This window comes from Pseudomonas sp. 05N432 (assembly GCF_056396945.1).
On record NZ_JBFTMM010000003.1, the window covers coordinates 110,704 to 226,046 of the forward strand.

At 59.5% G+C, this 115,343-nt stretch carries 96 protein-coding genes and 5 pseudogenes (1 of these 101 running past the window's edge); 43 read left to right on the forward strand and 58 right to left on the reverse strand.

The annotated features are described in order from the left end of the window. Nucleotides 1-41 precede the first annotated feature (41 nt). From AC1DHT_RS04900 to AC1DHT_RS04910, 3 genes are all read right to left on the reverse strand, one after another. The gene (locus AC1DHT_RS04900; protein WP_427538652.1) at nt 42-581 is read right to left on the reverse strand and encodes a hypothetical protein; all 540 of its coding nucleotides are present in this window, start codon (nt 579-581) and stop codon (nt 42-44) included. A gap of 187 nt (nt 582-768) precedes the next feature. Then, nucleotides 769-1,206, reverse strand: coding sequence for an anti-virulence regulator CigR family protein (locus AC1DHT_RS04905; protein WP_427538613.1), 438 nt, complete (start codon nt 1,204-1,206; stop codon nt 769-771). Between the two features lie 137 nt (nt 1,207-1,343). Beyond that, entirely contained in the window at nt 1,344-2,624 is a 1,281-nt protein-coding gene (locus tag AC1DHT_RS04910; RefSeq protein WP_427538610.1) for a haloacid dehalogenase-like hydrolase, read from the reverse strand. 267 nt (nt 2,625-2,891) lie between these two features. On the opposite strand from AC1DHT_RS04910, the gene AC1DHT_RS04915 reads away from it, so the two are divergent. Beyond that, complete coding sequence (locus tag AC1DHT_RS04915; protein WP_427538607.1) at nt 2,892-3,662, forward strand: DeoR/GlpR family DNA-binding transcription regulator; 771 nt, start codon at nt 2,892-2,894, stop codon at nt 3,660-3,662. Between the two features lie 2 nt (nt 3,663-3,664). Here AC1DHT_RS04915 and AC1DHT_RS04920 read toward each other — a convergent pair whose 3' ends face one another. Further along, the gene (locus tag AC1DHT_RS04920; protein WP_427538604.1) at nt 3,665-4,549 is read right to left on the reverse strand and encodes an alpha/beta fold hydrolase; all 885 of its coding nucleotides are present in this window, start codon (nt 4,547-4,549) and stop codon (nt 3,665-3,667) included. Between the two features lie 263 nt (nt 4,550-4,812). On the opposite strand from AC1DHT_RS04920, the pseudogene AC1DHT_RS04925 reads away from it, so the two are divergent. Both AC1DHT_RS04925 and AC1DHT_RS04930 read left to right on the forward strand, forming a co-directional pair. After that, nucleotides 4,813-4,962: pseudogene (locus tag AC1DHT_RS04925) on the forward strand (glycosyltransferase); the annotation flags it as partial. A 3-nt stretch (nt 4,963-4,965) separates the two neighbouring features. After that, the gene (locus AC1DHT_RS04930) at nt 4,966-5,676 is read left to right on the forward strand and encodes a methyltransferase domain-containing protein (RefSeq protein ID WP_427538601.1); all 711 of its coding nucleotides are present in this window, start codon (nt 4,966-4,968) and stop codon (nt 5,674-5,676) included. 62 nt (nt 5,677-5,738) lie between these two features. Here AC1DHT_RS04930 and AC1DHT_RS04935 read toward each other — a convergent pair whose 3' ends face one another. The 6 genes from AC1DHT_RS04935 to AC1DHT_RS04960 all read right to left on the reverse strand — a co-directional run bounded on the left by AC1DHT_RS04935 (nt 5,739) and on the right by AC1DHT_RS04960 (nt 12,538). Continuing rightward, a complete protein-coding gene (locus AC1DHT_RS04935) occupies nt 5,739-6,614 on the reverse strand; it encodes a DNA/RNA non-specific endonuclease (protein WP_427538598.1) in 876 nt (291 codons plus the stop codon). 238 nt (nt 6,615-6,852) lie between these two features. Continuing rightward, complete coding sequence (locus AC1DHT_RS04940; RefSeq protein WP_427538595.1) at nt 6,853-7,914, reverse strand: acyl-CoA dehydrogenase family protein; 1,062 nt, start codon at nt 7,912-7,914, stop codon at nt 6,853-6,855. Between the two features lie 165 nt (nt 7,915-8,079). Next, nucleotides 8,080-9,072: a class I SAM-dependent methyltransferase gene (locus AC1DHT_RS04945; RefSeq protein WP_427538592.1), complete on the reverse strand. Its 993-nt coding sequence runs from the start codon at nt 9,070-9,072 to the stop codon at nt 8,080-8,082. A gap of 32 nt (nt 9,073-9,104) precedes the next feature. Continuing rightward, nucleotides 9,105-10,631, reverse strand: a complete 1,527-nt coding sequence (locus tag AC1DHT_RS04950; RefSeq protein WP_427538589.1) for a class I adenylate-forming enzyme family protein — start codon at nt 10,629-10,631, stop codon at nt 9,105-9,107. Between the two features lie 17 nt (nt 10,632-10,648). After that, on the reverse strand, nt 10,649-11,935 hold the full coding sequence (locus tag AC1DHT_RS04955) for an MFS transporter (protein WP_427538587.1): 1,287 nt from the start codon (nt 11,933-11,935) through the stop codon (nt 10,649-10,651). Between the two features lie 216 nt (nt 11,936-12,151). After that, nucleotides 12,152-12,538, reverse strand: a complete 387-nt coding sequence (locus AC1DHT_RS04960; protein ID WP_429538171.1) for an ectoine synthase — start codon at nt 12,536-12,538, stop codon at nt 12,152-12,154. A gap of 877 nt (nt 12,539-13,415) precedes the next feature. On the opposite strand from AC1DHT_RS04960, the gene AC1DHT_RS04965 reads away from it, so the two are divergent. Next, on the forward strand, nt 13,416-15,155 hold the full coding sequence (locus AC1DHT_RS04965) for a dipeptidase (RefSeq protein WP_427538581.1): 1,740 nt from the start codon (nt 13,416-13,418) through the stop codon (nt 15,153-15,155). Between the two features lie 62 nt (nt 15,156-15,217). Here AC1DHT_RS04965 and AC1DHT_RS04970 read toward each other — a convergent pair whose 3' ends face one another. The 12 genes from AC1DHT_RS04970 to AC1DHT_RS05025 all read right to left on the reverse strand — a co-directional run bounded on the left by AC1DHT_RS04970 (nt 15,218) and on the right by AC1DHT_RS05025 (nt 27,053). Beyond that, nucleotides 15,218-16,945 carry a PAS domain-containing hybrid sensor histidine kinase/response regulator gene (locus AC1DHT_RS04970; protein ID WP_442114504.1) on the reverse strand — a complete coding sequence of 576 codons (1,728 nt, stop codon included), beginning with the start codon at nt 16,943-16,945 and terminating at the stop codon, nt 15,218-15,220. Then, nucleotides 16,929-18,092: an alcohol dehydrogenase-like regulatory protein ErcA gene (ercA, locus tag AC1DHT_RS04975; RefSeq protein ID WP_427538575.1), complete on the reverse strand. Its 1,164-nt coding sequence runs from the start codon at nt 18,090-18,092 to the stop codon at nt 16,929-16,931. The genes AC1DHT_RS04970 and ercA overlap by 17 nt, the downstream gene beginning before the upstream one ends. Nucleotides 18,093-18,182: 90 nt before the next feature. Beyond that, nucleotides 18,183-19,325: a pyrroloquinoline quinone biosynthesis protein PqqE gene (gene pqqE, locus AC1DHT_RS04980; protein WP_427538572.1), complete on the reverse strand. Its 1,143-nt coding sequence runs from the start codon at nt 19,323-19,325 to the stop codon at nt 18,183-18,185. Then, complete coding sequence (gene pqqD, locus AC1DHT_RS04985; RefSeq protein ID WP_054596934.1) at nt 19,303-19,575, reverse strand: pyrroloquinoline quinone biosynthesis peptide chaperone PqqD; 273 nt, start codon at nt 19,573-19,575, stop codon at nt 19,303-19,305. The genes pqqE and pqqD overlap by 23 nt, the downstream gene beginning before the upstream one ends. Next, nucleotides 19,572-20,324 (reverse strand): pyrroloquinoline-quinone synthase PqqC, encoded by a 753-nt coding sequence (gene pqqC, locus AC1DHT_RS04990; RefSeq protein WP_427538568.1) that lies wholly within the window; start codon nt 20,322-20,324, stop codon nt 19,572-19,574. The genes pqqD and pqqC overlap by 4 nt, the downstream gene beginning before the upstream one ends. A gap of 154 nt (nt 20,325-20,478) precedes the next feature. After that, nucleotides 20,479-21,393 carry a pyrroloquinoline quinone biosynthesis protein PqqB gene (pqqB, locus tag AC1DHT_RS04995; RefSeq protein WP_427538565.1) on the reverse strand — a complete coding sequence of 305 codons (915 nt, stop codon included), beginning with the start codon at nt 21,391-21,393 and terminating at the stop codon, nt 20,479-20,481. A gap of 54 nt (nt 21,394-21,447) precedes the next feature. Next, nucleotides 21,448-21,519 (reverse strand): pyrroloquinoline quinone precursor peptide PqqA, encoded by a 72-nt coding sequence (pqqA, locus tag AC1DHT_RS05000; protein WP_003253598.1) that lies wholly within the window; start codon nt 21,517-21,519, stop codon nt 21,448-21,450. Nucleotides 21,520-21,775: 256 nt separating this feature from the next. Next, on the reverse strand, nt 21,776-23,296 hold the full coding sequence (gene exaC, locus AC1DHT_RS05005; RefSeq protein ID WP_427538562.1) for an acetaldehyde dehydrogenase ExaC: 1,521 nt from the start codon (nt 23,294-23,296) through the stop codon (nt 21,776-21,778). Nucleotides 23,297-23,451: 155 nt separating this feature from the next. Continuing rightward, complete coding sequence (locus tag AC1DHT_RS05010; protein ID WP_427538559.1) at nt 23,452-25,227, reverse strand: PQQ-dependent methanol/ethanol family dehydrogenase; 1,776 nt, start codon at nt 25,225-25,227, stop codon at nt 23,452-23,454. Nucleotides 25,228-25,429: 202 nt separating this feature from the next. Further along, complete coding sequence (locus AC1DHT_RS05015; RefSeq protein ID WP_427538556.1) at nt 25,430-26,305, reverse strand: substrate-binding periplasmic protein; 876 nt, start codon at nt 26,303-26,305, stop codon at nt 25,430-25,432. Between the two features lie 3 nt (nt 26,306-26,308). Continuing rightward, a complete protein-coding gene (pedF, locus tag AC1DHT_RS05020) occupies nt 26,309-26,770 on the reverse strand; it encodes a cytochrome c-550 PedF (RefSeq protein ID WP_054596928.1) in 462 nt (153 codons plus the stop codon). Between the two features lie 160 nt (nt 26,771-26,930). Further along, nucleotides 26,931-27,053 carry a hypothetical protein gene (locus tag AC1DHT_RS05025; RefSeq protein WP_427538553.1) on the reverse strand — a complete coding sequence of 41 codons (123 nt, stop codon included), beginning with the start codon at nt 27,051-27,053 and terminating at the stop codon, nt 26,931-26,933. 154 nt (nt 27,054-27,207) lie between these two features. On the opposite strand from AC1DHT_RS05025, the gene AC1DHT_RS05030 reads away from it, so the two are divergent. From AC1DHT_RS05030 to AC1DHT_RS05050, 5 genes are all read left to right on the forward strand, one after another. Next, complete coding sequence (locus AC1DHT_RS05030; protein WP_427538550.1) at nt 27,208-28,392, forward strand: ABC transporter substrate-binding protein; 1,185 nt, start codon at nt 27,208-27,210, stop codon at nt 28,390-28,392. A 33-nt stretch (nt 28,393-28,425) separates the two neighbouring features. Next, entirely contained in the window at nt 28,426-29,385 is a 960-nt protein-coding gene (locus AC1DHT_RS05035) for a YVTN family beta-propeller repeat protein (RefSeq protein WP_427538547.1), read from the forward strand. Beyond that, nucleotides 29,382-30,137, forward strand: coding sequence for an ABC transporter ATP-binding protein (locus AC1DHT_RS05040; RefSeq protein ID WP_427538544.1), 756 nt, complete (start codon nt 29,382-29,384; stop codon nt 30,135-30,137). The genes AC1DHT_RS05035 and AC1DHT_RS05040 overlap by 4 nt, the downstream gene beginning before the upstream one ends. Beyond that, nucleotides 30,134-30,925, forward strand: coding sequence for an ABC transporter permease (locus AC1DHT_RS05045; RefSeq protein WP_427538542.1), 792 nt, complete (start codon nt 30,134-30,136; stop codon nt 30,923-30,925). Before AC1DHT_RS05040 ends, AC1DHT_RS05045 begins: the two co-directional genes overlap by 4 nt. 196 nt (nt 30,926-31,121) lie before the next feature. Further along, nucleotides 31,122-31,787, forward strand: coding sequence for a response regulator (locus AC1DHT_RS05050; RefSeq protein ID WP_427527128.1), 666 nt, complete (start codon nt 31,122-31,124; stop codon nt 31,785-31,787). A gap of 60 nt (nt 31,788-31,847) precedes the next feature. Here the strand turns inward: AC1DHT_RS05050 and nahK are convergent, their stop codons facing one another. From nahK to AC1DHT_RS05065, 3 genes are all read right to left on the reverse strand, one after another. Next, nucleotides 31,848-34,481 carry a hybrid sensor histidine kinase/response regulator NahK/ErcS' gene (nahK, locus tag AC1DHT_RS05055; RefSeq protein ID WP_427538539.1) on the reverse strand — a complete coding sequence of 878 codons (2,634 nt, stop codon included), beginning with the start codon at nt 34,479-34,481 and terminating at the stop codon, nt 31,848-31,850. Then, a complete protein-coding gene (gene nosP / locus AC1DHT_RS05060) occupies nt 34,411-35,574 on the reverse strand; it encodes a nitric oxide-sensing protein NosP (protein WP_427527126.1) in 1,164 nt (387 codons plus the stop codon). The genes nahK and nosP overlap by 71 nt, the downstream gene beginning before the upstream one ends. Nucleotides 35,575-35,826: 252 nt before the next feature. Beyond that, nucleotides 35,827-37,011: a porin gene (locus tag AC1DHT_RS05065; protein WP_427538536.1), complete on the reverse strand. Its 1,185-nt coding sequence runs from the start codon at nt 37,009-37,011 to the stop codon at nt 35,827-35,829. 1,094 nt (nt 37,012-38,105) lie between these two features. Here AC1DHT_RS05065 and AC1DHT_RS05070 point away from each other — a divergent pair. Then, nucleotides 38,106-39,662: a methyl-accepting chemotaxis protein gene (locus tag AC1DHT_RS05070; protein WP_427538649.1), complete on the forward strand. Its 1,557-nt coding sequence runs from the start codon at nt 38,106-38,108 to the stop codon at nt 39,660-39,662. 74 nt (nt 39,663-39,736) lie between these two features. Here the strand turns inward: AC1DHT_RS05070 and AC1DHT_RS05075 are convergent, their stop codons facing one another. The 4 genes from AC1DHT_RS05075 to AC1DHT_RS05090 form a co-directional block, all read right to left on the reverse strand. Continuing rightward, the gene (locus tag AC1DHT_RS05075; RefSeq protein WP_427538533.1) at nt 39,737-41,323 is read right to left on the reverse strand and encodes an MFS transporter; all 1,587 of its coding nucleotides are present in this window, start codon (nt 41,321-41,323) and stop codon (nt 39,737-39,739) included. A 19-nt stretch (nt 41,324-41,342) separates the two neighbouring features. After that, on the reverse strand, nt 41,343-41,771 hold the full coding sequence (locus AC1DHT_RS05080) for a DoxX family protein (RefSeq protein WP_427538530.1): 429 nt from the start codon (nt 41,769-41,771) through the stop codon (nt 41,343-41,345). Nucleotides 41,772-41,839: 68 nt separating this feature from the next. Next, nucleotides 41,840-42,493: a hydrolase gene (locus tag AC1DHT_RS05085; RefSeq protein WP_427538527.1), complete on the reverse strand. Its 654-nt coding sequence runs from the start codon at nt 42,491-42,493 to the stop codon at nt 41,840-41,842. 120 nt (nt 42,494-42,613) lie between these two features. Continuing rightward, nucleotides 42,614-43,507 (reverse strand): LysR family transcriptional regulator, encoded by an 894-nt coding sequence (locus AC1DHT_RS05090; protein WP_427538524.1) that lies wholly within the window; start codon nt 43,505-43,507, stop codon nt 42,614-42,616. 160 nt (nt 43,508-43,667) lie between these two features. Here AC1DHT_RS05090 and AC1DHT_RS05095 point away from each other — a divergent pair, with 160 nt between their 5' ends. Further along, nucleotides 43,668-44,684 (forward strand): alpha/beta hydrolase, encoded by a 1,017-nt coding sequence (locus tag AC1DHT_RS05095; RefSeq protein ID WP_427538521.1) that lies wholly within the window; start codon nt 43,668-43,670, stop codon nt 44,682-44,684. Nucleotides 44,685-44,861: 177 nt separating this feature from the next. After that, nucleotides 44,862-46,289, forward strand: a complete 1,428-nt coding sequence (locus tag AC1DHT_RS05100; protein ID WP_427538518.1) for a mechanosensitive ion channel domain-containing protein — start codon at nt 44,862-44,864, stop codon at nt 46,287-46,289. A 43-nt stretch (nt 46,290-46,332) separates the two neighbouring features. Here AC1DHT_RS05100 and ycaC read toward each other — a convergent pair whose 3' ends face one another. From ycaC to AC1DHT_RS05120, 4 genes are all read right to left on the reverse strand, one after another. Next, entirely contained in the window at nt 46,333-46,959 is a 627-nt protein-coding gene (ycaC, locus tag AC1DHT_RS05105; protein WP_019690857.1) for an isochorismate family cysteine hydrolase YcaC, read from the reverse strand. Between the two features lie 69 nt (nt 46,960-47,028). Then, nucleotides 47,029-48,867: an amidohydrolase gene (locus AC1DHT_RS05110; protein WP_054596909.1), complete on the reverse strand. Its 1,839-nt coding sequence runs from the start codon at nt 48,865-48,867 to the stop codon at nt 47,029-47,031. Next, on the reverse strand, nt 48,864-49,499 hold the full coding sequence (locus AC1DHT_RS05115; protein WP_427538514.1) for a putative antibiotic biosynthesis monooxygenase: 636 nt from the start codon (nt 49,497-49,499) through the stop codon (nt 48,864-48,866). The genes AC1DHT_RS05110 and AC1DHT_RS05115 overlap by 4 nt, the downstream gene beginning before the upstream one ends. Nucleotides 49,500-49,847: 348 nt before the next feature. After that, on the reverse strand, nt 49,848-50,771 hold the full coding sequence (locus AC1DHT_RS05120; RefSeq protein WP_427538511.1) for a LysR substrate-binding domain-containing protein: 924 nt from the start codon (nt 50,769-50,771) through the stop codon (nt 49,848-49,850). Nucleotides 50,772-50,998: 227 nt separating this feature from the next. Here AC1DHT_RS05120 and AC1DHT_RS05125 point away from each other — a divergent pair, with 227 nt between their 5' ends. Beyond that, entirely contained in the window at nt 50,999-51,460 is a 462-nt protein-coding gene (locus AC1DHT_RS05125) for a helix-turn-helix domain-containing protein (protein WP_427538508.1), read from the forward strand. A 33-nt stretch (nt 51,461-51,493) separates the two neighbouring features. Here the strand turns inward: AC1DHT_RS05125 and AC1DHT_RS05130 are convergent, their stop codons facing one another. Then, complete coding sequence (locus AC1DHT_RS05130) at nt 51,494-52,318, reverse strand: alpha/beta fold hydrolase (protein WP_427538505.1); 825 nt, start codon at nt 52,316-52,318, stop codon at nt 51,494-51,496. Between the two features lie 41 nt (nt 52,319-52,359). Continuing rightward, nucleotides 52,360-52,935: a flavodoxin family protein gene (locus AC1DHT_RS05135; RefSeq protein WP_427538502.1), complete on the reverse strand. Its 576-nt coding sequence runs from the start codon at nt 52,933-52,935 to the stop codon at nt 52,360-52,362. Nucleotides 52,936-53,268: 333 nt separating this feature from the next. Between AC1DHT_RS05135 and AC1DHT_RS05140 the strand changes: the two genes are divergently transcribed. Beyond that, nucleotides 53,269-56,064, forward strand: a complete 2,796-nt coding sequence (locus AC1DHT_RS05140) for an ATP-binding protein (RefSeq protein ID WP_427538499.1) — start codon at nt 53,269-53,271, stop codon at nt 56,062-56,064. Here the strand turns inward: AC1DHT_RS05140 and AC1DHT_RS05145 are convergent. Continuing rightward, nucleotides 56,011-57,507: an ATP-binding protein gene (locus AC1DHT_RS05145; protein WP_427538496.1), complete on the reverse strand. Its 1,497-nt coding sequence runs from the start codon at nt 57,505-57,507 to the stop codon at nt 56,011-56,013. The genes AC1DHT_RS05140 and AC1DHT_RS05145 overlap by 54 nt on opposite strands. Before the next feature lie 186 nt (nt 57,508-57,693). Next, nucleotides 57,694-58,644: a GlxA family transcriptional regulator gene (locus tag AC1DHT_RS05150; RefSeq protein WP_427538493.1), complete on the reverse strand. Its 951-nt coding sequence runs from the start codon at nt 58,642-58,644 to the stop codon at nt 57,694-57,696. Between the two features lie 215 nt (nt 58,645-58,859). Here AC1DHT_RS05150 and AC1DHT_RS05155 point away from each other — a divergent pair, with 215 nt between their 5' ends. Continuing rightward, complete coding sequence (locus AC1DHT_RS05155) at nt 58,860-59,582, forward strand: pirin family protein (protein ID WP_427538490.1); 723 nt, start codon at nt 58,860-58,862, stop codon at nt 59,580-59,582. A gap of 95 nt (nt 59,583-59,677) precedes the next feature. Here AC1DHT_RS05155 and AC1DHT_RS05160 read toward each other — a convergent pair whose 3' ends face one another. From AC1DHT_RS05160 to AC1DHT_RS05170, 3 genes are all read right to left on the reverse strand, one after another. Then, the gene (locus tag AC1DHT_RS05160) at nt 59,678-60,085 is read right to left on the reverse strand and encodes a DsbA family oxidoreductase (RefSeq protein WP_442114506.1); all 408 of its coding nucleotides are present in this window, start codon (nt 60,083-60,085) and stop codon (nt 59,678-59,680) included. Between the two features lie 64 nt (nt 60,086-60,149). After that, nucleotides 60,150-61,049, reverse strand: a complete 900-nt coding sequence (locus tag AC1DHT_RS05165; protein WP_427538484.1) for a LysR family transcriptional regulator — start codon at nt 61,047-61,049, stop codon at nt 60,150-60,152. Nucleotides 61,050-61,247: 198 nt separating this feature from the next. Continuing rightward, nucleotides 61,248-62,462, reverse strand: a complete 1,215-nt coding sequence (locus AC1DHT_RS05170; protein WP_427538481.1) for an MFS transporter — start codon at nt 62,460-62,462, stop codon at nt 61,248-61,250. A gap of 230 nt (nt 62,463-62,692) precedes the next feature. Here AC1DHT_RS05170 and AC1DHT_RS05175 point away from each other — a divergent pair, with 230 nt between their 5' ends. The 4 genes from AC1DHT_RS05175 to AC1DHT_RS05190 all read left to right on the forward strand — a co-directional run bounded on the left by AC1DHT_RS05175 (nt 62,693) and on the right by AC1DHT_RS05190 (nt 68,062). After that, nucleotides 62,693-63,958: a c-type cytochrome gene (locus AC1DHT_RS05175; protein ID WP_427538478.1), complete on the forward strand. Its 1,266-nt coding sequence runs from the start codon at nt 62,693-62,695 to the stop codon at nt 63,956-63,958. Next, nucleotides 63,955-64,428, forward strand: a complete 474-nt coding sequence (locus tag AC1DHT_RS05180; protein ID WP_442114507.1) for a (2Fe-2S)-binding protein — start codon at nt 63,955-63,957, stop codon at nt 64,426-64,428. Before AC1DHT_RS05175 ends, AC1DHT_RS05180 begins: the two co-directional genes overlap by 4 nt. After that, nucleotides 64,425-66,662, forward strand: a complete 2,238-nt coding sequence (locus tag AC1DHT_RS05185) for a xanthine dehydrogenase family protein molybdopterin-binding subunit (RefSeq protein ID WP_427538472.1) — start codon at nt 64,425-64,427, stop codon at nt 66,660-66,662. Before AC1DHT_RS05180 ends, AC1DHT_RS05185 begins: the two co-directional genes overlap by 4 nt. Nucleotides 66,663-66,949: 287 nt before the next feature. Beyond that, nucleotides 66,950-68,062 carry an alkene reductase gene (locus AC1DHT_RS05190; RefSeq protein ID WP_427538469.1) on the forward strand — a complete coding sequence of 371 codons (1,113 nt, stop codon included), beginning with the start codon at nt 66,950-66,952 and terminating at the stop codon, nt 68,060-68,062. Between the two features lie 108 nt (nt 68,063-68,170). On the opposite strand, the gene AC1DHT_RS05195 is transcribed toward AC1DHT_RS05190, so the two are convergent. The 7 genes from AC1DHT_RS05195 to copC form a co-directional block, all read right to left on the reverse strand. After that, complete coding sequence (locus tag AC1DHT_RS05195; protein WP_427538466.1) at nt 68,171-68,947, reverse strand: alpha/beta fold hydrolase; 777 nt, start codon at nt 68,945-68,947, stop codon at nt 68,171-68,173. Between the two features lie 23 nt (nt 68,948-68,970). After that, entirely contained in the window at nt 68,971-69,480 is a 510-nt protein-coding gene (locus AC1DHT_RS05200; protein ID WP_427538463.1) for a cytochrome P460 family protein, read from the reverse strand. A gap of 22 nt (nt 69,481-69,502) precedes the next feature. Next, nucleotides 69,503-70,570, reverse strand: a complete 1,068-nt coding sequence (locus tag AC1DHT_RS05205) for an alpha/beta fold hydrolase (RefSeq protein ID WP_427538460.1) — start codon at nt 70,568-70,570, stop codon at nt 69,503-69,505. A gap of 63 nt (nt 70,571-70,633) precedes the next feature. Next, the gene (locus AC1DHT_RS05210) at nt 70,634-72,007 is read right to left on the reverse strand and encodes an epoxide hydrolase family protein (protein WP_427538457.1); all 1,374 of its coding nucleotides are present in this window, start codon (nt 72,005-72,007) and stop codon (nt 70,634-70,636) included. A 151-nt stretch (nt 72,008-72,158) separates the two neighbouring features. Beyond that, nucleotides 72,159-72,422, reverse strand: a complete 264-nt coding sequence (locus AC1DHT_RS05215; RefSeq protein WP_427538454.1) for a DUF2790 domain-containing protein — start codon at nt 72,420-72,422, stop codon at nt 72,159-72,161. Between the two features lie 474 nt (nt 72,423-72,896). Further along, a complete protein-coding gene (gene copD / locus AC1DHT_RS05220) occupies nt 72,897-73,835 on the reverse strand; it encodes a copper homeostasis membrane protein CopD (protein WP_427538451.1) in 939 nt (312 codons plus the stop codon). A gap of 3 nt (nt 73,836-73,838) precedes the next feature. Further along, the gene (gene copC / locus AC1DHT_RS05225) at nt 73,839-74,222 is read right to left on the reverse strand and encodes a copper homeostasis periplasmic binding protein CopC (protein WP_427538448.1); all 384 of its coding nucleotides are present in this window, start codon (nt 74,220-74,222) and stop codon (nt 73,839-73,841) included. A 451-nt stretch (nt 74,223-74,673) separates the two neighbouring features. Between copC and AC1DHT_RS05230 the strand changes: the two genes are divergently transcribed. The 4 genes and pseudogenes from AC1DHT_RS05230 to AC1DHT_RS05245 form a co-directional block, all read left to right on the forward strand. Continuing rightward, nucleotides 74,674-74,880, forward strand: coding sequence for a co-regulatory protein PtrA N-terminal domain-containing protein (locus AC1DHT_RS05230; RefSeq protein ID WP_427538445.1), 207 nt, complete (start codon nt 74,674-74,676; stop codon nt 74,878-74,880). A gap of 219 nt (nt 74,881-75,099) precedes the next feature. Further along, the gene (locus AC1DHT_RS05235; RefSeq protein WP_427538442.1) at nt 75,100-76,950 is read left to right on the forward strand and encodes a copper resistance system multicopper oxidase; all 1,851 of its coding nucleotides are present in this window, start codon (nt 75,100-75,102) and stop codon (nt 76,948-76,950) included. Nucleotides 76,951-76,962: 12 nt separating this feature from the next. Beyond that, nucleotides 76,963-77,898 carry a copper resistance protein B gene (locus AC1DHT_RS05240; protein ID WP_427538439.1) on the forward strand — a complete coding sequence of 312 codons (936 nt, stop codon included), beginning with the start codon at nt 76,963-76,965 and terminating at the stop codon, nt 77,896-77,898. 14 nt (nt 77,899-77,912) lie between these two features. Then, nucleotides 77,913-78,053: pseudogene (locus AC1DHT_RS05245) on the forward strand (DUF411 domain-containing protein); the annotation flags it as partial. On the opposite strand, the gene AC1DHT_RS05250 reads toward AC1DHT_RS05245, so the two are convergent. The 4 genes from AC1DHT_RS05250 to AC1DHT_RS05265 are packed head-to-tail and all read right to left on the reverse strand — an operon-like array spanning nt 78,040 to nt 81,566. Continuing rightward, nucleotides 78,040-78,711, reverse strand: coding sequence for a methionine ABC transporter permease (locus AC1DHT_RS05250; RefSeq protein ID WP_427538436.1), 672 nt, complete (start codon nt 78,709-78,711; stop codon nt 78,040-78,042). The pseudogene AC1DHT_RS05245 and the gene AC1DHT_RS05250 overlap by 14 nt on opposite strands. Then, nucleotides 78,708-79,688 carry a methionine ABC transporter ATP-binding protein gene (locus AC1DHT_RS05255; protein ID WP_427538433.1) on the reverse strand — a complete coding sequence of 327 codons (981 nt, stop codon included), beginning with the start codon at nt 79,686-79,688 and terminating at the stop codon, nt 78,708-78,710. Before AC1DHT_RS05255 ends, AC1DHT_RS05250 begins: the two co-directional genes overlap by 4 nt. Continuing rightward, nucleotides 79,685-80,500 (reverse strand): MetQ/NlpA family ABC transporter substrate-binding protein, encoded by an 816-nt coding sequence (locus tag AC1DHT_RS05260; protein ID WP_427538430.1) that lies wholly within the window; start codon nt 80,498-80,500, stop codon nt 79,685-79,687. Before AC1DHT_RS05260 ends, AC1DHT_RS05255 begins: the two co-directional genes overlap by 4 nt. A gap of 28 nt (nt 80,501-80,528) precedes the next feature. Beyond that, nucleotides 80,529-81,566 (reverse strand): isopenicillin N synthase family dioxygenase, encoded by a 1,038-nt coding sequence (locus AC1DHT_RS05265; protein WP_427538427.1) that lies wholly within the window; start codon nt 81,564-81,566, stop codon nt 80,529-80,531. A 226-nt stretch (nt 81,567-81,792) separates the two neighbouring features. Here AC1DHT_RS05265 and AC1DHT_RS05270 point away from each other — a divergent pair. The 3 genes and pseudogenes from AC1DHT_RS05270 to AC1DHT_RS05280 all read left to right on the forward strand — a co-directional run. Further along, nucleotides 81,793-81,942 (forward strand): annotated as a pseudogene (locus AC1DHT_RS05270) (amino acid ABC transporter permease); the annotation flags it as partial. A gap of 40 nt (nt 81,943-81,982) precedes the next feature. Then, nucleotides 81,983-83,365 carry an LLM class flavin-dependent oxidoreductase gene (locus AC1DHT_RS05275; RefSeq protein ID WP_427538424.1) on the forward strand — a complete coding sequence of 461 codons (1,383 nt, stop codon included), beginning with the start codon at nt 81,983-81,985 and terminating at the stop codon, nt 83,363-83,365. Between the two features lie 276 nt (nt 83,366-83,641). Then, nucleotides 83,642-83,812: pseudogene (locus AC1DHT_RS05280) on the forward strand (UTRA domain-containing protein); the annotation flags it as partial. Nucleotides 83,813-83,953: 141 nt separating this feature from the next. On the opposite strand, the gene AC1DHT_RS05285 reads toward AC1DHT_RS05280, so the two are convergent. The 4 genes from AC1DHT_RS05285 to AC1DHT_RS05300 all read right to left on the reverse strand — a co-directional run bounded on the left by AC1DHT_RS05285 (nt 83,954) and on the right by AC1DHT_RS05300 (nt 89,787). Then, complete coding sequence (locus tag AC1DHT_RS05285; RefSeq protein WP_427538661.1) at nt 83,954-84,136, reverse strand: hypothetical protein; 183 nt, start codon at nt 84,134-84,136, stop codon at nt 83,954-83,956. A gap of 24 nt (nt 84,137-84,160) precedes the next feature. Beyond that, on the reverse strand, nt 84,161-85,204 hold the full coding sequence (locus tag AC1DHT_RS05290; protein WP_427538421.1) for a patatin-like phospholipase family protein: 1,044 nt from the start codon (nt 85,202-85,204) through the stop codon (nt 84,161-84,163). A gap of 16 nt (nt 85,205-85,220) precedes the next feature. Beyond that, nucleotides 85,221-88,670 (reverse strand): adenylate/guanylate cyclase domain-containing protein, encoded by a 3,450-nt coding sequence (locus AC1DHT_RS05295; protein WP_427538418.1) that lies wholly within the window; start codon nt 88,668-88,670, stop codon nt 85,221-85,223. Between the two features lie 184 nt (nt 88,671-88,854). Then, entirely contained in the window at nt 88,855-89,787 is a 933-nt protein-coding gene (locus tag AC1DHT_RS05300) for a helix-turn-helix transcriptional regulator (RefSeq protein ID WP_427538415.1), read from the reverse strand. Between the two features lie 585 nt (nt 89,788-90,372). Here AC1DHT_RS05300 and AC1DHT_RS05305 point away from each other — a divergent pair. The 5 genes from AC1DHT_RS05305 (at nt 90,373) to AC1DHT_RS05325 (ending at nt 95,874) form a co-directional block, all read left to right on the forward strand. Further along, nucleotides 90,373-91,722 carry an MFS transporter gene (locus AC1DHT_RS05305; protein WP_427538413.1) on the forward strand — a complete coding sequence of 450 codons (1,350 nt, stop codon included), beginning with the start codon at nt 90,373-90,375 and terminating at the stop codon, nt 91,720-91,722. Between the two features lie 99 nt (nt 91,723-91,821). Then, the gene (locus tag AC1DHT_RS05310) at nt 91,822-92,514 is read left to right on the forward strand and encodes a fumarylacetoacetate hydrolase family protein (RefSeq protein ID WP_427538410.1); all 693 of its coding nucleotides are present in this window, start codon (nt 91,822-91,824) and stop codon (nt 92,512-92,514) included. 42 nt (nt 92,515-92,556) lie between these two features. Further along, nucleotides 92,557-93,315, forward strand: a complete 759-nt coding sequence (locus tag AC1DHT_RS05315) for an SDR family oxidoreductase (RefSeq protein ID WP_427538407.1) — start codon at nt 92,557-92,559, stop codon at nt 93,313-93,315. Nucleotides 93,316-93,348: 33 nt separating this feature from the next. Beyond that, entirely contained in the window at nt 93,349-94,305 is a 957-nt protein-coding gene (locus AC1DHT_RS05320) for a 2-hydroxyacid dehydrogenase (RefSeq protein WP_427538404.1), read from the forward strand. Nucleotides 94,306-94,740: 435 nt separating this feature from the next. Continuing rightward, entirely contained in the window at nt 94,741-95,874 is a 1,134-nt protein-coding gene (locus AC1DHT_RS05325) for a lactonase family protein (protein WP_427538401.1), read from the forward strand. 187 nt (nt 95,875-96,061) lie between these two features. Here AC1DHT_RS05325 and AC1DHT_RS05330 read toward each other — a convergent pair whose 3' ends face one another. From AC1DHT_RS05330 to AC1DHT_RS05340, 3 genes and pseudogenes are all read right to left on the reverse strand, one after another. Further along, nucleotides 96,062-97,417 (reverse strand): methyl-accepting chemotaxis protein, encoded by a 1,356-nt coding sequence (locus tag AC1DHT_RS05330; protein WP_427538398.1) that lies wholly within the window; start codon nt 97,415-97,417, stop codon nt 96,062-96,064. 408 nt (nt 97,418-97,825) lie between these two features. After that, a pseudogene (locus tag AC1DHT_RS05335) lies at nt 97,826-98,287 on the reverse strand (hypothetical protein); the annotation flags it as partial. A 28-nt stretch (nt 98,288-98,315) separates the two neighbouring features. Continuing rightward, nucleotides 98,316-99,170 carry an isopenicillin N synthase family dioxygenase gene (locus tag AC1DHT_RS05340; RefSeq protein ID WP_427538395.1) on the reverse strand — a complete coding sequence of 285 codons (855 nt, stop codon included), beginning with the start codon at nt 99,168-99,170 and terminating at the stop codon, nt 98,316-98,318. 736 nt (nt 99,171-99,906) lie between these two features. Between AC1DHT_RS05340 and AC1DHT_RS05345 the strand changes: the two genes are divergently transcribed. From AC1DHT_RS05345 to AC1DHT_RS05400, 12 genes are all read left to right on the forward strand, one after another. Further along, complete coding sequence (locus AC1DHT_RS05345) at nt 99,907-101,793, forward strand: 3-dehydroquinate synthase (protein WP_477761306.1); 1,887 nt, start codon at nt 99,907-99,909, stop codon at nt 101,791-101,793. Next, a complete protein-coding gene (locus AC1DHT_RS05350) occupies nt 101,790-102,680 on the forward strand; it encodes a UbiA family prenyltransferase (protein WP_427538389.1) in 891 nt (296 codons plus the stop codon). The genes AC1DHT_RS05345 and AC1DHT_RS05350 overlap by 4 nt, the downstream gene beginning before the upstream one ends. Further along, on the forward strand, nt 102,677-103,450 hold the full coding sequence (locus AC1DHT_RS05355; protein ID WP_427538386.1) for an EboA domain-containing protein: 774 nt from the start codon (nt 102,677-102,679) through the stop codon (nt 103,448-103,450). Before AC1DHT_RS05350 ends, AC1DHT_RS05355 begins: the two co-directional genes overlap by 4 nt. 36 nt (nt 103,451-103,486) lie before the next feature. Further along, the gene (locus AC1DHT_RS05360; protein ID WP_427538383.1) at nt 103,487-104,371 is read left to right on the forward strand and encodes a TatD family hydrolase; all 885 of its coding nucleotides are present in this window, start codon (nt 103,487-103,489) and stop codon (nt 104,369-104,371) included. Further along, on the forward strand, nt 104,368-105,600 hold the full coding sequence (gene eboE / locus AC1DHT_RS05365) for a metabolite traffic protein EboE (protein WP_427538380.1): 1,233 nt from the start codon (nt 104,368-104,370) through the stop codon (nt 105,598-105,600). The genes AC1DHT_RS05360 and eboE overlap by 4 nt, the downstream gene beginning before the upstream one ends. After that, on the forward strand, nt 105,590-107,035 hold the full coding sequence (locus AC1DHT_RS05370; RefSeq protein WP_427538377.1) for an alkaline phosphatase family protein: 1,446 nt from the start codon (nt 105,590-105,592) through the stop codon (nt 107,033-107,035). The genes eboE and AC1DHT_RS05370 overlap by 11 nt, the downstream gene beginning before the upstream one ends. Further along, nucleotides 107,014-108,153, forward strand: coding sequence for a hypothetical protein (locus tag AC1DHT_RS05375; protein WP_427538374.1), 1,140 nt, complete (start codon nt 107,014-107,016; stop codon nt 108,151-108,153). The genes AC1DHT_RS05370 and AC1DHT_RS05375 overlap by 22 nt, the downstream gene beginning before the upstream one ends. Nucleotides 108,154-108,165: 12 nt before the next feature. Then, nucleotides 108,166-110,550: a hypothetical protein gene (locus tag AC1DHT_RS05380; protein WP_427538371.1), complete on the forward strand. Its 2,385-nt coding sequence runs from the start codon at nt 108,166-108,168 to the stop codon at nt 110,548-110,550. A 78-nt stretch (nt 110,551-110,628) separates the two neighbouring features. Then, complete coding sequence (locus tag AC1DHT_RS05385; protein ID WP_427538368.1) at nt 110,629-111,549, forward strand: hypothetical protein; 921 nt, start codon at nt 110,629-110,631, stop codon at nt 111,547-111,549. Nucleotides 111,550-111,568: 19 nt separating this feature from the next. Continuing rightward, the gene (locus tag AC1DHT_RS05390) at nt 111,569-112,879 is read left to right on the forward strand and encodes a hypothetical protein (RefSeq protein WP_427538365.1); all 1,311 of its coding nucleotides are present in this window, start codon (nt 111,569-111,571) and stop codon (nt 112,877-112,879) included. A 3-nt stretch (nt 112,880-112,882) separates the two neighbouring features. Next, nucleotides 112,883-114,691 (forward strand): hypothetical protein, encoded by a 1,809-nt coding sequence (locus AC1DHT_RS05395; RefSeq protein ID WP_427538362.1) that lies wholly within the window; start codon nt 112,883-112,885, stop codon nt 114,689-114,691. A 34-nt stretch (nt 114,692-114,725) separates the two neighbouring features. Further along, a protein-coding gene (locus tag AC1DHT_RS05400; RefSeq protein ID WP_427538359.1) for a hypothetical protein crosses the window boundary here: on the forward strand, nt 114,726-115,343 show its 5' portion. The gene runs 438 nt beyond the window's last position; only the first 618 of its 1,056 coding nucleotides appear in the window; the start codon lies at nt 114,726-114,728; the stop codon falls past the right edge of the window.

A 115,343-nucleotide genomic window follows, 5' to 3' on the forward strand; every position in this document is an offset into this window, starting at 1 on the left:
CGGGCAACCAATGGCTTCCCGGCTTTTTGAATGCGTTGTGCTTATCGGATTTTGTCAGTGGTCGAAGTCACTGCCTTACTCAAACCTTTTGCATTGTGATCACCGGGCGTTGTCGCCGAGATAGCCGTCGCTTTCGTCACCCCTCGCGTTGCTTTCGAGTGCGCAACACCCGAAGTCACTGCCCCATGACCACGATGGCTATCGCGATCACGTCCAAGGTGGTCATCACGGTCACGTCCAACGTGGTCATCGCGATCACGTCCAAGGTGTTTACCGCTCAATCCACGGTCTCGAACAGCCCGGCCGTCGTGATCGGTTTCCTGGCCTTCAGCGCGACCATTGCTCTTGGCGCCCGCAGAGTGACCTTCACCCGCATGAGCACCACCGCCGCCGCTGCCGCCATTTCCGCCGCCGCCACCATTTCCACCACCATTACCGCCGCCATTACCGCCGCCGTGACCACCACCTTCTTTGGCATAGGCCGTACCCATTACAGACAACCCGGCGGGGAGTATAGGCGCGGCAGCAAGCATCAATACGCACGACATAACTGCGGCTAGCTTCTTGTTTTTCAAAGGCATGATAGATTCCATAGTGGTTCGTTTTTTACAAATTGTCTGACAAAAGCGCTTGCTTGTAGTTCAGAACAAACGACGAACGGATCCATGCCCCTGCATTGATGGAATCGGCTGCGCTGGCAGCCGATTCCTTCTTGTTAGCCAGCCGCACAAACGGGACGATGCGAACATTGACTCAACGGCGCCCCACCTACTGATCGAGAGCGCCGTTTAGAACCTCATAAATGATCCCGGTAGTAATAGCGACAAGAATCAGATCAGTCCCGGCCTGCTGCCATTCATAACCCTCGTAGTGAGGCAATCGACCGACCAGCCGACCATCCAGTTTCTTGGCAATTCCGGGAGGCAGGGGTTTTCCACGAGCGAGTTTTTTCTGGATGCCGGGTGGCAATGTCGGATCTGGTCTCCAGTAGTCGCGGTAACCACCGATGACGCCAAGCACACTGCCACGGTCGATTCTCGGGCCTTGGTCCCAGTTTCCGTCTTCGTACGGCTTTTTGCCCTTGCCATGACCTCCCTGGTTTCCATGGCCCTGACCACCATTACCCGGGTCGGCAAAAACTGTCGCAGAACCTGCCACAAGGGCGAGGCAGGTAACAGCTGCTATCAACGAGCGCGATCTGAACATGTCCGTTCTCTCAGAAAGGGATTATCCCCTGCACTGTAGACGGTATTGGAGGGTTTAGTTCCTGTCTCTGGCCAAGCTGATCAGAGTCGTGCACTGCAGCTCGCGGATGGCCGTCGACCACCCGCGAGCCAGCACCATCAGGCCAGCAGCTTACGTTCGTCTTTACCGTACTTGAGCGATTTTTCGTCCGGTATCATCAGACCGGTGTGCTCGTCGCGTCCTTGCAGGATGAAACGGGCGTCCGGCTTACCCAACTGGGTGGCAGCCTGCTGGCTGTCGGCACCAATCTCGCCTTTCTTCATACGATTGACGATCACGCCCACCGCCGTGTCGTTGAAGTCGCGCAGCATCCACGCATCACCGTCGCTGTCACCGGCCACCAGCACCGGGCCATAGCCCTTCTGTTTCACCAGCACGTTCTTGATGCCAACAGTCTTGCCCGGCCCGTAATTGAAGTGCCAGTCCGGTTGATAGCGACTGGTGTACTTGCCGTTTTCCATCGCCATGCGCAGGCCGATCACGTTCTCGGGCGGTACGCCGTAGCCGTAGTTGGGATGGCCGGCGAACACCCGCACCACGTCGTCGATCGAGGCGGTGCTGACGTAGACGTCGATACCATTGGCGCGCAACGTGTGCATCAGGCTACGGATTTCCTCATGGATGCGAATGCCATGGAAGTGCGTGTCCGCCACCACCCCTGCCTTGCCCGGCAACGTGCGTGAACTCTCGTACTTGACCTTGCGCAGCGCATCGCCCATGGCGTAGTTGTTGGAGGCCTCGGCCATCGCCTGCAATTCGGCCGTGGTCATGTTCTTGTAGAAGTACAGAATCCACTTGTAGCCGATTTCCACCGGGTAGCTGTCGCAGATCGCGTCATACATGAAGTAGAGCTTGGCGAGAAAATCCTTGTACTGCTCGCTGGCCTGGATCTCTTCCAGGCTTTTGTCGCCGGCAAGCCCTTTGTAGTTGGCGTGCAACCAGCGGTAATCAGCTTCCACATCGCTGGAGATGTCTTCCATGGTGACCGGCTTGCCGTCCACTGTGGTGTAGTCCTTCATGAACGCGCCGTTCGGCACGTCCTGGCGCAGCACGGCGGCGAACTCGTCGGGCGTCAGCTTGTATTGCAAATGATTGATCTGGTAGACCAGCAGCGCTTCTTCACAGTCATTCATGATGCAGGTGTTGTCCCAGTCGAACACCGCGTACGGGCGCTGGTCAGGACGGTAGGACGCGCTTTTGACGCCGTGCTGGTCAATCACCGCCTGCAGGCGCTGGCTGTTCAGTGGCGACCAGCGCGCCGGATCCAGCGCGCTCGGTGTGGCCGCGGGCGTGGCGGCTTGCGTTATACGGGAGGACAACAACAGCGGGGTTACGACGGAAACAGTAGCGAGGGTGTTCAGAAACTGGCGACGCTGCATGGTATAGCTCCTACTTCTAGACGATAGGTTACGACCGAGGCGATGGCGAAAGCGTGTTTCGAATATAGGGACGAGGGGAGAAAAACCGTCCCGCGATGAGGCTAACTTCAAATACACAAAAATACAATATTGCCACAATATTACATTTTGATGATTCGCAGACCGCGTCTGCCCCATGCTGATGGGGGCCGGAGCGAACTTGACAGTGACCGACGCCCCTCCACAATGCGTGCTCGGACAGCAACTCAAACAGCAGGGACACCCGGCATGTGGCAAGAAGAGCGTTACCAGCGAATCCGCGCACTGCTATCGACCTTGCAGCGCGTCACCACCGACCGCATCGTCACGGAGCTGAATGTTTCACGCGAGACCGTGCGGCGCGATCTGGTCGCTCTGGAAGACCTCGGGGAGTTGAAGCGGATACACGGCGGCGCCATTCGCGTCGAAGACGAAGCACCCATCGCCGAGCGGGCGCACAGCAACGTCAAATTCAAGCGTGACCTCGCGCGTGCAGCGGTCGGCCTGCTGTCGCGCGGGCAGACCGTGTTTATCGACGCGGGCACCACCACTGTCATCCTTGCCGAAGAGCTGGCCAAGCTGGGCGGGCTGACCGTGATCACCAACTCGTTCAACGTGGCGCTGCAATTGCGTAACCCCGCCGCCTCGGGCGGCCAGCACAACGAGGTGATTGTGCTCGGCGGTTCGCTCGACGACCGTGCTCCCGCTACGGTTGGCGGCACCACGGTGGCTGAGATTGGCCGTTATCGGGCCGACCTCGCGCTGTTGTCGCCCGTCGGCATCGACGCCCAGCGCGGTGCCAGCAACTACGACCACCGTGAGGCCGAAGTGGCCCGCGCCATGGCCGAGTATGCCGAACGCGTGGTCATCCTCGCCGACTACAGCAAGATCGGCGTGGAGAGCCGCGTAGCCTTTTGTCCGCCAGAGCGCATCGATGTGCTCATCACCAACCACAAGGCGAGCGCCGAAGCAGCGTTCGCTGCACTGAACGCCAAGCTGAAACACATTATCCTGGCGTAGCATCACATCAGTGATGCTTCTCTACTGTAAGCGTGATGACGGACTTGGCTCGGTGTGTCGCAAGCCGGCTGCAGAAAACCGAGCAAGGCCTGCCGTGTGTCATGCCAGGCCGCCGGGTGTTCCATATCGAGGAAGTGCCCGGCGTTCTTGATGGTATGGAACCGGGACTGACGGGCATGAGCGGCAAAAAGCCTGGCGTCCTCCACCGAGGTGTATTCATCCCATTCGCCGTTGACGAACAACATCGGGACTTCGATCGCGTCGGCACAGACGGAGTAGCAGTGGATGTCCTGGGTCAGGATCTCGTTGACGTGGAAATGCATCTGCCGGTATTCGTGTTCGGCCAGGCTGCTGACATGCCGGTGATTGAAACGCTTGAACAACGATGGCAGGTGCTTGCCGATGGTGCTGTTGATCAAGTGCCCGACATTGGGCCGATCACAGGCCTGGAGAAAATTCAGGCCGCTCTCCAGGTAATCGCGCATCGGCGTATTGATCCGCGCTGCAAATGAATTGATCACCGCCTTCTCGATTCGACGCGGTCGCTGGGCCAGCGCCAGCAAGGTCGCCGCGCCGCCCCAGGAAAAGGACAGCACATGGTGCACGGAAAAGTGCTCGATCAATTCCAGCAGGATCTGCGCCTCGTCTTCCTTTCGGATCGGTTGGCCATGGAGGTTGTGCTCTCTCGACTGACCGGCGTAAGGCTGGTCGTACAGCACCACATTGAATCGCGGCTGCAGGTAACGCACCGTTTGAGCAAAGGATGCGGTAGTTGCCAGCGAGCCGTTGACCAGAATGATGGTTTTGTCAGCGGCGGCGTTGAGATAGTGCTCGGTATAAACCTTGTACTTCTTGCAAATCTCGACGATGGCAGTTTTCGGCATCATGTCATTTTCTTCCCTGAACAAATTTAACCAAGCGCACAGCGTGAGCGACTTCCCGGACGGTCTTTGTGACTGATAAGTCACTGACTGACCGGAGGTTCAGAGTTAAGCAGGGATTTTCCCGTCTGCAAGAGCCCGAACGAGTTATTTCGTCGACCTGCAGCAAGACAATCCCGGACTCTCAAGCCTGACGCAGACGCCTCGCTCGAGCTCACTGCCATCGCATCCCGCCCTACACCCATGGGAAGATGTTTGCCGCCTTGAGCTACGCTTCGCTGATGGTCGCCGTCACCTTTGCCGGTGGTCCGCAACTGATCGGCATCGGAGTGTTGGGTGAATATCCGCGCAGAACCTGCATCGATACAAAGCGCCGAGCGGTTTTTCTGGTGCGCCGGGTCTACACCATCAAGGACTGAACCATGGATCTCAAGGAAATCGACATTCTCGGATCAAGCATCGGCCAGCATTGGTATTACTGTTCAAAAGCCGCGGCGATGACTCGACTGCTGGGCGATACCCCCGTCAAAAGGATTCTCGACATTGGCGCCGGTTCCGGCTTTTTCACCCATCACCTGTTGACCCGGACAACCGCGACCGAGGCCTGGTGCGTGGATATCAGCTATGAGACGGACTCGGACACCACAACCGCCGGTAAACCGCTGCACTACCGTCGTTCAATTGATTCAGTGGACACCGATCTGGTGCTGTTGATGGACGTGCTGGAGCATGTCGATGATGACGTCGGATTGCTCAAGGCCTATGTCGATAAAGTCCCGTCCGGCAGCCGTTTCCTGATGACGGTGCCGGCGTTCCGGTTTCTCTGGAGCGGGCACGATGAGTTTCTCGAGCACAAGCGTCGCTACACCTTGCCGCAACTGGAAACAGTGGCCAGGGACGCCGGCTTGACGGTGATACAAGGGGTCTATTACTTCGGCCTGGTGTTCCCGATTGCGGCAACCCTGCGGTTGTTGCCAACAGGCGCACAACCGTCGGCGCCACGCTCGCAACTCAAGCGCCATCATCCGCTGGTCAATACCCTGCTGAAGACGCTGTGCACCCTCGAACTTCCGTTCATGAAGGTAAACCGTCTGGCCGGTCTGAGCGTGTTTTGTCTGGCTCGCAAGCCGTGACCTCAGCTGAACAGTCAGCGTTGGTCAACGGCATGGCATTCAGCAAAGTGGTCCCTTGAAGATCAAGAGCGACCCACCGAACCCGAGACCGGCAGATTTCCCAGCAGGTTGAGTCCGGTGATCTTCACAAAAGTCTCATAGTCCACCGGCTTCTCAATGCGGGTTTCCGCGTTAGGTAGCACATAAGCCCAGGCACGTTTGGACGAAGCGTCGTACACCAGTTTGAACAGGCGGTTTGGCACCCAGACCTTGTTGTCGCCAATGGTGGCATGACCTGCATCAAAGAGCGGGCCGGTGAAGACAAAGACATTGCCATCGGCGCGCTTCGCGAACTTTCTGACATCAGACTCGACCTTGCTCCAGATCTTCCGGTTATTGGTCGGGTCTTGCGGCACCATGTTCGACAGTGCAAAGGTCTGGGCCATTGCATGCGGATTCGGGGCATCGGCGGCCGGGGACTGATGACCACGATCCACGGCCGGATGCTGGCCACGGTAATCGCTCAACTCTGCCCGCCCGTCCTTGGGAATGCGTGGGTCCGGATAGAACTGATTGGTTCGCTCCTCTCCTTTGGCATCCGCCAACTGGGCTGAATTCAGACGCTCAACCACAACCAATGGCGTCTTGCTGGTTTGCGAATACAGCACCGCAAAGTTGTCGGAACACAGGGCCAAGGGTTTCATCGTTGCAGGCACGCTGGTCATGCTGATCGGCCTGGCTGCCGGAAACAGGTCTGCGCACCCATCAAACGATGCCTGTTGCTGCTTGCTTGAATACAGGTCGATCGCCGCGCTCTGGCTGATTGAGCCTGAACGGTGCCCTTGTTCCTCGTGCTGGCTGGGCGGTTTAAGGAAGTCCAGCAGGTTGCGAGCTTCTGCCGCACCGCTCGAGAACAAAACAAGGGCCGACAGCCCCACTGCCATTTTGCGTAGGTTCATGCTTGGAATCTTTAAGTTGGATTGAGGGAGGATACTGGCGGCAAAGCCCTGAAATCGTCGGCACGAAAAAAGAGGCCAATGCCCCTTTTTCCAATACGGACAACATAATAACCAGACTCGCAGCTAGCGTCTGACCTGTTGAAATCAAAGGAGTTTCTTTTACTCCAAAAACAGGAGTGGGCATGATCGGCAAAGACGTGATCGACTATGAAATCTCCCTCGACGGTGTCCCCCCTGGCTAAGTGCGATAACCATTCATAGCTGGATCAGCTTGGCGCTGATCCAGCACAAAATCCCCATAAGCGAGCATGGCGGTGTCCCAATTCACATCCATATGGGACGCCATCACCTGAATGTCGCGCCAGTGTCGTTGCACCGGACTCGCATCAAAAATCGCCGCAGTTCCCATTTGCCACACCAGCCGTTGAACAGCCTGCACGCACAACCGAATCAGATAGGCACGATCTCGCTTGAGGGTGACCAGCTCTTGCAGCGACAGTGACCTGCCTGCAACACCTGCACTATGGAGTAAAAAGGTAATGGCTTGGTAAAGGTGCCTGGCGCAGCTCAATTGCGCAGCACTTTCCGCGAGTCGTTCCAGCAAGATTGGCCGAGCCTTTAATGCCCCGCCCTCCTTCGTTGATTCATGCTTGCGCAGTGCTGCAATGCAGTCGTCGTACGCACCCTCCGCGCAACCAAGCACAGGGCCGATGTGCAGACTGCCCAGATACGGAATGAACTCCACATCAAACAGGTAGCCATCCGGATTGTGCCGGGCGCCTACCGGGGCGGGGCCGAAACACTCCGATTGCGAGACCACCCAATCGTCTGGCACAAATACATCGTCCAGTCGTAGATCCTTCGATCCGGTACCGCACATGCCAGCGACGTGCCAGGCATCTTCGATCTGAACCTGCTCAGCCCTGAGAGTGATTAACAACGGATGACCAGGCGATACATCCGCAGGATTATCCCGGCGCGCGGATACGATAACCCAGCTGGCATGATCGATCCCCGAGCTGAAACGCCAGGTTCCGCTAACGCGAAAGCCACCGTCAACTTTCAGGATCGAGAGATCCCTGGACACAGAGGCAGTGGCAATGATTTGCCCCGGCCCATCGGCAAAGACCTTCTCCTGGCATGAGTAAGGAAGCCGCCCGACAATCGCCGCATGGCTGCCCACAAGGCCAATCATCCAACCGGTCGACGGACAAACCCGCGCGGCAATTCGAGAGGTTTCAACCAGGGTTGGCCAATCGCGTTGCAGTCCGCCATAACGTCTTGGCACGAACAACTGCATAAGCTCTCCGGCAAGCAAGTCGTCTACAGTCTGCCGCGAAATACAGCGGGCCCGCTCAGTTTCAGCGGCAAGAGTCCGCCATCGCCCGAGGAGTGCCCTGGCTCGATCGCAGGTTTCATGATGTCCCAATGGCAACTCTGTCATCCAATCCATCAAAACCGCCTCCTAACGATCAGCCGCAGGCTGTGAGAGCTTCCTGACAACCGGATGTTCGAAGCAGAAACCATGGGGGATAAAGGGCTGGCCAAGCAGTTCGATAAACCGGGTGATGCTGTTCTCGTCGTTGGAGGCAACAAACTCATAGAAGTTGGTGCCGTTCCAGATGAGATAGACATGCGCAAAATAACGGGTCGCTGCTTCGACGAAATCGGAAAAATGAATCTGGCCATTCTCCATCTGCGACAACATGGCATTCCTTTTCCAGGCTATTTCCTCCTCGCAAAAGTAATGAGCCTTGTGCTGTTCGTCCTTTACCCGTTCCCGCCGGTAGTACTCGTCGACCTCGGGCTGATTGAATTTCTCCAGGAAGAATGCGAGGCCATCCTCACGCAGGAAACTCGAAACACCTTTCAGATGCTCGTCCCTGTTTCTGCCATAGAACTGGAAAGCCGCCATCTCATAGAGATAGTCAACCCCACGAAACGGCACCTGCGAATCCAACGCTTGCGCTACGATCTCGCGGTTCACCTGAAGAAACGACCCAGAGTGGAACGTGCAAAGTTCCTTGTCGGCATGAGCGTCGAAATGGATCTGGTTCGCCTTGTTCGGTGAGTTGGTCAGCGTCCGTATTGCGCCCTTGGCGTATTTAGCCAACGACCTGCCGCTACTCCCATCAAACGCATCAATCTCCCACAAAGTGAAAACTCGATCGTCCTGTTTGCGCCGCTCGAGGGTATAGCGGGCAAGCGCCACGCCGACATGGGAAAGCTCTTCCAGAATACCCGGCACGCTGGCCAGAAAATGCGAAAAAAGCGGACCGGTCTGCGCCACCAGCAGATCATGGTAGGCCAGCACCTCCTGGTCCTGAATCTGCTCGCGTATTCTCGTTGTCACAGGCTGCCTGGGCACCTGGACCTTGCCTCTGGCCAAGTCGTCAAAATAGTCGGCCAGCTTGTTCATCGCAGAATCGACAAAGGCAGGATTCGAATCGGTGATCATTTCCGTAATTCCGTTTACGCATTGAATGTTTATTAAATGGCCACAGCGCCGGCTGCCAAGAGATGCGCCGTCGTTTTACCGTTGAGGTTGCGTGGCAACGCCTCATGAAAACTGACAACGCCGGGCACCATGTACCAATCCAACTGCGTGGCGCAGTACTGGACAAGCGCGTCAACCGACAACTCACAGCCTTTTTTCAGGACCACACAGGCCTTGGGAACATGCCCGGCAACTTCATCCGGCAGAGGGATCACGACGACCTCGCTGACGGCCTCGTGCGAGAGGATGACCTGCTCGATTTCCCTGGGGTTGACCTGAAACGTGCGCCGGGTGAAAACGTTGTCCTTGCGGCCGACGAAATACAGGTACTGCTCGCTGTCCATCCTGAACAGGTCGCCGGTGAAATAGACCCGCGCCTCGCCGAACAGATCGTTTCTGAGCACACGCCGGGTCAGCTCCGGTTTGTTCCAGTAGCCGAGCATTACCAGATCGCCAGCGACGACCAGTTCACCCACCCGATCTGGCTGGGTGATACGTTGCAGGTCTTCGTCAACGAGGAAAACCTTGACCCCGGGAATCGGCTTGCCAACTGACCCGGGACGTTGATCGAGCTGCTCCGGCGGCAGATACGCGACCCGCTTGCACTCGGTCAGGCCATACATGGAATAAACAGCAACACCTGGAAGGGACGCTCGTAATTGACGTATATGCTTGGGCGGCAGCGCTTGCCCGCTGCTGGCGATGTACTTCAGGGATTTGAATACTTCGACTTGAAACGCGTCCGGTTCGGCCTGCAACAGAAAGTGAACGGCGGGCGGCAGGATATGCATCGCGGTGATGCCATGTTGCCGAATCAGCTCAAGCATCTGCTCGGGCCGTTCGGGCAGCGCATTCTCGGTCACCGAGCGACCGCCTCCGAGCAACGGCATCATGATGTTGTAGAAGCCATAATCGAAATGCAGGGGTGAGAAATTCAGTACGACCGCATCCTCGAAGTTGCCCAGATAGCTAGACACCGCGTCGTAGGCCGCCAGCATGTTGCGGTTGCTGACCGCGACGCCCTTGGCGTCCTTCGTCGAGCCGCTCGTGTGGAAAATCACGCAAACCTCGGCACCGTTCAGCGCCCCGTCGCACACAGGAAACACCTCGTTCAAGCCATCGAATCCAGTGGTGCGCCACTGGCCCGGGCTGAATCGCTCGCCCATGTGCAGGACGAACTGTAGATCGACCTTCCCGGTCAGTTCGTCGAGGCTTGCACCAGCCGGTACGATCAGGGTCTTTGCCTTGATATCGTTGAGCTGATGGATGAGTTTTTCGGCGGCAATACCGTAATGCATCAGGACCAGCACGAACCCGGCCTTCATCACGCCGAGCGCGCAGGCAATCGTTTCGAGGGAAGTAGGCGCATGCAGTGCGACCCGGTCCCCCGCCGTCATCCCCGTTGCCAGCAACTGTTGAGCCACCGCGCCAGCCAGCTCATCCAGCTCAGCGTAAGTGAGCTGCTGCCCTGCGACAGCCAGTGCGATCTTCTCTGGCGTATGCTCGGCGTGGTCTTTCACATAGTGATGAAAAGGTCTCATTGGGCTACCTCGTTGCCATCCACCAGAGGCTCTTCGCCCGTGTTCGCGTTGGCCGCTTCATTGTCCTTGGGAACGAGCAATACAATCGCACCGACGATGACTTCAAAAATCCCGCTACCGACGATGACCATGCCGGTTTCGAACCGCGCATAAAGTGCCGCACCGCAGGCCCCGGCAATGAGGATGGAGGCACCCAGCGCGGCAAAGCGCAACCTTGCCAGCCCGGCGATCTCGCTTTGCTTGAATGTGGTTTGAATCAGCAAGATGAATGAAATGTCGATCAGCGGCCCGCCGAGCGCGGCCAGGCCGGCGCCGAACATCATCCCGGCCAGGACGTACTCCGCTGGTAGATACATCACCGCCGCACCGATGGTCGCAATGCCCAGGCCGTTGACCACGGAGCCGAAGGTAAAGCCCCCATACAGGCGGCGGATATGCAGGTTACCGACGACAAAAATAGAGATCAGGTTGCCACAGCCATAGGCGCCCATGATCAGGCCGTAGGCGGCAAAGCCCTGTACACCGAAACCCTGGATGTCGTACTTGACCACAGCCAGCGCCATGCCGATGGAAATGCCCAGACTCCAGGCGACGTTGCCCAACCCGGCACACACATACACCGCCTGCATCTGCCGGCGACGGACAAGGCTGCGCCAACCGGCAGTGAAGGCGGCACGCCGACTCGTCACCTTGACCGGTTGACGAGGCAATGCCTTGCTCAGTTTCATCACCGCCCAGGCCGAGATCAGGAACGTCAGGCTATTGAGGGTAAACAGATGTTCAAGCGGAATCAGCAGCGTAATGGCCGCGGCCAGCATCGGTCCGATCACCCGAGCGACCCGGATGATCGCGTCGAACAGCGCGTTGACGGCCTGCAACTGGTCCGGCGCCGCGACAATGCGTGGCAAGCTGGCGCGCAAGGCCGGTTCGAACAAAGAGTTGACGATCATCATGAGCATGACTGGCACCGCCAGCATCCACAGGCTCATGATACCCAGCACCCAGGCCAACATCGGAATCAGCGCGAGCCCGGCCCGTGCGAGGTCGGCACCGATCATCGTGCGCCGATGGTCCCAGCGTTCGGCCCAGATCCCTCCCAGCAACGCACCCGCCAGCGCGGCGCCGCCGCGCAACGCACTAAGCCAACTCGCATCGGTGCCGGCGATCTGCACCGCCATCCAGGCGACGGCGATCGCGAACAATTCGTCGCCGATCGAAGATAGCGCCAGCCCTCCCCACAGCAACGCCACAGGCCGCTGACGCAACGGTCTAAACAACTTCATATCATCAATTCCGCAAATGAAGACCTGCCACACAACGGACCTGTACGCCCACCCTTATCGGCGCGTAAAACGTCGAAGTCGGGTCTGCTCCAGCGTTGATAACTTTGTCATTGATTCGAATAAACTTTACCTGCGCGCAACAACCAAAACGCGTCATCCGGGGAAGTACCAGGTGAGGTTTCAAAGTGGCGAAGTACCGAACTGGAAGTTCGCTGCTCAATAAGAGGAGGCGCTCTGATTATTTATCGAGTGACGTTCGGTCCCCACAAGCGGAGGATTGAAAACACTGACCAGGATGAGGTCCGTAAACTTGCCACCCCGCAGATAGTGACGATCATGTTTGTCCAATACATACATATCGCCCGGGCGAATCGGATGAACCATGCCATCCATATCCTCAATCTCCCCTTCACCGGCAATGCAATAGCAGGCCTCAAGATGATTGCGATAATGAAGAAAGGACTCCGTACCAGCTCGCACCACTGTGTGGCAGATAGTAAAGCCGATGCCATCCATCTCCGTTAGCAAACGGTGGCTGGTGCCAGCCCCCCACTCGACAAAAAAATCGGTTTTTTCAACATCAGAGATACTACGGACAAACATATTCAGCTCCTTATGAATATATAGACGACTGCATCAAGGTTCCAAGGCGGCCTGATCGGCCATGCCGGAAGCGCCACGCCAACAACGTAAAGGCACGCTCACACATGACCAGTGTCCAGCCGACCACGTGAAGTGCATTCATATCTATAGATAGCGCTGTCTTTTGCGAAACCGAACAAACCTAATACCTGACTCGGGATACAAAACAATCAAATAACAAGATAAGCAGAATATAGCCTGCAGAAAAGCAGGGTATAGAGTCGCGGGACGTAGGATGTACACACTGCGTGTGTCACTATGGCGAGTTAGTCATTCCCTGACCCTATTATTCTCCTGTAGTCAACGTTAACTACGCCCAAATAGTACGCGTGCAACTTTTAGGGTGTCAATGAGTTTTTCTTATGTAGCTCACACTAAGACGAGTGAACTATTCGAGCGTCGCCCGTGACATTTCAGTTACAAAACCCCCACAAAGGATATAACAGCCACTATGTTCTCTATCAAAAAGCGATAAGAAGTTAATATACGCAGTCAGCTCTTTATATTTCAGACACTACTTCAGACCGCCAGATTCCGAAAACCCGCACAGATACCCGAAACCTGACGACGGACCGCAACGCAGCCTCGTTAGTGCGCACCCTCATCGCGTGAGTCAGCCGCTCCACCGAAGAAACCTCGGGATGAGAGCTCGACGACTCCGAAAGCCCTGGAAACCTTCCCCGGGCTTTTTCGTTTCTGCGTCGCTTTTGCATTTCTGTGCGACAGATCTCACTTCAGGGACTCCCGTACCACTTCCTCATGGTGTTAGTTTGGAAATGTTTCTGTCTCATCGATCAGAAATTTCTGACAAACCACCTGCAAAGGAATGCTCCCAGCAATGGACTTCTCACTCAAGCAACTGGCCGCGACAACCTTGATACTGGCCAGCCTTTTGGCGTTCACCACGTCAGCTCATGCCAACATCACACCGCTCCAGAGCGCGACCATCCTCAAGACCTTCAGCGATACATCAGTTACGGATTTCAGGCAGTTCCTGGGTAGCCTGGCCAAGAGCGACCTCGCCCAAACCGCCTACTTCGGCCCGGCAATCAATGCTTTCCAGGACAACAAGCCCCTTGCTCCTGAACAACAGAACGAGATCCATCGCCTGCTTGGCATCTACGCGCGGGTGAAGTACGGCAACGCTGCCACCGAGACTCTGCGCGAACTGGTAGCAATCCCGACCTTCCGCGTGGAGGGCGTTGCCCAGCACGAGAATCCCGAATTCATCAAGATCGCCGACAAGCTCAAGGGCCTTGCCCAGGCTTTCAACCTGAACTTTCGCAACATCGACAACCGCGTCTATGAAATCTCCCTCGAAGGCGATGGCGATGAAGTCGTGGGCATTCACGCGCATGCCGACGTAGTCCCCGTGACTCCGGAAAACTGGGTCCTGAAAGATGGCACCCGGCTCGATCCGTTCAAGGTCACCCAGGTCGGCGACCGCATGTACGGCCGGGGCACCGAGGATGACAAGAACGGTATCGTGGTGGCGCTCTACGCCATGAAGATCATCAAGGAAGAGAAATTGCCACTGGCGAGGAATTTCAAACTGCTGGTAGACACCACCGAGGAAACCACCGGCGACGCCATCCCCTATTACTTCGAACACAACCCGACACCCGACTACAACCTGGCGCTGGATGGCGGCTATCCAGTAGTGATTGCCGAGAAAGGCTACGGTACCGTCATGGCGAGCTTTGCCCGACGTGCCGCAGAGGGCAAAGGCGCCGAAATTACTTCAATGACGGGCGGCTTGGCCACCAACCAGATTCCGTCGACCTCGGTTGCCACCGTTGTGGGTGACAAGCCCGCCGAATTGGCCGCCAGCCTGCAGCAGGCCGGCACTGATTATGCCAAGCGCAACGGCGGCAACTTCGAGGTGACCGCCAAGGTCGTCGGCAAGGACGTCACGCTGACGGTCACCGGCGTTTCCGCCCACTCCTCCGAGCCCGAGTCAGGCGTCAATCCGGTGGCAAGGATGCTGGGCTTGATCAACAGCCTCGATGGTAAGGTCGCGCTCAAGCACAACCACATTACCGACGCCGCCCGCTACGCCGCCGACAACTGGGGCCTGGACTACCTCGGTGGCAAACTGGGGGTTGGCTTTTCCGATGCCTTCATGGGACCGCTGACCACTTCCCTGACCTATGTCGGGATGGATGACAAAGCCTTCAAGCTCGCGGTCAACTTGCGCATGCCGGTCGGTAAATCCCCGCAGACGCTCAAAACCGAAATCGCCGATAAGCTTGGCGCCTGGAGCAAGCAGACCCACATTGCCGTGGCCTTCAACTACTCGATCGCCGAGCCGATGCACCGCAACCCTGAGGGTGAATGGGTCAAGGCCCTGCTGGCCGTGGCCAGTGAAAACCTTGGCATGGAACACAAGTTCGGCACCTCCCCCGGCGCCACCTCGGTCCATGAACTGCCCAATGGCGTGCAATTTGGCCTGGCCAGGCCCGAGGTCAAGTACACCGGCCACACCGACAACGAATTCAAGACTGTCGACCAGTTCCTGCTGGACCTGCAGATCGTGACCGAGATGATGGGGCGCGTCGGGCAGTTGCAGAAGCTCTGATCCACCTTTCGGACCCGCTATCCTGGCGGGTCCACTTTTTTGACTGTCTTGACATTCGGGCGCTACCCAAGCAACTGACTCAACGCCGCTCGCAGCTTTCCGGGTTTGACCGGTTTGTTCAGCAGCGGCGCGCCAAGTCGTTGCAAGGAGCGGCGGCACTGATCACTGCGGTCTGCGGTGATGATCACGGCGGGAATGGCGGCGGCGAAATGCTCGCGCAGGTGCCGAATCACGTCGCAGCCGATGACCCCATGGTCCAGGTGGAAATCCGCCAGAATCAATTCCGGTGCCCGCCCCTGCAAGGCCAGCAGCGCAGCGCTCTCGTCGGTTGCCGTCACCACCTCGCAGCCCCACTGGCCGAGCAATGCGCTCATGCTCTCGAGGATGCTCACTTCGTTGTCCAGCACCAGCAGACGACGGCCCGGCAAAGGGTTGCCGGTACTCGGCTGCGGCGCCGCCTGATGGATGGGCAGCGGCACTTGTTCGCCAATCGGTACCTGAATGCTGAACATCGAACCGCGCCCCGGCAACGAGTGGACCTCGACCTTGTGCTCGAGAATTCTCGCGATCCGCTCGACGATAGCCAGTCCCAGCCCCACGCCCTTGCGGTCGGCGGCACGTCCGACGTCCAGCTGGTTGAACTCCAGGAAAATCGAGTCCAGGCGGTCGGCCGGAATACCGCGACCAGTGTCCCAGACTTCCAGGCGCAGGCTCTTGCCACGTCGCCGGGCGCCCAGCAGGATGCTGCCCTGCTCGGTATAGCGGCAGGCATTGCTGAGCAAGTTACGCATGATCCGCGACATCAGCCGCAGGTCGGTGTGGATGGCAAAATTGCCCATGTGTACCCGCAGGTTCAACCCGGCCGCTCCGGCCACCGACTGGAACTCCGAGACCAACGGGCCCAGCAGTTCATCGAGGCGATACAGGGCGATGTCCGGCTTGACCGCGGCCTGGTCGAGACGGGAAATATCCAGCAGATCGGTGAGCAGGTCTTCGGCACCTTCCAGCGCCTGGTGGGTGCGTTCGACCAGCACCTGTTCAACACTGGGCAACGGGCGCTCGCGTAAAGTGGAGATCAGCAGGCGCGCCGCGTTCAACGGTTGCAGCAGGTCGTGGCTGGCGGCGGCCAGGTATTTGTCCTTGCTGTTGTTGGCCGCCTGCGCCGCATCCCGGGCATCGCGCAAGGCCTGTTCGATCTGCTCGCGCTGGGCGATCTGCTGTTGCAGGTTGCGGTTGGCTTCGAGCAGTTCATCGGTGCGCGCAGTAACCCGTTGTTCCAGCTCATCGTTGAGCGTCTGCAAGCGTTGCTGGGCCAGTTTGCGCTCGGTGATATCGGCGACAAAACCTTCCACCAGGCCCTCCTGATCCGGCTTGAGCAGCAAGTTCATCAACACATCGATGTGGCTGCCGTCCTTGCGTCGCAGCTGGGTTTCATAACCCAGCAGGCTGCGTTGAGCTTGCAGGGTCTCAGCGATGTCCTGCACTTCCTGCGCATCGCCGACGAACAACTGGCTTGCCAGATCGGCTCGGGAAAACAGCACTTCCTGTGGTGTCTCATAACCCAGCATGTGCGCCAGCGCCGGGTTGGCGGCGAGCATGCCCTGTTGCAGGCTGGCCTGGAAAATTCCGTGGACTGCGTTTTCGAACAACCATTTGTAGCGGTTGCGTTCGGCTTCCAGCTCGTCGAGACGGGCCGCCAGCTCCGGGTAATGACTCTTGCGCGCCGAATGATTGCCCAGCCCCAGCAATCCGGTCAGCGCCCGTTGTTGCTCGTCAGAGGGCTTCGCCATAGACGACCTCGACATCACGCTGGCTCGACTCGCGGGGGTTGGTGAGAATGCATGGGTCATCCATCGCATGCTGGGACAGGAACGGAATGTCAGACGTGCCAACGCCGTGCAGCCCTAGGGTTTCGTGGAAGCCAATGGCGTGTTTCAGAGCGATAAGGTGCTCCACCAGGCGCCCACAGATCTGCCGATGATTGAGGCCGCGGCAGTCGATGCCGAAGGTCTCGGCAATCACTTTGAAACGCTCCGGTGCCGAGCTGTAATTAAACGCCACGACATGCTCCACCAGCACCGCGTTGCACAAGCCATGAGGCAGGTCGAGGAAACCGCCCAGGCTGTGGGACATGGCGTGCACCGCACCGAGAATCGCGTTGGAGAACGCCAGGCCGGCCTGCATGCTGCCCAGCATGATCTTTTCGCGCAGGGCGATATCTGTCGGGTTGGCGATCATCTGTACCAGATTGCCGTTGATCAGCCGCATGGCCTCCAGCGCATGCGGGTCGGTCAACGGGCCGTGACCGGTGGAGACGAATGCCTCGATAGCGTGCACCAGGGCATCGATGCCGGTACAGGCCGACAGAAACGGGTCCATGCTCAGGGTGGTTTCCGGGTCGATCAGCGACACGTCCGGCACCACGGCCTTGCTGACGATGGAGAACTTCATCCGCTCCTGCTGGTTGGAGATGATCACGAACTGCGAAACATCCGCCGAGGTGCCGGCGGTGGTGGGGATCAGGATCAGCGGCGGGCTCGGTACGCGGATCGTGTCCACGCCCTCGAACTCGAGAATGCTGCGACCGTGGGCAACGACGATGCCGATGCCCTTGCCACAGTCCATGGGGCTGCCGCCGCCTACGGCGACGATCACATCGCAGTGGTTTTCACGGTAGATGTCGGCCCCCAGCATGACCTCTTCGACCCGCGGGTTGGGCGACACGGCGCTGTACAGACAATAGTCGATGCCGAGGGCCTGCAGGCTGGCCTCGACATCGGCGACCCAACCGGCAGCGATTACGCCGGGGTCGCTGACCACCAATACCTTGCGCGCGCCGAAGGTCTTGGCATAGTTGCCGACGTTATGCCGGCAGCCGGCACCAAAGATGATTTCAGGCGAAACGAATTTACGCAGCTGGCTGAGACTCTGGCTCATTGGAAAGCCTGTTTTTATTGTTTTGGAAGGTAATAGCCAGCCTAAAGCATCCCGCTGCGAATGCAATCAGACCAAAGGGTAGCCCGCGCCTCAGCCGCGAAAGATCAACTGCGACGCCTTCTCGTTGCGCAAAGTCAGCTGCTCGATCCCCTGCCCCGGCGCTTCGGCTTGCCGGCGGGCCTCGAGGATCTTGCCATGGTGCGGTGATTTGCTGCACACCGGGTCCGCATTCGCGGCATCGCCGGTGAGCATGAACGCCTGGCAACGGCAGCCACCCAGGTCCTGGTGTTTTTCATCGCAGGAACGACAGGGCTCGGTCATCCACTCATCGCCGCGAAAGCGATTGAAACCGAAGGAGTCGTTCCAGATGTGCTCGATGCTGTGGTCACGCACATTGGGAAACTGCACCGGCAACTGACGGGCGCTATGGCACGGCAACGCGGTGCCGTCCGGGGTGATATCGAGAAACAGGTTGGCCCAGCCGTTCATGCAGGTCTTGGGGCGTTCTTCGTAGTAGTCCGGGGTGACGAAGATCAGCTTGCAGGGGTGACCCTGCTGCTCCAGACGCTGGCGATATTCGTTGGTGATGCGTTCGGCACGCTGCAACTGCTCACGGGTCGGCAACAGGCCGACGCGGTTGAGTTCGGCCCAACCGTAGAACTGGCAGGTGGCCAACTCGACGAAATCCGCCTCCAGCTCCAGGCACAACTCGATGATCTGTCCGATCTGGTCGATGTTGTGCCGATGGGTGACGAAGTTCAGCACCATCGGATAGCCCTGGGCCTTCACCGCCCGGGCCATCGCCAGCTTCTGGGCGAATGCCTTGCGCGAGCCGGCGAGCATGTTGTTGACCGCCTCGTCGGCGGCCTGGAAGCTGATCTGGATATGGTCCAGTCCGGCCTCCTTGAACTGCCGGACCTTGCGCGTGGTCAGGCCGATCCCCGAGGTGATGAGGTTGGTGTAGTAGCCCATGTCCCGGGCGGCCTTGATCAGCTCGGCCAGGTCCTGGCGTACCAATGGCTCGCCACCGGAAAACCCCAGTTGCGCAGCGCCCATGTCCCGTGCCTCGCGGAACACGCGGATCCACTCGGTGGTGCTCAATTCCTCGCCGTGCCGGGCAAAGTCCAGGGGGTTGGAACAATACGGGCACTGCAACGGGCAGCGATAAGTCAGTTCCGCCAGCAGCCACAGCGGCGGGCCCGGACGCGGGTCATTCGATCCAGTATTGAGCATGGGCCACCTCCAGGAACGCCAGCACATCTTCATCGATCCCCGGCACCTCGGGGAAACGCGCCGACAACAGCTCGATGATCGACGCCACATTGCGCTGACCGTCCACCAGGCTGAGGATCTCGCCGGCACTGCGATTGAGTTTGATCATGCCTTCCGGGTAGAGCAGCACATGGCAATCCTGACGGGCTTCCCACTGCAGGCGAAAGCCACGACGCAGTGCCGGTTGCAGGTGACGTTCGATGCCGCTCACAGGACGATCCCCCGATGCCAGACTGCCTCGCGGGTGACGCTGTGGTACGGCGGGCGCTCCAGTTCATAGGCCATGCTCATGGCATCGAGCATGCTCCACAGTACGTCGAGCTTGAATTGCAGAATCTCCAGCATCCGCTGCTGCCCCTCGCGCGTGACGTAATGCGCCAGGGTAATGCGCAAGCCATGTTCAACATCACGCCGCGCCTGACTCAGGCGTGTACGGAAATACTCGTAGCCGGCAGGGTCGATCCACGGGTAGTGCTGCGGCCAGGCGTCGAGTCGGGATTGATGGATCTGCGGTGCAAAGAGTTCAGTGAGCGAACTGCTGGCGGCCTCCTGCCAACAGGCGCGGCGGGCGAAGTTGACGTAGGCATCCACCGCAAAGCGCACCCCCGGCAGGACCATTTCCTGGGACAGCATCCGCTGACGCGCAATGCCCACCGCCTCCCCCAGCCGCAGCCAGGCCTCGATTCCGCCCTCGCTGCCGGGCACACCATCGTGATCGACAAGGCGTTGCAGCCACTCCCGACGCACCTCGCGATCCGGGCAGTTGGCCAGAATCGCCGCATCCTTGAGCGGGATGTTGAGCTGATAATAAAAACGATTGGCGACCCAGCCCTGGATCTGTTCACGCGTGGCGCGCCCGGCGTACATCGCCTGATGGAACGGATGGTGAATGTGGTAATAGGCGCCCTTGGCGCGCAGTGCCTGTTCGAACTCGGCGGGGGCCAGTGGTGTGTCAGTCATTTCGGATCTCCGGGGAATAACCGTTGGATTCTGTGGTGTTTGTTCTGGCCTCATCGCGAGCAGGCTCGCTCCCACAGTAGAGCTGCTGTGCGCAGAAAATCGGGGCCGACTCGAACCCCTGTGGGAGCGAGCCTGCTCGCGATGAGAGCATCCGCTACAGCAAAATACTCATGCCGTCATAGGCCACCTCAACATCGCGCCGTGCCAGTTCGGCGCGTTCGGCCGAGTCTTCGTCGAGGATCGGGTTGGTGTTATTGATGTGGATGAGAATCTTGCGTTGACGGGGAAATCCCTCCAGCACGTCGAGCATGCCGCCGGGGCCGCTTTGCGCCAGGTGGCCCATCTCGCTGCCCAGACTCTGGCCGACTTCGCACAGGCGCATTTCATCGTCGCGCCACAGCGTGCCGTCGAGCAGCAGGCAGTCGGCGCGCTGCATCCACCCCAGCACCTCGGTATCGACCTCGCCCAGGCCGGGGGCATAGAACAGGCTCGCGCCGCTGCGCAGGTCCTCGATGAACAGGCCGATGGTGTCGCCCGGTTGCGGGTTGCCGCGATTGGGCGAATACGGTGGCGCGTTGCTGCGCAACGGGATCGCCCGCCATTGCAGATGCTCGCAAGCCGCGATCTGGAATGGCTGACTGTCCAGCCCGACGGGCTGCCACTGCAAACCGCCGTTCCAGTGGCTGAGCATGTTGAACAAAGGGAAGCCGCTGCTCAGGTCCTGATGGACCCGCTCGGTGCACCAGACCTGATGCGGGCAGCCTTCGCGCAGGCTGAGCAAACCGGTGCAATGGTCGATCTGGCTGTCCAGCAGCACGACCCCGGCAATCGCCGTATCACGCAAACGACGCGCCGGCTGCAGAGGGGCGAAGCTCTCGAGTTGGGTGCGGATGTCCGGTGAGGCATTGCACAAGACCCAGTCCACACCATTGTCACTCAAGGCAATCGATGACTGGGTACGACGCTGCGCCTTCAGGCGGCCATTACGCACGCCGCTGCACTGGCGACAGTTGCAGTTCCATTGCGGAAATCCACCGCCAGCGGCGGAACCAAGAATGCGGATATGCATGGACAGTGCTCCCGACAAGAGGCCCGGCCACCGTGCAGATGGCCGGACGGAACATCAACGATTGGCGAAATACATCGTCACTTCGAAGCCAATACGCAGGTCGGTAAACGCGGGTTTAGTCCACATGGGTCAATCCTCTTCTTGTGCCGGAGCATTCCGGTAGAGGCATTAATACACGCGAGGACAGACGCCCGAATGCTACTTTCGAAGGAGGTGGTGGGGTGCCTTGGTAGGGGGTGCCGCGCAGATACTGGAACCCTACAAAACCAATGTGGGAGCGAGCCTGCTCGCGATAGCGGACTGACAGTCAACATCACTATCGACTGTACTGGCCTCATCGCGAGCAGGCTCGCTCCCACAGGGTTTGTGGCGTTTTTGCGGGTTAGAAGAAGCCCAGCGGGTTGATGTCGTAGCTCACCAGCAGGTTTTTGGTCTGTTGGTAGTGGTCGAGCATCATTTTGTGGGTCTCACGGCCAACGCCAGACTTCTTGTAGCCACCAAACGCGGCGTGGGCCGGGTACAGGTGGTAGCAGTTGGTCCAGACACGACCGGCCTTGATCGCCCGGCCCATGCGGTAGGCGCGGTTGATGTCGCGGGTCCACAGGCCGGCACCGAGGCCGAACTCGCTGTCGTTGGCAATCGCCAGGGCTTCGGCTTCGTCCTTGAAGGTGGTGACACCCACCACCGGACCAAAGATTTCTTCCTGGAACACACGCATTTTGTTGTGGCCCTTGAGCAGGGTCGGCTGGATGTAATAGCCGCTCGACAGGTCGCCTTCAAGACGTTCAGCCGCACCGCCGGTCAGCAGCTCGGCGCCCTCCTCCTGAGCGATTTTCAGGTACGAGAGGATCTTGTCGTATTGCTGCTCGGACGCCTGGGCGCCGACCATGGTCTCGGTGTCCAGCGGGTTGCCGCGCTTGATCTTGACGATCTTCTTCATGACCTCGGCCATGAACGGTTCGTAGATCGACTCCTGCACCAGCGCACGGGACGGACAGGTGCAGACTTCGCCCTGGTTGAAGAACGCCAGCACCAGGCCTTCAGCGGCTTTTTCGATGAACGCGGGCTCTGCCTGCATGATGTCGGCGAAGAAAATGTTCGGCGACTTGCCGCCCAGTTCCACGGTCGACGGGATGATGTTCTCGGCGGCGCATTTCATGATGTGCGAACCCACCGGGGTGGAACCGGTGAAGGCAATCTTGGCGATACGCTTGCTGGTGGCCAGGGCCTCGCCGGCTTCGCGACCAAAGCCCTGGACGATGTTCAGCACGCCCGGCGGCAGCAAGTCAGCGATCAACTCGGCGAAGACCATGATCGACAGCGGCGTCTGCTCGGCCGGTTTGAGGACGATGCAGTTACCGGCGGCCAGCGCCGGAGCGAGTTTCCAGGCGGCCATCAGCAGCGGGAAATTCCACGGAATGATTTGCCCGACCACACCCAGCGGTTCGTGAAAATGGTAAGCGGTGGTCAGTTCGTTGATCTCGGCGGCGCCACCTTCCTGGGCACGGATGCAGCCGGCAAAGTAGCGGAAATGGTCTGCCGCCAGCGGTACATCGGCGTTGAGGGTTTCGCGCACAGCCTTGCCGTTGTCCCAGGTTTCGGTCACCGCCAGCACTTCGAGGTTCTGTTCGATGCGGTCGGCGATTTTCAGCAGCACCAGCGAGCGATCCTGAGCCGAGGTCTTGCCCCAGGCGTCGGCAGCGGCATGGGCAGCGTCCAGGGCCTTGTCGATGTCTTCGGCGGTGGAGCGCGGGAACTCGGCGATCGGCTGGCCGTTGACCGGTGAAGTCGTGGTGAAGTACTGGCCTTTGACCGGGGCGACAAACTCACCGCCGATGAAATTGCCGTAGCGTGTCTTGAAGGAAACGACGGCACCGGGTGTTCCGGGTTGAGCGTAGATCATGATGAACCTCTGCTGGGTCGAGGCCTGTCGGTCAACAGGCGATAGACCGATAGTAGAGAGCCCCACAGCCCGGACGAATGCGCCGTTGGCAGGGGGACTCTCGTCATTTGGTCGTAGTATTGCCTTGAGGGTATTCAGGCCCCTCCAGGCTCAGATCAATGCTTGGCCACCAGGTCCTTGGGCAGTTTGAAGGTCCAGAGCATGCCGCCCTGGTTGAAGTCCTTGACCCGCTTGGCCACTTCGCCACCCCACAACGGGACAGCACCGCCCCAGCCGGACAGCACCGAGACGTACTGCTCGCCATCCATCTCCCAGGTAATCGGTGAACCGAGCACACCGGAGCCGGTCTGGAACTCCCAGACCTTTTCCCCGGTCTTGGCGTTGAAGGCCTGCAGGAAGCCTTCCGGCGTACCGGTAAACACCAGATTGCCCTTGGTGGTCAGCACCCCGCCCCACAGCGGCGCGTAGTTTTTGTGCCGCCAGACTTCCTTGCCGGTTTTCGGGTCAATGGCGCGCAGCACGCCGATGTAGTCTTCGTTCAACGGCTTGATGGTGAAGCCGGCGCCGAGGAATGCCGCGCCTTTTTTGTAGGCGATGCCTTCGTTCCAGATGTCCATGCCCCATTCGTTGGACGGTACGTAGAACAGTCCGGTGTCCTGGTTGTAGGCCATCGGCATCCAGTTTTTCGCGCCGAGGAATGCCGGTGCGACAAACACCGAACTGCCTTTTTCTTCAGTGCCTGGCGCGCCCGGGCGGCTGGCTTCGTTGTAAATAGGCCGGCCGTCCTTGTCCAGGCCGCTGGCCCAGGTGATCTTGTCGACAAACGGGAAGCCACGGATGAACTTGCCGTTGGTGCGGTCGAGCACGTAGAAGAAGCCGTTGCGGTCAGCGGTGGCCGCGGCCTTGATCTCCTTGCCGCCGTCCTTGTAGTTGAACGAGATCAGCTCGTTGACGCCGTCATAGTCCCAGCCATCGTGCGGAGTGCTCTGGAAGTGCCACTTGATGGTGCCGTCATCCGGGTTCAGCGCCAGACGCGATGAGGAATAGAGGTTGTCGCCAGGGCGCAGGTGGGAGTTCCACGGTGCCGGGTTGCCGGTACCGAACAACAGCAGATTGGTTTCCGGGTCGTAGTAGCCGCCGAGCCAGGGCGCGGCACCGCCGGTTTTCCAGAGGTCACCCGGCCAGGTCTTGCCGGCTTCGCCTCCGGAGATGCCGTTCTCGATGGCCTTGCCGTCCTTGTAGACGTAGCCCATATGCCCTTCGACCGTTGGCCGGGTCCACAGCAGGTCACCGTTTTTCGGGTTGTAGGCTTCGATCTTGCCCACCACCCCGAACTCGCCGCCGGCCACGCCGGTGATCAGCTTGCCGTTGATCACCAGCGGTGCGGCGCTGATGGAGTAGCCTTCCTTGTGGTCGGCCACTTTCTTGCTCCAGACCACTTTGCCGGTGTCCTTGTTCAGGGCCACGAGCTTGGCGTCCAGGGTGCCGAAAATCACCAGGTCGTCGTACAGCGCCACACCACGGTTGATCACGTCGCAGCACGGGCGGATGTCGTCCGGCAGGCGTGCATCGTACTGCCAGAGTTTCTTGCCGGTGTGGGCATCCACCGCAAACACCCGCGAGTAGGATCCGGTCATGTACATCACGCCATCCTTGACCATCGGCTGCGCCTGCTGACCGCGCTGCTTTTCACCGCCGAACGAAAAGGCCCAGACCGGGCGCAATTCCTTCACGTTATTGACATTGAGGATATCCAGCGGACTGTAGCGCTGGCCCTGGACGCCGAGGCCGTTGGTGACGACCTGCCCGGGGTTTTTCGGGTCCTGGAGAATGTCCTGATCGGTGACGGCGGCCAGGGCCGAGCCGGACAGCAACATGGCACTGAGCAGCACACTGAGGGCGAAGGGTTGACGACGTACGGGGTGGGTCATGACGGCTACCTCTGCGGTTATTGTTGTACCCGGAAATTTCTCCGGTCTGACGCAGATTCTTGGGCGCCGCCGCCGGTGCAACAATTGCCCGCAGTGCGGAGATTGCTAGTTCCTTAGTACATATCGAGGATGAGGGAGCGTCAGTGCCGGTACTGCCAGCGCTCGCCCGCAGCGCAACAGCCGACGCAATGACGCCTATCGGTTATTGGTACATGTCGGGTACGTCATAGCGCAGGCCATAGCTGGCATAGATCGCCTTGAGCGTGCCGTCGTGGATCAAGCCTTCCAGCGCTTCCTCTACCGCATAGGCCAACTGACGGTTGCTTTCATGCACCGCCATGCCGATCTCCCAGAGCTGCTTGCCCATGTTCGGGTAGGCGTTTTCTGCCAGCGCCAATTGCGGATCGGCCGCCTCGTGCACCTGCCAGTCGATCTCGCCGCGCATCGCCATCACCGCATCGACCTCGCCGGCCTTCATGGCAGCAAAGGCCTGGGGTACGCCCGGATAGTGGTGAGTACTGGCCCTGAGCATGCCGTTGAACACCGAGGTCAGGTAGAACGACGGCACACTGTCGACTTCAACCCCGATGGGGTGATGCTCGAACACCGCAACGCTGCCTACCGACTCCAGTCGACGACGGTCGTAAGCGACCTGCCATTGCTCGTTCTGGTAAGGCCCGAACATCACTACGTGGCCGTTCTCCAACTCACCGAGCTCGTTGCGCTTTTGTGAGTAGTCGCGGTCATACGGTACGCGCATCATCAGGTCGGCCAACTGCTGGTTGCGCAGTTGGCTGCCGCGCCAGATGTAGTCGCGCAAATCGTCGTCGAGCTTTTCTCCCGGCGGCGCCCAGATCAGCGTGAGACGGACACCGAGCGCCTTGGCCAGGGCCCGGGCCAGTTCAACATCGACCCCTCGTGGCGTGCCCGCCTCTTCGAAGCTGTAGGGCGCGAAATCCTTGTAGACCGCGACCTTCAGCTCCCCTTCGGCGATCATTTGATCAAAGGTGCGGACCTGCGCCTGCACCGCCTGGCAACACAACAACACTGCACTGATGAACACCGCGAGCAGGCGCATGGGTCATTGCTCGACATGCACGCTGTCGAGGTAGGTGCGCACCGCCCACAGCGCTTCCTGGCTCAGGTAGTCGGCCATCTTCGGCATGTAGACCCGACCGTCGCGCACTGCACCATTACGGACACGCTGGACGAACCATTCATCACCCGCTTCGCCGACATCCAGCAGGCGCAGGTCGGGGGCAATACCGCCGGACTTGGCTTCCAGGCCATGACAGGCGGCGCAGTTCTGGTTGTAGGCCGAAGAGCCGATTTCCAGAGCCTTGTCATGTTCAGGGGAGGATCGATAGGGATTCGCCGCTGCCCAGCCATCGGCATCGACCTGCACGCCGGCATCCTTGATCGGGGTCAGGCCCTTGGTTTCCACTGCCTGGGGGACCACGTTGCCATGGGCCCAGGTCGCACCGGCACCGAACAGACCGGTCAGCAGCCCTGCAACCAGCAAGGCGTTGCGTTTTGTTGTCATTGTTTTGCCCTCAAGATTGCACGCACTACCTCTCTACAGAGGCTACGGGCTCATCTTAGGAACAGCRCAGCACGATCCGAATGCTGCTTTGGTGGCCGCATGCTCATCCCTTGGTAGTAGGGCTTGTGGCGAAACGCTTGGCGATTGGCGGCCTGCGCGCCTAATACCCTGGGGTCACGGGGACCACCAGCACGGCGACAGGGCGGGCTCCGTGCAATTTGTCGACGCCGATCAAGCTCAGGATCAGCAGCAACGGCAGGAGCAATGCTTTAAGAATTCGCATGATCGTTGTGCTCTGGATGGGTGGCTGTTACCCATGCTAAAACCGCGCCGCACTTGGCAAGTTACGACCTTGGTACTGGCTCACTGGTACTTTCTGCATATTTCGCTGCCCTCCCGGACTTCCTATGCTGGCGCCATACGAAGTGGAGTGCCCTATGCGCCAGCTTATTGGTTACGCCCTGTTCTATTGGTTGGCGATTGCCTGCTCCGCGTTGCTGGCCACCCAGAGCCAGGCGGACGACGACCCGTTGCAAGTGCGCATCGGCTACCTGGGTTATCGCCCCGATCCCGGACCATTGCTGTCCACTGTCATCCCCGAACCCACCGATGCGGGGTTGCGAGGCGCCGAGTTGGCAATCATCGACAGCAACAGCACCGGGCGCTTTCTCAAACACGACTATCACCTGCAAAGCACCGTCGTCGACAGTCCCGAAGCGTTGCTCGAAGCCGCCAAATTCCAGCACGCTCAAGGCCTGCGATTGTTCGTGGTGAATGTGCCGCTGGACAGTCTGCGCCAGCTCAGCGCCGCCCTGCCCGACAGCCTGCTGTTCAATGCCGGCAGTGCCGATGACAGCCTGCGCAGCACCGACTGCCTGGCCAACGTGCTGCACAGTCTGCCCAGCCGGGCGATGTTGGCCGATGCACTGGTGCAGTTCATGGTGGTGCGCAAATGGCAGCGGGCGTTGCTGATCGTCGGTCAGACGCCGGAAGACCAGGCCTATGCCGCCGCTCTGCGACGGGCCATGAAACGCTTCGGGCTGAAGATCGTCGCCGAGAAACCCTGGACGTTCGACAACGACCAGCGCCGCAGCGCCCAGGCCGACATGCCCCTGTTCACCCAGACCGCCGAATACGACGTGGTGCTGGTGGCGGATGAGCGCGGCGACTTCGGTGAATACGTCCCCTACCAGACCTGGTACCCGCGCCCCGTGGCCGGCACCCAGGGACTGACCCCAACCGGCTGGCACCACACCGTGGAAACCTACGGGGCCGCCCAGTTGCAGAAGCGCTTCGAAGCCTTGGCCGGACGCTATATGAACGACCGCGACTTCGCCGCCTGGGTCGCCGTGCGCAGCATCGCCAGCGCAGTCAGTAAACTGCGCCAGACCGACCCGGTCGCCATTCGCCAACTGGAACTCAGTGACCAGTTGCCACTGGACGGTTTCAAGGGCCGCAAACTCAGCTATCGCCCATGGAACGGTCAGTTGCGCCAGCCGATCCCTATCGTCCAGCCGCGAGCGCTGGTCAGCACCGCGCCCGAGGACGGCTTTTTACACCCCACCAATGAAATGGACAGCCTGGGTTTCGACAAACCTGAAGTGAGTTGCCGCTATCCCTGATCAAACCACCACAACAACAATAAGGAATCCGCCATGCGCCGCACCCTGCTCACTTGCGCCCTCCTGCTCGCCGCCGGGCAAGCCGTGGCGAGCACCGCCTGGGTCTCCAACGAGAAAGACAACAGCCTGAGCCTGATCGACATGCAGACGCTGCAAGTCACCGAGACCCTGCCCGTGGGCCAGCGCCCGCGCGGGCTGTTGCTGTCCCACGACAATAAATTGCTGTACATCTGCGCCAGCGACTCGGACCGGGTCCAGGTGATGGATGTGGCCACCCGCAAGATCATCAAGGAGTTGCCCTCGGGCAAGGACCCGGAGCAATTTGCCCTGCACCCCAACAACCGCTGGCTGTATGTCTCCAACGAGGACGATGCACTGGTGACGGTGATCGACACCGAAACCGCCAAGGTCCTGGGCCAGGTCAATGTTGGCGTCGAACCCGAAGGCATGGCGGTCAGCCCCGACGGCAAGTGGGCGGTCAACACCAGTGAAACCACGAACATGCTGCACTGGATCGACACCAGCACCCAGACCCTGACCGACAGCACCCTGGTGGATCAGCGGCCGCGTTTCGTCGAGTTCAATCGGGACGGCTCGCAACTCTGGGCTTCCGCCGAGATCGGCGGCACGGTGACCATTCTCGACGTGGCGACCCGCAAGATCCTCAAGACCCTGAGATTCCAGATCAAGGGCGTGCACCCGGACAAGGTGCAACCGGTGGGCGTCAAGCTCAGCGCCGACGGCAAGTACGCCTTCGTCGCACTGGGCCCGGCCAACCATGTGGCGGTCATCGATGCAAAAACCTTCGAGATCCTCGACTACCTGTTGGTCGGGCGACGTGTCTGGCAGATGTCGTTTACCCCGGATCAGAGCCAGTTGCTGGCGACCAACGGGGTCAGCGGCGATGTATCGGTGATCGATGTCAACAGCCTCAAGGTCATCAAATCGGTGAAGGTCGGACGCTACCCATGGGGCGTGGTGGTCACGCCATGAACGCCCTTGACGTCTGCGACGTGAGCTTCGCCTACGGCCCGCGCGAAGCACTGAAACAGCTCAGTTTCAGCCTGGCACCGGGGCGTTTCGCGGCATTGCTGGGGCCCAACGGCGCGGGCAAGTCAACGCTGATCGCCCTGCTCACCCGGCTCTATGACCTGCAACGCGGGGATATTCGAGTCGGCGGTTGCTCGTTGCGCAACGCCGCGCGCCCGGCCTTGCGCCAATTGGGGGTGGTGTTCCAGCAAAGCACTCTGGACCTGGACCTGAGCATCGAACAGAACCTGCGCTATCACGCCGCGCTGCAGGGTTTGTCGCGTGGCCAGAGCCAGCGGCGGATCGATGCCGAACTGGCGCGCCAAAGTCTGACCGAGCGACGGCACGAACGGGTTCGTGAACTCAATGGCGGGCATCGCCGGCGGGTGGAAATTGCCCGCGCCCTGCTCCACGAACCGCGCTTGCTGCTACTGGATGAAGCCAGTGCCGGCCTCGACCCGGCCAGCCGCCTGGCGCTCAATCGGCACATTCGCACGCTGTGTCACGAGCAACAGATCAGTGCGCTCTGGACCACCCACCTGCTGGACGAAGTGCACCCCGACGATGACCTGCTGATCCTCCATCAGGGCCGGCTGGTCGCCAGCGGACAGGCGGACGCACTGAGCCGGGAGCACGGCGGCGATCTTGATTCCGCTTTCGCCCGCCTCACCCCTTCACCCGGCCTCGCGGCCACTATCGGAGTCAGCCCCCGATGAACGCATACTGGCGGTGTTTCAGCGGCATCGTGTTGCGCGAATGGCTGCGCTTCGTGTTGCAGCGCACGCGATTTCTCAGTGCCCTGGTGCGCCCGCTATTGTGGCTGCTGGTGTTCGCCGCAGGTTTTCGCGCCGCCCTGGGTATCGCGATTATCGATCCCTACGACACCTACATTCCCTATGAGGTGTACATCATCCCCGGCCTGGCCTGCATGATCCTGCTGTTCAATGGCATGCAGGGTTCGCTGTCGATGGTCTACGACCGGGAGATGGGCAGCATGCGGGTGCTGCTGACCAGCCCTCTGCCGCGAGCCTTTCTGCTGGGCAGCAAACTAGTGGCCACCTCGTTGATTTCCCTGCTGCAGGTTTATGCTTTCCTCGCCATTGCCTGGCTGTACGGCGTGCAACCACCGGCGGCGGGACTGCTGCTGGCGTTGCCGGTGCTGCTGCTGGTGGCCCTGATGCTCAGTGCCCTGGGGCTGCTGCTGTCCAACGCGATTCGTCAGTTGGAGAACTTTGCCGGGGTAATGAATTTCGTGATCTTCCCGCTGTTTTTCCTGTCATCGGCCCTGTACCCGTTGTGGAAGATGCTCGAGGCCAGTCAGTGGTTATACTGGCTCTGTGCCCTGAACCCATTTACCCACGCGGTGGAGCTGGTGCGTTTTGCCCTGTACGAACGCCTCAATCTGCTGGCATTGGCGGTGTGCCTGGGGCTGACCCTGCTGTTCAGCTCGCTTGCGGTGCTGACTTTCAATCCCCAGCACGCAGCGCTACGCAAGGCCGGATAACCCGTCTCCTACTTTAGTACTGGTTTTCTTATCTATGGTCGCATTCACAAAGCGCCGTCCCTGGCATGTAATGGCTCCATGACAAACAGGATGAGAGCCTGTGCCGCGTGCCTTGCGTCGCCGGCAGCGCCTTTCCCTGACGCCATAGCCTGAGAACCCTTGCCCCACCCTAATCACAATAACGAGGTGAAAGGCCATGTATAAAATTCTGATTGCCGACGATCACCCGCTGTTTCGCGAAGCCATTCACAACGTTATCAGCGACGGCTTTCCGGGCAGCGAGGTGATGGAGACTGCCGACCTCGAGAGCGCCCTGACGCTGACCCAGCAGCACGACGACCTGGACCTGATCCTGCTGGATTTGAACATGCCCGGCATGCATGGCCTCAATGGCCTGATCAATCTGCGCAACGAGGCGCCGACCATTCCGGTGGTGATCGTCTCTGCCGAGCAGGACAAACAGGTGGTGCTGCAAGCCATCACCTATGGCGCCGTGGGCTTTATCACCAAGTCTTCGCCACGCTCGCAAATGACCGAGGCAATCGAGCAGATCCTCAACGGCAACGTCTACCTGCCGCCGGACATCATCCGTACGCAAAAAAGCGCCTTCACTCGACGCATGAGCGAAACCCCGAGCTTTCCGCCCGAATTGCTCCAGGCCCTGACCCGCAAGCAACTGCTGGTGCTCGAACGCATGACCAAGGGTGAATCGAACAAGCAGATCGCCTACACCCTGGACATCGCCGAAACCACGGTCAAGGCCCACGTCTCGGCGATCCTGCGCAAGCTCAACGTGCACAACCGGGTGCAGGCGATCCTCAGTGCCGGGGACATCGACTTCGGCGCTTATCTGCGGCGCTAGGTTCTTCTGCCGCGAGAGCCAAAGATCGCAGGCTGCGATCTTTGGCTCTTCGCTCGCACCTCAAGGCTGTCCGAGCAGATGGCTCATCGCAGTCTTGAGTTTCATCGGCCGCACCGGTTTGTGCATCAGGGTGTGGCCCCGTTCGCGGATCTGTTGCTTGAGTTCGTTGCTGTAGTTGGCAGTGATCATCATCGCCGGTATCGGCAGGGCCCGACGCGCGTTGATCCGCGCCACGGCATCGACACCGTTGCAGTCGTTATCCAGGTGATAGTCGGCAATCAGCAGGTCGGCTTCGGCATGGTAATTGTCCACCTGACGCGCCAGGTCTTCTTCCGATAATGCCGTGACCACCAGGCAGCCCCAGCCTTCGAGCAAGGTCCGCATGCCGGCACAAATCGCTGCATCGTTGTCCAGCACCCACACCCGCGCACCGCGCAGGCGTTCGAGCATCGGCTCGCTGATCGCCGGGCTCGGCTGAGCCTTGGGCGCAGTGGCGCTGAGGGGAACTTCGACGGCAAACATCGAGCCCTTGCCCGGCCACGAGCGCACCCGAATCCGGTGGCCGAGGATGCCGGATATCTTCTCGACGATAGCCAAGCCCAGGCCTAACCCGCGATCCTGGTTCGGGCGCTGCACATCACCGCGTTTGAATTCCTGGAAAATCTCTTCCAGACGCTCCTCGGCGATCCCGATGCCGCTGTCCCAGACTTCGATCGACAGGTGTCGGCGATGCCGTCGGCAGCCCAGCACTACCCGGCCGCCGGGGGTGTAGCGAATCGCATTGCTCAACAGGTTGCGCAGGATCCGCGCCAAGAGCTGGATGTCGCTACGCACCAGCGCCGAGCAGGCCACAAAGTGCAACTCAAGCCCTTCGCTGCGCGCCACCTGGGCATATTCGGTGGCCAGGTTGTCGATCAATTCGCTGAGGGCGAACGGCGCGATATCGGCCTTGATCACCCCGGCATCGAGCTTGGAAATATCCACCAATGTGCCCAGCAGATTCTCCACATCCTCCAGGGAATTGCTGACATTGCGCACCAGTGTCGCATTGGCTACCGGCTCGCGGCGCTCGAGCAGCGCACTGGTAAACAGCCGCGCCGCGTTCAACGGTTGCAGCAGGTCATGACTGACGGCAGCGAGGAATTTGGTTTTCGACAGGTTGGCCTGTTCGGCCTCCAGCTTGGCCTCGCGCAAGCGCGATTCGACCCGACTGCGTTCGTCGATCTCGCGCAGCAACTGGTCATTCAGGGTAGTCAATTCGGCCGTGCGCTCGCGCACCCGCAGCTCCAGATTCTGATAGGCCTGGTGCAGCGCTTGCGCCGTTCTGCGACGCTCGGTGATGTCGCGGATCAGCACAAAAATCCCCACCACCTCACCACTGGCCAGACGGTTCGGGACATAGGAGCGCAGCATGTAGCGCTCCTGATTATTGATGTTGGTTTCGGCCACCTCAAAGGTCACGCTCTCGCCCGCCAATGCCCGCGCCACATAGCTCTCCAGCCGCTGATAGTGCTGTTCGCTGTGCACCTCGCGCAGACTCTGGCCGAGCATCACGCCCCGTGGCCAGCAATACCACTCTTCATAGACCTTGTTGGTGAACTCGTAGACCAGATCGGCATTCAGATAGGCGATCAGCGCCGGCACATGGTCGGTGATCAGGCGAATCCAGCGCTCGCTCTCACTGAGGGCCTCGGCATGCTGATAGCGTTCAGTGATGTCGGTGAAGGTGTTGACGAAGCCGCCGGTGGGCAGCGGATGGGTGCGGATTTCCAGTACCCGTCCGTCGTAAAGGCGCTGCTCGCATTCGTGGATGATCCTCCCGTTGGCGTCGCGACTGTCCGGGGTCAGCAGGCGCAACTCACTGTCGCCGATCACCTCGGCAAAGGGCCGGTGAGCGGCCACCGGCGCCAGGCCGCTGAGTTCGAGGAAGCGCCGGTTCCACAACTCCAGGATGCCCTCGGCGCTGACCATGGCCACCCCTTGGGACAGGTTGTCCACCGCACGCTGCAACAGACGGGACTTTTGCGCGACAGCCTGTTCGCGGCGCACGGTTTCGCTGAGCTTGACCTCGGTGATGTCGGTAAACAGCATCACCCGCCCGCCTTCCCGGGTGGACCGCTCGCTGACTTGCAGCCAACAACCGCTCTGCAGCCGATAGAGCAGTTGCTCGTCGGCATGGCCTCGCGGTTCTTCATTGAATAGCCCGGTGGCAGTCATCAGTCGCTTGACCTCGGCCAGCCGCATGCCAGCGATAATCCGCACCTTGCTGTTGGCCCAGAATGCCTTGAATCGGCTATTGAACAGCACAATGCGCTGGTCTTCGTCGAACAGCACGAAGGCATCGGAGATGCTCTCGATCGCGTCGATCAGATACCGGTGAGCGGTTTCGGCCCGCAGCCGGGCTTCGCTGAGCAAGTGATTGCCGGCCTTGAGTTCGGCCATCGCCTGGTTCAATGCATCGGTGCGCTCACGGACCTGCTCGGCCAGCACCACCGAATGCTGAAAGGCCGAGTAAGGGTCATTGCCCCGCGTCACCCCGGATTCGATCCGCTCGATCAGCGCGTCATTGATCCGCTGTAACTTGCGGTTCTCATGCTGCAGTCGGACAACCTGCTGTTGCAGTTCAACGACTGACAGGGGTTCGGTTCCGGGCAATGGCAACTCCGGTGAAGGTTTGGTTGATGTGCATGCCATTGAACTGTTCTCCATAGGTGTTGAAACCCATCACCCGCTGCTCGCGCAAGAACGCGCCGATCTGTTCCAGGCCATCTCCGTCTTCCAGCTCCAGGCGCCGGAGAAAACAATCGCAACCGATGGTCAGCAGCAGCTCGCCGAGACGCGCCTGCAAACCGTCGAACAAATGTTGCAGATTCGGCAGCATCGGCCCGGGGGTCATGGCGGTCAGCACGATGCCGTTCTCTACCGCACAATAAAAACTCAGGCTCAGGTCCGGATGAACCTGCTGGATCGCCCGGACGTAATACTGGTCGTGGATCCGCACCGCCAGCGGGTGGGCGGCGAATACCCGGTGATCGAGCTCGGCCACCGGCACACCGATGTGGCGCGCGTACTCTTCGGCGGCGGGCTCGGCGTTAAGCTCGAAGACCCGACGCTGGGCGCTGTCGGCGCCCGTCACCACCAGCTTCTCTTCGCGGGGCAGGATGTGATGGGTGGTGAACACTTCGAAATCCAGCCAGGTATTGACCAGCACCACCACCGCTGCGCCGCAGTGGAATTCACCCTCGAAATAGACATGAGTGTGGGTCAGGTAATTGTCGTCGCCGGCTGAGCCACCGAAATGCGGAATGTCCCCCAGCGCCGCACTCAGGGCAGCCAGGACCATTTCCTCACGACTGGACAGGCCATCAAGCAGGGTCAGGGCGAAGCTGTTGCCCTTGATCGGCGCCAGGGTGTTGCTGCGACAGTCGCTGACCAGCCGCTCGACCATCCGCTGGGCGTCGATCAGGCTGAAGCGTTCCATTTCGTCGATCCGTTCGGTGGCGATGGAAAAGTGCCGATGATCGAAACCGACCGCTGTCACGCAATTGCGGCCATAACCAAGGGGCGTGATTTCGCCGGCGCTGGTGCACCCCACCAGGCGGATACCGCCGAAACTCTGCTCCAGGGCTACGCCCAGCGCCTGCAAATCGTATTCGGCGGAACAGAAAAACAACACGAACCCCAAGTGCGGGTGTAACAGCTGCCGCGCCAGTTCCTGGGCCACCAGCCGGGCATCGGTCGCCTGGGACATTGCACTGACGACACCCTCATTCTGGGCCTGCTGCATCTTCGCCTCCTGCCGGCGCGCACTATGAGGCCTGAGTGTACGAAGCCTGCCGGGCACCACGAATGCTACTTGGGTAGGGGTTAGCCGCTTCCATGGGATGAAAAGGCCGGTCGAGCAGGCGTTGCCACCGAAGGATCGCAGCCTTCGGCGGTGCCTATGGGATGTGTGTGTGTAGCAATCTGTGCAGGCGCTGCAGCAGGCGACGATCCTGGCGATCGCGCCTGCAAAGACAGCCGGGCGGATGATCGGGGTTTACCAGGTCAGCACGGCCCCGACGGCGAAGGTATCGGTATTCTCGTTCTGGGCAATGGTTTGATGGCCTTTGATTTCGAACTGGTTGTATTCGGCGACCAGCTTGAGGTTGTCATTGACCTCATGGAACAGTGCCACACCGCGGGTTTGGTAATCCGCACCGCTGCCGACTACACCGTTACCATCGTCCTTGGTTTTGCCATAAGACAGCGCCAGGCGATTCTTGCCGAGCGTGTAGGAGCCCTGCAGCAAGTAGCCATCGCTGTCGACATTTCTCAGGGTCGGCTGGCCGGCGTTGTTGGTAAAGAACGGATTGATACCCTTGGCCTGAAAGCCGGAACCGGTAAGCGACAGCCCGCCCATCTTCGCCTGCACGCCGTAACCGACGCCTTTGGAGGTGACCGAGTTGACGGTAGAGTCGGTGTTGTCCGAGGTCTGGTAGCTGCCGTTGACCCAACTGTAAATCTTCGCCCCGGCCACATCGAACTGGTAAGTGATCTCGCTCTCGGTGCGAGGGTTCTGCTGATAGGCCTTGCCGGTCGGACTGCTGTCGTTGGTGCTCACCGGATCCATGATGCCCACCGCGACTCGCAAGCCGTCCATGACCGGCGTGCGGTAGGTGATCTGCGAGGTGGGGAATGGATACGGGTAACCGCTGCCGATATTGCCGAACGACACCCCGCCGCCATCGACCAGGCCCAGGCTATCGCTGGCCTGACCATACCCGGTGAGCAGTTCATCGAGCAGGATGTTGGAGCGCGCAAACAGGCCGAAATCCTTACCGATCAGCACCTCGCCCCATTCCGGATTGGCCACGGTGCCATAGAACTGGCGCACATCGATAGCGGTGTCGGTGCCCTTGGTCTGGCTGTCGTTGATGGTCACCCAGAAGGAGGCCCGGGCCCCGAGTTTCAGGTCATCGACCTGCTTGCCCATGTTGAAGCCCAGATAGTTGGGCAGAAACCCCATCTTCACCCGGGCCTGGCGGCGGTCGAACTGATCACCGGCGCGATCAACCTTGCTGTTCACGTAAAAGGCATTGATGTAGCCGTCGGTAGAGAACGTGGTCTGGTCCTTGTCGTACAGCATGATATCGGCCTTGGCGATAGCGCTCAGGCCAAGCATCGACAGGCCGACAATGACCGCTGGCAGAAGATGGGGCAAATTCTTATTGTTGTTGTGCATGGCGCGCTCCGAACTCGGGGGACGAAATGTCGGAGGCGATTATCGAAAGCTGGCGAACAGCCTTATACGGTGCCTTGGAAGGGGTTGGCAGATGCTTTGGGCCTGTGGGGGTGGCGCGATGACTTGGACCCTGACCGGGTCATGCCACGGTGCAATACTTAAGGTGCAAGCCTTGTGAGCGGCTGCGGATCAATACCCCATCTTGCTGATGAACAGCGAAATCAAGCCGGTTGTTGAGCTGATAAAGCGTTGCCGTGACTGATTGAACTGAGGTTTAAGGTGAGTGCGACTTACTTGGCCGAACCGAATCCGCTTGTACGCACCGCTGCTGAAATCCTGCAGCACTATCACTCCGCCCCCATGATCAACGCACTATAAGTTCAATGAATACTGACCACTAAGAACGGCCTGCCACTTCATTACCTCGCTAGCCATAAGTCGAATACTGCTCCCACGAGTTGAACCTTATAGTGCACAACACACAATAAAAATCGACGCCTGGTACTTTAAATGTCCCTGAGAAAAGCCCCAGTAAAAGCGCTTCCGATAAATGAGGAACTCTTACAATTACTTCAGGCAATTGATAATGCTCACGCCTCCTGGAGATCCACTGTCAAGCATATAGACGCGGCATGTGATGAGGTATGGCTCGCTCGGATGTGGGAGGTTGAAAACCTTGAAAGCCACTACAGAGACTGTCAAGACCAGCTGTTTTTTTATCTGAAACAAGCGATCCATCTTTAAATCACCTGCCACTGCCCTGCGCGATTTTCAGGCGCTTGCGCCATCAATACGGGGCAACCAGAACCAGACGAGCGTGAACATTCGACTAAAGCACAAGGCAACACTTTTGGCGCCCGAAAAACATCCTTAGTTAAGGAGAGGATATCTCTGGCAAAGCCCGACAGGCGTAGAGCTGTATCCTTTCAGTCACGTTACAACCAACTGATTCATACACCCTGATGTTTTTTACAAATGTCCCGAAACGCCATCTGAAACATGAGAGTGGCGATTCTAAAATTAAAGCATTGGGGTTCAGGGTCGACATTCAGGGCGCCATGATCAATCAACCTGCATTATTACCTGGAGTCCTTATGTTCGGCTGGATCAGCAATTTCCGTGTCAGCGCTAAATTAAGCCTGGGGTTCGGCCTGGTACTAGGGCTTGCGTTGTTACTGGCCGCCACCGGCTGGTATGCAATTATTACATTGACCGACCGCGGCCTTAAGATTGAAAAAATTGCTCAAATCAGCGATTACACCAAAGACTTGCGAATCATTCGTTTACGCATAGGTACACACCCTCAAGCGGATGCCTATCAACCGCTGCAGAACACCCTGGATGACCTGGCAGCCCATCTGCACAGTATCAGGGAACATTTCACTGACCCGCTTGATCAAGACCTGATTCAACAGCAGAACAACTCGGTCAAAGAGTACGGACAACTGCTGCATGACCTGACCCAACCCAACACTGACCAGGCGCCACTGTTTAAACGTATGGGGCAGTTGGGCGACCTGTTGCTCGACACGACGCAAAAACTCATAGCGTCGCAAAATGCCAAACGCGATGCCGATGCCGTGTCTGCCATGACCCTGCTGGGTCTTGTCGCGGCCTTGACTCTGCTGCTGGGCACACTCGCAGCGTGGGTCATCACCCGACAGATCGTTAATCCATTGCAGCACACACTCCAGGTGGTGAACCGTATTGCCAAGGGTGATTTGAGCGAGCAAGTGCAGGTCAACCGGCGTGATGAGCTGGGCCAGCTGCAATCAGGCCTTCAGCAGATGACGCTCAACCTTCATGAACTGATCGACGGCATTCGATCCGGTGTCATCCAGGTTGCCAGCGCTGCCGAACAGCTATCGGCGGTCGCCGAACATACGAATGCAGGCGTCAACAACCAGAAAGCCGAAACAGATCATGTCGCCACCGCGATGAACGAGATGACCGCTACCGTGCAAAACGTCGCACACAATGCCGATGAAGCCTCTGCTGCCGCGTCCATCGCGGATCAGCAAGCCTGCGAGGGAGAGCAGATCATGGGTGATGCCATTGTGCAGATCACGCGCTTGGCGGAAGAACTCAACCAGTCGGCAGACGCGGTACGCCATCTCCAGGAACAAAGCGATAAAATCGGCGGCGTACTGGATGTGATCAAGGCCGTGGCCCAACAAACCAATCTGCTGGCGCTGAACGCGGCCATCGAAGCAGCCCGCGCCGGAGAGGCTGGCCGTGGTTTTGCGGTGGTGGCGGACGAGGTGCGTAATCTCGCCTTACGCACCCAGCGCTCCACCGAAGAAATTGAAATTCTGGTAGCCGGCGTACAAAGCGGCACTCACGGCGTTGCCACAGGAATGGAAAGCAGCCTGCTGCTGAGCGAAAGCAGCGTGGAGTTTACCCATCGCGCTGTTAGCGCCCTGGAGAACATCGCGAGCAAGGTATCAATCATTCAGTCAATGAATCAGCAAATCGCCACGGCCGCAGAGCAGCAAAGCGCGGTCACCGAGGAGATCAATCGCAGTGTGATCAACGTTCGCGACATCTCCGACCAGACGGCAAGCACCTGCGAAGAAACCGCTTCTTCGAGTGCCGAACTTGCACGCCTGGGCCATGAACTTGAAAGGCTGGTAGGACGCTTCAAAATCTAGCCCTGGCAGAGACAGTCCTGGGCGGGCGGCGCCGCGATGACCTCCTGATTTTGCTCTTGAGCAGGACTAACCCGTCAGCCTTTGAGCAGGTGCCGAATTCGTACAGGCTTTCCAGCGATTTGAAAGCGCCGGGCGGCTGATTCGATTTTCAACTCGGCGCGAGTGACTCGACTGTGATGGCGTAGATGATCGTGCCAGGACTCGTCAAAAAACAGCTCTATCCAGAGTTGAGGATTTTCGGTGTCCTGCATCAGTTGCCAGGAAAAAGAACCATTGCGCTGGCGCATTCTGCGTACGTCGTCCATGGCCTCTTTGAAGGCATCGGCGTGCGCCGTGTCAATCTCGTACTCGACCGTGATCATGACTGGCCCACGTTCACCATCAGCATCGACACTCATCAACGGTTGAGGCCAATGCAGCGAAGGGGCCAGGTCTTCTGCGCTCAGCGCGGGCAGTTTTACCCACCCGCCCACCGCGACTCCCAGCACCATGATGACAGCGGCAAAACTCAGCGATATCGAGATCGACAGCCAGCTGGCGATCAGCCCCCACACCACACCGCCGATGGCCATGCTGCCAAAGAACGTCAGAATGTAGACCGCCAACGCCCTGGCCCTGACCCACGCCGGTACCGATGTTTGCGCAGACACCTGAAGACTGGACAATACCGCGATCCAGGCAGCACCACTGATGAGCATCACCGGGACAAGCAGGTAGAAATCCCGAACCCATGCCAACGCCAGCAAGACTGCCGCATAGATAAGGCTGGCCGATGCCACCAGCAGATTGACCGCAATATGACGACGAATTGCGGGCAGGAACATTGCGCCCGCGACCGCCCCGATCCCGACGCAACCGAGCAAGATCCCGAATTGCTCAGCGCTGCCCTTCAACTCACCTCGCACAATCAGTGGAAGCAACGACATACCGGCGCTTGCGCCGAGAAAGAACGCCAGGGCACGCACCATGACTCGTTGTAGTTCGCGTGAACTACGGGCATGGCGCCAACCCACACGGATAGCGCCAAACAGCCGTTCTGCCGGTAATACGGACGGTTGTGGCGTACGACGCCACAAGGCGAGCACTGCGATAACGCCAAAGAAAGACAGGGCGTTGACGGCAAATGTCGCCCATGGCCCTACCAGGCTGATGATGATGCCAGCGATGGCCGGTCCGAGTGCTCGGGCAACGTTGACCCCCACGCTGCTAAGCGATATCGCGGCGGGCAGATCGTTCGCGGGAACCAACTCGGGTGTCAACGCCGACCACGCGGGCATGGTCAGCGCTGTTCCAACCCCCATGGCCAGCGTAAAGAGGAGTAAAAGCGTCGCGCTCATCAGGTCCGCCAAGGTGATCAAGGCGAGCGCAAGCGCAATGACGGCCATCCCTGTCTGGACAGCCAACAGGTAACGTCGTTTGTCGATGATGTCGGCCAGCGCACCAGCGGGCAGCGCGAGAAGGAACATGGGAGCGGCACCCGCTACCTGCACCAGAGACACCATAAAAGGACTGGCCGACAAAGAGGTCATCAGCCAGCCAGCACCCACTTCATGCATCCACGTCCCGATGCTGGATGCAATGCTCGCGAGCCACAGACTGCGAAACAATCCATAACGAAGCGGCTGCCAGGCCGACGTTGTCGGTGGCTGCTCTTTGGTCATCGTACTCACCCGTCTCTCCCTACAGTTTGCTCAGGAGCGGCCAGCGATGCGACAGACTCGTACCTACTGCCAATTTTCCAGACCCGCCGACAAGAATCGTCGAGAAGATGATCAGCAGCAGCCAGGCGAACTGGCCCTCGGCCAGGCTCCACTCGGGATGAACCCGGATAACCGAGACAACCAGCAAAAAGAGCACAGGCAGTGTCGCAAGGCGCGTCAGAAGTCCGGCTGCGATGAATATCGGACAAAACACTTCCGCGAAAATTGCCAGAGACAAGGTCAACCGAGCCCCCATGCCAAACGGGTCTTCGATCAACGTCAGTTCGTGCTCAAAATTGAACAGCTTGGGCAATCCGTGCACCAGCAACAGCATCAGTACACCGGTGATGCGTAGCCAACACAGCGCTACATCCGGTGCAGTCGTCGTATTCATATCAGATGTGGACATGTTCCATTGCTCCCCACCGCTCGCCTGAGTGCGCCTCTTCCCCTACCAAGGAAGAGGCGCAATTCAGATCAGTGACCTTCCGATGCGTTAAACATGGTTTTGGCATAAATCAAACCAAGACCATAAGCGCCGCCGTGAGCGATAGAGGTTTTCACCGTCTCGTTATAGGTGTCGCTGCGAGCCCAGTCACGTTGCAGTTCCAGCAGGTACTGGAGTGAGGTCATCGGACGCGCACCGGCTTGAATCATGCGCTCGATAGCGCGCTCATGAGCCTCATCCGAAACGTCACCGCACGCATCGCAAATGATGTAGACCTCGAAGCCTTGTTCAAGCGCCGAGATCGCCGGGCCAACAATGCAGACCGAAGTCCAGAGACCGGCAAGAACGATTCGGTCGCGACCGATCTTGTTCACGGCGACGGCTATACGCTCGTCTTCCCAGGTATTCATGCTGGTCCGGTCAATCAGTTCCTGACCGGCGAAGACCGAGGTAATTTCCTCAAACATGGGGCCCGAAAAACTTTTTTCGGCGACGGTGGTAAGAATGGTCGGAACGCCAAACTCCTTCGCTGCCTTGGAGATCAGTGCAGCGTTATTGCGGAGTGAAACAGCGTCGATGGATTTGGTCGCAAATGACATCTGCGACTGAAAGTCGATCAGGATCAGAGCGTGGTTGCTCGGATTGATCAGACCTTTACCTGGTGCTGCTTTTGCGGTTGCCATAACACTTCTCCGGATACGTTTGAGAGGGGCTATTTTCGGCTTCGCTGTAGCAGAGCGATTGTATGGATGTGCGAATCTGGAAAAATCATGCTGATAAAATTTCTTTTTACGCCCACCGCCTCAGGCGTCCTCGGTCCGATCCAGCCGTTCACGCAAGAACTCGATCAACGCCTGCACCGGTCGCGAGCCCTGGCGATGCTGCGGATAGACTGCCGATAACGTCAACGGCGCAGGGCGGAAGTTGTCCAGCACCGGCACCAGCCGCCCGTCCTTCAAGGCCGAACCGACAATGAAGGTCGGCAAATAAGTAATGCCCATGCCGGCGATGGCCGCGTCCTTGAGCAATTCACCGTTGTTGACCCGCATCCTTCCGGTGACGTTCACGGTCAGTGGTTTGCCCTGCCCTTCGAACCGCCATTGCACCTGGCGGCCGTGGCCGTAAGGCAGGCAGTCATGGCTGTGCAAATCTTCGGGGTGAACCGGCGTGCCGCGCTCGGCCAGATAGTCTGGGCTGGCGCAGTACACCCGCTGGATGGAGGCGAGGCGTCGGGCGATCAGCGTCGAGTCTTCCAGCACGCCGATGCGCAATGCCAGGTCGTAGCCTTCACTGAGCAAATCCACCGGACGATCACTCAAGTCCACTTCCACCGTAACGTCGCGATAGCGCTGCAAAAACACCGGCAGCAGGCACCCCAAGTGCGCCACCGCGAACGACAGCGGCGCGCTCAAGCGGATGATGCCGCGTGGCTCGGCGGTCTGGCCGGCGATGCCCTGCTCCACGTGTTCGACTTCGCTGAGCAGGCGCAAGGCTGACTCGTAATAACTCTGCCCCAAGGGCGTGACGTCCAGCCGCCGGGTCGAGCGGTTGAGCAGGCGCACGCCGAGGCGCTCCTCCAATTGCATCAGCCGGCGACTGACGAACTGCTTGGACAGGCCCAACTGATCGGCCGCCGCCGTGAAGCTGCCGGAGTCCATGACCTGGCAAAAAATACGCATGTCTTCGAACGGGTTCATTGTCACTCTCTGGTTGACAGTTAAACGCTTTATAGCCGCTTTTTCACTTTCAGGCACCTCATTAATCTGTGCTCACGGTGTTGCTGAGACCTGAACCCCAGCGTCACAGCAGCCCGATCCCAAGGCATAAAAACTCAAACGATTGAAAAAGGAATTGACCATGAACATCAAGAAAACCCTCACCGCCTCCCTCCTCGCCCTGTCCATCGGCAACGCTTTCGCCGCCGGCAGCCCCGGTGTCGAACACAACACCCAGGCCTTCCTCGATGCCCTCGCCGCCGGCGGTGGCAAACCGCTGGAACAACTGAGCCCGAAAGACGCCCGCGCGGTGCTGACCGGTGCCCAGGCCTCGGTGAAGGTCGATCTGTCCGGTGTTGAAGTCAGCGACAAGGCGATCAAGGTCGACGGTCAGACGATCAACCTGAAAGTGGTGCGCCCAGCCGGGGCCAAAGGCGAATTGCCGGTGTTCATGTTCTTCCACGGTGGCGGTTGGGTACTGGGCGACTTCCCGACCCACCAACGGTTGATTCGTGATCTGGTGGTGGGCTCCGGGGCAGTTGCCGTGTACGTCGATTACACCCCGTCGCCGGAAGCCCACTACCCGACCGCGATCAACCAGGCCTACGCCGCCACAAAATGGGTGGCCGAGCACGGCAAGGACATTGGTGTCGACGGCAAGCGCCTGGCGGTGGCCGGCAACAGCGTCGGCGGCAATATGGCGGCGGTGGTAGCGTTGATGGCCAAGGAGCAGAACACCCCGACCCTGCGCTTCCAGTTGCTGATGTGGCCGGTGACCAACGCCGGGTTCGATAACGGCTCGTACCAGCAGTTTGCCGAGGGCCACTTCCTGACCAAAGGCATGATGCAGTGGTTCTGGGACAACTACACCACCAGCCCGGCCGAACGTGCGCAGATCCACGCCTCGCCACTGAATGCCAGCGCCGAACAGCTCAAGGGCCTGCCTGCCGCGCTGGTGCAGACCGCCGAATTCGACGTGCTGCGTGACGAAGGCGAAGGTTACGCCCGCCACCTCGACGCGGCCGGCGTGCCGGTGACCGCGGTGCGCTACAACGGGATGATTCATGACTTCGGCCTGCTCAATCCGCTGAGCCAGATACCTGAAGTGAAGGCCGCAGTGCGACAAGCGGCGGCTGAGCTCAAGACCCATCTGAACTAAGCCAGGGCCCTTCCCCCACAGCGATGTGGGGCGAAGGGCTTTTATGTGGGAGCGAGCCTGCTCGCGATGGCGTCCTGTCAGCCGCTGCACTGTTGACTGATAGACCCCCATCGCGAGCAGGCTCGCTCCCACACCATCCGGTGCGGGCCACTCTCTCTTTTCCGGCGGAGCTATTCCATGACTTTCATGTTTGCCCACCTGCTGTCCTGGAGCGCCCTGCTTCTGGTGCTCGACACACTGCTCTGGCACCTCGCCCCGTTCAAGCACCGCGCCTTGCGGGTCGGCGTGCGTCTGGCGTTGTTTCTGGCGTTCAGTGCGCTGGTCATCAACGCCGGCGTCAGTCCGTTGCAGGCGCCGTTGTTCGCCGATGACCCTGTTGCGCAACTGGGCGCCACGGCACTGGGGATTCTCTGGTGGCTGTACGCCGCGCGGGTGCTGACCGAAGTGATCGGTCTGGCCCTGATGCGCCGCATCGGTCACAGCGGTCGGTTGTTGCAGGACGTGATCGGTGCACTGGTGTTCCTGGCCTCCATTGTCGCTGCCGCCGGGTATGTGCTGGAGCTGCCGGTCAAAGGCCTGCTCGCGACCTCCGGGGTGGTTGCCATCGTGGTCGGTCTGGCGTTGCAGAGTACATTGAGCGACGTGTTCTCCGGCATCGTGCTCAATACCACCAAGCCCTATCAGGTGGACGATTTCGTGATGATCGACGGCGTCGAAGGCAAGGTGCTCGATATCGACTGGCGCGCCACCCATCTGCTGACCAGCGCTGGCACCCTGGCCGTGGTGCCGAACTCGGTGGCGGCCAAGGCCAAGATCGTCAACCTCAGCCGCCCGACCAACCTGCACGGCGTGTCGATCAGCATCAAGCTGCCGAACCACGTCCGTCCGCGCCGGGTGCTCGATGCCCTCGAGCGGACTCTGCAAGGCAGCAGCAGTCTGTTGCTCGATCCGGCGCCGAAAGCGCTGCTCAAAGAGGCGGGTGAAGAAATGTCCGAATACGTGGCCAGCGGTTTCATTGCCGAACTGGGCAAGAAAGGCGACGTGCGCAATCAACTGTTCGACCTCGCCCATCGGCACCTTGAAGCGGCTGGCATCTCGCGGCATCCGGACGGTGTGATCGAGCCCTCGAGCCGCGCCCGCGCGCTGCTCGATGAAGTGAAGATTTTCCGCTCGCTCAGCCATGAGGAACGTGACCGCCTCGCCGAATCGATGGTGCCGCAGCAGTACACCGCCGGCCAGGTGGTGCTGGATCTGGGCGAAGTGCCGGACAGCCTGTTTGTGATTGCCACCGGTGTCGTCAGCGCCAGCGTGTCCGACGGCAATGGCCTGGCCGAGGCAGGTCGCATGGGGCCGAGCGAAGTCATGGGCGAACAGAGCATCCTTGCCGATACGCCGTCCCAGGCGACGTTCACCGCGCTGACTTCCTCCATCATCTACCGCCTCGACAAGAACCTGACCCGCCAGTGTATGGAGCAGCGCAACGAAGTGGGCCAGGCGTTGAACAAGTTGCAGGCAGTACGGCAACAGAACAGTCGGTTGGCGTTGATGGCCAAGCCTGTGCCGGTCAGGAAAGCTGGATTTCTGGGGTGGTTGCAAAAACGTTGAGCAGAAAAATGCCCGCACATCGGCGGGCATTTTTTTCAGCGGATTACTTGGCTGTGAACTTGGTGTAGCTATTGATCAGATTGCGATAGTTCGGCAGACGCTGCGACAGCAGATTCGCCAAACCTTCCATGTCATTGCGCCAGTCGACTTGCAGCTCGCAGGCCACCGCGAACCAGTTCATCAGATGCGCACCGGCGGCCGACATCCGCGCCCACGCCGCTTGTTGCACGGTGGTGTTGAAGGTGCCGGAAGCATCGGTGACCACAAACACTTCAAAACCTTCAGCAAGCGCCGACAGGGTCGGGAACGCCACGCACACGTCAGTCACTACACCGGCGATGATCAGTTGCTTGCGACCGGTGGCCTTGATGGCTTTGACGAAGTCTGCGTTGTCCCAGGCGTTGATCTGACCAGGGCGGGCAATGAACGGCGCGTCCGGGAATTGCTCTTTGAGTTCCGGCACGATCGGGCCGTTCGGGCCGCTGTCGAAACTGGTGGTGAGGATGGTCGGCAGGTTGAAGAACTTGGCGATGTCGCCCAGCGCCAGGACGTTGTTCTTGAACTCGTTCGGGCTGAAATCCTGCACCAGCGAGATCAGGCCGGTCTGGTGGTCGACCAACAGCACAACGGCATCGTCTTTGTTCAGACGCGAGTAAGGAACGTTGCTCATGTGAAACTCCTCGATGGATGGTTGTTGCGGGGGAGCGCCGGTCACGAAGACCGGCGCTTTGTTTCGGAATCAGAAGGCGAAGCAGGAACAGCCGAATGCGCCCCAGAAACCGGCGAAATCGCTGACCGGCGCATTCGACTGGCGCGCCTTTTCATGGCTGTGCGTATGCACCGCGCACGGGCCGCTGCAATGGTGGACCTGAGCCTGCATCGGCGAATTCGGGCGCCAGTGGCCGGGGACTTTCATCACCGGCGACCAGTCCGGCAGTACCGGTACGCTGGCCGGCCCGAGTTTTTCGAAGTCGCCGGCGGCGTACACAACCTTGCCGCCGACCACCGTCAGTACCGACTCGATCCACTTGATCGCTTCTTCCTCGACGCTGAAGAAGTCCGCGCTCAACGCTGCCAGGTCCGCCAGTTGCCCGACCTTGATCTGGCCCTTCTTGCCCTGTTCGGACGAGAACCAGGCGCTGCCGTGGGTGAACAGTTCCAGCGCAGTGGTGCGCGGCAAGCCTTCCTCGTACAACGCCAGACCACCGACGGTGCGGCCGCTGACCATCCAGTACAGCGAGGTCCACGGGTTGTAGCTGGAAACGCGTGTGGCATCGGTGCCCGCGCCGACCGGCACACCCTCGGCGAGCATGCGTTTGATCGGCGGGGTGTGCTCGGCGGCTTTGCTGCCGTAACGGTCGACGAAGTATTCCCCCTGGAACGCCATGCGGTCCTGAATCGCGATGCCGCCACCCAGCGCCTTCACCCGCTCGATGTTTTGCGGGGTGATGGTTTCGGCGTGGTCGAAGAACCATGGCAAACCGTTGAACGGAATGTCGCGATTGACCTTCTCGAACACATCGAGCATACGGCTGATGGATTCGTTGTAAGTGGCGTGCAGGCGGAACGGCCAGCGTTGCTCGACCAAGTGGCGAACCACCGGTTCCAGTTCCTCTTCCATGGTCTGCGGCAGGTCCGGACGCGGTTCGAGGAAGTCCTCGAAATCCGCCGCCGAAAACACCAGCATTTCACCGGCGCCGTTGTGCCGCAGGTAATCGTCGCCCTGATGCAGGGTGACGCTGCTGGTCCAGTTCTTGAAGTCGGTCAGCTCTTCCTTGGGCTTCTGGGTAAACAGGTTATAAGCAATGCGAATCGTCAGTTGCTGGTCCTTGGCCAACTGCTCGATCACTGCGTAATCGTCCGGGTAATTCTGGAAACCACCGCCCGCATCGATGGCGCTGGTCAAGCCCAGGCGATTGAGTTCACGCATGAACTGACGGGTTGAGTTGACCTGATAGTCCAGCGGCAACTTCGGCCCTTTGGCCAGGGTCGAGTAAAGAATCATCGCGTTCGGACGGGCCACCAACATGCCGGTCGGCTCGCCGTTGGCGTCGCGCACAATCTCGCCACCCGGTGGGTTCGGCGTGTTGCGCGTGTAACCGACAACCTTGAGCGCTGCGCGGTTGAGCAAGGCGCGGTCGTACAAGTGCAAAACGAACACCGGTGTATCCGGCGCAGCCTGGTTGAGTTCTTCAATCGTCGGCATGCGCTTTTCGGCGAACTGGAATTCGTTCCAGCCACCGACCACCCGCACCCATTGCGGCGTCGGCGTGCGATCGGCCTGGTCCTTGAGCATGCGCAGGGCATCGGCCAGGGACGGCACGCCTTCCCAGCGCAGCTCCAGGTTGTAGTTCAAGCCACCCCGAATCAGGTGCAAGTGCGAGTCGTTGAGCCCAGGGATGACGCAGCGGCCCTTGAGGTCAATCACCTGGGTGCCCGAACCGCGCAGGGCCATGGCCTCGGCATCGGTACCCACCGTGACGAAGCGGCCGTTGGTGATCGCGACCGCACTGGCAAGGGGTTTTTCTCGGTCAACGGTATGAAACTGGCCATTGAATAGAATCAGATCGGCGTTCATTGGTTTTCCTCAGGCAGAGTGGAATGAGGTTGTCCGGCTTTCAGCCACGGCGCGAACAGACGCGTCGCCCTGGGCATGAACAGGTACACCACCGAAACCACAATGGTCACGGTGATCAGAAAAGTGGCAACCACGTAATTGGACAGAAAGGCGTTGAGCTTGAGCAGCGGGCCCCAGATCAGCGGCACCAGCAAGGTATGCGGCAGAATCACCAGCAGCGTCACCACGGCCTGTTTCCAGCGCGGCGGTGGCGAACCGGCATCGTCCTGTGGCGCGAACCAGAACTCCTTGACCGGGTTGACCTCAGTCTGGTCCCCATCCGCCAGCATCGGCTCGGCTTCGTTGACCAGCTCCAGCCGTTGCGGCGAATCGAGCCAGCGCTGCATCGCCTCGGTAGAGCAAAAACGCAGCACGCAGGTAAACATGTCCAGGCCGGCGCTCTTGCCGCGAATCACATCCACCCCCAAATGCCCCTCGCTCTGCCCGGCAATACCGACAATCCGCCGCAGCCAGGCTTCATAGGGCACTTCAAAACCGGCCTTGACCCGGTGTTTGACGACCAGGGTCACAACTTCTTCGAAGCCGCGCACCGGGTGGGTGGTTGCAGGGTCGAGTCGATTGGAATCAGGCATAACGAAAGGCTCCGGCGAAACGGAAACTGTGCGCAAGCACACGTGAAAACCAGCGGCGTTGATGCGCCAGGACTTGGTTCGATAATGCCGGTGTGAGGGAGGGGAAAATTGAACGTATGTGCTCTCTTTGCGAGCGGACTTGAGCCTGACACTTTCCTGTGGCGAGCGAGCTTGCTCGCGCCGACCGGTCTGCGCTCGGGCGCGGCAGTCGTGGAACCGGCTGTCGTGTTCTACCTGATGAATCCCGGTGGCTGGTTTTGGGGCCGCTTCGCGCCCCAGCGGGAGCAAGCTCCCTCGCCACAGCAAGCTTGCTTGCCACAGAAGCGAAATCTGGCTGAAGTTTTTCCGCTATGAAGCTGGGATATTCAGCGGCTCGGACATGAACTGAGTAATCCGCGAGCGCAACCATCGCTCCGCCGGATCATTGTCGTGCACCCCGCTCCAGGCCATCGACAACTGTGCCTTATCGATGGGAAACGGCGGATCTTCGGCCCTCAAGGCGCAGCCTTCGACCAGCGCGCAGGCGGCGTAGTCGGGAACGGTAGCGATCATTTCAGTCCCGGCGAGCAACGCCCGCAACCCACTGAACTGCGGCACCCCCAACACCACCCGTCGGGTGCGACCCACCTTGGCCAGATCAAGATCAATGTTGCCGCTCAAATCCCCCGAGAACGACACCATCGCATGGGGCCGCTCACAGTACTCATCCAGCGTCAGCGCTCCAGGCCGGTTGTCTGCGCGCAGCACTTTGCAAGGGATATCCCGCAGTTTCTTGCGTTTGGCATTGGCCGGCAGTTCGGTGGTGTAACTGACTCCGACTGAAATTTCCCCGGATGCCAGCAACGCAGGCATCAGCAGGTAATTAGCCCGGCGCACCACCACAATGATCCCCGGCGCCTCCTCCCGCAGGTGGCTTAACAGCGACGGAAACAAGCCAAACTCGGCGTCATCCGACAGACCAATGCGAAACACATCACAACTGGTAGCCGGATCAAACTCCCTGGCCCGGCTGACCGCCCCGGAGATGGTGTCCATCGCCGGTTGCAGCTCCTTGAGAATCGCCTGCGCCCGTGCCGTCGGCTCCATGCCGCGACCGTTGCGCAGCAACAGCGGATCGTCGAACAGATCACGCAACCGCCCCAATGCAGCGCTCACGGCAGGCTGCCCCATAAAGAGTTTTTCGGCGACCCGGGTCAGATTCTTTTCGAACATCAGAGCCTCGAAAATCACCAGCAGGTTCATATCGACGCGGCGTAGATCGTTACGGTTCATAGGTACGGTTCCATGGTGTTTTTTTCAGCCTGGCAAAGGCTTTTGGACTTTACTCAATCATGGGTTTGCTCGCGCTGTTAACCGGAGGAATTAACAACGTTTAACTCGCAAGCCAAAGCCCTGCGACCAACAATCAAGCCTTCTACGCAAACCTGTTATTCCAAAAGGGATGGTGCTGACCCACCGTGCAGTGCGCCAGCGCATTCCCACCGACCCGGACATTTGCCATGGCCCACGTTCAGCACAACGCCGCCGCATCAGCCACGCAAACGCGAAAAGCCACCACTGGCGGCCTCAGCCCCTGGCGGGAAAGCCTGGTCAAGCAATTGATCCTCGAGCGCCTCAGCGAAACCCTGGAAGTCACCGAACTGGCCCGGGCCTGCGCGATGTCACGCAGTCATTTCTCCCGCACCTTCAAGTGCAGCACGGGCCTGTCCCCCCAGGACTGGATTCGTTGCCAGCGCATCGCCCGGGCCAAGCAACTGATCCAGAACACCGACATGACCCTGACGCAAATCAGCCTGGAATGCGGCTTCTGCGACCAGGCGCACTTCTGCCACATTTTCACCCGCAGCGAAGGCATCACGCCTTTCGCCTGGCGCTGTCAGGCGGTGCGTGCCCTACCCTCTCTCAACAGCAAAAGATCGCAGCCTGCGCCAGCCCCTACGGGTGTGCAGATATCCGCGTAGGAGCTGGCGCAGCCTGCAATCTCCTGATTTTTATCAGGCCTTGAGGAACGCCAGCAGATCGGCGTTCAGCTGATCCTTGTGGGTGTCGGTCAGGCCATGAGGCGCGCCTGGATAGACCAGCAGTTTCGAACCCTTGACCAATTTGGCCGAGGCGATGCCGGCGGCTTCGATCGGCACGATCTGGTCAGCGTCGCCATGCACCACCAGGGTCGGCACGTCGAACCTTTTCAGGTCTTCGGTGAAGTCGGTTTCGGAGAACGCCTTGATGCAGTCGTAGGCGCTCTTGTGACCAGCGGTCATGCCCTGCATCCAGAACCAGTCGATCATGCCCTGGGAAGGTTTGGCACCCGGTTTGTTGAAACCAAAGAACGGCCCGCTGGCGACGTCTTTGTACAGCTGCGAACGGTCCGCCAGGGACGCCTGACGCAGACCGTCGAACACGTCCATCGGCAGGCCGCCGGGATTGGCTTCGGTCTTGAGCATCAACGGCGGTACCGCGGAAATCAACCCGGCCTTGGCGACTCGTCCAGTGCCATGACGACCGATATAACGCGCCACTTCGCCACCACCGGTGGAGAAACCGAACAGCACCGCGTTTTGCAGATCCAGCAGCTCGATCAACTGCGCGAGGTCGTCGGCGTAGGTGTCCATTTCATTGCCGAACCAGGGCTGGCTGGAGCGACCGTGACCACGGCGGTCATGGGCGATGACCCGGTAGCCCTTGGACGCCAGGAAGATCATCTGTGATTCCCAGCTGTCGGCATTCAGCGGCCAGCCGTGGCTGAAGACGATGGGCTGGCCGGTGCCCCAGTCCTTGTAGTAAATCTCGGTACCGTCGCGGGTGGTAAATGTGCTCATGGCGATTGCTCCTTAATTAAGGCGTGGTGTGTGTGGGTGAATCAATTCGATGGATGGCCCATTCGTTCGGCCAGACGCGCTACCCGCTCGCCCAGGTGCGCGGCGGTGCAGCGATCTTCGGGAGGTGGCGCATGGTCCGGGGACTGTTCGACATTCGACTGGGCCATGACCCCCAGGGAACTGCCCAGGCGATTCAATTGCCCGTCAAACATGCCAACGCTGGAGCGCGCCGGCAGCAGGTCGAGGCCGACCCAGATCATTGAGTGCTGAGCGGCGAACACGGCCATCTGCAGCAAGGTGTTGAGCTTGTCGCCGCACAGACAGCCGGAGTTGGTGAACCCGGCGGCCAATTTGTCGCGCCAGGGCTGCGCCAGGTAGAACGACGCAGTAGCCTCCATGAAGCCCTTGAACGACGCCGATGCGCTGCCCATGTACGTCGGAGCACCGAAGATGATCGCGTCGGCGCGGTGCAAGCGGTCCCAGTGCCCATCCACTTCCTCGACCGGAATCAGTTGGCAGGTACTGCCCAGGTGCCGCTCCACCCCCTGAGCCACAGCTTCGGCGATGACCCGCGTATGACCATAACCGCTGTGATAGACCACTACCACGTCGCTCATTCCGTCATCCTCCTGAAGTGTTCATCCCTTTTACTGCTCAAAGCACGAAGACCGGCGCCTTCGGTTGATGGACTGGAAGTAGTGTATTTTTGGGTGTAAACAGGGCGCAGGACGAGTTAAACGTTGTTAATTTTCAACGGGGCGCCTAAAGCCGCGACTCAGCCATTTGCCACCGCCGCGCCCAGTAAATACAGCGCCTGCGAATGGTGCCGCAAACGCTGCATACACTGCACACGCAGGACAGTCGCTCGGTCACTGCGTTGCGTTGACGAAAAAATCTGAAGAACATGCTCGAATACCGCGTGATTGAAGGACGCAAGCAGGAGTGACCCGTTGACCCTTTCCCCCGAACAGGCTGTGCATTTCGGCCCTTACCGGGTCTACCCCGGACAACGTCTGGTGCTGGAGGCCGACCAGCCCTTGCGCCTGGGTCGGCGCGCCATGGACATTCTGCTGATCCTGCTGGAGCACGCAGGGAATGTCGTCAGCAAGCAGCAATTGATCGCGCAGGTCTGGCCCAAAAGCGTAGTCGAAGACATCAATTTGCGAGTGCACATCGCGGCGCTGCGCAAAGCCCTCGGCGACGGTCAAGCCGGCCAGCGCTACATCGTCACCGTGGCCCAGCGTGGTTACAGCTTTGTCGCGCCGTACTCGCTGGAGCACATCGAGCAACGTCCGCCGAGCAGCAGCCACGAGCAGAGCGCTCATAACCTGCCCATTCGTCGGGCTCGCATGATTGGTCGCCAGGCCTTGGTCGACAGTCTGGTGACGCACTTGCCACGCCAACGCTTCATCACCCTTGTCGGCCCAGGCGGTATCGGCAAGACCACAGTGGCACTGCGCGTCGCCGAACAACTGATCGGTCGCTACCGGGACGGCATTCGCCTGCTGGACCTGGCCCCGATCAGCGACCCGTTGATGATCGCCACCCACCTGGCGACACTGCTGGACCTGTCGTTGCACGACACTGAACCGATGAACTGTCTCACGACCTTCCTGCGCGAGCGGCAAATGCTGCTGGTCATCGACAACTGCGAGCATCTGATCGACGCCATCGCGTTACTCAGCGAAAGCATCCTTCGTGGCGCGCCCGATGTGCACATTCTGGCCACCAGTCGCGAGAGCCTGCGGGTCGAAGGCGAATTCGTTCAGCGCCTGGAGTCCCTGGACTGCCCACCGCCCATTGCCGCGCTGGACCGCTCCCAGGCCTTGGCCTTTTCGGCTGTGCAATTGTTCGTCGAACGAGCGATGGCCAGCCATGACAGTTTCGAACTGACCGATGACGAGCTGCCTCTGGCGATCGAGATTTGCCGCCGCCTGGACGGTATTCCTTTGGCGATCGAACTGGCCGCAGCGCAAGTGAACAGCCTTGGCCTGAGTGGATTGCTGACGCAACTGCAAGGCAGTTTTCGTCTGCTCACACAGGGCTGTCAGACGACGCTGGGACGGCATCAGACCCTGCGCGCAACACTCGACTGGAGCTTCGAGCTGCTGAGTACCTGTGAGCAAATCTGCTTGCGCCGACTGGGTGTGTTCAGGGGCGGTTTCACGCTGGAATCGGCGGCCTCGGTGATTGTCGGCGAACACATCGAGCCCGGCGAGGTGTTCGGCTCGATTACGCAACTGGTGGCCAAGTCACTGCTGAACGTGGAGGTCGGCGACGAGCAGGTGTTCTACCGCCTGCTCGACACCACCCGCAGCTATGCCCTGGAAAAACTCGACCAGGCCAATGATTTGCCAGACACCCTGGAGCGCCACGCCGAGTGCTGCCTGGCCTTGATGCATCAGGCCCAGAACGACTGGGAGCGCATCCAGACCGATGTATGGATCGAGCGTTACGCCCGCAGTCTGGAAGACATCCGCTCGGCCCTCGACTGGGGCTTGAACGCTCATGGGCCGCAGGCTGTGGCGATCCGACTGGCTTCGGTTTCGACGCCACTCTGGCAGGAACTGTCGCTGCTCAAGGAACACGGCGTGTACGTGCGCAAGGCCCTGGCGCTGCTCGAATTGACGCCCGAGCCCTGCCCTCGTCTGAAAATGGCCCTCAAGCTCGCCCTCGGCAGCTCCTGCTACCACACCCAAGGCGGCACCGCCGAAACCGTCGAAGCCTTTGTGAGCGCCAGAACCCTGGCCGAACACTGCAACGACGTGGCCGGTCAGCTCAGGGCCGTGTCCGGGCACATGGCGGTCAACCTCAGTTGCGGCAACTATCTAACGGCCCTGGAGCAGAGCCTGCAATTCGACCGTCTGGGTGTGCAAGGCAACGCCGCTGTGTCCCTGAGTACACACCGTTTGCAGGTGCTGGCCCTGCACTTTGCCGGGGATCAGCAACGCGCACGGGAGAATGCTGAACAGGTCATTCAGCGCATGACCCAGAGTGGTCACCTCAATCGCTTCACCCACGGCTTTGGCGTCCAGTACGACCAGAGCGTCGCCGCCCTGACCATTCTCGCGCGGATCCTCTGGCTGCAAGGCCATCCGGAAAAGGCCTGGAGCACCGCGCGCCAAGCCCTGGACATCGCGCTCCAGATCGACCACGGCACGTCCATCTGCTACACGCTGGCACTGTCCGGTTGCCTGATCGCCCACTACAACGGCGACACTCAAATTGCCCGCGAGCTCTTGCGCCTGCTGCTCGAACAAGCACAAAAACATTCGGTGCTGCTCTTCTACAACTGGGCCCGGCACTACGCGCAGGTGATCGATGGCGATAACGCACATTCGAACCCGCAACCCGGAGCCGGGCTGATCAAGGAAATCATGGTTACCCTGGATACCGGTTTCGTCGATGACGCATTGCTGGCACGTGCCGAAAACGGCGCTGCGGGTTGGAGCACGGCGGAAATCCTCCGGGCCAGAGCGAATGCTCTGCTTGCAGAAAACAGCCAGAGTGCAGCCGAGACCGTGCTGCTCAAAGCGCTGGGAGTGGCAAAAGCCCAGGGTGCTCTGGCGTGGGAGCTGCGCACTGCCACATCACTGGCCGAGCTTTGGCAGCGTCAAGGCCGCCTCCAACAAGCCCATGACCTGCTGGCGCCAATCTACAACCGCTTCACCGAAGGCTTTGCCACACCAGACCTAAGCAAAGTCCGCCGTCTGCTCGACGAGCTGCAACGACACCGGCCGTCCTGAACCCCAGCGTGCCCGGTTGTTGTAGCGGGCATAACGCATTTCAAACACTCGCTGCAGTCCGCTCAGTTCAAGCTTTTCCAGTACGTAAGTGCGGGTAGTGTTGAGAAACCGGTAACGGGTCATGCCATTGCTGTGTTCAACCGACAACAGTGATTTCAGCACCAGCCGCTCCATCACCTCCACCAGACTGGTGGACCGCAGCACCGCACAACTGATGACACCGATGGCTGTGTCCAGAGTAAAAGCTGTTTTGAACACCGCCAGCCCCTGCAGCACGGTCTGCTCCAGCGGGCTCAGCCGCTGGTAGCTCCAGTCCAGCGCGGCCTTGAGCGTCTGATGCCGTGGCACGGCAGTGCGCCGGCCTTGGGTCAGCAGTTGAAAACAGTTGTCCAGTTGTGCTCGCAGCCCAACCAGTGCCAGCGCATCGATCTGCGCCGCTGCCAGTTCGATGGCCAGGGGCAGACCGTCGAGGCGCCGACAGATTTCCCGCACAGCCTTGAGGTCCTGTTCACGCAGAGCAAACCCTTGTTGGCGGGCACGGGCACGGCTGACAAACAGCTGCACCGCCGAATAACTCATAACCTCACTGACACTCTCCAGCGCCGACATCGGCGGCACCGCCAGGGCTGGCAATCGCTGGACCGTTTCCCGCTCCGCCCGCAGCGGTTCGCGGCTGGTGACCAGGATCGATAACCGTGGTGCCGAAACCAATAGGCCCTCCACCAGCGAACGGCAACGTTCGAGCTCGTGCTCGCAATTGTCGAGCACCAGCAATGCATGCCGTGGCGCCAGTGCATCCACGCCAATGTCCAGTTCAAGGGTCTGGCTCAGATAATCGACGAGCCGCGCGGGGTCATCGATTGCCGCCAGATCAACGATCCAGACGCCATCGCGATAGTGCGGCAACAGCAGTTCGGCCACGCGCAAGGCCACCGTGGTCTTGCCGATGCCAGCGGGGCCGACCAAGGTCATGAAACGGCGAACCGGCAACTGCCGGACCAGACTACCAACGATCGAATCTCGGCCGATCACTGGTGTGATTCGGGTCGGCAGGTTGTGCCGGGGCTGCTGAACGGTCTCGATCGAAACCAGCATCTCGTCCGACTCGCGCTGCACTGGGGCGATGAAGCTATAACCGCGCTGGGGAATATTAACGATGTAGCATCGCCCGTTCTGGCCGTCACCGAGGGCTCGACGCAGCGCAGCGATGTGCACGCGCAGGTTGATCTCCTCGACCACCGAAGTCGGCCAGACGTGGGCTATCAGTTCGTCCTTGCTGACCACGTTGCCCGCGCGCTCGACCAGTACCTGGAGGATATCCAGTGCCCGTCCGCCCATACGCAGCGGCCGATCACCTTCCAGGACCAACCGTTGACTCGGGTGGAACGTGTAGGGGCCGAACCGCAGTACCGTATCGCTATTTAAATCTCTGAGTCTGTTCATGCACATTCACGTGCTGAAAACCTGGCCCGGCTCAAGGTACTGCATCATCCATTGCACGAGTTCGCCCAGGCTCCCGCACCTCCGCTGCCAAGAGTCCACGAGTATCTTGGCAGGCATGGGTGACGGTACAACGGCGATGGAGGGAGCGTCACGGCCATCGCGGTGCGCTGGACGGACATGAACGCTTTAGCTGAATTGTTCGCGGTACTGGGCAGGAGTCAGACCCAGTTTTTCACTGAACAGAAAACGCATGTGCCGCACACTGCCGAAGCCGCTCTTGTAGGCGACGGTCTTGAGCGGCAGGTCACCGGTTTCCAGCAGGTTCCTGGCACAATCGATGCGCGCGCTTTGCAGAAACTCCATTGGCGTCATATTCACTTCACGGGCAAACACCCGAGCGAAATGCCGCGCACTCATGTTTGCCAGACTGGCCATGCGCTCGACGCTAAAGGCTTCATCAAGGTGTTCGAGCACATGATTCTGCACCCGGGTCACCGGCGTTTCCTGTGGCGCCACCGCACTCATCAACGGGCTGAACTGCGCCTGTCCGCCCTGGCGTTTCATCACCACCAGCAACACCTTGGCCACGTCCTGGGCGATTTTCTTGCCGTGATCCTGAGCGACCACCGCCAGTGCCAGGTCGATGCCGGCGGTGACCCCGCCAGAGCTGATCAGGTTACGATCCTGGACGTAAATCTGATCGGTCTTCACCGTCGCCTTGGGGAAGGCTCGAATCAACCGCTCCGTGTAATGCCAGTGAGTCGTCACCCGATAACCATCCAGCAAACCGGCATGCCCCAATATGAACGCCCCCGTGCAGATCGAGCCGTAACAGGCCACCCGGCTGACGGCGCCCTGAAGCCAGGCGAGCAGAGGCGGATGTTTTTCGTTGTAGGCCCCCGGGCCGCCCGGTACCAGCAACAGGTCATAGCCTTCGCACGCCTGATCGATATGCACATCCGCCTGGACGCTGACACCGTTGGAAGCTCGCAGCAAGCCATGCTCGGTGCCGATCATCGACAGCTGATAACGGTCGCCCGGCTCCAGATAACGGTTAGCGATGGAAAACACCTCCATGGGCCCGGCCATATCAAGCAGGAGAAAGTCTGGAAACAGCACCATTGCCACGGTTTTCATGGGTTGGAATTCACTGATATCAAAGAAATAGGAAACGTAGCGTCAGCGCTGAACATTATGGCCATTTGTAACAACAAGAATACATGAACCCGCTCACATAACTGTCAACCTGAACGAGACAGTATTTCAATTTCCATCTACTTATTGCACCAACCGGTAAACATTAACCTTCTCCTCACTCGGACGAACTCTCGTCCCAAACAGGAGATTTCATCATGCTGACCCTTCGCAAAGCCTCTGATCGCGGCGCGGCCAATCACGGCTGGTTGAAGTCGTTCCATACCTTTTCCTTTGCCAACTACCGCAATCCGCGGGAGCAGGGTTTTTCCGACCTGCTGGTGATCAACGATGACCGCGTGGCAGCCGGTAAAGGCTTTGGCCAACACCCGCACCGGGACATGGAGATTTTCTCCTATGTGCTCGAGGGTGCCCTGGAACACAAGGACACTTTAGGCACAGGTTCGGTGATCCGCCCCGGCGACGTGCAATTGATGAGCGCCGGCAGTGGCGTGGCCCACAGTGAATACAATCACTCCGCGACCCGGCCGGTGCACTTCCTGCAAATCTGGATCGTACCGGACGTCAGCGGCGCCAAACCGCGTTATCAGCAAGAGCACTTCAGCACGCAGAAGAAACGTGGCCGCCTGCAACTGATCATATCCCCCGATGGGGCCAACGGTTCGCTGCGGGTGCGTCAGGATGCCCGGGTCTATGCCGGCCTGATCGACGGCAAGGAAACCGCCAGCCTCACGCTCGCCGCCAATCGCTACGCCTATGTGCATGTGGCCCGGGGCAAGGTCGAACTCAACGGCGTGCAGTTGCAGGAAGGTGATGGCGTGCGGGTTCGCGATGAACAGGCGTTGACCTTGAGCAATGGCGTGGATGCCGAAGTGCTGGTGTTCGATTTGCGTCCTCAAGAACTGCCAGAAATGCCTTGACCGTAACGTGCCTGGGGGCCTGCGCCCCCGGGCTTGATTGGCTGGCTAGGGTTGCTGCTGGCTATCGTTTTGGATATCGCTGCACGCCGGTTACGCTAACGCACTTCGCCCACCGCTGCGGCGGTGGGCTGGGCACCCGATACCAGAGTGTCGCCGATACGAAGCACCGGCAGCACCCCTCCATACCAATCCGCCGCGTCACGTTTGTATCGCTGCACCGCCACCACTCCTTCGCCGCTGCGCAGATAATCGAGCAACCATTGCTGCTGGACCTTGCTGTCCCCACCCAGCTGCGCGAGAACCCGCACATCCTCGATATCGCGACCCTCGCAGAAACAGGCTCGGAAGATGCGCCTGAACAGACCGGCACAGTCACCGCCGCGTGCGGCCCGCTCCAGCATTAAGCTGTGCGCCGGGTCGGTATCGACCAGGCGCTCGATTCGGTCGAAGGCGAAACGCAAACCCATCACCTGGCCGGCCTGGGTGATTTCCGCTTCGAACATCCGCTACGCGACAGGCTGCCGAACATGACGCGCAACGCTGTTTTGTCGAATACCTGAGTGGTGCTCAGGAAGCGAGGATTTCCTCGAGGAACTCAATGAACACATTGATGCGACTGGAGCCGCGGTGGTTGGGCAGATACAGCGCGTTGATGCAGCTGCTGGCGGTGCCGGGATTGACTTCATACTGTTCCAGCACGCGGGTAAGACGGCCTTGGCCGACATCGTCACGCACCAGCCAGTCGGCCAGTAGCGCCACTCCGCCACCGGCCAGCGCCGCCTCGCGCAGGATATCGGCGTTGTTGCTCTGCAATCGCCCCTGCACACTCAGGCGCAGGGTGTCTTCGTCACCCCGGAATGTCCAATCGTGGTGCTCCGCGCCATAGTCAAAACGCAGGCACTGATGTCCCAGCAGGTCACTCGGGTGGCGCGGCAGACCGGTACGTTTCAGATACTCGGGACTGGCCACCACCCAACGCTTAAAGTCACCGATCTTCTTGCTGACGATGTCATCGCTGACCACCGAAGAACCGAGACGCACAGACACATCGATTCGCTCGCTGATCAGATCACTGACCCGGTCGCTCAACGACAGGCTGATCTCCAGGCCCGGATAGCGCTCAAGCAAGCGTCCCAAGTGAGGCGCGATGATGCGCCGGCCGAACTCCACCGGAACGCTGGCACGCAGATGTCCCTGGACCTCGGTGCCACGGTCGGCGACGGTGGCATCGGCCTCGTCGACAGCCTCGAGAATCGCCACGGCCTTCTCGAAATAAGCCTGCCCCGCAACCGTGACACTGGTGTTGCGCGTGGTGCGATTAAGCAGGCTGGCGCCCAGTTCACTTTCCAGGCCCGCCACCTGCCGCGTCACCGAAGACGTAGAGAGGCCGAGCTTGCGCGCCGCTGATGAATAGCCGCCACAGCGCACGGTTTCAACAAACATTTTCAGCGCCAGCAACTTGTCCATCAGCCAATCCCGAGAGCGAAAAATCAAGCGAACTACTATGCCTGACCGCCATTGAGGTGTCTTGCATGGTTGTGCTCAAGCACGGGTGGGTGTGACTACAGAACTCCAGTGACAGGTCGCTGACACCCAGGGACATCCATTACCCTGCGGCGAGTCTCTCTTCTCTTCGACTTCGGCCTCGATAGTTCGCGACGGTGCTCACCCCTTGCGGTACTGATGGCTTAGAAACATAACCAGTGCCACGCCAGGAACCGCCGCAATCAAGGTTGCCGACAGGCTCCATCCAACCAGCTCGTAAAGGGGGCTGGCCACCAGCGATCCCAGGGCCCCACCGACAAAGATGCTGGTCATGTACACGGCATTCAAGCGTGCCCGGCTGTGCGGATCGATGGCGTATACCTCACGCTGTCCGAGCACCATGTTCAGTTGCACCGCAAAATCCAGCAGCACCGCACACGCCACCAGCCAAAGGTAGCCACTGCCCGGCAGAGCCCCGATCAGCAAGGAAACAGGCGCCAGCATCAACGCAACGAGCGTGCCGCGCTGGCCATGCCCCGCATCGGCCAGCCGGCCGGCAATCGGCGCCGCGATCGCACCAACGGCCCCCACCAGGGCAAACACCGCGACCTGCGCCTGGCTGAAGCCATGCTGGCGAATCAACTCAATAGGAACGATGGTCCAGAACAGGCTGAAGCTGGCGAACAACAACCCTTGATACAAGGAGCGCTCACGCAGGCTTGGATGGCGTCGCGCGAGCACAAATACCGAGCGGATCAACTCGCCATAAGAGGACTGATGTGTTGGCATGCGCCGTGGCAGGGCAACGGCCATGATGCAGGCGATCAATGCCATCAGGCCCGCGGCGCTGAAGAATACTCCGCGCCAACCGAATGCCTCCGACAACAGGCTCGACAGCGGGCGCGCCAACAGAATGCCCAGCAGCAGGCCGCTCATGATGTTTCCTACCACCCGCCCGCGGGTTTCTTCAGGTGCCATGTGCGCAGCCAACGGCACGAGAATCTGTACAGCCACGGAAGTGAGACCGATGAGCAATGACAGTGCCAGGAACAGCGAAGGCGACTGAGTGAAGCCGGCGCCGACCAGGCAAAGGCTCACCGCGAGTGTGAAACCCACCACCAGACGGCGGTTTTCCATCAGGTCGGCCAGCGGCACCAACAGGAGCAAACCCGCGGCGTAGCCAAACTGGGTCAGCGAAACAATCAGGCTGGCATGGGCGTTCGATAGACCGATTTGCGGAGCGATCAGCTCGACGATCGGCTGGGCATAGTAAAGGTTGGCGACGACGGCGCCACAACAGAAGGCCAACAAGGCCACCAGGGCGCCAGAGATTGACGCGGGCCGTTCACCCGTCACCGTCGTACTTGCCGTTGTTGCAACGTTACCGATGGGCATGATGAAACCTCATTTGCTTGGAGAAAGTTTCGGCAAGGCTAGACGCGACGTTCGCCAAGGAGAATCCACCGCTGGAGCAATTGAGCGATGCGTATGGCGCAACGACCCCAGCGTTGCCGATGGCGCAAAACGCCATTGCGCAGTTTGCTAATACCGCCGCCCGTCCCCCTTCTCTAACCTCGGCGAGATGAGTCCCTCGCGGGTTCCACGGACGAATGAAGGGTGACGTCATGAAAGCCAGGCAGCTGTGGGTGGGCGCTGTGGTGCTAGCTTCGGTAGGCGGGATATGCGCTGCGCTGTTGATGTGGCGCCCGGCGATCGTGCCGGCCAAACCGCCACAGCGTTTCGATTCCGCACAGGTGCAACAGGGTGCGCGGCTAGCCGAAGCCGGCGACTGCGCGGTCTGCCATACGCGTCCCGGTGGCCAACACCTGGCCGGTGGATTGGCGCTGGTGACACCGTTCGGCACGCTCTACAGCACCAATATCACTCCGGACGCCGAGACCGGTATTGGCCAATGGTCATTGCCGGCCTTTGAGCGGGCAATGCGCGAAGGAATCGCGCGCGATGGGCACTTGCTGTATCCCGCCTTCCCTTACGTGCACTACCGGCGCATGACGGATGGGGATATCGCGGATGTCTACGCGTATTTGATGAGCGGCCCCGCCGTGCGCTCGCCGGCCATACAGAACCGGATGAAATTCCCGATGAACATCCGGCCATTGGTGTCGTTCTGGAATCTGCTGTTCCTGCAGACAGAACCCTTGACGCCCGTGGCGCAGCAATCTGCAACCTGGAACCGCGGACGCTATCTGGTCGAAGGCCCTGGCCACTGCGCCGGCTGCCATTCTCCGCTCAACTTGCTAGGTGCCGAGAAACCCGCTCAGCACCTTGCAGGAGGGACGGTAGACGGATGGGAGGCGCCTTCTCTGCTGGGTATGGCCAACCGTGATTTTCCCTGGAGCAGCGAGCAGTTGGTGAGCTACTTGCGCGCTGAAGTGGTGGAGGGTCATGGCACCGCCGCGGGCTCGATGCGACCGGTCAGCCTCAGCCTGGCCAACCTGCCCGCCAGCGACGCCGAGGCCATTGCCGAATACCTGCTGAGCCTCAAGAACCCTGCCCCCACCCTACCCGCCTCAGCGATCACGCGCCCCACCGAGGTAGTCGGGCAGACGCCTGGGGCCCTGCTGTTCGAAGGCGCATGTGCGGGCTGCCATGGCCCGGCCGCGCCGATGCGAGAGATCGATGGACGCCCCGCTCTGGATCGGACATCAGCGCTGCATGCAGCGAGCGCGCGCAACTTTCTCAAGACAGTGCTCGAAGGTGTGCCAGCCACCCCAGGGCTTCCCGGACCGGTGATGCCGCCTTTCGCAGCCAGCCTGGATAACGACCAGCTTGCGGCGCTGGCATCGTTTGTTCGCGAGCAGGCCAAGCCTGGCCAGCCGTGGGCAGATCTTTCTTCCACCCTTCACGAGTTACGCCAGGAGGCGCAATGACCCAGATGACCCTCAACGTCAACGGCTCGCCCCATTCGCTGGAGCTGGAGCCCGACATGCCGTTGCTGTATGCGCTGCGCAATCACCTGGGGCTTAACGGCGCCAAGTACGGCTGCGGTTTGGGACAGTGCGGTGCCTGCACTGTGCTGGTGGATGACCAGCCGGTCTTTTCCTGCCTGACACCCTGCACGGGCCTGGAAGGCAAGCGCATCCGTACGGTCGAGAGCCTGGGTACGGCAGAGCGCCCAGGTCCTTTGCAAAAGGCCTTTATCGAGACGCAGGCCGCTCAATGCGGTTACTGCATCGCCGGCATGCTGATGCGCGCCCAGGCGTTGCTTGAGCGCACTCCTCATCCGGACGAACACACCATTCGCGAGCATATGGCGACCAACCTGTGTCGCTGCGGAACTCACTTGCGGATCATCGACGCCATCAGCCGTGTTGCCAGACCAGACAGGAGCGCCACATGACACTTCACCATGAAGTCGATCAGGGGCGCCGCGCTTTTCTGCGCGCAGGAGCGCTGGTACTGACATTCACTCTGGTACCGGCGGCGCGTCATGCGCTGGCCGATAGCGAAGTCGATACGCTCGGCACGGTCGTGCTGGCGCCCGACCTCCCTGGAAGCCTGCGTACCAATCCCTACCTCGATGCCTGGATCCGCGTCGGTGCCGAAGGCATCACTGTCTACACCGGCAAGGTTGAATTGGGTACGGGGGTGAAAACGGCCCTTCTGCAAATTGCCGCGGAACGCCTGGATATCTCGCCCACCGCGATCCATCTGCTCACCGCGGATACCGCCCTGACACCCAACGAAGGTTATACAGCCGGCAGCCACAGTATTTTCGACAGCGGCACCGCCTTGTTCAACGCAGCGGCTCAGGTTCGGGAATTGCTGTTGGAGTCGGCGGCACGCAGCTGGGGAGTCGAAGCCGCACTGCTGACCACCCACGAGGGCGTCATCCACGGCCCGACTGGACAACGGATGTCATACGCCGAAGCCGTCAAGGGCGTCGACCTGCACCACTATGCGAAGGCCCGATCGCCATCGATGCCGGTGTCCGCTTTCAAGCTGATCGGTCATTCTCTTCCTCGCCTGGATATCCCGGCCAAAGTCAGTGGCGGCGCCGCTTTCGTCCAGGATCTGCGCCTGCCCGGCATGCTGCATGCCCGCGTTATCCGTCCGCCACGTCCTGGTTGCACCCTTGAAGACTTCGATGCCGAGTCGATAAAGGGTCTGCCGGGGGTGGTGCAGGTGGTGCACGACGGCAACTACCTGGCAGTGGTGGCCAGAGACGAGTGGCAAGCCATTAAAGCGATGCGCAGCGGGTATGAGCGAGCCCGCTGGAGCGGCGGACAGGCGATCCCCGAATCTCGGGACATCCACTCGTTGTTGACACGCCTCCCTGCACACCGCTATCCGATCAGCCATGAAGGTAGCCCGACTGCTGGAGCCAGCGCGAGTTATCGCGCGCGGGTCACCAAGCAGTACCTCATACACGGTTCCATCGGCCCGTCCTGCGCCGTGGCCTGGTTCAAGGATGGCACGCTCACTGTCTGGACCCACACGCAGGGTGTCTACCCTCTTCGCGCGGGAATCGCCGAGATGGTGGGACTGGCGCCAGAGCGGGTGCGCTGCATCCATACCGAGGGGTCCGGGTGTTATGGCCACAACGGCGCGGACGACGCGGCAGCCGATGCCGCGTTGATTGCGATGCGTGTCGCAGGCACGCCTGTGCGCGTGCAATGGATGCGCGAGCAGGAAAACCTCTGGGAGCCCTATAGCTCCGCCATGCTCACCGAGGTCCAGGCCAGCCTCGATGCGCAGGGCAGACTGCAGGACTGGGCCTATGAGCTGTGGACGACACCGCACAATGAACGCATCGTAAATGCCGGCAGATTGATTCCCGCACGGCTGTTGGCTCGCCCATTTGTCTCCGCGCCGTCGGTTCCAATCGCCCAACCCGAAGGGGATGGCGATCGAAATGCCGTGCCGCTGTACGCCCTGGCATCCACCCGCATCGACATGAACTTCGTGACCACCATGCCGTTTCGCACATCCGCCATGCGTTCGTTGGGGGCACATATCAATATCTTCGCCATCGAAGCCTGCATCGACGAACTGGCCGCTCAGGCCGGCGCCGATCCGGTTGCCTTGCGCCTCGCCCATCTGACAGACCCGCGAGCACGGGCGGTGGTCGAACGCGTCCGTGACGCCAGCGGCTGGCTGCACAAAGGCAATGAACCTGGTTCCGGCATTGGCTTCGCGTTTGCCCGCTACAAGAACATCATGGGGTACTGCGCAATAGCCGTCCGTTTGCAGGTGCATCCGCAGACCGGCGAGGTTCAGCTCGATCGAGTGGTAACCGCAGTGGACGTGGGGCAAATCGTCAACCCCGATGGCCTGCGCAACCAGGTGGAAGGAGGCATCGTGCAGTCCGCCAGCTGGACCTTGTATGAAAAAGTCGGTTACGACCCGGGTGGTGTGCGCAGCTACGATTGGAGCGGTTATCCGATCCTGCGCTTTCCTCAGTTACCCAGGCAGGTCGACGTGCATTTGCTCGACCAGCCGGGACAACCATTTCTCGGTGCGGCCGAGATCGTCCAGGGCCCCATGGCCGCCGCCATCGGGAATGCCGTAGCGAACGCTACCGGCCGACGCTGGCTGAATCTCCCCCTGACCCGCTCAGAGCAGCAGGCATAGCCTGAAATCCACTTCCCGTTAAAGCGTTGCGTTTCACGCAATGCAGCGTAGAGCTGCGGCTGGATTATCACTCAAGGCCCGGCGGATTAAGTTAGTGCCCAACAGGAGGATCACAGCATGTTCGGCACTGCATCACATCATCAACACCGCACCATTGTCGTAGGCGGTTCGCTCGGTGGTCTGGCGGATACAGGGCACGGAAATCGGCAATCACCTGCTTTTCAACCAGGCACCATCCGCCTGAGCACTCATGGCATCCCGGTCGATGCCCTCCCAAGGAAATACCCATGACTCAGCACCTGTTTCAACCCATTGCGGTTGGTCCCTACACACTGGCTCATCGCGTGGTGATGGCCCCTCTGACCCGCTCCCGAGCCGGACAACCGGGCGACCTTCCGACCGCCATGAACGCCGAGTATTACCGGCAACGCGCAAGTGCCGCCTTGATCATTACCGAAGCCACGCAGATTTCCCGTCAAGGTCAGGGCTACGCCTGGACCCCGGGGATTTACAGCGATGAACAGGTGGAAGCCTGGCGTCAGGTGAGCACACAAGTGCATGAAGCGGGCGGACTGATTTTCATGCAGCTGTGGCATGTGGGGCGTGTCTCTCACCCAAGCTTCCAACCCGATAACGCCCTGCCGGTTGCTCCCAGCGCACTGCCTGTTCCAGGCAAGACGTTTATCGTCGATGACGATGGCAATGGTGTCTGGGGTGATGTACCCGTGCCGCGTGCTCTGGAAACCTCAGAGATTGCGGATATTATCGGCGACTATCGTCGCGCTGCGCGCAACGCCTTGAAAGCCGGCATGGACGGCATTGAAATCCACGCGGGCAACGGTTATCTGCTCGACCAATTCATCAATAGCAACAGCAACCAGCGTGAGGACGGCTACGGCGGCAGCGTGGAACATCGCGCTCGTCTGTTGCTGGAAGTGGTAGACGCTGTTGCCGATGAAGTGGGGGCCGAGCGCGTAGGTGTACGGCTTACGCCCATGGGGCGCTTCATGGGAATGGGTGATGCGACACCCGAGGCCACATTCGGCCACATCGTGCGCTCCCTGAACCGCTGGCCCCTGGCCTATCTGCATCTTGTGGAACCTGCAGTGGTGGGCACCGTCAAGGACGAGAATTTCGATCCCCGCTGGGACGCGATCATCGGTCAACTTCGTACGGAATGGAAAGGTGTGCTGATGGTCGCCGGTGGTTACGATCCGAAAACAGCAGAACAAGCCTTGGCCGCCAACCGTGCTGACATCATTGCCTTTGGAAGGCCGTTCCTGGCCAACCCTGACTTGCCACGGCGGATCCGTGACGGACTGGCGCTCAACACTTCAGACCCAAGCACCTTCTTTGGTGGCGACCAGCGCGGATACATTGATTATCCCGTTCATCCATAAGGGACGCCGGACACAAAAAATCGATCAAGGCAGGAGTGAATGCCTCACTCGATGCCTTGATTCGATACCTGACCATTTGTCTCTACCCACCCTTCACAAGCGCAGGAATCACTTTGCCGCAGCCGCTTGTTCAATCAGTCGGGCGACCGGCTCCGGATTTGAAACCATCACGACATGGGAAGCCCCTTTAACGACTTTCACCACTTTGGCCTCGGCTCGCTTGGCCATGAATGCCATGGCCTGCGGTGGAATGTTCTTGTCCTTGTCGCCATAGATGTACCAGGACGGAATATGCTTCCAGGCCGGTGTACCTGACTGCTCGTTCAGCGCCGCTTCGGTGACCGGACGCTGAGTCGCCGCCATCAATGCCGCCTGTGCGGCGGGGACGTCAGCGGCGAACTGGTCGTGGAACTTGTCCTGCTGGATGTACAAATCCTTGCCGCCATCAGCCAGCGCGACAGGCGCCGCAAGGGTTGGGCCGAGGGTACTCCCCGGGAATTTGCCGGCTAGCCCGGCGACGGTTTCGCCCGCCTCGGGCGCGAACGCGCTGACGTAAACCAGTGCCTTTACATTGGCACGGTCATTGGCCGCTTCACTGATGACGTTGCCGCCGTAGGAGTGGCCGACCAGCACGACGGGCGACTTGATGCCAGCCAGCAATGCCGAAACAGCAGCGCCGTCGCTCTTCACGCTGCGCAACGGATTGGCAGCAGCCACAACGGGGTAGCCATCCTTCTCGAGGATCTTCACCACGCCATTCCAGCTCGACGCATCGGCAAAGGCGCCGTGCACGAGAACGACGGTAGGCTTTTCAGTTTGCGCCGATGCGTTGGCACCGATGATCAGGCCGGCGGTGCAGGCCAGAGCAGCCATTACTTTTTTCATTGGAAACTCCTTGGGCGATTGGACTATGGAGCGAATCGGGTGAAGACGAAGTCGTGGTTCTGCACTCGCGCCTGGTGGCAGGCGAAGCAGGTCTGGTGCTGTGCCTCATCGGCGGGTTTGCCGTTGATAAAGCGACCAAAACCCCAACCGCCGGTTGACGCATATTTCCTCGAGTCCTTGACCATGACCTGAACGGTAGTGGCCGCGCCGGGAATGGAGGCCGGCTCGAACTCCGGGGACTGGACGTGTTTCCAGGCGAGCTTCACCAGCACCGTGCCGTCAGGGAACGGCAGCGTTGAATCCTGGTAGGCCTTGATCGCCAGATCATTGCCCAGGACCGCTCGAAGTTCGTCCAGGGGTGCCGCTTCCTGCGCCGGCGCTATCAGCGCCCATTGGCGATAGCCATCGGGAAGCTTCACGCCGTAGATCGGTGAAGCGTCGCCGCCACCGGCGTCGCCCCGCGCTACTCCGGTAGCGGTCAACGCAACCGATGCCACGGCAGCGGACAACACGGCCAGATACTTGAGCTTCATCGCTGCTCTCCCCTTCAGGCCATCAGAGATGATCAGCGTCGATCACTGCCTGGGCGAAGGCTTGTGGGGCCTCCTGCGGCAAGTTGTGGCCGATACCGCCATTGATCAATCGATACTCATATTTGCCGGTGAAGCGCTTGGCATAGGCCTCGGCAGGTGGATGTGGCGCACCGTTGGCATCGCCCTCAAGGGTGATGGTCGGCACGCTGATGGATGGGAAGGTCGCCAGTTTCTTCTCCAGCTTGTCGTATTTTGATTCGCCCTTGATCAGGCCCAGGCGCCAGCGATAGTTGAAGATGGATACGGCGACGTGATCGGGATTTTGCAAAGCGGCGGCGCTTCGGTCATAGGTGGCGTCGTCGAAGTTCCACTTTGGCGACGCCAGTTTCCAGATCAGCTTGGCGAAGTCGTGGGTGTTTTTTTCATAGCCCAGACGGCCACGCTCTGTCGCAAAATAGAACTGATACCACCACTGCAACTCGGCAGCAGGCGGCAGCGGTGTCTTGCCGGCCTCCTGGCTACCGATCAGATAGCCACTCACCGCAACCAGCGCTTTCACCCGCTCCGGCCATAAGGCCGCGACGATGTCGGCCGTGCGCGCGCCCCAGTCATACCCGCCGAGCACAGCCTGGTTGATTTTCAGCGCATCCATGAAGTCGATCAGATCGCTTGCAAGTGCAGCAGGCTGGCCGTTGCGAACGGTCTTGGCAGAAAGAAAACGCGTATCGCCATAACCGCGCGCATACGGAATCAGCACTCGATAGCCCTTCTGCGCCAGCGCCGGCGCCACGTCGGCGTAGCTGTGAATATCGTAAGGCCAGCCGTGCAGCAGGATGACCACCGGCCCATCGGCAGGGCCGACTTCGGCGTAGGCAACATCCAGCAGACCGGCCTTGACATGCTTCAATGGGCCGAACGAAGTGTTACTTCCCGGCGTAATGGTGCCGATGGTGCTGGCCGGCACATCAGCGGCGTTCGCCTGCGCCGAGGCCACACTCAAAGCGCCCAGCTGCATCAATGCGATCGCCAGAACAGATGGCGCGAGCAGACGCCGAGGTATGGATTTGTGGTTCAACGGGTTCGTGTCCATGGTGAGTCTCCCTTGTGAACGGCTGGTGAGTGGTTCCGGTTTTTGGAATCGATTGGAAAGTGTTTACCGGGCGGCCTGAGCGCCGGTGTTTTGCGCAGACGCACGCAACGGACGGAATGCCTCACGTAATTCTTCGCTGAACAATTGAGGCTGCTCCCAGGCAGCGAAGTGGCCGCCTTTGTTGACTTCGTTGAAGTAGGAGAGCGATGGATAGGCACGCTCTGCCCAGGCTTTCGGCGCGCGGTAGATTTCGTGCGGGAACACGGTGATCGCCACCGGGACCTTGATGTCCGCAGTCTTTTGCGCCGCGGCGCTGAAGTTATTGTTGTTGTTCTCCCAATAGAAACGGGAGGACGACGCGCCGGTGTCAGTCAGCCAATACAGGCTGATGTCGTCGAGCATCTCATCGCGGCTGAGCACACGTTCAGGCTTGCCGTCACTGTCGGTCCAGGCTGCGATTTTTTCGTACATCCAGGCCGCCGTGCCGGAGGGCGAGTCAGCCAGCAGATAGCCGATAGTCTGCGGCCGGGTCACCATCATCGCGCCGTAGGCTGCATTGCGACCGAAGAAACTACTCAGCGAGTTGTAGGCCGTGCGTTCCGGATCGGTCAACCCGGCCGGTGCCGGATCGCCACTGTTGATCGGCTTCACCAGCTCCGGCGGTATGGTCGCCGGCATATTCAGATGAATGCCAAGTAATCCTGGAGGCGCCAGGCGACCCAGTGCGTCGGAAATCACCGAACCATGATCGCCGCCCTGGGACACGTAATGGGTGTAGCCCAGTCGCTTCATCAGCACATCCCAAGCCTTCGCCACCCGGTCAGGCCCCCAGCCCAATTCAGTCGGTTTGCCGGAAAAACCATAGCCGGGAATCGACGGAATCACCACGTCGAAAGAGTCTTCCACACGCCCGCCGTAAGCGGTCGGATCGGTCAGCGGGCCGATGGTTTCAAGGAATTCGAATTGTGAACCGGGCCAGCCGTGGGTGAGGATCAGCGGCATCGCGTTGGGATTGCGCGAGCGCACATGGATGAACTGGATGTCGACACCATCGATGGTGGTCATGAACTCTGGTAAAGCATTGAGCCTGGCCTCGGCCTTGCGCCAGTCGTAACCGTTGCCCCAGTACTTCACCAACTCTTGCACCTGTGCCCGTTGCACACCTTGGGAAACGTCGTCGACGGTCTCCTTGTCAGGCCAGCGGGTGTCTGCGATGCGTTTGCGCAGGTCGGTCAGGCGCGCTTCATCAACATGAATGCGGTATGGGCGAATGGCCTCCGATGTAGCCGATGCAGCGCTGGCAGGTGCATTGTCGGTAGCCGTAGTGGCTGCCCATGCGCCACTGCCGCCAGCCAGCAGTGCGAGACCGAACACATGAACCCTGACGGATGAAGCCAGGCAACGGCGCCTGGCGGAAACGGACGAAACTGTAAGCATGATAAATCTCCTTTTTAGTCAGTGGCCTATAGGCGCGGCGATCGTTACCAGAGCTGATCACCGGCCGTAGCGCACACTTGGCCACAGTCAGTTGCGACTATTGGGCTGCCGTCAGCCGGAGTGTTGACGGCCTGCCCCGCACAACCTTGCATCAACTGCCTTGGCCGCAGTCCTGAGCAAGGGTGCTGTAATCCAGAGACTGGATCTTGCCGAGCGAGTCGAGGTAAGTCATACGAGTCTCCACGACGCCACAGCCTGAGGACGGCGCTTCGTTGACCGACAGCACTTTGGCGATATCCAGGTGATCGCCGTACCTGTAGCTGTGGGATTTGACGCTGTCTTGAGCGTTGGCCGCCACGGCGCCAAGGCTGAGTACGGCAAACAATGAAGCGATGCTGAGGTTCTTCCAGTTCATGACGATATCTCCAGACGTTGAGTGGTCCAGCGAGACGGCTTGCGCTGTCTCGATGGCGCTCATTTGACGCCGATCAGGTATCCCGTATGTGTCAGCAACGGCCCACAAAAGAAACAGTCCGTATCGGCATGCGGCCTGGATACACAGAGATACATTTGTGTCAGAAGGGGTGGAGAGCAAATGGAAGCGGTTTCGAGTGAAACCTGCTGGAATGAAAAAAAGAGGCTTCTGCCTAATGCCAGCCAGTTAAGGCACGAACCTGTGGGAGCGAGCCGGCTCCGGGCGGCGTTCCGACGATAGCGGTGGGTCAGTCAACGTTGATGTGAATGTTATGCCGTCATCGTCGGAACGCCGCCCGGAGCCGGCTCGCTCCCACATGGATTGCGCTTAACTGACAGACATTAGGCAAAAGCCTCTTTTTTTAATCCGTCTTTTAATGCTTGTAGAGGGAAACGAGACATGCCGTTTTTAGCTCTATTCAGCTTTCATACTCATCTCCGGGCTCAACGTTCCTAACCAAGCGACAAGACACACGATGACGACTGCCATTGAGAACTCGAAAGTCATGCTGCGCCGCAAAGCGTTGACCGCCACCGAATACTCTCCAGTTCGAACTGATCGCTCTAATAGCGGGCTTAGATGAAAACGATTGAGAATGGCCAGTACGATCATTCCGGAAAACAGCAGGACTTTCAGGAACAGCAATATCCCATAAGTACTCAGCATCACCTCATCGAGGGTTGGACCTACGATAAACAGGTAATTCACTACACCGGTGATGCTCAGGATCACTACGATCACCGCGCCAGCCGATTCAAATCCAGTCAGTACCCGAGCAAGCATTCGTGCCTCTTGCTCGCCCTTCAGTGATTTCAAACGCAACAATAGAGCGAACGCCGCGAGAGCACCCAACCAACCACCTGCAGCTAAAAGATGGAAGATATCGCTGATGAAATGCCAATAACGACGGCTACCTTCATCCATAGCACCATGTCCTGTCCATGCCAGGGTGGCCAGTGCAATGGCTCCACATGCGGTGACGATCCAGAGGCTGAGTGTCGGGAAGCGCTTATTCAAGGCAACGCCAATAATTGCCATCACCAGAGCAGCTATTCGGACCATCCAGGTCAAACCGACGTCAGTCCCCATGAGGACCATTTGAAAAATATGGTGATGCAGCTCCATAAACCCCGACACACCGCTCATTGCTTTTGCAAGCAACAACATGGCGGCAAGGGACAGGGCTACACCGACAACAGAAGTACCATAAAGAAGCGACTCAAAATTCAAGGCCGTGCCCGATACTCTTTCCTTTCCCCTGAGGCTGTACAAACCAAAAACTGCCAATCCGAATAACAGCATCAGGTCGAAATAAAGAGCAAAACGAACCACGATATTTATTGAGTCGCTCATCAATCATTTCACTTTGAAAGAAAAGTTGCCGGTTATCGGGTGAGTGTCCGAGGAGACGGCACGCCATTCGACTTTGTAAGTACCCGTGGTCAATGGCGATGCGGGCGTAATAACCATCGTTTTCGGATCACTGCCACCCGCGACGCCGGCCTTGACGCCCATTGGAGAGTTCGGCATGCCTGGCATGTCGGTCATGATCAGTTTTGCACCGGAGAACTGAGTCGTGAGGTTCTCGGAAAAGTGCAGCTCAATTTTCGAAGGGGCCGCGGCGTCCGAACTTTCTGCTGGAGTAGAGGAAAGAAGTTTTGGATGTGCTTGTGCAACTGCACTCAGAAGCAAACCAGCGGTCAGTACAGCAGCGACGGTAGTAGTTTTAAGGAATGACACGCAAGACTCCTCACAGCATGAGCTGTTGGTTCGAGATTTGATTAGGGGGAAGATCCAGTTTTTACTTTTTGATTCTTGTTAAAAACACAGACGAATACTCAGCGTATTCCACGTTCTGGTACGTACTGAACACGGAGAACTTGGCCAAGACGCCAGCGTTATAGTGCGACTACACGATGCCACATGAACGCGGGCCGTGCGATTACATTTCAGTCAGCTTTGGAGTGGCTCTTTGCCCTGAATCAGGACTTCCCAGCCATCCAGGCCGGGCATCATGACGTGATCTATGTTCAAGAAGGAAGTTACAACCTGACAAAACGGTAATGCTGACTTAAGGCTTCTGACAGGGGACGAGTTTTAAAGTTGTCTCGAGCCTGACGCTCCCCCCCCAAGAATCATCATCCTGATGTGGACTCAAAGGGGTAAACAACACTCATCCAAGGATACCCAAATGAAATCTGTAAAAACCTTGCTGATCATCGCTGCCTTGACTGTCTCCTCTCTGGCGATGGCCGAAGGCGGCAGTGATCGCGTATTCGAACGCATGGAAGCTGCCAGACAGAACTCAATGCAAGCGTACCAAGTAGTCCAAACCCAAGGCACCCAACCTCCCGTCGCAGAAAGCAAAACCAAAGAGATGGACCACAAGAATTGCTGAAGGGTCTGGTGCATTCCAGGCTGACAGAAATGTAATCACTGCGGTGGTTCAAATGTGGCAATTTCCGGGCTCGCTTGCCGTATCAATTTGTCTCTGGCAACGGCGGGCAAAACGTATCCGGGACTAATACGAACTCCCGAGAGAGTGCCTTCAACCTGTATGAGCAACTCACGGGTTGTTTCGCACCGCTCCCCTTTTGATTGATTGGACATAAACGGCATGCACTCCAAAACCTCTAGGCGGACGTTCGTCAAAGGCCTGGCCGCGGGTGGAATTCTTGGCGGCCTTGGCCTGTGGCGCCCCCCCGTTTGGGCAGTCACCAGCCCGGGCCTGCCGAGCGTACTGAGCGGCAACGAATTTGATCTGTTTATTGGTGAAACGCCGGTAAACATCACCGGTTCGCCGCGCACAGCCATGACCATCAACGGCACGTTGCCCGGGCCCCTGCTGCGCTGGCGCGAAGGAGAAACGGTCACACTGCGGGTGAAAAACCGCCTGGACCAGGATACTTCGATCCATTGGCACGGGATCATCCTGCCGGCCAACATGGACGGTGTACCCGGTTTGAGTTTCCATGGCATCGCACCGGATGGCATGTACGAGTACACATTCAAGGTTCATCAGAACGGCACGTACTGGTACCACAGCCACTCGGGTTTTCAGGAACAGGTCGGCGTTTACGGTCCAATCGTGATCGACTCGAAAGAGCCCGAGCCCTTTCAATACCACCGTGATTATGTGGTGATGCTGACCGACTGGACCGATGAAGATCCTGGTCGTGTCATGGCCAAGCTCAAGAAGCAATCTGACTACTACAACCACCGCAAACGGACTGTTGGCGACTTCATCGACGATGTCAGCAAGCAAGGCTGGTCCGCGGCGGTGGCCGATCGGAAGATGTGGGCCGAAATGAAAATGAACCCCACCGATCTTGCAGACGTCAGTGCGGACACTTACACCTACCTCATGAATGGCCAGGCCCCCAATGGCAACTGGACCGGCATTTTCAAACCGGGTGAGAAGCTGCGCCTGCGCTTCATCAACGGCTCGGCCATGAGCTATTTCGACGTCCGTATCCCGGGTTTGAAAATGACTGTTGTGGCTGCCGACGGCCAACACGTCAACCCGGTCAGCGTCGATGAATTTCGCATCGCCGTAGCAGAAACCTATGACGTGATCGTGGAGCCTTCCAGCCAAGAGGCTTACACCATCTTCGCCCAATCCATGGATCGAACCGGTTATGCACGCGGAACCCTGGCGGTACACGACGGGTTGCAGGCGCCAGTTCCGGCGATCGATCCCCGTCCTCTTTTAACCATGGATGACATGGGAATGGGTGGTATGGCCGGCATGGATCACGGCAGCATGGGCGGCGACATGCCTGGCATGACCGCAATGGACCACGGCAAGATGACCGGTATGGACCAGGGCGGCATGACCGGCATGGACAGCAGTGACATGCCTGACATGGTCGGTATGGATCACAGCAAAATGGCCGGGATGGACCATGGTGATATGTCGGGAATGGCTGGCATGGGTGGAGAAATGCAGACTCACCCGGCCTCCGAAACCAACAACCCCTTGGTTGACATGCAAGCCATGAGCCCAACGCCGAAGCTCAACGATCCTGGCATTGGCTTACGCAACAATGGCCGTCGAGTGCTCACCTATTCCGACCTGAAAAGTACCTTCCAGGATCCTGACGGCCGCGAACCCAATCGCACCATTGAGCTGCATCTGACCGGTCACATGGAGAAATTCTCATGGTCGTTCAACGGCATCAAGTTCTCCGATGCCGAACCCTTGCGCCTCAAGTATGGCGAGCGTCTTCGCATCACGCTGGTAAACGACACCATGATGACTCACCCCATCCACCTCCACGGCATGTGGAGTGACCTTGAGGATGAGAACGGCAAATTCATGGTCCGCAAACACACGATCGACATGCCACCGGGAACCAAACGCAGCTACCGAGTCACCGCCGATGCCCTGGGGCGCTGGGCTTATCACTGCCACCTGCTGTTCCATATGGAAATGGGCATGTTCCGTGAAGTACGGGTTGATGAGTAAAGGAGACGGGTTATGCGCAAAAATCCAGAAAGGCAGCTTGAGACCATGACCAGCAAGCTTTTACGACCAGCCCTGATTGCACTGGCGGTCTCCGTCAGTCCTGCTTTCTTTGCCGTGGCCAACGCCGCTGATGAGATGGCTCACGGCTCGATGGGAACCATGGATCACAGCAAGATGAACATGGACCCGGGCCAAATGGACGGTATGGAGAGTATGGACTCAGGAGCGACCACCACGAGTCGTACCCCCATTCCCGTACTGACCGACGCTGATCGTGCAGCCGCCTTTCCGCCGGTGGCGGGTCATGGCGTCCACGACAAGAAACTCAACTCCTTCATCCTGCTTGATAAGTTCGAGTACCAGGATGCTGACAACGGCAGCGCACTGAGCTGGGATGCAAAGGGATGGATTGGTGGAGACGTCGATCGCCTGTGGTTGCGTTCGGAAGGTGAACGCACCAACGGCGTAACCGAGAGCGCCGAACTCCAGGCGCTTTGGGGGCACTCGATCGGTCCATGGTGGGATGTCGTCACCGGCGTACGCCAGGACTTCAAACCCGGATCACCGCAGACATGGGGGGCTCTTGGTATTCAGGGGATGGCCCTTTACAACTTCGAAACCGAAGCGACTGCTTACATCGGCGAGAACGGCCAGGCTGCCGCCCGGTTCGAGGGTGACTACGACATTCTGCTCACCAATCGCCTGATCTTGCAGCCGACCGCCGAGGCGAATCTCTACGGGAAAAACGACCCTCAGCGCGGCATTGGCTCGGGCTTGGCGAATACCGAAGTGGGCTTGCGTTTGCGCTATGAAATTGCCCGTGAATTTGCCCCCTATATCGGGGTGAGCTGGAATCGCTCCTACGGCAAAACCGCCGACCTGGCCGAAGACGAAGGACAAAAGACCAACGAGGCTCGATTTGTAGCCGGTATCCGGATGTGGTTCTGAGGCATTTGCTTGGGCAAATAATTGCGATGAGCAAACGCGATGACCTGGTCGGGATCGCTGCACCCGGTATACCGGCAGGCTCGCCAGGGATGGAAGTCAATGGAAAGCACGACGCGTATCAGATTGTCGGCCTGACCGAGTTCAACGTCGATGAGCCAGAGCGCGCACCAAGCGGTCGCCGAGGCTCTGCACGCCTTGGACCAGGATCACCAGCACGACCACGGTGGCAACCATCACCTGGTTGTTGAAGCGTTGATAGCCGTAGCGGATAGCCAGATCCCCCAGGCCACCGCCACCAATGACGCCAGCCATGGAAGAAAATCCGATCAGCATCACCAGGGTCAAGGTGATGCCCGCCAACAACGCGGGCAGCGCTTCGGGCAACAGCACCTTGAAGATCACATGGCGAATATCTCCCCCCATGGCAAGGATGGCTTCGATCCGGCCCTTGTCGACTTCGTCCAGGGCGTTCTCGACGATACGGGCAAAGAACGGAAAGGCGCCGATGGTGATCGGTACCACCGCGGCGGTGCTGCCCAGTGTCGTGCCGACTATCAACCGGGTCAGCGGGATCAAGGCAATCAGCATCACCACGAAGGGTAACGAGCGGCCAAGATTGACCAGGCCACCCAGGCCTTTATTGAGCTTGGGCATCGGGTACAGACCACCGCTGCGGCTGATGAACAGCAACACGCCCAGAGGCAAGCCGATCAGCAGGGTAAAAAATCCCGCCAGCAAGACCATGTACAGGGTTTCGCCCGTCGCGTTGAGCACCAGTTGGAGGATCTCGTTCCAGTCGATGGTACGGCTCATGAGCGCTCCACCCTGACACCGCGCTGCGTGAGAAAGGCCAGCACCCGAGTCAATTTCAGCTTATCGCCGGGATGACTAAGAGCCACGCGCAAACGCCCGACCCGCCGCCCGCCGATGGACTCGACGCCACTGGCCAGCAAGTTCACCTCGACTCCTTGCTGCTGCACTAATTCGTTGAGCACCGGGGTGGCCAGAAGACTGTCGAAAAAGCTCAGCTCCAAGGCCAGGGTATCGTTGCCCAAAGGCGCGCTGTAACCCGGCTGCAGTGAGCGACCGAGACTTGATTCCGGGTTTGCCAACAATTGTGCGATAGGCCCCGCCTCGACCAACCGGCCGTGGGCCAGTAACGCCGCGTGACCACAAATGGACTTGACCACATCCAGCTCATGGGTGATCAGCACGATGGTCAGCCCCAGTTGACGATTGATGTCGCGCAGCAATTCAAGAATCGAGGCCGTGGTTTCCGGGTCCAGGGCGCTGGTGGCTTCATCCGACAGTAGATAAGCCGGTCGCGCCGCCAACGCCCGGGCGATTCCCACCCGCTGCTTCTGCCCGCCGGACAGCTGGGAGGGAAACGCCCGCGCTTTATCGCTCAAGCCCACCAGATCCAGCAGCTCTCTTACTCGTGAATGACGCTGCTCTTTACTGACGCGAGCGATTTCCAGAGGCACGGCAATGTTGTCGAAGACGTTGCGTGAGTGCAGCAGGTTGAAGCCTTGAAAGATCATGCCGATGCGCTGGCGTTGCCGGCGCAGTTCGATGTCGCAAAGGGCTGTCAGGTCCTCGCCGTCCAGAAAAATGCGCCCGGAACTGGGGCGCTCGAGCAGATTGAGGCAACGCAGCAGCGTCGATTTACCCGCACCGCTGCGCCCCAGAATCCCGTAGATCGCTCCATCGGGAATGCTCAAGGACACCTGATCCAGTGCAGGAGCCTGCCCTGACGCGTAGGTTTTGCTCAACTGCTCGACGATGATCATGGCTTGCTGTCCGCCACCGTAACCGGGATCACCGACCCCGAGAAGTTGTCAGTGATGAACTTGGCCACCTGAGGCGAAGTCAGGTCTTTGGCCAGTTGCTTGATCCGTGGGTCGTCCCGCAACGTGGGTGTGGTCACCAGGATATTGGCGTACGGGTTGTGCTCGGCCTTTTCCAGCCCCAGCGCATCCTTGGCCGGCACCAAACCGGCTTCCAGCGCGTAGTTGCCATTTATCACCGCAAGGTCCACGTCATCCAGGGCGCGGGGAATCTGCGGTGATTCGATTTCGAGGATCTTCAGCTGTTTCGGGTTCTCGGCGATGTCCTTGGGCGTCGCCTGATCGGTGGCCGGGTCATTGAATCCCGCCTTGAGTTTGATCAGGCCGTTGTCTTGGAGCAGGTACAGGGCGCGACTGAGATTGGTGACGTTGTTGGGGACGGCTACCGTGCCTTTTTGTGGCACTTGGGCGAAGCTTTTGTGCCGATGGGAATAGATCCCCAGCGGCTCGATGTGCACCGTCGCAGCCACCTCGAGTTTTTTGCCAAGGGCCTGCTCCTGAGACTTCAGGTACGGCAAGTGCTGGAAGTAGTTGGCATCGACGTCGCCATGCACCAGCAACTCATTCGAGTTCACGCCATTGGGGATCTCGATGACCTTGAGGTTCAGCTGGGGGTCGATCTTCTGGATGTACGCCAGAATTTGCGCATGCGGTACCGGGTCCGCTGCCACTCGCAACGGCTCCAGGGCCAGGGCACTGAAAGAAGCAACCAGCCCGCCCAGCACTGCCAGGGTCAATCCTGTTTGTTTGAACATGCTCATAGTCCTTGATCAAGTGATGGGGTCAGGCACTCAGGGCCTTGGGGATCAGTGCATCGGCGTAGTAACGCTGGGCAACGTCGGGATGGGAGCGCAGGCGTCCCTTGAGATAGTTCCAGCCCACGTCACGAAACAAGGGATTGTCAGGATCACTGGCCGGGCCTCGCGCTTCACGCAGTAACGCCGTGGGCAAGGGGTAAAGCGGCACCACCGCATCCAGTTGCGCACCAAGGAAAAACGCAATCGACAAGCGCTCGCGGCCCTTGGGTGGAGACAGCACCCGATGCACCGTGGCGCGCAGATAACCGTTGGTGGCCAGTTCCAGTAATTCGCCGATGTTCACCACCAGGGTGTTGTCCCGAGGCGGCGCGTCGATCCAGCGCCCCTCCTCGATCTCGACTTGCAGGCCGGCCTGGTGATCCTGCAGCAGGAAGCTCAGGAATCCCGAATCCTTGTGAGCCCCCACCCCTTGATGACTTTCGTCTGGCGCCCGCCCCGGATAACGCATCAGTTTGATGTGTTCATTGGGCTTGTCGCCGTACAACTGATCGAACGCCTCTTGCGGCAGCGACAGCGACTGGGCGAAGGCGCGCAGCAGGCGCAACGACATGCGGGTCATGGCTTGCTGCCAATCCAGCAGCAAGGGTTTGAGTGTCGGCAGCGAGGCCGGCCATTGATTGGGGCCTTGCAGGCGCGCCCAGAGCGGGCTGTTCGGGTTCAGCGGCAAAGCCTCCCTCTCGGCCCCCAGATCGAACTGCTCGCGCAGGTCAGGCTTGCCGCGAGTGACCTCCGAAGCCGCACGGTTATAACCGCGAAAATGTGGCGAGTTGATCATGCCAACTGCCGCCTTCTCGTGGTCCGGCAGGGCAAAGAACTGCCGGGCATGCTCCTGCACCTGCTTCAACAAGATGCTGTCGATGCCGTGGCCGGTCAGGTAAAGGAATCCGACATCCCGTGCGGCGTGGCGCAAATCGTCAAGAAACGCCTGACGCTGCACCGGGCTGCCATCGAGCAATGAAAGATCCAGGGTCGGTAAGGTGGTGATGTCCCGTGTGTGCGGCATGGTTCACTCCCATGTGAATTGACTGAGCGCGTTCAGCCTGGCGTCCTGTTGAAGCTAAACGATCTTAAAAACCGCTAATAAATATCTTTTTTGCATTAGCTTAGGTTCGATTCTTGACAGCAAATTGAGCGTTTGAGGTCAGCCACTTGATATAGCTCGATACACGCTTGTTATTCCACAAAAGAAGTACACATAGATTTTATAGTACGTTTCAATCTATGCGCTTCTGGCGCACTCGCATGGCCGATCTTCTTATCGCCATATCGAAATGCTCACCACCGCAGCCGTCATCTCTTGGCTGTTCTCCATCGGCCCGGAACTGATCCAGGTGCGCCTTGAGCAACATTTCGGCAAAGGGTTCAAGCACCAAAGGTGAATCCGCCCCTTCAACTACTTTTACTTTCTCTGGAGCGATGATGTCCGACCCAAAACCTCTGTTGTTTGCACTCTACGAACAAGCCAGCGTGGGCTGCGGCGGTGCTCCGAGCCTCTGGACGCACCCGGCCGACGAGCGCCTGGCAATCAACTCCCTGGGCTATTGGTCGAACCTGGCGCGCATTGCCGACCAGGCTAACCTCGACATGTTGTTCTTCGGCGACGTGCTGGGTTTCTACGACGTCTTTGGCGGCAATGCCGATGCGGCGATGAAATGGGCCGTGGAAGCGCCGGCCAATGACCCGCTGATGATCATTCCCGCCTTGGCCGCGGTCACGGACAACCTCGCGTTCGGCGTCACGGTCACCACCAGCTATGAACACCCCTTCACCCATGCCCGGCGTTTCAGCACCCTGGACCACCTGACCAATGGCCGGGTGGGCTGGAACATCGTGACCTCTTATCTGTCCAGCGCCGCGCGTAATTTCGGCCTTGAACAGATGATCAAACACGATGACCGCTATGAGCGCGCCGAAGAGTTCCTCGATGTGGTGTACAAGCTCTGGGAAGGCAGTTGGGCCGACGACGCCGTGGTTGCCGACAAGGCTCGTCAATTGTATGCCCGAGGTGATCGGGTACGGCCGATCAATCACGCAGGCGAGCATTATCGGGTAGCCGGCCCGCACCTGACCTCGCCGTCACCGCAGCGCACACCGCTGCTGATCCAGGCCGGCTGGTCGGGGCGTGGCCGTGAGTTCGCGGCGAAGCACGCCGAGCTGATTTTCATCGCCAAATCCAACCCTCAGGAAATCCGCCAGGGCCTGGAAGACATATGGGCCAAGGCCCAGGCACGCGGCCGCCAGCGCGAGGATGTAAAGTCCCTGACCGTGCTGCGTATCGTCACCGCCAAAACCGAGATTGAAGCCCAGCGTAAATATGATGCGCTGCAAAGCAACTACCACCTGCAGGCACAACTGGTCAGTTATGCGGGTGACACCGGCATCGACATCAGCCGCTACGCCGACAGCGATGCACTGTCGACCCATACCGAAGGGCTGACGTCCTATGTCATGCACCCTGATGGCAGTGGTAAACCGTTGACCGCCGGGGATGTGAAGCAACGTTTTGCCAAGGTCACCCGCGGCAGCGACCTGATTCTGGTGGGCACCCCGCAACAGGTAGCCGACCGGATCGAAGAACACGCGCGCATTTCCGGCACCAGCGGCTACATGATCAATCCATTGATCAGTCCCGGCACACTTGAGGATTTCGTAGAGTTGATCATTCCGGAATTACAGAAGCGCGGCCTCTACAGAACCCAACCGCAAAGTGGAACCTTCAGGTCCAGGCTGAGGGAGGATGGCAGCAACCATTTACCCGATTCGGCTTACGGAGCCTCATTCCGCTTCGACAAGGACCTATAGCCGCTGGGCGACTGCTTATGAGTGACTCAGCAGTCGTCGAGCGAGCGACGATTACGTCGCGGACCGGGGCGGGCCCGAGAAGCCCCGCCGCTGCCGCATAAACGTTTACAACATCAGAAACAGCGCCGAGGTCCAGCCCCCTTGATCCGTGCGCCACCAAGGCACAGACGGATGCATTGGGCGCCCCCCCAATTCCTGATGCAGCTTTCGCGACCAGATCAGTGTGTCACCATCGAACAGATCGCCCATCAGTTGCTCGAAGAAATTCAACGCGGCGATTACGAGCCCATCACACTGGGACGCAGCCATTTACCCGCTGAATTGGCCTGCGTAGCCTGGGCTGAAATCGAGCATCAACCGATCTACTCCATTCTGGAGTCGATCACTGGCATGGCGGTTACCCGCGCCGACCTGACTATCCGCRCACAAGAAGCCGACAAAAGTCTGGAGTGTTTTCAGGGAATGTAGAGGGATCAATCCAAGCAAGACTTTTCTTTGGGCCAAAAAAAATGGATCTCTTTTCAGAGATCCATTTTTTAAAACTCTCAAACCAGCTGTCCCCATTTTAGCTTTCGAGACACCTCGGGCTTACGTTGCGGCAGTGAACCCGCGCAGTAAATCCTCGGTCAAGGCATCGACATCTTCCAGGCCAATGTGCAACCGCACCACCGGGTTCAATGCGCGATCTGCTGCGCTGTTGCGATCCTGGCACCCCGAAGCATGGAAATGCCGGGGCCGGCCGAGCTTTATTTTTAGCAGGCTCAGCAGCAACCTTTTCCCGTCTCATGCCAGCGTTCAAAGAAATTCCTGTCGGATGTCGATGCTCGACCGTTCGCCAATATTGCGGTAGTTCTCCGTGAGCCACGCCTCGGCCTCTCGTCGTCCGTTGTCGCGCAGTCCGCAAAGGAAGTCCCAGCCCGCGTTGTACTTGCTGGACACACTAAGCGCGCACATTGCTTCATCGGACCGAATGGAATGGATCAGCATCTCCTTCATCTCGTCGCGATCGACCTTGCCTTGCTGGATGAGGTCGGTGACAAAGGCGATGGTGCGCATCTCACGCATCAGCGACGAGTTGAAGCTGATTTCATTGATGCGATTAAGGATGCTGGCAGCGGTAATGGGCACGCCCGGGCGGACGAGCGGGTTGATGTGGACGATCACCACATCGCGCGTAATGCAGTGGTAGATCAACGGAAAAATGGCCGGGTTTCCCATATAGCCGCCATCCCAGTAGTGCTGGCCGTCGATCGTGATCGCCTGGAACAATGTCGGCACACAGGCCGAAGCAAGCACCGCTTCGGCGCAGACGTCCTCGTCTGAGAAGATGCGTATCTTCCCCGTCTCGACATTGGTCGCGCACAGATAGAGGTGGAACGGGCATTGCTTTCGCAAGGCGGCGAAATCGACCTGTTCCTCCAGCACCTCTCGTAGCGGATTCAGGTTTTGGCGATTGAACTGGTAAGGTGAGAAGAGACGAAGCGCCATGTCCGCGAACGCATACATGGGTGAATGGTCCAGCCCGAAACTATGCGTCCCTTTCAGCCATGGCGTCCAACGCAACGGGTTACGACGCTCGGCGGACAGCGCCACGGCGGACCAGAAATCATGCAGCGCCTCGCGTGCGCCGGCCGCGCCCCCCTGCAGCATGCCATAGGCCAGCACGACGGCATTCATCGCACCGGCACTGGTTGCGCTCACCCCTTCTATGGCAAGCCTGCCGTCCTCGAGCAACCGATCGAGCACGCCCCAGGTGAACGCGCCGTGCATCCCGCCGCCCTGCAAAGCCAGCGCGACCGGCTTACGCTCTTCACCGTCCCGACGCGTTCCGTTCTTCATGATCATTCTTGGTCGCTCACCCCACGTTTGGTGCCCACGCATCGAGCAGCGCCTTGGCTTGTAGCAAATCAACGCTGTCGAAGCCTTCGGTGAAGAAGCTATAGATGTCGGCCAGCATTTGCCTGGCCGCCTCCCTGTCTCCCGCTTCCCATAGCTGAGCAAGGCTCACTGTGGCTCGTAGCTCGAGTGACTTTGCCCCTTGTTGTCGAGCGACCGAGATCGCCTTTTGAAAGCATGCTTGCGCTTCCTGCTGCACGGAAGAATCCTGTCTGTCTTCGCCATGGCATTGGAGGGTAAGAGCTCCCTTGAGCCGATACAGCTCTGCTTCGTAAAAGTGCTCACCTGTTCTGTTCACCATAGCCAGAGCGTCGGTCACGATATTCAATCCCGCCTGCGGTTGCCCGGCGCACCCGTGTGCTGCGGCCAGCAGGGCCAGAAAATAGGAGCATCCAAGCTCTGCTCCGGCTGCCTGGTAAGTGGCAATACCCTCGGTTATCTGAGTGATTCCCTCGTCAACGTTTCCCTGTTCAGTGCAAGCCCAACCCTGGAGGATATTCCCCCACGCCAAGTAAAACGGAAACCCTCGTTCGAGTGAAAGCTTGATGGCGGCATCAGCGCACTCTTCGGCGAGTCGTACGTCATGCCGAACCTGTCCCAGTACCGATGTAGCCGACAAGGTGAAGGCCAAGCCGAACGGGTCGGAAATCTTATTGGCCAGAGCAAGGGCCTCCCGGCCGCGCATGTTTGCCTGATCGGGGAACCCCAAAAACCAAAGGCACCAGGCCGAATATGTCAGGGAGTAGCCCGGATCCATGCCGTATGTAATGACAAGCGTGCGATGACGGTCCGGGTTGTAGAGGACGCGCGCCCGCTCCTGGTGTTCAAGGGCGTTGCGCAGATCACCCTGGAAAAGCAATGTCGCCCCGAGTGCCGCATGGGCTTCCACGAGCAAATCCGGATCCTGCGTAGTTTGCGCAGCACTGAGCAATCGTTCACCCAGCTCGCATGCCGTTGAGTATTGCGCACGCAATTCGTAGTAAGTCCGCATCCCCAGCAACGCAGGAAAAAGCGAGTCGTCACCTACTTGCGCGCATAGCGCCAGTGCACGGGTATAGGTGGCCTCCACCTCGGGCGCACCATAGCCTCGCACGGCCATCAAGGCCGGTCCCAGGCAGAGCAGCAACGTCAGTTCCTGATGAGCACGCGCGGGCGTGTCGGGCAAATGTTTGAGCAACTCCAGCGCCGCGCCGAGGTGACGCATTGCGTCGAGATGGGCGGAATGCTGGAGGGCCTGTTGCCCGGTACGCTGCAGGTACTCCACGGCCTTCGGGACATTGCCGCTCAGCCTGTAGTGGTGCGCCAGTTCGCTGCAGTAATCTGCGATACGGTTGGGGAACAGTGCCTCGATGGCCTGCGCCGTGCGTTCGTGCAGTGCACTACGCCGTTCCGTGAGTAGCGAGTAGCCAGCGACCTCCTGGGTCAGCGCATGCTTGAAGGAATACTCCACCTCCGGAAATGCGGGCCGCTGGTAAATGAACTCCGCGACTTCCAGTCGGCCCAGCAGGTCGCGCAAATCGTCGCCCATCCGAGCGCCCCGCCCATCATAGATGCGCTGGATCAGACTGAACGCAAACTCTTTGCCGATGACGGCGAGCGTCTGCAGCAATTCCTTCTGCGCAACGGGGAGCCGGTCGATACGGGCGGCGAGCACGCCCTGCACGGTGGTGGGAATATGCAGCGCGGCTGGAGTTTGCTCGATCCGGTAACGACCGGGTTCGCCAAGCAGCGATTTCTCCTCGACCAGCGTTTGGACCACTTCCTCCATGAAGAAGGGGTTGCCCTCCGTCTTCTCCAGGATGAGCTGTTTGAGGGGGACGAGAGTGGGATCGTCCCCAAGCAGTGCCGCGAGCAGTCCCTGGGCTTCGGCCGGGCCCAGCGGTTCGAGCCGGAGCTGGCTGCAATGACCCGCGCGCGTCCATGCAGGCTGATACTCGGGCCGGTAGTTTACGAGGAGCAGGATCGGGACACTCGCCACGCGGTCGATGAGGCACGCGAGGAATGCTTCGGTCTCGCGGTCCAGCCATTGCAGGTCCTCGAACAGCAGCTCGATCGGTTGATCGCGGCTCTCGCGCGCCAGAAGTTGCGTAATCGCGTCGAAAATGCGATCGCGCCGGATCTGAGGATCCATTTCCGCAAGCGCCGAACTGTGTTCGCCAATACCCAGCAGATAGAGCAGGTAGGGCACGAGGTCCTCGAAACTGCGCTCAAGCGTCAGGGCCTTGCCCATTACCTTTTCCCGACACCGCCGCTCATCGTCCAGGGCAGTGATCTGAAAATAGCTTTTCAGGAGCTCGATGAGCGGGAAATAGGCAAAAGCCTTGCCGTGCGATACCGAGAACGTCTCCAGCACCAGACAGCCGCGCCGCGAGCGTTCCTTGAACTCATGGAACAGCCGCGACTTCCCGACCCCGGCCTCGCCCACCACCGCGACGACCTGTCCGTGGCCCGCCTTGGCCTGATCGAGCGCCTGCTGCAGGTGGTCCAGCTCTACCTGGCGGCCGACGAATCTGGCCAGTCCGCGATGTGCCGCCAGTTGCAGGCGCGTGCGCAACGCGCCGACACCCAGCACCTCGTACACGACGAGCGGCTCGGGGATGCCTTTGACCTGGGTGGCCCCCAGCGTCCTGAACTCGAAATAGCCCTCTGCCAGCTTGTGGGTGGACTCGCTCACCAGTATCGACGATGGCGCAGCGATGCCCTCCATTCGGGACGCAATATGGATGGTGTGCCCGACCGGATCGTAATCGGTGTGCAAATTGTCCGTGCGGATCGAACGCACGACGACCTCTCCGGTGTGGACGCCAACACGGATTTGCAGCGGAATGCCTTTCTCCAGACGAATGCGGTCGCTATGTCGACGTATCGCCTGCTGCATGCGCAACGCCGCATACAGCGCCCGCTGCGGATGATCTTCATGGGCGATGGGGGCGCCGAACAGCGCGAGAATGCCATCGCCCAGCGACTTGGCCACGTAGCCTTCGTAGTAGTGGACGGCTTCCATCATCAGCGCAATGACCGGCTCGATCAGGTTTTGGGCCTCTTCCGGATCGAGGTTGTGGATCAGCGCCATGGAGCCGGCCATGTCGGCAAACAGCGCCGTAACGGTCTTGCGTTCGCCAGCGGTCTCGCCCCGGGCTTCCATAGCCGCCTGTTCGGCGCGGATGCGCTCGGCAAGATGATGAGGCGTGTAATGAATGGGCTCTGAAGAAGGCTCTGAAACAGGCCGCGAGTGCAGTGATGACGCAGCAGGCTCTTCGGTCAGCGATGCACCACATTCACTGCAGAATTTGGCAGACAGGCCCGCCTCGTGAGCACAGCGCGGACAGCTGCGAGACAGCTTGGCGCCACACGCTTCACAGCAGCTGGCCCCGGAAGGATTCTCGAATCCGCAGTTTGCACAGCGCATACGACCTCCTCCCTTGCCTGGTGCCTACTCTTTAACATTAGGCGCCGAACCCGCTGGCGGCAAGACACGACCGGACGAAGCACTCTGCCTCGGTACCTGATGTCGATTTCCGAACCGAAAGAGGCCAATCCGGTGCGCCCGGATCGACCTCGGTATCTACTGCCACCTCACCCACCGCTGTCGATCACGTGTTGGACGGTGATTGCGGAGTATCGGGATTGAGTTGCTGGCGTCTGAATTGCCCGGGTGGCTGGCCGTGGATCTGGCGAAAGCGTCGGGAGAAATAAGCCTCGTCAGCGAAACCGCACAACCTCGCCACCTCCCCCACCGGGCGTGTCCCATTGAGCAAATAATTGCGTGCCGCGTGCATCCTGCGCTCGAGCACCAGCTCAGTGAAGGTCTTGCCGATTTCCTTGCGCAACCAGTGCGTCAGATACGTCGGTGACAGGTAGGTCGCAGCAGCCACCTTGATCAGGTTCAGATCGGGGTCGGCAATATTCTTGCGCAAGTATTCGGACATCCTGCTCAGCGCGTCTCGCCGGCTGACTTCGGCGGCATTCTCTTCGGCCAATCGTTTGAGCGGTTCGGCATACAAGGCACAAACGCTCCCCACCAGTTGCAGCAACAACCCCTTGAGCATCTCGCGGGAGCCAAACTGACGGTTCTCATCCAGGACTCGCATCTGTTCGATCAAGCCACAGACTTTGCGGAAGTCCTCATCGCCCAGAATGAAATCCAGATGTTCCTGGAAGCGGAACGGCGACAACTCGGGTGCCAGCAAAATCGAGACCTCCTCCAGGTCCATCGGGTCGCATTGCAAATGCGGCAGCAGGAAGGTTTGGGAAAAATTGATCACCATGAAATTGCTGTCTTCCGGATGCGGAATCACGTGCACGCGATGCGGCAGGATGAAGGCCAGCGTGTTGCGCGGAAACGGGCGTTCGACATTGCCAATGTGCTGCACGGTATCGCCACCGAGGTTGACCTGGATCTGGAAATACTCATGGCGATGCGGGCTGGTTTCGGCGCGCCGGCCCCTTTTGTCGCGGATGTAAAAGTCTGTCAATTCGCTGCGTTGCTGCATGACGTAAGTGGGTACTCGACTCGGTGACGACATCGCCTGAGGATCCTCGACAGGTACATGGGCAGGTTGTCGTCGCGCCGCGATGCAGGCGGCGACTGCGGTGATTGTGAAGGCGGATAGCGCAGGGTTCAACAAGTCATCGGATGACACCGAAATACAGAGAATTATTTTTATCCGTGTGTGATGTATCGTCCGTCCAAAAAAACAACGTACACACAATTTTAATTAATCATTAATAAACAATAGCTTATGAAGCACATTAGGCAGAGCTGAAGAAACGTGCTGATGTGATTTTTCTTGGACACCTGCATTAATCGCCTTTTTCAGGAGAAAAAACGATCTAACGCCTCCGTTGATTTTGAGAGGTTGTACGACCACTGTGACAGTCAATGCAGCCCAACCTTCCAAAAACAATCAAAAGGTGCGCACGTGATGAACCGGCTTTTCTCCCTCACCAACCCTCCCCCGACCGAGCCCGTCCGAAGGCGTATCTGAGCGCCTGACAGTAGCTCTCCGCGCCTCTCATTCAAGTAGCGATTGCTCTGCCCCGGGACTGGGGGCAACGGCTTCGGCTGCGCGCGAACACCTCGATTCTACTAACAATAAAAAGGCCTACTCATGTCGAACTCGCAAACCTCCCCGTCCACCGCGCCGTCGGTGAGTGCTGGCGCCCGGGACGCCCTGCTGCCACAACGACTGCCGACGCGTCGGCGTTGGTTCATGCTGTCGTTGCTGCTGATTGCGACCATCATCAACTACATCGATCGGGTGAACATCTCGATTGCCGCACCGTTCATGGCCAAGGAGCTGGGTCTGGACAAGATAGAAATGGGCCTGATTTTTTCCGCGTTTGCCTGGACCTACGCACTCGCCTTGGTTCCCGCCGGGTTCATCGCCGATCGCTTCGGCTCCCGGTTCACTTACGGGGTGTCGCTGATCAGTTGGTCGACGGTCACCGTGTGCCAAGGCCTGGCCACAGGATTCGCTTCGCTGTTCGGGCTGCGCCTGGCTGTCGGTGCCATGGAAGCTCCAGCGTTCCCGGCCAACAGCCGTGCGGTGACGGTATGGTTCCCCGCCCGCGAGCGGGGTTTGGCCAGCAGCATCTACGTGTGCGGCCAGTATCTGGGCACGGCACTGTTTACCGGCGTGCTGTTATGGCTGGCCACGACCTATGACTGGCGCCATGTGTTTTACAGCACTGGCATCCTCGGAATCGTGTTCGGTGTGATCTGGCTCTACCTGTATCGCGATCCGCTGAGCTGCAAGAACGTCAGCCAGGAAGAGCTGAAGTACATCGAAGCCGGAGGTGGACTGGTCAAGAGCAGCCAGGAACGCACCCGGTTCAACTGGCGGCAGATCTCCGAGCTGTTCAGCTATCGGCAGATCTGGGCGATTTGCATCGGCAAGTTCGCCAGCACCTCGGCGTTGTACTTCTTCCTGACCTGGTTCCCGACGTACCTGATCGAGGAACGCAAGCTGACCATGATCAAGGCCGGGATCTTCGCCGTGCTGCCGTTCGTGGGCGCAACGGTCGGCATTCTGCTGGCCGGCATCGTCTCCGACTTGCTGATACGCCGTGGTTACTCAATGTCCTTCGCTCGCAAGCTGCCCTTGGTGGTCGGATCGATGCTGGGGATGTCGATCGTGCTGGTGAATTTCACCGATTCAAACGTGATCTGCATTGCCGTGCTGACCATGGCCTTCTTTGCCCAGGGAATCGCTTCGTCGTCGTGGGCGGCCGTATCGGAAGTCGCGCCCAAGGAATTGATCGGGCTGACCGGCGGGATCACCAGCCTGGCCGCCAACATTGGCGGGATCGTTACCCCGATCGTGATTGGCGGCATCGTTCACGCGACGGGCTCGTTTGCCTATGCCTTCTGGTTCATCGGCGGCGTGGCGCTGGTCGGCACCTTGTCCTATTCGTTGCTGCTCGGCCGCTTGTATCGCATCGAACTCAAGGCACGCTAAACGCAGAAAAGCGTTTTTCTCCAACACGAGGCGGCTTTCGTCCAACTTCGCAAAACGAAGCCGCCGTAGGCTGATGCTTCCAACAGGACCACTACAAAAATGACTATGACCGAATACGTTTTCACCCCGGATTTGCCTGTGACCTTGCCGGTTGCCGGCAGCCAGCAGCGCTTTCCCGTTGGCCGGGTATTTTGCGTCGGCCGCAACTACCCCTGGCCAGACACCCAAGACCAGTCCCGCCAGCCGCCAGTGTTCTTCATGAAACCGGCGAGCAGCGTGGTGGATGCGGCGGGTGAAGTGACTTTCCCGCCGTTGACCGAAGAGTTTGTCCACGAAATCGAATTGGTCGTGGCCATCGGTGAAGGCGGCGCCAATATTCCGGAGAGTCAGGCGCTGGCCTATGTCTGGGGCTATGCCGCCGGTCTCGATCTGACCCGTCGTGATGTCCAGCGCGCGGCCAAAAGCAATGGTTTGCCGTGGGAAGGTGCCAAGGTATTCGACGGCGCCGCGCCGATGACCGCCATCGTGCCGGTGACTCGCACGGGACAGCCGGATGGCGATTTGTGGTTGAACGTCAACGGCGAAGAGCGCCAGCGCGACAGACTCGACAGCCAGATCTGGTCGGTCAGTGAAATCATCAGCCGAATCTCTCGGTCAGTAGCGCTGCGAGCCGGTGACTTGATCATGACCGGCAGCCCGGCAGGTGTTGATGTACTGCAGCCAGGCGACATCATTAACGCCGGGATTGACGGCGTCGGCCAACTGGAAATGCGCGTCGGCAAGCGACCTTGAACCCGGCACACGCCCTCGTGAATTGAAAAGGGAGATAACAACATGTCCAGTCCTTTGAAAGTGGCCCTGGTCACCGGCGCCGGTAGCGGAATCGGTCGCGCCGTGGCCCTCGGCCTGATGGCAGACGGATTCACCCTGGTATTGGCCGGACGTCGACCGGAGCCCTTGCAGGCATTGGTCGAATTGGCGCTCAGCGAGGGACACGCAGCGTTGGCGGTGCCCACTGATGTGCGCGACCCGGCCAGTGTCGACGCGCTGTTTGCCACCATCATCGAGGTATACGGACGCCTCGACGTGGTGTTCAACAACGCCGGGGTCAACGCCCTTGCAGTGCCGCTCGATGAACTGACGTTCGAGCAGTGGCGAAACGTGATCGACACTAACCTCAACGGCGTTTTCCTCTGCGCCCGTGGTGCCTTCGGACTGATGCGCCGGCAACAGCCACAGGGCGGCCGCATCATCAATAACGGCTCGATCTCGGCGCATACCCCACGCCCCTTCAGCAGCGCCTACACCGCCAGCAAACATGCGGTGCTGGGGCTGACCAAATCCCTGGCCCTGGACGGGCGCGAATTCAACATCGCCTGCAGCCAGATCGACATTGGCAACGCCCTGACCGAAATGTCGGTGCGCATGACCAAAGGCGTGCGCCAGGCCAACGGCACCATCGCCGTGGAGCCGATGGTGGACGTCAAACATGTGGCCGATGCCGTGCGCTACATCGCCGGTCTGCCGCTGGAGGCGAACGTCCTGAACATGACCGTCATGGCCAGTGCCATGCCGTTTGCCGGTCGCGGTTGAACCGGCCTTTTTATTCCGTTACGCGAGGTTTACATGAAGCCAGAAGTCTTGCAGCTCAGCCCGATCCTGATCCCTGAAATCAACGCGCGGCTCGATGAGCTGTTCACCGTCAGACGTTACTTCCAGCAGGCCGACAAGCAGGCTTATTTGCAGGAACACGGCGCGAACATTCGCGGGGTGATCACCGGCGGGCATACCGGCATCAGTCAGGCGCTGATGGCGCAATTACCCAAACTGGAAGTGGTGGCGGTCAATGGCGTCGGCACCGATGCGGTGGATCTGGCTTACGCCCGGGATCGCGGGATCCGCGTGACGGCGACCATCGGCGCGCTAACCGAGGATGTCGCCGACCTGGCCATCGGCTTGTTGATTGCCGTGTGTCGAGGCCTGTGCACCAGTGATCGTTACGTGCGTTCGGGCCAATGGCCCCATAGCCCGACGCCGTTGGCCCCGTTACCGTTGGCGCGACAGGTGTCTGGCATGCGCATCGGCATCGTCGGCATGGGTCGGGTCGGCCGCGCAGTGGCGACCCGGGCCGCAGCGTTCGGCTGCCCGATCAGTTACACCGATCTGCAGCCGATGAGCGATGTGAACCACACCTTCATCGCCGATCTGAAGCAGCTGGCCAGCAACACTGATGCGCTGATTCTCGCGGCCGCTGCCGACAAGGCGGAAGCCATCATCAATGCCGAGGTGCTGCAGGCGCTGGGCAAGGACGGGTATCTGATCAACGTGGCGCGCGGCAAGCTGGTCAACGAGGTCGATCTGGTGACGGCACTGGCCGCTGGAGAGATCGCGGGTGCGGCGCTGGATGTGTTTGTCGATGAACCGAACGTCCCCGAGACACTGTTTGCCAACGAGAAAGTGGTCCTGCAGCCTCATCGCGCAAGTGCGACGCTGCAGACCCGCACGCGGATGGGAGAGATGGTGGTGGCGAGCCTGGTGGACAGTTTCGCCGGGAGAATACCGCAGGGTTCCGTGACTGACTGAAGCGTGGCCACCGAGAGGACGTTGCGTCCCCTCGGTGGCTCGGTGTCAGGTAAATAAATCGATGCCCAACTGGAAGGCGACCCACAGCGCGAGGCCTGTAGCAAAGAACAGCGCGATGTTTTCAAACAGGTAATGGCTGGTCGATTTTCAACACCATCGCCAGCGACTCACCCGCCCCTGAGCATGTATTTTTTTCGTGAGAACGAGCACAGTCGAACATTATAGATACGACGTCATATAACAATTCTTGAGCGAGAGAGTTTAGAAATGGTTCAAACTCGCGGTTGCGTGAATGACATCGAACCGGACTCGAGTCCAGCAAACACTGAGCCTTAGCCACGACATCTCTTTCCAGCCTGAGAAAAACAGCGATTGATGTTGTTTGAGCATAGTCATAGGATGACAGACCACAACCATAAAAATAAAGGATCACCTGTGAGTAAACCTCTTCTCTTGGCCGCTGCCGTCGTCTACAGCCTCAGCCAGCAAGCCAATGCCGCCACTTTTGCCTATATCTCGAGCCCGGGAGACGGTCTGATTTCCCAGTATCGCCTTGACCAGAACAACGGCGCGTTGAGTCTGATTGAACAGGTCAACGCCGGTGATCAGGTCAACCCCATGGCCATCACCCCTGACGGCGAAGTGTTGTTTGCCGCCTTGCGGGTCAAGCCGTTTCAGGTGCTGGGCTACCGCATAGATCCCAAGAGCGGACATCTGACTCCGCTGTCCAAAGCGCCACTGGCAGAAAGCATGGCTTACCTGTCTACCGATAGAAAAGGACACTATCTGCTCGGTGCATCCTACGGTGCCGACACCGTCAGCGTTCAGGCCATCGACAAGCTCTATCAGCCTTCTGCCAGCATCCTGAGCTACAAGACAGGCCCGCATGCGCATTCGGTTCGCACCGACCCGAGCAACCGTTTTGCCTACGTAGGCAATCTTGGCGCGGACCAGGTGCTGCAATATCGCCTTGATGCCAAAACCGGCGAGCTCACCCCCATCGGCAGCGGCTACATCAGTGTCCCGGACAATACCGGGCCTCGACACCTGGCCTTTTCCCCGAACGGCAAATACCTGTATGTGGTCGGTGAAATGAACGGCACGGTCACAGCGTTTTCAATCAATGACAGCACTGGCGCATTGACTCGGATTGCCGTTGCCAACGGTATTCCCGAGCGTTTGAAACTGGCTCACGGCGAGGTGCGTGATGCACGTAACAACGACTTGAAGGACGACCCCACACCACGTATCTGGGCGGCGGACCTGCGGATCTCGCCCGATGGCAAGCTACTGTTGATGACCGAACGCACCAGCAGCTCGGTATCGGCATTCGCGGTTGACCCTTCAACAGGCAACTTGAGCTTTCTCGAGAACTATCCGGTGGAAGAAAAGCAGCCACGCAATATCGCTTTTTCACCCAATGGGCGCTGGTTGCTGGTAACGGGTGAGAAAAGCGAAAAAGTCGGCACTTACGCGATCAGCAACAACGGCGCCTTGAAACGTGTCGGTGAAGCGGCGTCGGGAAAAGGTGCGTTATGGATTGAGGTACTGCAAACGTCGCTGGAGTAATCTTCGGGCGGAAAAAAGACGCTTGGAGGTCGGGGAGTTGGCTCATTCCGACCTCCAAGGTTTAACGGTTATCCATAAAATGCAGTGCAAGGTGTTTGCCTTGATTCGCCGTGGGCTTCTTCAAAATCAGTCCTTCGGTTCACAGCCACTGCAATCAAGGTCGGCCGTTAAATCCCGACGTCAGGTGCTAGCCCAGCCAACCGACCGCAGTCTTTGGAATCACTTCGGATTCATCCAGTTTGGAGGCGAACATGCTCACGGCTTCCACCGCATCACTGGTGCCACTGCGAATCTGCAAGATCACAGAACCGGCTTGATCAGCCAGAGTTACGCCGCGTTGCGCGCCTTCCTGGGTGGCATTCATGCTGACAACCGCCTCACGTGTCTCGGAGAGGATCTTGCCGATCATCTCGGCGATTTCCGCTGTCGAACGACTGGTACGCCCCGCGAGCTGCCTGACTTCATCGGCTACCACGGCAAAACCACGTCCTTGATCCCCGGCACGGGCCGCCTCGATGGCCGCATTAAGTGCCAGCAGGTTGGTCTGGTCGGCGATCCCGCGAATGGTATTGACGATTGCAGTGATCTGTTCGGAACGATCGCCCAGTTGTCCCACCAACCGCGCAGAGGCCCCAATATTGTCGGCAATCCGACGCATCTCACTGGCAGTCTCTTGAATGACCTGCGTGCCCTGTTCGGCAAACTTTTCCGTCTCGGCGGAAATATGGTAAGCCCGAGAGGCGCTGCGTGAATCGGCCTCAAACTTCTCTACCCGCTCGGTGATATCACTGGCGAACTTAACGATCTTTATTAACATACCGTCAGCGTCATAGACCGGATTATAACTTGCCTCCAACCACACAACCCGACCGTGCTTAGCGATACGTTTGAATTGGCCGATGAAAAACTCGCCCATATTCAGTCGACGCCAGAAGTCCGTGTACTCACTGCTGTTTATAAGGGCTGGTTCGCAAAACAGGCGGTGATGTTTACCCTTGAGTTCTGTCAGCCCGTAACCCATGACATTCAGAAAGTTTTCGTTAGCGGTCAATACATTACCGGACAGGTCGAACTCGATCACCGCCATGGCCCGATCCAGCGCGGCAAGTTTGCTACGGGTTGCCGCTTCCTGCGCCACTTTGTCAGTGACGACCAGCGCGTACTTGACCACTTTCAACACTTGGCCGCGCTCATCCAGCACAGGGTTATAACTGGCTTCCAGCCAGATAACCTGCCCTCTGCCATTGATACGCTGAAATGTGCCGGAAACGAATTTACCCGCCCGAAGCTCGGCCCAGAATTCACTGTACGCCGGGCTGCTGGTGAGTGTCGGTAAGCAAAAGTCCCGGTGAGACTTGCCGACCAACTCATCGGTTCGATAACCCAGGGCCTGCAAGAAGTTATCGTTGGCGCGAAGCACCTTGCCGTTCAAGTCGAGTTCGACCACGGCCATGGAGCGCTCAAGTGCAGCGATCAGTCGTTTGTACTCTGCTACATCGGCCATCCTGGCCGCCAGCTCCGTTTTCAGTGCGTTATTGAACATGACGTACCTCAGTCTGACAAGAAATCAAAGGACCTCAAGCTCACTATCGGCTGTTAGTTACATAACTAAATACAACTAAACGGAGTTTTTATTTGACGTCAATGAACCGCGCTTTAGCCTTTTTAAAGGCCAAGGTATTATCTATAGCATCACTTTGGCCATCGCCCTTGACCTCAATCGCCTTGGCCTGGGCATTGTTGATCGCGCGGCAAGGCGTTAACAGCGACGCCGGGCGCACCGTGCTCGAATACGGGTACTGAATGTAACCCGCCAGCGGATAGTCGTCGGCGCGCTCGGAGCCCAGCAGTGTCGCTCCTGGAGCGGTGTAGCGGTGTAGCGGTGTAGCTGTGTAGCTGTGTAGCTGTGTAGCTGTGAATGCCTAGAGGAAAACATCGCGGGTATCAGCATTTACAGCGTAAGAAACAACGCAGAAGTCCAGACTCTGGATTGATCACGCTGCCTTGCGCAATCGCCGACCTTGATGTAGCTGTCGATGCGACAGTGGATCGCAACGTCGCGCCGGCCAACTGCGACAAGTCAATTTCAATACTGTCGGTGTCGCCGTTGGTGTCGGTGCGAAAGGCCAGAACCGTTGCATCCTTGCGCCATACAGTTTGCTCGGGGTGATCGAGACCCAAGGCTCGAAAGCCACTGATGACCGCTCCCGTCACCCGAATCTCGCCGGTCCAGTAAGCGTCACGATAGCGGTCCTTGATTCGTGCGCCCCCCCAGACGCAACCGAATACGTTGGGCGGAAAACCCCAGCTCCTGGTGCAGATTGCGCGACCAGATCAGCTTGTCACCGTCAAACAGATCGACCTGCTCCCAACCCGCCTCGCCCAGCAGTCGATAGTCCAGCGTGGTATCGGCCATATATAGGATGCACATTGGAAACTCCCTATGCGCCTTTCAGATGCGCATAGCTATCAACGAAACGCTTAAATTTGTGTTGACCACAAGTGTACGCTTCATACTTCGCAGGTTGAGCCTCACTCACGCAGGTTGGCACAGGCTCAACAACCGCATCGAAATCCAAATCAATAAAGAACGGTATTGAATAGTGCTCCAGACCGCTAGTATTGATGACGCGATGCATTGTCGAGGTGTAGCGATCGTTGGTGAGGGTTTGAATTAGATCACCAATGTTGACAATAAAAGTGCCTTCAACGGGTGGGGCAGTCACCCACTCCCCTGCACGGTTCCTGACTTGCAAACCGCCAACGGCGTCTTGGGATAGGACCGTCAAAAAACCATAGTCGGTGTGGGCCCCAATACCGATCTCCTCTTGCGAAATCCTTCCGATCTGGGGCGGGTAACGCAAAATTCGCTGAATAGTGATGGGCTTGCGCTGAAGATGTTCAAAGTAATCTTGTGGCAAACCCAAACTCAGTGCGATTCCACCAATAAGCATTCGCGCGAGCGCCAGTACAGCGGAATGATAAGCTTCGGCAACCGTCTCGAATTGCGGCAGTCCAGACGGCATTTGATTAGGGCCAAAAAATGGAGAAACCTCATCGTAATGGGCTCCGCAATCAAAACACTCTTTGAAATCACGTGTATTAGCTGGGTCTACGTTTTCCGCGTACATCGGGATATAACCACGTAGCCTGGGCCCTGAATTCACGACATTAAGCTTGTTCTTCTCCTCATAAGGAAGCTTGAAAAAAGCTCGTAAGGAACTACATCCTTGCAAGGAACAGGACGGACTCCGCCCACAATGCTGACAACAAAATAACGCGCAAAAAAAAGCCACTCATTGAGTGGCGTTTTTTGTATTTGAAGCGGGAAACGAGACTGGAATCCGTGCTTTTTCTCCTTGAAAGCGCTGAGATTTTTCTACCGCCAGCGCTTTCGATGTACTGGATGATGTACGCATTTGGTGAGGCCGGAAAGGTCCCATATTTACAAATTACTTCGAGGGCATTCGTAGCTCCCGTCATCTCCCTGTAGTGGTCTTATGCATGTGCAATCCCCCCTGTAAATACACCCGAGTTTTTAGTAAAGAAAATCATTTCCGCTAGACGTCCGTTTTTCAGAGACCAGCCCACCTAACGACTCAGTCAACYACCAAAAAATATATAACCGTTAGCAATAATCCACATAACAAATATTAATGCCACATGACCACCTCATCATTAACTTACTATTTATGACTGACGCAACCTCATTGAATATCGCTCACTCAATGGCGTCTTCATCGCCCCATAAAAACCATCCAACCCACTGTAATCATTAAACAAAAACCTGATCAAGACACTCACTCCATCGACTGCACCACGTTGTTCCAGCAGCTCACCTCAAACTCTGCCATCAGGCAAGCTTGCAAAAACACCACAGCCGTCTAACTTCATGATTATCTTTGCAAGCGTAATCAACCGCACATAAAAACCAGCCATTCAGGCGGGGGAGTCTATTTTTCTAAAACAAACCAGACGCTGCTTTTAATTGCTGAAACGGAAATCAGTCATAACGATCAAGAGGGATGCTTGATGAAGCGCAGCCGATGGTATCGTGCATTCTCGCAACGAGGGCCAGCCGAACATTTTTGGCTGTCATTGTTTTGCTTCTCAGGCCTGGTGATCGCCAGCTTCCTGTTGTTCGAACAACAGATCCAGGACTTCCTGACCCCTCTCAACCTGTTCCTGCCTTCGACGCCCACCCAGAAACTCAACCTGGCGCTGCTGCTGATCACCCTGCTGGCGCTGGACGTGGTGCTGCCAGTCCCTTCGAGCATGGTAGCGCTGCTGGCCGTGGCCATGCTGGGCAGTCTCGGCGGTTACCTGGTGATTTTCATTGGCCTGTGCCTGGGTGCCGGGCTGGGTTATGCGCYGGGGGCCGGCTATTTTCGTCTGCTGTCCGGTCGCCTGGGCCTGCATCAGCGCCAGCCGGGACAGCTGGCATACAAGCTGGGCACGCTGTCGTTGATCTGCCTGCGCGGCGTGCCGGTATTGGCGGAAACTTCGGTGGTGGCCGCCGGTATGCAACGTTACCCGCTACGCGCGTTCGTGCTGGTCACCACTCTGGCCAATGCCGGCCTGGCACTGGCCTACAGCGCCATCGGCATCTACCTCGTCGAGCAGAACGCACTGCTGGTGACCCTCCTCGCCAGCATGGTGTTGCCCGGGCTGTTTATCGCCGGGTACAGCCTGTTCAAAACCTTGCGCAAGCAAAACGCCGAGCAATCCCTGCACGGGCGTTTCGAGGTCCGTTACGACTACCCGGTGGTGTTCACCGATCACCTGTTCGAGCCGTCCAATCCGTGTCTGCATCGCCAGCTCACCGCACGACTCACCCCACAGCACCGGGGCCCGGTGACAGTGCTGGTGTTCGCCGATGAACTACTGCTGCAAAGCGCCCCGAAATTGCTGGAACAGATCGACGCCTACTTTGCCGCCCATGCGGCGGACCTGCATTTGCAGGCCGCGCCGATTGCGGTGCCAGCCGGCGAACTGAGCAAGGATTCACAGGTGTTGCAGCAGCTGTACACCGACATGCTGCAACATGGGCTGGACCGGCATTGCTATGTCCTGGCCCTGGGCGGCGGCGCGGTGCTGGATGCGGTGGGCTACGCCTGCGCCACCTTCCACCGCGGTATTCGCCTGATCCGCATCCCGAGCACGGTGCTGGCCCAGAACGACGCCGGTATCGGTGTGAAAAACGGCATCAATGCTTTCGGCCAGAAGAACCTGCTGGGAGCCTTCTATCCCGCCACCGCGGTGATCAACGACTTCCAGCTGCTGACCAGCCTGACTCGCCGCGACCAGATCGCCGGGCTGGCCGAAGCGGTAAAAGTGGCGCTGATCAAGGATCAGGCATTTTTCCAATGGATGGAACAACAGGCCGACGCCCTCGCCTGCTTCGATCACCCGGCCAGCCGCTACGCGATCCGCCGTTGCGCCGAACTGCACCTGGCGCACATCACCGGTGCCGGCGATCCCTTCGAACGCGGTAACGGACGACCACTGGATTATGGGCACTGGGCCGCGCACAAACTGGAAAACCTCAGCCAGCATCGGCTGCGCCATGGTGAAGCCGTGGCGGTGGGCATGGCCCTGGATGGACTCTATGCCAATGCCTTGGGACTGTTGAGCGATACCGATACCGAACGGGTTCTGAACCTGCTGCTCAAGCTCGGCTTCAACCTGTGCCCGCCGGAACTGTCCTTGAAAGATACACAGGGGCACTCCCAGGTTTTGCTCGGGCTGGAGGAATTCCGCCAGCACCTGGGCGGGCAACTCTCCATCCCCATGCTCAGCCGGATCGGCGAGTCGGTGGACCTGCATGAAATCGATGCCGCGCGGATGGAGCAGGCGCTGCAACGGCTGTCCACCCGAATCGGCCCGGCGCTCACCCTCAGCGAGGGCTGCGCGCAATGAGCCAGACATCACCGAACCTCAAGACCTGGATGACCTTGGGCCGGGTGTCCAACCTGCCCACGGTATGGACCAACACCCTGGCCGCGGCCTTGCTGGCCAGCAGCGCCGGTGCCCTGACGCCGCCGTCTTCGCTGGTGTGGATCCTGCTGCTGGCCGCACTGTCGCTACTGTATCTGGCCGGCATGTTGTTGAACGACCTGGTGGACGCCGATTGGGATCAACAACACCATAACCCTCGCCCCATCACCCTGGGCCTGGTCAGCCGCCAACAGGTGCGTCTGGCCACTGTGCTGTTACTGACACTGGCCGCGGCCTCGGTGTTGGGGCTGAGCCGGCTGATCGACCAACCATACTGGTTGCTGGGCAGCGCCGCCTTGCTGGTGGGCTGCATCCTCGGCTACAACCTGCTGCACAAGAAATACGCCCACAGTGTCTGGCTGATGGGCGCCTGTCGCTCGGCCCTCTACCTCACGGCAGCGGCCAGCCTGGCGGTGCCACCGGAGCCGATCTGGCTGTGCGCCATGTTGCTGGGTGTCTACATCAGCGGCCTGACCTACCTGGCCCGCCAGGAACACCGCAACCAGTTGCTCAGCCGTCTCCCGCTGATCCTGATGTTAAGCCCGCTGACCCTGGCGATTTATGCCGACAACGTCTGGTTTTGGCCGGTGTTGCTGCTCTGGCTTGGCTGGCTGGGCTGGCACTACTGGCACCACTTGGCCCACCCGCAGCATCGGCAGGTCCGCGCCTTTATCGGCGCCGGCCTGGCGGCTCTGCCACTGTTCGATGCCCTGGTGCTGGCCGTAGCGAACCAGCCACTGGGCAGCCTGTTATGTGTTCTGGTGTTTTTCCTGCTTCCACACTTCCAGCGCTGGATCAAACCGACATGAACATGGACGTCACTGCACCGCCATCAGCGGCCCTCGAAATGCGTCACGACTGCCTCGCCGAACAACACCAGGCCCTCACCCTACAGCTCGATGACGCCGAGTTGCAGTGGTGGCGCCAGGCCCAGGAGCGGCTTGCCCAACGCCCGGACGCCAATACCGCGGCGCTGTTGAGCAGCCAGTGCAAGCGCAACCTCAAGGAGCAACCACTGCCCCTCAATCCCGGCTGGAGCAACGTCCAGTTGGCGCGGGCGTTGCTGCTGGCTCAAGTGCTGGAGCGACAACCCCTCGCCGGGCAACTGCCCTTGCTGCGCCAACTGTTTCTGTGGGGCGACGACCAAGAAAAAATCGCCACCCTGAAGGCCCTAGACTGGCTCGACAGCCGTGGGCTCTGCGTGGAACTGGCACTGCAAGCCGGGCGCACCAGTAACAGCCAGGTGTTTGCCGCCCTCGCGCTGGACACCCTTTATCCATCGCGCCATTACAGCGAACGGGCCTTCCATCAATTGGTGCTCAAGGCGCTGGGCATGGGGCTCGACGTACGCCACCTGATCGGCCTGACGCAACGACACAGCGTCACCCTCAACCAGTTGGCCCTCGACCTGCTGGACGAACAGCTTGCTGCCGAACGAACGGTGTCTGCCGGGCTGTCCCGAGTGATCGCCTTCGACCTGCTCAGCCCGGCGCAACACCAGCGCCTGGCCGGGCTGAATCAGCAGCAACGCTTGCCGCCGGAGTGGCACGAGCACCTGGCCGGCACCTCACTGAACTGACACTCAACGACTCCTTTTCCTTGACGAGGATTTACCATGCTCAAGTACTTCGACCCGCATATTCATATGGTCAGCCGTACCACCGATGACTACCAGAACATGGCCGCCGCCGGCATCACCGGGGTGATCGAACCGGCGTTCTGGCAGGGCCAGGCCAGGACCAGTGTCGGCAGTTTCATCGATTACTTCGACACCCTGTTGGGCTGGGAGCGCTTTCGCGCGAGCATGTTCGGCATCCACCACTTCTGCACCATCGGCCTCAACCCCAAGGAGGCCAATGACCTGTCGGTGGCCAATGAAGTGCTGGAGATTCTGCCGCGCTATCTGGTGAAAGACGGTGTCGTCGCAGTCGGCGAAATCGGCTACGACGACATCACTCCGGAGGAGGACCGTTTTCTCGCCGCTCAACTGGAACTGGCCAAACAATTCAATTTGCCGGTGCTGGTGCACACCCCGCACCGCGACAAGATCGGTGGCACCAAACGCACCCTGGCGGTGATTCGCGAAGTCGGGATTGCCGAGCACCTGGTGATCATCGACCACCTCAACGAACTGACCCTGCCGCTGGTGCTGGACAGCGACTGCTGGCGCGGCCATTCGATCTACCCCAACACCAAGATGTCGGAACAGCGCATGGTCGCTCTGTTGAAGGAGTACGGCACCGAGAAAATGGTGGTCAATAGCGCCGCCGACTGGGGGATCAGTGACCCGCTCAAAGTGCCGAAAACGGGCGAGGCGATGCTGGCTGCCGGCTTCAGCGAGGGCCAGGTCGAACAGGTGCTGTTCCACAACCCGGTGGACTTTTTTGCCCAAAGCGGACAGCTGGACAAAGCCCTGGTCAGCACTCCGCTGCCCATCGACCAACGTCGGCAGTGGCAGGACAATTCCGCCCTGCGCGGCCAGGAACCGGTGATCAAATGAGTGCCGGCACGGGTTGGGCTGCCACGCAGGTCGGCTATTGCAGCAACGTACACCCGACCCGTGACCTGGCCGGGCTACGGTCATCCATCGAATGGCATTTCCAGGGTGTGCGCACCCTGCGCGGCCTGAACGAGCAAGACAGTGGGCTGTGGATCAGCGCCCTCGCTGCGGCCGAACTACAGCAGGCGTCAGCTCGGGCGGATTTCCTCAGCCTGCTGCAACGCAGCGGGCTGCGGCTGACTTCACTTAACGGCTTTCCCTATGGCCAATTTCATCAGGGCGCGGTGAAAGCCGACGTCTATTTGCCCAACTGGACTGATCCGAAACGGCTGGCGTACAGCCTGAATCTGGCCCGAATCCTGGCGCACGCCCTGCCGTCGGATTGCCCCCAAGGCGTGATTTCCACCGTACCGCTGGGCTACGCCGCCAACTGGAACCCGCAGCGACAGCAGCATGCCGAACATCTGCTGCGCCAACTCACGGCTTCACTGGCCAGGCTGCATCGGGAGACGGGCAAGAAGATCGTGTTCTGCCTGGAGATGGAGCCGGACTGCGTGCTGGAAAACACCGACCAGGCGATCGCCTTCTTCCACCGCTACCAAGCCAGCGACCCGAACCATGACTATCTGGCGCTGTGTTTTGATGTCTGCCACCAGGCCGTGGTCTTCGAACATTGCTATCAATCGCTGGAAAAGCTGCGTCAGGCCCGGGTGCCCGTTGGCAAGATTCAACTGTCCAACGCGCTGATTTGCCGTCTGCCCCCTGAGGACGACAACCGACGCCAACACATACTCAACACATTGAGCGACTTCGCCGAAACCACCTACCTGCATCAAGTCAAAGCCCGCGATGTGCAGGCGCGGTTATCGGGCTGGGCCGACCTTCCCGACGCACTCGACGATTGCGCAAACAACCTGGGGCAATACCCCGAACTGCGGATTCATTTCCACATTCCGCTATTCAGCGAACACTTGCTGCTGCCCGAACTCAGCGGCAGTCAGATCGCCCTGTCGCAGACCTTCGACTTTCTCGCAGACCATGGGGATTTCCGCCCTGTGCTGGAAGTGGAAACCTACAGCTGGGGCGTGCTGCCCGCGCAACTGCGGCCCGACACCGAGCACGCCCAACTGCAGGGAATCGCCGCGGAACTGCGCTGGGTCGAAGAGCAATTGCGGCAACGGCAATTGCTGCAACCCCAAACGCGGGAGGCGCTCGCCGATGCCCTCTGATCAACCGCGTCAACCGCTGCTGCTGATCAACGTGGTCGCGCTGACCCCGGCGCTGCTGGGGCCGGCGACACCGCACATCAATGCCCTGTTGAAAACGGCAAAAATGGCCAGCCTGCAACCAGTGTTTCCGGCGGTCACTTCTACAGTGCAGGCCTCGATCCTCACCGGCGCGTCGCCGTCGGAGCACGGCATCGTGGGCAATGGCTGGTATTTTCGCGACCAGGCTGAAGTGCGTTTCTGGCTGCAACCCAACGCACTGATCCAGGGTGAAAAGGTCTGGCAGCAGCTTAAACGTGAGCTCCCCGGGTTTCGCTGCAGCCAGTTGTTCTGGTGGTACAACATGTATGCGGACGTGGACGCCGCCATCACCCCACGCCCGCACTACCCGGCCGATGGCCGCAAGCTGTTCGGCCTGTATTCGACACCGGCCTCGTTGCACGAGCGTATCGAACGGCAAATCGGCGAATTCCCGTTTCCGGGTTTCTGGGGCCCGGCGGCCGGCATCGCGTCGAGCCGCTGGATCGTCGACTGCGCCATCACCGAGTTCCAGATCGATCGACCCGATCTGCAATTGGTTTACCTGCCGCATCTCGACTACTGCCTGCAGCGACTGGGCCCCGATCATCCGTCGATTGCCGACGAGGTGCGGGCCATCGACAGTGAAGTGGGTCGCCTGCTGACCTTTGCCCAGGAGCAAGGCGCGGCGGTGATGCTGTTGTCCGAATACGGGATCGAAGCGGTGCAGCAGTCCGTATCGATCAACCGACTGTTGCGTTCGGAAGGCTTGTTGCAGGTGCGCCAGTCGCTGACCTGGGAGTTGCTCGACCCCGGCGCCAGCGCGGCCTTTGCCGTGGCCGATCATCAGATCGCGCATGTCTACGTGAAGCAGGCGCACGACATCCCGCGTGTCAAAGCGCTGTTGCAGCGCCAGCCCGGCATCGAGCAAGTGCTGGATAAAGCCGAACAAAGGGACTGGCAACTGGATCATCCGCGCAGCGGCGAGCTGGTGACCGTGGCTGCGCCGGGATACTGGTTCGATTACTACTACTGGTTCGACGATCGCAAGGCACCCGACTTTGCCCGCACCGTGGACATCCATCGCAAGCCCGGCTACGACCCGCTGGAACTGTTCATCGACCCGGCCATTCGTTTCCCGAAATTGAAAATGGCGCGTCGCCTGCTGCAGAAAAAGCTCGGTTTTCGCTACTACATGGACCTGATTCCGCTGGACACCCGCCTGGTCCGCGGCAGCCATGGCCGCCTGCCCGACAGCGAGAACACCGGCCCGCTGCTCATCACCAATTGCAATCTGCCGTTGCCGCAGCGTCTTGCGGCCACGGCCGTGAAGCAACTGCTCCTGGAACACTTCCTGGGGCATTCACACACCGACCCGGCCAATGCCAAGGAGCTTCCATGCGGCGAGCCATTTCTATAACAGTTCTGAGTGCCCTGGCCGGTTTGGCTCAGGCACAGGACACTAACAACTTCAACTGCAGCAACTTCCTGCAATTCGGAACCAGCATCGATCAGACCCGTGCGGCGTTCAACACGAGTCCCGAGGCCATGGCCTGGAACTGGTTCGTCTGCCTGAACCAGCCCGACGCCCAGGGTTACAACCGCCAGTGGGAGTCGTTCAAGCCTTCCGACCAGGTCTACCTGGCCAATGGCGCCTCCCCCGGCACGTATGAAAGCCGCACGAGGCTACCGGGCGAAGTGCTCAGGCAAGCCAAGGCCCTGGGGCTGGACTCGAGCCGCGTCCTGCACAACCTCAAAGCCACCCAGCAGGTCGACGGGCTGAGCCTGGAAATGGGCGGCACCGCCGTGCCTGACGCACAGCAAGGCCACGTCGTGCGCTTTCAACTGCTGATGTCCAAGGACACTTACGACTACATCGTCAGCAAAAACGTCTACAACATGAATGGTCAGGATGCCCTGACGAGCAATCTGAACTTTCCGGCCACGGCCTGGGAGTTGAAAGCCGCCTGGCTGTGGATCGGCGCGGACATGGCTTACAAGAAGAAGCTGGAAGCCGACGGCTACTACGTTGCCCAGGCCTATTACTCGATAGGCACCGGGTACAAGGTTGGCTACGCGGCGCTGAGCGGCTTGCATGTGGTCAACAAACTGAGCGCCGACTGGGTCTGGACCACCTTCGAAAACGTCAATAACCCCAAGTACACCGTGACCAAGGGCCAGCCGCCCGCGCCAATGACAAACAGCACCGGGCCGACATCGGCTGCCATACCGGTCAATACGCAGTTCCAGGCCAATAACCCAAAGCTGTCGAAATACGAGTTGATCGGCGTGGAGTTCCTACCCAAGACCCAGGTCCTGGCGAACTCGCAGTTGGAATCGGCCTTCCAGGCCAATTCGTCCTGCCTGGCCTGCCACGGCACCGCCGCCTACTCGAAGCAGGACGGTTATTTCAATTTCGCCATACCGAGCGGCGGCGGCCTTACCTACCCCACCACACCGCTGCCGGTCACGGCCTTCACCGGTTATCAGAAACTGGATTTTGTCTGGTCGCTGAAACATGCCCAGTGGAAACGCTAAGGAGAGCACGACATGAGCGTACTGAACTTTCCCCGCATCTACCTCAACGGCGAGATGTTCTGGAACCCGCCGACGGCCAACAACAACGACATGTTCCCGCTATATGACGCAGTGAACATGGACATCAACTGGCCGTTCGTGAAGCACTTCGGCGTCGACCAGGACAACGCCCCAGACAGACTGATGCCATGGACCATCTCGACGCAGTACATGGCTAACATGCCGACCTACGTACAGCAGGTGCCAAACAATATCAATCCGAACCATGACCCGTACATGCCCGCCGAATGGGATCTGTTTGGCGACAACGGTTGCGGCTTGGTGAACTACGGGAAAACCACTTCGACCGTCATCGGCGGCGAATTGAAGATCAATAACTACATCAGCCAGGACCCGCTGGTCGGCAAGCAATACCAGTTGCTCGGCAGCCCCCTGGGCAGCAATACCCCAACCCCGGCGCGCTTCGTGGATATCAGCCCATGGCAAAACACGTTCACGGCGCTGTACTTCGACAAATTGGTGCTGGGGGACTCGAACTGCGGCCTGACCCTCAACCGCAAGTACCGGATGATGGACCGTTTCCTGAACTTCAGTTGGGCAGGCCTGGGTAATGGCCTGATGAACGTCAGCACCACCTGGCAGACCTGCTTCCCCAAGGACAATCTGGAATGGGCGACCGGCAACTCCGCCCTGCTGAGCAGCCTGAAGCAGCAGATGGAGGAGCAAGGGGCGCAGGGCCTGATGTTCCGGTTTTCCGTCTATCTAACGTGCTATGACAAAAACGGTATATTCAACGATTACACGAAGAACCCCAACACCCGCTCCAACAACCCGGATGTCATGGCGAAGGTGCGGGAGCTGTACAGGGAGGGCTTGCACAACGTTAACGAGATATTCTTCAACCCCGCCTACAGCCGCACCTCGGCGGTCTTGGGGCTGTGGTTCGCCAATGAGTACCCCACGGCCCCCGCCGGGCTGCGCCTGGTGCCCGATCAGCTGGTGTCGATGTTCCAAACGAACTTCCAGGATACGAAAAAAGCCCAGTTGGGCGTGATCTCGGCACAAATTACCGGCGATACCCTGTCACTCGATCTGGGCAACACGTTTCCGAGCTATCCCGTGGACGCCACCGTCGATATCCCCGTCCCGGAAAAATTCAACGCCGGTACCTACCATTTGGGCGCCGAGGTGGATGGAACATTCAAGCCGGCGGTCATCTTGAACTACGCGGACTACCGGCAAGCAGCCTTCAACCAGCGCTCGGGTATTCTCGATATCCCCCTCGATACCTATACCAAGGGTGTATTGCAATCCCGTCCCCTGATTCTACGTCAGCTGGGCAAGAACGGCGCTCCCCCCACCCGCGCCGCCATCCAGCAGACGTGGACCGCCGAGGTGGTCGAAAGCGGCAGCTTCATTGATGTCGGTGATCACAAGACACTGCATATCATGGTGCAGAACAATGGTCAGCCGGCCGCCAACACCACACTGTGGGTGGCCGAATATGGCAACCCCTACATGGTGACCAGCAGCGACTACTATCTGGCGTTCAGCAACACGGCCAACTTCACCCTGTTCTATGACAACCCGACGGACCGCGCAAAGAACACGGCCAACCTGCCCCAGTTCATCGACGCTGAGCCGGTCATCCACTACCGCAGCACCGGCAGCGGCCGACGACTGACCGCCTTGGAGGACGTGCCCAAACCCAGCGGCAACCCGATCGGCTATCAAGATTTCCTCGTTTCCGGCAAACCGATCGCAGTCAACCTGCGTCCCTGCCTGTCCCTGGACAATGCCAAAACAGTCACCGGCACACTGAACGACGATCAGGGAACGAAGGTGGTTTGCTCCTATACCGTCATCACCACCAATGACCAAGGCATCGCCGAGCTGGGCTACACAGGCGTGGCGCCAGGCTTCCCCACCCTGCGCTTCTTCGTGAAGGTGGGCGACGACGACCCGGCCATCCCCTTCAGCTTCCCGCTCAGCCAGGCCTACGTCGACTTCCTTGCGCCGCTGCGGGTCCTGCCGTTGGACATGAAGTTGCAACAGGACTTCATCGATACCTGGAACGGCATGTGCACCTCCACGCAAGCCCCGGAAAAGTTGTGGAACACCTTCATCTTTCCGAAGGTCCTGCAGTCCTTCTATTACCTCTACCCCATCATGAACAAGTACATGCCCCTCGATTCGCGCACGCGCGTGGAAGGTGCCGTCGACCAGTTGATCATTCTAATCAGCAAGGAGAACCAGGACGAAAGCACGCTGGCGATGCCCATCACCCGAGACATGTCGCAAAGCCGACGCGCCATATTGGAGCTGTGGGCCAAGAAGCTGGTCAAGCGCAACTATCCACCCAAAACACTCAATATGAGCGATTACAACAACCTCTGACCGTAGAGCTACCCCCCGTGGGAGCAAGCTCGCTCCCACGGGGTGACCCGGGAATTTTCGAGTTCGAAGGAGTGACTTATGAAAACCAGCCTCTTGAACCGGTTATTGCTGCTGATCCTGCTGTTCAGCCCGCCGCTTTTCGCCCAGGACAACGGCGCCGTGTACTTCACCATGGGGGTGCACAACACCAAGGGGTGCAATGAACAGAACGGCAACTGCATCGCCACACGAGCACCGGGCGAGCCTTCCGATCCGTTTTTCCCGGCGTTCTGGATCAGCGACTGGACCATGTACCGGGTGATGCACAACTACGAGAAAAACCCGCCGCCCTACAGCAATCCACCCACCACCCTGACCCCGGCGGACTACACCGTTTCTCGCGGAACCAGCTACTACGACACTGCCTATATACCGGCGGATGGCGACGGCTTCGGCGCCATGATGGAGCACTACGAAAAATACTGTCTGCCGATTTTCCCGATCAAGAACAACAACTACACCTGCTCGTTCGTATCCCTGGGCAACAAGGCGTACTTCCTGACCTATCCGCAAGACCGCCCCAAAGACATGCCGGCCTGTTGCATGTTTTCGCCAATGAATCATCCGCCACGGCAAGACTTCATCCAGCACCTGCCCTACAGCGCCGAACGCAGCAAAAACCTCGATGGCAGCGTGCAGGCCTACGCGCTGGACCTCGAATCACCGCAAGGTCCGATCCTGTTCGGCTATGCCTTTTTCAAAAAGCCGACGGGACAACCGCCCTATCGGCATCCCCAATCGTTCTTTTTTTCGGGGGACACCAGCGTCGCCAATGCGCCCATCGTCAGCCAGAACTACACCCATTTCCGCATCGCCAAACCGGACCCGGCCCAGACCTGGGCGCGAGTGGCCGCCATGTGCCCGGCGAATCCGCCGCCCTGCCAATTGTTCGAGCCACCGGCGTCACAGAGCAACGGCCAAAAGGCGCAGTGGAACAAGCTGATGCAGCGCAAACCCTGAATAACGACGAAGGATCGCCATGAAAACCACACTCCGTCTCTGCGTGATATCAGTGGGCCTGGCCAGTCTGTCGGGCTTACCCCAGGAGCAGGCCCTGGCCCGGGAACAGGTCAGGCCGTCGACGCAGTCCAGCAACCTGAGTTGCCAGCCCCCCAGCACTGCGCCGACCGCCACCGCCAGCCAGGACCAGTTCGATCAATACAGCTGGCAGATGTTCATCGCCTTGAACTGGCCTGCACAGAACGGGCAGCGCGGTGATCCCGACTGTAGCAAACAGCCTGGGGATCCCGGCTACACCGTCTGGCAGACCTACAAGACCGTGGAGGAAATCTTTCTGCCGAGGGGCGCCAATCCTGGCCCGTGGAATACCCCGCAGACCGCCAAAAGCCTGGGCATCATCAACATCGCCGCGCTGAAGAACAGCACCCAGGTGAATGCCGTCGACCAGGCCGTTGGCGGCTGGCTGATCGACCAGGCGGGTAACCCGACCTACTACGACATCTCGGCCAACGAGACGTCCTACGACTACATCGTCAACAACAGTTTCTATAACGCCGATATCGTTTCCAAAGCCAATAACATCAACTTCCCCAACGGGGTCATCGAGGTCAAGTCGAGCTGGCGCATCCTCACCCCCAACGACAATGCCAGCCGCTACCTGACCATGCTGGCGCGCGTGGCCACGTTCAACGACCAGGGCCAGCGCACCGGTGTCACCGAAGCCTACCTGGGCCTGGTGGGCCTGCATATCATCACCAAGGTAAACGGCTATCCGCAGTGGATCTGGTCGACTTTCGAGCAGATCGACAACGTTCCGCCCAAGGAGCTGGTGCATGGTCAATGGGTCGATCAGCCAACAGCCGGCATGACCTACTCTTACTTCAACCCCGCCGCGCCCGTCGTCACCCTCAACCAGTCGCCGTGCGACTGGCAGACTCAGGGTACACAGCTGGTCTGCGTGCCCAAACCCGGCACCACGTTCCAGACCCCGAACCCGCTGAACCGGGTCACCCCGATTGCCGAGGTCACCAACGCCGTCAACACCAATTACCGTACCGACCCGGGCCTGCAAAGAAGCGTGTTGAAGTATTACCAACTCATCACCACCCAGCGTCCGCTGATGCCGGACAACCCCAGTAATCCACTCGGCCAGCCGACACCGGCACTCTCGGCCAACGTGACCATGGAGAGTTACATCCAGCCCAACAGCAGTTGCATGAATTGCCACTCCATGGCGACGCCGGTCAAGAGCCCCTACAAGTCCGATTTCTCCTACCTGTTCAAATTCGCCAATGCGCCTGTCGGCAAAACCACCAAGGACAAGGAATAGATCATGAGCATTCTCAATGGACCACGACTGAATTTCTGGGGCGGCATCCGCACGGACGTCAGCCTGCCGAACAACTCCCCCACCATTCCTTACGACGGCAATGATCACTGGCCGCTCTTCGACCTGACCACCTCGACCCTGGCGCCGGGAGCCCAGTCTTACACCGACGATCAGTTGAACAACATGATCAACGCGCCCACGGGCGACTACTACACTGCCGGCGGCTGGAATCACTACGGGCAGCACGTCGTCGACATGCAGAACGCCTTGATCAGTTCCCAGGGTAATCCGGGCAGCATCAGCACCACCGGCGACATGGTGGGCCAGCCGGTCTATCTGCTCGGCTCGGTGGACCCGGTGACCGGACAAGGGCCCGTTTCCGGCCCGATGATGGTGGACCTGGACCCTACCTCCTCGACCACCACCCAGATATTTGTCGGCGGTCTGCAAATTGGCGGCAACAGCAACATCCAGCTACTGATCCGCGCTAACACAGTCTGCAGCAGTCTGGATGTCAAGACACGGGTGCTGGAGCCAGAGAGCATGGATGCGCCCGGTTCCTTCCATGCCAGCGGCACATTTCAGTTGACCTTTCCCCTGAGCAGTATTGTCAGCTGGAACCAGAACAGTAGCGGCCTGCGGTCGATCATCCAGGCGCCGGGCGCAACCGGCATCGTCCTGCGTTTCGTCATGTTCGAGATGTGCCCCACGATGACCACCGAGCAACTGGACGCCGATTACGCCGCCGGTAAATACACCCCTAACCCGAGCATCGGTCGGGTCATCGGGACGCTGGCCCCGGCCTTCGACGATGAGCCGCTGAACTGCCAGCCGGGCCGGCAACTGGTCAACCAGAGCGTCAAGAGCACGGGCTATGCCGATCTGGGCGACAGCGGCATCCTGAGCATCGACATGGTGAACGTCATCCCGAAGCAAACCTTCAGGGCCGTCAGGGACGACATCACCAGCCCCATCGGGCCCAACGCGGATTACGGCCCCGTCACGATCAGCGCCGGCACCACCACCCTGACCACCCTCGACCCGGCAAGCAGCCCGTTGTTTGACTACTACGTGTATGGCGGCATCGTCGACCTGCCCTTGAGTGCCACTCAGCAGCAAGCGGTGCGGACCACAGCGCTGGCCATCAACGCACCCAATACAGTTTCCGAAACCACGCTGCACGCAATCGAATCGACCTATCGGGTGTATGCCGATCAGCGCAACGTGTATCTGGAGGACTACCCCAATGGCCTGTCGATCACCCTGCAAGTCAGGTATCTGGGTGGACCGGTCACCAGTGCCACCGAAATCGACCTGAAGGCCGGTGCCCCTGCGGTATACAAAAATCCGAAGTACTGGAATTTCCTCGAGTTTCCTGACTCGCTGACCATCAACGCCGGCCAGCTCGACGTCAGTTTCCCCGTCACCCTCAAGCCGGGCACTGCGGCCCAGGCGGGTTTTGTCGCGCTGACTTACACAGTCAACGGTCTTGCAAGCGGTGGCTACTTCACCAGCTTTCGCAAATACGCACAGACCGACTTCGGCATCCCCAAGGGCACTACCATCACCTGGCCGCTGATGTATCCGAACGTCCTGCGTTTTCATTACCTGGCCTTCCCCGCCATGTCGCGCTACATCCCGCTCAATCAGCCCGACGCGATCATGGCCGCCAAGAACCCCATCCTCGCCCGAACCTCGGACGCCTACAAAGGCACCACCCTGTTCATGCCCGTGGTGCGCTCGATGTCGCCCTGCCAGCGGGCGCTGCTCCGGGCCTATCTCACCGGCGAACCGTGGCAACCGCCGCAGTAACCGCGTCCATCCCTTGTCCATGGAGAGAAGCCCTATGCCCGTTCCCCTTCATATTCCTGAGCAGCCGCGCGAAACCCTGCGCCCGAGTACGATCATCGCCGAAGGCTTGCTTAACCCTCGGGGCGTTTGTGTGCAGGCCGATGGCAGCCTGCTGCTGACCGAAGCCGGCTCCGGCCTGCCGGACCAGCCCTTCAGCGGCCGTATCAGTCGACTGCGACCGGATCCACACAAGCCCGGCACCTACCTGCCCGGCGAAATACTCGCGCAAGGTTTTCGCGCCATGAACATGCAGGCCCGCATGCTGCGCGATGAAATCATGGGACTGTCGGACATCGCCCGCGGTGACGGGCGCTGTCTGGTCAGCCAGACCGATTACGTCGAAGGTTCCAAACTGCTGGACCTGCAATACACCCCGCCTGAGCCGGTATTTCACAGCCATGGCAATCTGAATGCGCTGTGTTACCACCCGACCCGCCGCAGTTGGCTGGCCGTCAAACCCGATACCAATCAGTTGGTGGAGTTCACGACCGGCCAGGACGAGCGCGTGCTGGTCCAACTGCCCGAACTGGACCAGGGCCAGGAAGCCGTTCCCGTGACTCTGGTGTACGAACCGGCGACAGACGCCGTGCTGATCAGCCTGTTCTCCGGAGAA

Coding starts and splice junctions, on each gene's coding strand:
- AC1DHT_RS05085 (WP_427538527.1), bottom strand. CDS start 42,493: ATGGCAACCGCAAAAGCAGCACCAGGTAAAGGTCTGATCAATCCGAGC.
- AC1DHT_RS05315 (WP_427538407.1), top strand. CDS start 92,557: ATGTCCAGTCCTTTGAAAGTGGCCCTGGTCACCGGCGCCGGTAGCGGA.
- AC1DHT_RS05035 (WP_427538547.1), top strand. CDS start 28,426: ATGCGCCGCACCCTGCTCACTTGCGCCCTCCTGCTCGCCGCCGGGCAA.
- AC1DHT_RS05190 (WP_427538469.1), top strand. CDS start 66,950: ATGACTCAGCACCTGTTTCAACCCATTGCGGTTGGTCCCTACACACTG.
- ercA (WP_427538575.1), bottom strand. CDS start 18,092: ATGAGCCAGAGTCTCAGCCAGCTGCGTAAATTCGTTTCGCCTGAAATC.
- AC1DHT_RS05330 (WP_427538398.1), bottom strand. CDS start 97,417: ATGTTCAATAACGCACTGAAAACGGAGCTGGCGGCCAGGATGGCCGAT.
- AC1DHT_RS04965 (WP_427538581.1), top strand. CDS start 13,416: ATGGACTTCTCACTCAAGCAACTGGCCGCGACAACCTTGATACTGGCC.
- AC1DHT_RS05240 (WP_427538439.1), top strand. CDS start 76,963: ATGCGCAAAAATCCAGAAAGGCAGCTTGAGACCATGACCAGCAAGCTT.
- AC1DHT_RS05265 (WP_427538427.1), bottom strand. CDS start 81,566: ATGCCGCACACACGGGACATCACCACCTTACCGACCCTGGATCTTTCA.
- AC1DHT_RS05320 (WP_427538404.1), top strand. CDS start 93,349: ATGAAGCCAGAAGTCTTGCAGCTCAGCCCGATCCTGATCCCTGAAATC.
- AC1DHT_RS05160 (WP_442114506.1), bottom strand. CDS start 60,085: ATGTTCGAAGCGGAAATCACCCAGGCCGGCCAGGTGATGGGTTTGCGT.
- pqqC (WP_427538568.1), bottom strand. CDS start 20,324: ATGACTGACACACCACTGGCCCCCGCCGAGTTCGAACAGGCACTGCGC.
- AC1DHT_RS05015 (WP_427538556.1), bottom strand. CDS start 26,305: ATGCGCCTGCTCGCGGTGTTCATCAGTGCAGTGTTGTTGTGTTGCCAG.
- AC1DHT_RS05305 (WP_427538413.1), top strand. CDS start 90,373: ATGTCGAACTCGCAAACCTCCCCGTCCACCGCGCCGTCGGTGAGTGCT.
- AC1DHT_RS05180 (WP_442114507.1), top strand. CDS start 63,955: ATGACCCAGATGACCCTCAACGTCAACGGCTCGCCCCATTCGCTGGAG.
- AC1DHT_RS05095 (WP_427538521.1), top strand. CDS start 43,668: ATGAACATCAAGAAAACCCTCACCGCCTCCCTCCTCGCCCTGTCCATC.
- AC1DHT_RS05395 (WP_427538362.1), top strand. CDS start 112,883: ATGAGCATTCTCAATGGACCACGACTGAATTTCTGGGGCGGCATCCGC.
- AC1DHT_RS05300 (WP_427538415.1), bottom strand. CDS start 89,787: ATGTCGTCACCGAGTCGAGTACCCACTTACGTCATGCAGCAACGCAGC.
- AC1DHT_RS05295 (WP_427538418.1), bottom strand. CDS start 88,670: ATGCGCTGTGCAAACTGCGGATTCGAGAATCCTTCCGGGGCCAGCTGC.
- AC1DHT_RS05310 (WP_427538410.1), top strand. CDS start 91,822: ATGACTATGACCGAATACGTTTTCACCCCGGATTTGCCTGTGACCTTG.
- AC1DHT_RS05025 (WP_427538553.1), bottom strand. CDS start 27,053: ATGCGAATTCTTAAAGCATTGCTCCTGCCGTTGCTGCTGATCCTGAGC.
- AC1DHT_RS05070 (WP_427538649.1), top strand. CDS start 38,106: ATGTTCGGCTGGATCAGCAATTTCCGTGTCAGCGCTAAATTAAGCCTG.
- AC1DHT_RS05115 (WP_427538514.1), bottom strand. CDS start 49,499: ATGCCTGATTCCAATCGACTCGACCCTGCAACCACCCACCCGGTGCGC.
- AC1DHT_RS05275 (WP_427538424.1), top strand. CDS start 81,983: ATGTCCGACCCAAAACCTCTGTTGTTTGCACTCTACGAACAAGCCAGC.
- copD (WP_427538451.1), bottom strand. CDS start 73,835: ATGAGCGACTCAATAAATATCGTGGTTCGTTTTGCTCTTTATTTCGAC.
- AC1DHT_RS04940 (WP_427538595.1), bottom strand. CDS start 7,914: ATGCAGTTGTTCGTGCCAAGACGTTATGGCGGACTGCAACGCGATTGG.
- AC1DHT_RS05210 (WP_427538457.1), bottom strand. CDS start 72,007: ATGCTTACAGTTTCGTCCGTTTCCGCCAGGCGCCGTTGCCTGGCTTCA.
- AC1DHT_RS04945 (WP_427538592.1), bottom strand. CDS start 9,072: ATGATCACCGATTCGAATCCTGCCTTTGTCGATTCTGCGATGAACAAG.
- AC1DHT_RS05355 (WP_427538386.1), top strand. CDS start 102,677: ATGAACATGGACGTCACTGCACCGCCATCAGCGGCCCTCGAAATGCGT.
- AC1DHT_RS05120 (WP_427538511.1), bottom strand. CDS start 50,771: ATGAACCGTAACGATCTACGCCGCGTCGATATGAACCTGCTGGTGATT.
- AC1DHT_RS05080 (WP_427538530.1), bottom strand. CDS start 41,771: ATGTCCACATCTGATATGAATACGACGACTGCACCGGATGTAGCGCTG.
- AC1DHT_RS05235 (WP_427538442.1), top strand. CDS start 75,100: ATGCACTCCAAAACCTCTAGGCGGACGTTCGTCAAAGGCCTGGCCGCG.
- AC1DHT_RS05350 (WP_427538389.1), top strand. CDS start 101,790: ATGAGCCAGACATCACCGAACCTCAAGACCTGGATGACCTTGGGCCGG.
- AC1DHT_RS05260 (WP_427538430.1), bottom strand. CDS start 80,500: ATGTTCAAACAAACAGGATTGACCCTGGCAGTGCTGGGCGGGCTGGTT.
- AC1DHT_RS04900 (WP_427538652.1), bottom strand. CDS start 581: ATGCCTTTGAAAAACAAGAAGCTAGCCGCAGTTATGTCGTGCGTATTG.
- AC1DHT_RS05200 (WP_427538463.1), bottom strand. CDS start 69,480: ATGAAGCTCAAGTATCTGGCCGTGTTGTCCGCTGCCGTGGCATCGGTT.
- nahK (WP_427538539.1), bottom strand. CDS start 34,481: ATGGCATGCACATCAACCAAACCTTCACCGGAGTTGCCATTGCCCGGA.
- AC1DHT_RS05255 (WP_427538433.1), bottom strand. CDS start 79,688: ATGATCATCGTCGAGCAGTTGAGCAAAACCTACGCGTCAGGGCAGGCT.
- AC1DHT_RS05040 (WP_427538544.1), top strand. CDS start 29,382: ATGAACGCCCTTGACGTCTGCGACGTGAGCTTCGCCTACGGCCCGCGC.
- AC1DHT_RS05185 (WP_427538472.1), top strand. CDS start 64,425: ATGACACTTCACCATGAAGTCGATCAGGGGCGCCGCGCTTTTCTGCGC.
- AC1DHT_RS04915 (WP_427538607.1), top strand. CDS start 2,892: ATGTGGCAAGAAGAGCGTTACCAGCGAATCCGCGCACTGCTATCGACC.
- AC1DHT_RS05030 (WP_427538550.1), top strand. CDS start 27,208: ATGCGCCAGCTTATTGGTTACGCCCTGTTCTATTGGTTGGCGATTGCC.
- exaC (WP_427538562.1), bottom strand. CDS start 23,296: ATGATCTACGCTCAACCCGGAACACCCGGTGCCGTCGTTTCCTTCAAG.
- AC1DHT_RS05370 (WP_427538377.1), top strand. CDS start 105,590: ATGCCCTCTGATCAACCGCGTCAACCGCTGCTGCTGATCAACGTGGTC.
- AC1DHT_RS04955 (WP_427538587.1), bottom strand. CDS start 11,935: ATGAAGTTGTTTAGACCGTTGCGTCAGCGGCCTGTGGCGTTGCTGTGG.
- AC1DHT_RS05230 (WP_427538445.1), top strand. CDS start 74,674: ATGAAATCTGTAAAAACCTTGCTGATCATCGCTGCCTTGACTGTCTCC.
- AC1DHT_RS05165 (WP_427538484.1), bottom strand. CDS start 61,049: ATGGACAAGTTGCTGGCGCTGAAAATGTTTGTTGAAACCGTGCGCTGT.
- AC1DHT_RS05290 (WP_427538421.1), bottom strand. CDS start 85,204: ATGAAGAACGGAACGCGTCGGGACGGTGAAGAGCGTAAGCCGGTCGCG.
- AC1DHT_RS05170 (WP_427538481.1), bottom strand. CDS start 62,462: ATGCCCATCGGTAACGTTGCAACAACGGCAAGTACGACGGTGACGGGT.
- AC1DHT_RS04935 (WP_427538598.1), bottom strand. CDS start 6,614: ATGAACCTACGCAAAATGGCAGTGGGGCTGTCGGCCCTTGTTTTGTTC.
- AC1DHT_RS05155 (WP_427538490.1), top strand. CDS start 58,860: ATGCTGACCCTTCGCAAAGCCTCTGATCGCGGCGCGGCCAATCACGGC.
- AC1DHT_RS05045 (WP_427538542.1), top strand. CDS start 30,134: ATGAACGCATACTGGCGGTGTTTCAGCGGCATCGTGTTGCGCGAATGG.
- AC1DHT_RS04910 (WP_427538610.1), bottom strand. CDS start 2,624: ATGCAGCGTCGCCAGTTTCTGAACACCCTCGCTACTGTTTCCGTCGTA.
- AC1DHT_RS04920 (WP_427538604.1), bottom strand. CDS start 4,549: ATGATGCCGAAAACTGCCATCGTCGAGATTTGCAAGAAGTACAAGGTT.
- pedF (WP_054596928.1), bottom strand. CDS start 26,770: ATGACAACAAAACGCAACGCCTTGCTGGTTGCAGGGCTGCTGACCGGT.
- eboE (WP_427538380.1), top strand. CDS start 104,368: ATGAGTGCCGGCACGGGTTGGGCTGCCACGCAGGTCGGCTATTGCAGC.
- AC1DHT_RS05145 (WP_427538496.1), bottom strand. CDS start 57,507: ATGAACAGACTCAGAGATTTAAATAGCGATACGGTACTGCGGTTCGGC.
- AC1DHT_RS05130 (WP_427538505.1), bottom strand. CDS start 52,318: ATGAGCACATTTACCACCCGCGACGGTACCGAGATTTACTACAAGGAC.
- pqqB (WP_427538565.1), bottom strand. CDS start 21,393: ATGCATATCCGCATTCTTGGTTCCGCCGCTGGCGGTGGATTTCCGCAA.
- AC1DHT_RS04960 (WP_429538171.1), bottom strand. CDS start 12,538: ATGTTTGTCCGTAGTATCTCTGATGTTGAAAAAACCGATTTTTTTGTC.
- AC1DHT_RS04930 (WP_427538601.1), top strand. CDS start 4,966: ATGGATCTCAAGGAAATCGACATTCTCGGATCAAGCATCGGCCAGCAT.
- AC1DHT_RS05205 (WP_427538460.1), bottom strand. CDS start 70,570: ATGGACACGAACCCGTTGAACCACAAATCCATACCTCGGCGTCTGCTC.
- AC1DHT_RS05050 (WP_427527128.1), top strand. CDS start 31,122: ATGTATAAAATTCTGATTGCCGACGATCACCCGCTGTTTCGCGAAGCC.
- AC1DHT_RS05250 (WP_427538436.1), bottom strand. CDS start 78,711: ATGAGCCGTACCATCGACTGGAACGAGATCCTCCAACTGGTGCTCAAC.
- AC1DHT_RS05150 (WP_427538493.1), bottom strand. CDS start 58,644: ATGAAAACCGTGGCAATGGTGCTGTTTCCAGACTTTCTCCTGCTTGAT.
- AC1DHT_RS05175 (WP_427538478.1), top strand. CDS start 62,693: ATGAAAGCCAGGCAGCTGTGGGTGGGCGCTGTGGTGCTAGCTTCGGTA.
- ycaC (WP_019690857.1), bottom strand. CDS start 46,959: ATGAGCAACGTTCCTTACTCGCGTCTGAACAAAGACGATGCCGTTGTG.
- nosP (WP_427527126.1), bottom strand. CDS start 35,574: ATGCAGCAGGCCCAGAATGAGGGTGTCGTCAGTGCAATGTCCCAGGCG.
- AC1DHT_RS05090 (WP_427538524.1), bottom strand. CDS start 43,507: ATGAACCCGTTCGAAGACATGCGTATTTTTTGCCAGGTCATGGACTCC.
- AC1DHT_RS05360 (WP_427538383.1), top strand. CDS start 103,487: ATGCTCAAGTACTTCGACCCGCATATTCATATGGTCAGCCGTACCACC.
- AC1DHT_RS05390 (WP_427538365.1), top strand. CDS start 111,569: ATGAAAACCACACTCCGTCTCTGCGTGATATCAGTGGGCCTGGCCAGT.
- AC1DHT_RS05195 (WP_427538466.1), bottom strand. CDS start 68,947: ATGAAAAAAGTAATGGCTGCTCTGGCCTGCACCGCCGGCCTGATCATC.
- pqqE (WP_427538572.1), bottom strand. CDS start 19,325: ATGCTCAATACTGGATCGAATGACCCGCGTCCGGGCCCGCCGCTGTGG.
- AC1DHT_RS05125 (WP_427538508.1), top strand. CDS start 50,999: ATGGCCCACGTTCAGCACAACGCCGCCGCATCAGCCACGCAAACGCGA.
- AC1DHT_RS05385 (WP_427538368.1), top strand. CDS start 110,629: ATGAAAACCAGCCTCTTGAACCGGTTATTGCTGCTGATCCTGCTGTTC.
- AC1DHT_RS05380 (WP_427538371.1), top strand. CDS start 108,166: ATGAGCGTACTGAACTTTCCCCGCATCTACCTCAACGGCGAGATGTTC.
- AC1DHT_RS05110 (WP_054596909.1), bottom strand. CDS start 48,867: ATGAACGCCGATCTGATTCTATTCAATGGCCAGTTTCATACCGTTGAC.
- AC1DHT_RS05135 (WP_427538502.1), bottom strand. CDS start 52,935: ATGAGCGACGTGGTAGTGGTCTATCACAGCGGTTATGGTCATACGCGG.
- AC1DHT_RS05075 (WP_427538533.1), bottom strand. CDS start 41,323: ATGACCAAAGAGCAGCCACCGACAACGTCGGCCTGGCAGCCGCTTCGT.
- AC1DHT_RS04905 (WP_427538613.1), bottom strand. CDS start 1,206: ATGTTCAGATCGCGCTCGTTGATAGCAGCTGTTACCTGCCTCGCCCTT.
- AC1DHT_RS05215 (WP_427538454.1), bottom strand. CDS start 72,422: ATGAACTGGAAGAACCTCAGCATCGCTTCATTGTTTGCCGTACTCAGC.
- AC1DHT_RS05100 (WP_427538518.1), top strand. CDS start 44,862: ATGACTTTCATGTTTGCCCACCTGCTGTCCTGGAGCGCCCTGCTTCTG.
- AC1DHT_RS05065 (WP_427538536.1), bottom strand. CDS start 37,011: ATGCACAACAACAATAAGAATTTGCCCCATCTTCTGCCAGCGGTCATT.
- AC1DHT_RS05010 (WP_427538559.1), bottom strand. CDS start 25,227: ATGACCCACCCCGTACGTCGTCAACCCTTCGCCCTCAGTGTGCTGCTC.
- AC1DHT_RS04970 (WP_442114504.1), bottom strand. CDS start 16,945: ATGGCGAAGCCCTCTGACGAGCAACAACGGGCGCTGACCGGATTGCTG.
- AC1DHT_RS05375 (WP_427538374.1), top strand. CDS start 107,014: ATGCGGCGAGCCATTTCTATAACAGTTCTGAGTGCCCTGGCCGGTTTG.